Annotated in this window: 95 protein-coding genes, 1 tRNA gene and 1 riboswitch (1 of these 97 only partly in view); of the genes, 30 read left to right on the top strand and 66 right to left on the bottom strand. The window is 57.9% G+C overall.

Annotated elements, in window-relative coordinates; genetic code table 11:
- A protein-coding gene (locus LOH53_RS12090) for a serine/threonine protein kinase (protein WP_326832778.1) crosses the window boundary here: on the bottom strand, positions 1-557 show its 5' portion. It extends 1,084 nt beyond the left edge of the window; 557 of the gene's 1,641 nt are visible here — the first part of the coding sequence; its start codon is at positions 555-557; its stop codon lies beyond the left edge, outside the window.
- A 106-nt stretch (positions 558-663) separates the two neighbouring features.
- Here LOH53_RS12090 and lipB point away from each other — a divergent pair, with 106 nt between their 5' ends.
- The 3 genes from lipB (at position 664) to LOH53_RS12105 (ending at position 3,277) form a co-directional block, all read left to right on the top strand.
- The gene (lipB, locus tag LOH53_RS12095) at positions 664-1,404 is read left to right on the top strand and encodes a lipoyl(octanoyl) transferase LipB (RefSeq protein WP_326832779.1); all 741 of its coding nucleotides are present in this window, start codon (positions 664-666) and stop codon (positions 1,402-1,404) included.
- Positions 1,401-2,417, top strand: coding sequence for a lipoyl synthase (gene lipA, locus LOH53_RS12100; RefSeq protein ID WP_230068003.1), 1,017 nt, complete (start codon positions 1,401-1,403; stop codon positions 2,415-2,417). Before lipB ends, lipA begins: the two co-directional genes overlap by 4 nt.
- An 89-nt stretch (positions 2,418-2,506) precedes the next feature.
- Positions 2,507-3,277 (top strand): DUF4191 domain-containing protein, encoded by a 771-nt coding sequence (locus tag LOH53_RS12105; RefSeq protein ID WP_230068004.1) that lies wholly within the window; start codon positions 2,507-2,509, stop codon positions 3,275-3,277.
- 74 nt (positions 3,278-3,351) lie between these two features.
- Here LOH53_RS12105 and LOH53_RS12110 read toward each other — a convergent pair whose 3' ends face one another.
- Positions 3,352-3,789: an RDD family protein gene (locus LOH53_RS12110; RefSeq protein WP_230068005.1), complete on the bottom strand. Its 438-nt coding sequence runs from the start codon at positions 3,787-3,789 to the stop codon at positions 3,352-3,354.
- Between the two features lie 182 nt (positions 3,790-3,971).
- Here LOH53_RS12110 and glnA point away from each other — a divergent pair, with 182 nt between their 5' ends.
- Positions 3,972-5,396, top strand: a complete 1,425-nt coding sequence (gene glnA, locus LOH53_RS12115; RefSeq protein WP_230068006.1) for a type I glutamate--ammonia ligase — start codon at positions 3,972-3,974, stop codon at positions 5,394-5,396.
- Between the two features lie 82 nt (positions 5,397-5,478).
- Here glnA and LOH53_RS12120 read toward each other — a convergent pair whose 3' ends face one another.
- The 6 genes from LOH53_RS12120 to LOH53_RS12145 all read right to left on the bottom strand — a co-directional run bounded on the left by LOH53_RS12120 (position 5,479) and on the right by LOH53_RS12145 (position 14,922).
- Complete coding sequence (locus LOH53_RS12120) at positions 5,479-6,390, bottom strand: glutaminase (RefSeq protein WP_230068007.1); 912 nt, start codon at positions 6,388-6,390, stop codon at positions 5,479-5,481.
- 113 nt (positions 6,391-6,503) lie between these two features.
- The gene (locus tag LOH53_RS12125) at positions 6,504-7,259 is read right to left on the bottom strand and encodes an amino acid ABC transporter ATP-binding protein (protein WP_230068008.1); all 756 of its coding nucleotides are present in this window, start codon (positions 7,257-7,259) and stop codon (positions 6,504-6,506) included.
- Positions 7,256-8,779: an amino acid ABC transporter substrate-binding protein/permease gene (locus LOH53_RS12130; protein WP_326832780.1), complete on the bottom strand. Its 1,524-nt coding sequence runs from the start codon at positions 8,777-8,779 to the stop codon at positions 7,256-7,258. The genes LOH53_RS12125 and LOH53_RS12130 overlap by 4 nt, the downstream gene beginning before the upstream one ends.
- Positions 8,780-9,086: 307 nt before the next feature.
- The gene (locus LOH53_RS12135; protein ID WP_230068009.1) at positions 9,087-10,247 is read right to left on the bottom strand and encodes a hypothetical protein; all 1,161 of its coding nucleotides are present in this window, start codon (positions 10,245-10,247) and stop codon (positions 9,087-9,089) included.
- Positions 10,248-10,477: 230 nt separating this feature from the next.
- A complete protein-coding gene (locus tag LOH53_RS12140; RefSeq protein ID WP_230068010.1) occupies positions 10,478-13,573 on the bottom strand; it encodes a bifunctional [glutamine synthetase] adenylyltransferase/[glutamine synthetase]-adenylyl-L-tyrosine phosphorylase in 3,096 nt (1,031 codons plus the stop codon).
- An 8-nt stretch (positions 13,574-13,581) separates the two neighbouring features.
- The gene (locus LOH53_RS12145) at positions 13,582-14,922 is read right to left on the bottom strand and encodes a glutamine synthetase family protein (protein ID WP_230068011.1); all 1,341 of its coding nucleotides are present in this window, start codon (positions 14,920-14,922) and stop codon (positions 13,582-13,584) included.
- Between the two features lie 164 nt (positions 14,923-15,086).
- Between LOH53_RS12145 and panB the strand changes: the two genes are divergently transcribed.
- A complete protein-coding gene (gene panB / locus LOH53_RS12150; RefSeq protein ID WP_230068012.1) occupies positions 15,087-15,992 on the top strand; it encodes a 3-methyl-2-oxobutanoate hydroxymethyltransferase in 906 nt (301 codons plus the stop codon).
- A 3-nt stretch (positions 15,993-15,995) separates the two neighbouring features.
- On the opposite strand, the gene LOH53_RS12155 is transcribed toward panB, so the two are convergent.
- The gene (locus LOH53_RS12155) at positions 15,996-16,166 is read right to left on the bottom strand and encodes an SPOR domain-containing protein (RefSeq protein ID WP_230068013.1); all 171 of its coding nucleotides are present in this window, start codon (positions 16,164-16,166) and stop codon (positions 15,996-15,998) included.
- 90 nt (positions 16,167-16,256) lie between these two features.
- Between LOH53_RS12155 and map the strand changes: the two genes are divergently transcribed.
- Both map and ppgK read left to right on the top strand, forming a co-directional pair.
- Complete coding sequence (gene map, locus LOH53_RS12160) at positions 16,257-17,135, top strand: type I methionyl aminopeptidase (RefSeq protein ID WP_230068014.1); 879 nt, start codon at positions 16,257-16,259, stop codon at positions 17,133-17,135.
- A gap of 67 nt (positions 17,136-17,202) precedes the next feature.
- Complete coding sequence (ppgK, locus tag LOH53_RS12165) at positions 17,203-17,997, top strand: polyphosphate--glucose phosphotransferase (RefSeq protein WP_230068015.1); 795 nt, start codon at positions 17,203-17,205, stop codon at positions 17,995-17,997.
- 56 nt (positions 17,998-18,053) lie between these two features.
- Here the strand turns inward: ppgK and nrdR are convergent, their stop codons facing one another.
- The 26 genes from nrdR to dinB form a co-directional block, all read right to left on the bottom strand.
- Positions 18,054-18,530 carry a transcriptional regulator NrdR gene (gene nrdR, locus LOH53_RS12170; protein WP_230068016.1) on the bottom strand — a complete coding sequence of 159 codons (477 nt, stop codon included), beginning with the start codon at positions 18,528-18,530 and terminating at the stop codon, positions 18,054-18,056.
- 126 nt (positions 18,531-18,656) lie between these two features.
- The gene (gene hisD / locus LOH53_RS12175; protein ID WP_376991738.1) at positions 18,657-20,039 is read right to left on the bottom strand and encodes a histidinol dehydrogenase; all 1,383 of its coding nucleotides are present in this window, start codon (positions 20,037-20,039) and stop codon (positions 18,657-18,659) included.
- A 60-nt stretch (positions 20,040-20,099) separates the two neighbouring features.
- Positions 20,100-20,621, bottom strand: coding sequence for a hypothetical protein (locus tag LOH53_RS12180; protein ID WP_230068017.1), 522 nt, complete (start codon positions 20,619-20,621; stop codon positions 20,100-20,102).
- Positions 20,622-20,653: 32 nt separating this feature from the next.
- Complete coding sequence (gene dnaE / locus LOH53_RS12185) at positions 20,654-24,223, bottom strand: DNA polymerase III subunit alpha (RefSeq protein ID WP_326832781.1); 3,570 nt, start codon at positions 24,221-24,223, stop codon at positions 20,654-20,656.
- A gap of 83 nt (positions 24,224-24,306) precedes the next feature.
- The gene (locus LOH53_RS12190; protein WP_230068018.1) at positions 24,307-25,230 is read right to left on the bottom strand and encodes an RluA family pseudouridine synthase; all 924 of its coding nucleotides are present in this window, start codon (positions 25,228-25,230) and stop codon (positions 24,307-24,309) included.
- Positions 25,223-25,846, bottom strand: coding sequence for a signal peptidase II (gene lspA / locus LOH53_RS12195; protein WP_230068019.1), 624 nt, complete (start codon positions 25,844-25,846; stop codon positions 25,223-25,225). Before lspA ends, LOH53_RS12190 begins: the two co-directional genes overlap by 8 nt.
- Positions 25,847-26,024: 178 nt before the next feature.
- Positions 26,025-26,711, bottom strand: coding sequence for a DivIVA domain-containing protein (locus tag LOH53_RS12200; protein ID WP_230068020.1), 687 nt, complete (start codon positions 26,709-26,711; stop codon positions 26,025-26,027).
- Between the two features lie 144 nt (positions 26,712-26,855).
- Positions 26,856-27,158, bottom strand: a complete 303-nt coding sequence (locus tag LOH53_RS12205) for a YggT family protein (RefSeq protein WP_376991727.1) — start codon at positions 27,156-27,158, stop codon at positions 26,856-26,858.
- Between the two features lie 141 nt (positions 27,159-27,299).
- The gene (locus tag LOH53_RS12210) at positions 27,300-27,827 is read right to left on the bottom strand and encodes a cell division protein SepF (protein WP_230068021.1); all 528 of its coding nucleotides are present in this window, start codon (positions 27,825-27,827) and stop codon (positions 27,300-27,302) included.
- Positions 27,828-27,902: 75 nt separating this feature from the next.
- Positions 27,903-28,646 carry a YggS family pyridoxal phosphate-dependent enzyme gene (locus LOH53_RS12215; protein ID WP_230068022.1) on the bottom strand — a complete coding sequence of 248 codons (744 nt, stop codon included), beginning with the start codon at positions 28,644-28,646 and terminating at the stop codon, positions 27,903-27,905.
- 11 nt (positions 28,647-28,657) lie between these two features.
- Complete coding sequence (locus LOH53_RS12220) at positions 28,658-29,419, bottom strand: polyphenol oxidase family protein (protein ID WP_230068023.1); 762 nt, start codon at positions 29,417-29,419, stop codon at positions 28,658-28,660.
- A gap of 33 nt (positions 29,420-29,452) precedes the next feature.
- Positions 29,453-30,628: a cell division protein FtsZ gene (gene ftsZ / locus LOH53_RS12225; protein ID WP_230068024.1), complete on the bottom strand. Its 1,176-nt coding sequence runs from the start codon at positions 30,626-30,628 to the stop codon at positions 29,453-29,455.
- Between the two features lie 233 nt (positions 30,629-30,861).
- Entirely contained in the window at positions 30,862-32,181 is a 1,320-nt protein-coding gene (locus LOH53_RS12230; protein ID WP_230068025.1) for a cell division protein FtsQ/DivIB, read from the bottom strand.
- Positions 32,174-33,649, bottom strand: coding sequence for a UDP-N-acetylmuramate--L-alanine ligase (gene murC, locus LOH53_RS12235; RefSeq protein WP_230068093.1), 1,476 nt, complete (start codon positions 33,647-33,649; stop codon positions 32,174-32,176). The genes LOH53_RS12230 and murC overlap by 8 nt, the downstream gene beginning before the upstream one ends.
- A gap of 85 nt (positions 33,650-33,734) precedes the next feature.
- Positions 33,735-34,868, bottom strand: coding sequence for an undecaprenyldiphospho-muramoylpentapeptide beta-N-acetylglucosaminyltransferase (murG, locus tag LOH53_RS12240; protein WP_230068026.1), 1,134 nt, complete (start codon positions 34,866-34,868; stop codon positions 33,735-33,737).
- Entirely contained in the window at positions 34,865-36,193 is a 1,329-nt protein-coding gene (ftsW, locus tag LOH53_RS12245; protein WP_230068027.1) for a putative lipid II flippase FtsW, read from the bottom strand. The genes murG and ftsW overlap by 4 nt, the downstream gene beginning before the upstream one ends.
- A complete protein-coding gene (gene murD, locus LOH53_RS12250; RefSeq protein WP_230068028.1) occupies positions 36,193-37,737 on the bottom strand; it encodes a UDP-N-acetylmuramoyl-L-alanine--D-glutamate ligase in 1,545 nt (514 codons plus the stop codon). Before murD ends, ftsW begins: the two co-directional genes overlap by 1 nt.
- Positions 37,719-38,831: a phospho-N-acetylmuramoyl-pentapeptide-transferase gene (mraY, locus tag LOH53_RS12255; RefSeq protein WP_230068029.1), complete on the bottom strand. Its 1,113-nt coding sequence runs from the start codon at positions 38,829-38,831 to the stop codon at positions 37,719-37,721. The genes murD and mraY overlap by 19 nt, the downstream gene beginning before the upstream one ends.
- Positions 38,828-40,378: a UDP-N-acetylmuramoyl-tripeptide--D-alanyl-D-alanine ligase gene (locus LOH53_RS12260; RefSeq protein ID WP_230068030.1), complete on the bottom strand. Its 1,551-nt coding sequence runs from the start codon at positions 40,376-40,378 to the stop codon at positions 38,828-38,830. Before LOH53_RS12260 ends, mraY begins: the two co-directional genes overlap by 4 nt.
- A 6-nt stretch (positions 40,379-40,384) precedes the next feature.
- Positions 40,385-42,091 (bottom strand): UDP-N-acetylmuramoyl-L-alanyl-D-glutamate--2,6-diaminopimelate ligase, encoded by a 1,707-nt coding sequence (locus tag LOH53_RS12265; protein WP_230068031.1) that lies wholly within the window; start codon positions 42,089-42,091, stop codon positions 40,385-40,387.
- Between the two features lie 21 nt (positions 42,092-42,112).
- Complete coding sequence (locus tag LOH53_RS12270) at positions 42,113-43,921, bottom strand: peptidoglycan D,D-transpeptidase FtsI family protein (protein WP_326832783.1); 1,809 nt, start codon at positions 43,919-43,921, stop codon at positions 42,113-42,115.
- 75 nt (positions 43,922-43,996) lie between these two features.
- Positions 43,997-44,683, bottom strand: a complete 687-nt coding sequence (locus LOH53_RS12275; protein ID WP_230068032.1) for a hypothetical protein — start codon at positions 44,681-44,683, stop codon at positions 43,997-43,999.
- On the bottom strand, positions 44,680-45,678 hold the full coding sequence (rsmH, locus tag LOH53_RS12280) for a 16S rRNA (cytosine(1402)-N(4))-methyltransferase RsmH (RefSeq protein ID WP_230068033.1): 999 nt from the start codon (positions 45,676-45,678) through the stop codon (positions 44,680-44,682). Before rsmH ends, LOH53_RS12275 begins: the two co-directional genes overlap by 4 nt.
- A gap of 231 nt (positions 45,679-45,909) precedes the next feature.
- A complete protein-coding gene (gene mraZ, locus LOH53_RS12285) occupies positions 45,910-46,344 on the bottom strand; it encodes a division/cell wall cluster transcriptional repressor MraZ (protein WP_230068034.1) in 435 nt (144 codons plus the stop codon).
- Positions 46,345-47,030: 686 nt separating this feature from the next.
- A complete protein-coding gene (locus LOH53_RS12290) occupies positions 47,031-47,414 on the bottom strand; it encodes a DUF3040 domain-containing protein (protein WP_230068035.1) in 384 nt (127 codons plus the stop codon).
- Positions 47,415-47,697: 283 nt separating this feature from the next.
- Positions 47,698-48,939 (bottom strand): DNA polymerase IV, encoded by a 1,242-nt coding sequence (dinB, locus tag LOH53_RS12295; RefSeq protein ID WP_376991740.1) that lies wholly within the window; start codon positions 48,937-48,939, stop codon positions 47,698-47,700.
- Positions 48,940-49,100: 161 nt separating this feature from the next.
- Here dinB and LOH53_RS12300 point away from each other — a divergent pair, with 161 nt between their 5' ends.
- Positions 49,101-49,673 (top strand): hypothetical protein, encoded by a 573-nt coding sequence (locus tag LOH53_RS12300; protein WP_230068036.1) that lies wholly within the window; start codon positions 49,101-49,103, stop codon positions 49,671-49,673.
- Between the two features lie 89 nt (positions 49,674-49,762).
- The gene (locus tag LOH53_RS12305) at positions 49,763-50,866 is read left to right on the top strand and encodes a polyprenyl synthetase family protein (protein WP_230068037.1); all 1,104 of its coding nucleotides are present in this window, start codon (positions 49,763-49,765) and stop codon (positions 50,864-50,866) included.
- 111 nt (positions 50,867-50,977) lie between these two features.
- On the opposite strand, the gene LOH53_RS12310 is transcribed toward LOH53_RS12305, so the two are convergent.
- Complete coding sequence (locus tag LOH53_RS12310; protein WP_230068038.1) at positions 50,978-51,331, bottom strand: Rv2175c family DNA-binding protein; 354 nt, start codon at positions 51,329-51,331, stop codon at positions 50,978-50,980.
- A gap of 206 nt (positions 51,332-51,537) precedes the next feature.
- On the opposite strand from LOH53_RS12310, the gene LOH53_RS12315 reads away from it, so the two are divergent.
- The gene (locus LOH53_RS12315; RefSeq protein WP_230068039.1) at positions 51,538-52,917 is read left to right on the top strand and encodes a LysM peptidoglycan-binding domain-containing protein; all 1,380 of its coding nucleotides are present in this window, start codon (positions 51,538-51,540) and stop codon (positions 52,915-52,917) included.
- 94 nt (positions 52,918-53,011) lie between these two features.
- Positions 53,012-55,096: a Stk1 family PASTA domain-containing Ser/Thr kinase gene (gene pknB / locus LOH53_RS12320; protein ID WP_230068040.1), complete on the top strand. Its 2,085-nt coding sequence runs from the start codon at positions 53,012-53,014 to the stop codon at positions 55,094-55,096.
- 65 nt (positions 55,097-55,161) lie between these two features.
- Here the strand turns inward: pknB and LOH53_RS12325 are convergent, their stop codons facing one another.
- Together LOH53_RS12325 and LOH53_RS12330 are read right to left on the bottom strand one after the other, a co-directional pair.
- Positions 55,162-56,559 carry a class II 3-deoxy-7-phosphoheptulonate synthase gene (locus LOH53_RS12325; protein ID WP_230068041.1) on the bottom strand — a complete coding sequence of 466 codons (1,398 nt, stop codon included), beginning with the start codon at positions 56,557-56,559 and terminating at the stop codon, positions 55,162-55,164.
- 109 nt (positions 56,560-56,668) lie between these two features.
- Positions 56,669-57,559: a lysophospholipid acyltransferase family protein gene (locus LOH53_RS12330; protein WP_230068042.1), complete on the bottom strand. Its 891-nt coding sequence runs from the start codon at positions 57,557-57,559 to the stop codon at positions 56,669-56,671.
- Between the two features lie 166 nt (positions 57,560-57,725).
- Here LOH53_RS12330 and LOH53_RS12335 point away from each other — a divergent pair, with 166 nt between their 5' ends.
- Together LOH53_RS12335 and LOH53_RS12340 are read left to right on the top strand one after the other, a co-directional pair.
- Positions 57,726-58,475, top strand: coding sequence for an alpha/beta hydrolase (locus tag LOH53_RS12335; protein WP_230068043.1), 750 nt, complete (start codon positions 57,726-57,728; stop codon positions 58,473-58,475).
- Positions 58,465-59,046, top strand: coding sequence for a hypothetical protein (locus LOH53_RS12340; RefSeq protein WP_230068044.1), 582 nt, complete (start codon positions 58,465-58,467; stop codon positions 59,044-59,046). Before LOH53_RS12335 ends, LOH53_RS12340 begins: the two co-directional genes overlap by 11 nt.
- 10 nt (positions 59,047-59,056) lie before the next feature.
- Here the strand turns inward: LOH53_RS12340 and LOH53_RS12345 are convergent, their stop codons facing one another.
- Positions 59,057-60,133 (bottom strand): ROK family glucokinase, encoded by a 1,077-nt coding sequence (locus LOH53_RS12345; RefSeq protein WP_230068045.1) that lies wholly within the window; start codon positions 60,131-60,133, stop codon positions 59,057-59,059.
- Positions 60,134-60,301: 168 nt separating this feature from the next.
- On the opposite strand from LOH53_RS12345, the gene LOH53_RS12350 reads away from it, so the two are divergent.
- Positions 60,302-62,116 carry an AMP-dependent synthetase/ligase gene (locus LOH53_RS12350; RefSeq protein ID WP_230068046.1) on the top strand — a complete coding sequence of 605 codons (1,815 nt, stop codon included), beginning with the start codon at positions 60,302-60,304 and terminating at the stop codon, positions 62,114-62,116.
- 28 nt (positions 62,117-62,144) lie between these two features.
- Here the strand turns inward: LOH53_RS12350 and LOH53_RS12355 are convergent, their stop codons facing one another.
- Together LOH53_RS12355 and LOH53_RS12360 are read right to left on the bottom strand one after the other, a co-directional pair.
- Positions 62,145-63,644, bottom strand: a complete 1,500-nt coding sequence (locus tag LOH53_RS12355; RefSeq protein ID WP_230068047.1) for a MinD/ParA family ATP-binding protein — start codon at positions 63,642-63,644, stop codon at positions 62,145-62,147.
- 138 nt (positions 63,645-63,782) lie between these two features.
- Complete coding sequence (locus tag LOH53_RS12360; protein ID WP_230068048.1) at positions 63,783-67,181, bottom strand: pyruvate carboxylase; 3,399 nt, start codon at positions 67,179-67,181, stop codon at positions 63,783-63,785.
- A gap of 695 nt (positions 67,182-67,876) precedes the next feature.
- Here LOH53_RS12360 and LOH53_RS12365 point away from each other — a divergent pair.
- A complete protein-coding gene (locus LOH53_RS12365) occupies positions 67,877-68,713 on the top strand; it encodes a ParA family protein (RefSeq protein WP_230068049.1) in 837 nt (278 codons plus the stop codon).
- A gap of 131 nt (positions 68,714-68,844) precedes the next feature.
- Here the strand turns inward: LOH53_RS12365 and LOH53_RS12370 are convergent, their stop codons facing one another.
- The 5 genes from LOH53_RS12370 to gcvH all read right to left on the bottom strand — a co-directional run bounded on the left by LOH53_RS12370 (position 68,845) and on the right by gcvH (position 71,940).
- Positions 68,845-69,438, bottom strand: a complete 594-nt coding sequence (locus LOH53_RS12370) for a MerR family transcriptional regulator (RefSeq protein ID WP_230068050.1) — start codon at positions 69,436-69,438, stop codon at positions 68,845-68,847.
- Between the two features lie 261 nt (positions 69,439-69,699).
- Positions 69,700-70,209, bottom strand: a complete 510-nt coding sequence (locus LOH53_RS12375) for a bifunctional nuclease family protein (RefSeq protein WP_230068051.1) — start codon at positions 70,207-70,209, stop codon at positions 69,700-69,702.
- Complete coding sequence (gene ftsR / locus LOH53_RS12380; protein WP_230068096.1) at positions 70,206-70,952, bottom strand: transcriptional regulator FtsR; 747 nt, start codon at positions 70,950-70,952, stop codon at positions 70,206-70,208. Before ftsR ends, LOH53_RS12375 begins: the two co-directional genes overlap by 4 nt.
- Positions 70,953-70,981: 29 nt before the next feature.
- Complete coding sequence (locus LOH53_RS12385) at positions 70,982-71,455, bottom strand: FHA domain-containing protein (protein ID WP_230068097.1); 474 nt, start codon at positions 71,453-71,455, stop codon at positions 70,982-70,984.
- A gap of 98 nt (positions 71,456-71,553) precedes the next feature.
- Positions 71,554-71,940, bottom strand: a complete 387-nt coding sequence (gcvH, locus tag LOH53_RS12390; protein ID WP_230068052.1) for a glycine cleavage system protein GcvH — start codon at positions 71,938-71,940, stop codon at positions 71,554-71,556.
- 321 nt (positions 71,941-72,261) lie between these two features.
- Here gcvH and LOH53_RS12395 point away from each other — a divergent pair, with 321 nt between their 5' ends.
- The 3 genes from LOH53_RS12395 to crcB are packed head-to-tail and all read left to right on the top strand — an operon-like array spanning position 72,262 to position 73,663.
- A complete protein-coding gene (locus tag LOH53_RS12395; RefSeq protein WP_230068053.1) occupies positions 72,262-72,765 on the top strand; it encodes a universal stress protein in 504 nt (167 codons plus the stop codon).
- 8 nt (positions 72,766-72,773) lie between these two features.
- Positions 72,774-73,283 carry a fluoride efflux transporter FluC gene (locus LOH53_RS12400; RefSeq protein WP_230068054.1) on the top strand — a complete coding sequence of 170 codons (510 nt, stop codon included), beginning with the start codon at positions 72,774-72,776 and terminating at the stop codon, positions 73,281-73,283.
- Positions 73,280-73,663, top strand: a complete 384-nt coding sequence (crcB, locus tag LOH53_RS12405) for a fluoride efflux transporter CrcB (RefSeq protein WP_230068055.1) — start codon at positions 73,280-73,282, stop codon at positions 73,661-73,663. Before LOH53_RS12400 ends, crcB begins: the two co-directional genes overlap by 4 nt.
- An 18-nt stretch (positions 73,664-73,681) precedes the next feature.
- On the opposite strand, the gene LOH53_RS12410 is transcribed toward crcB, so the two are convergent.
- The 6 genes from LOH53_RS12410 to LOH53_RS12435 form a co-directional block, all read right to left on the bottom strand.
- Positions 73,682-75,577 (bottom strand): glycerophosphoryl diester phosphodiesterase membrane domain-containing protein, encoded by a 1,896-nt coding sequence (locus tag LOH53_RS12410; RefSeq protein WP_230068056.1) that lies wholly within the window; start codon positions 75,575-75,577, stop codon positions 73,682-73,684.
- Positions 75,574-76,437 (bottom strand): oxygenase MpaB family protein, encoded by an 864-nt coding sequence (locus LOH53_RS12415; RefSeq protein ID WP_230068057.1) that lies wholly within the window; start codon positions 76,435-76,437, stop codon positions 75,574-75,576. Before LOH53_RS12415 ends, LOH53_RS12410 begins: the two co-directional genes overlap by 4 nt.
- 479 nt (positions 76,438-76,916) lie before the next feature.
- Complete coding sequence (locus tag LOH53_RS12420; protein ID WP_230068058.1) at positions 76,917-78,179, bottom strand: serine hydrolase domain-containing protein; 1,263 nt, start codon at positions 78,177-78,179, stop codon at positions 76,917-76,919.
- Positions 78,179-79,807, bottom strand: coding sequence for a D-alanyl-D-alanine carboxypeptidase/D-alanyl-D-alanine endopeptidase (gene dacB, locus LOH53_RS12425; protein ID WP_230068059.1), 1,629 nt, complete (start codon positions 79,805-79,807; stop codon positions 78,179-78,181). Before dacB ends, LOH53_RS12420 begins: the two co-directional genes overlap by 1 nt.
- Entirely contained in the window at positions 79,804-81,018 is a 1,215-nt protein-coding gene (locus tag LOH53_RS12430) for a serine hydrolase domain-containing protein (RefSeq protein ID WP_230068060.1), read from the bottom strand. Before LOH53_RS12430 ends, dacB begins: the two co-directional genes overlap by 4 nt.
- A gap of 176 nt (positions 81,019-81,194) precedes the next feature.
- A complete protein-coding gene (locus LOH53_RS12435) occupies positions 81,195-81,668 on the bottom strand; it encodes a MarR family winged helix-turn-helix transcriptional regulator (RefSeq protein ID WP_230068061.1) in 474 nt (157 codons plus the stop codon).
- A gap of 145 nt (positions 81,669-81,813) precedes the next feature.
- Here LOH53_RS12435 and LOH53_RS12440 point away from each other — a divergent pair, with 145 nt between their 5' ends.
- The gene (locus tag LOH53_RS12440; protein ID WP_230068062.1) at positions 81,814-82,749 is read left to right on the top strand and encodes an NADP-dependent oxidoreductase; all 936 of its coding nucleotides are present in this window, start codon (positions 81,814-81,816) and stop codon (positions 82,747-82,749) included.
- A 140-nt stretch (positions 82,750-82,889) separates the two neighbouring features.
- Here LOH53_RS12440 and LOH53_RS12445 read toward each other — a convergent pair.
- The 9 genes from LOH53_RS12445 to LOH53_RS12485 all read right to left on the bottom strand — a co-directional run bounded on the left by LOH53_RS12445 (position 82,890) and on the right by LOH53_RS12485 (position 90,948).
- Positions 82,890-82,966, bottom strand: a tRNA-Pro gene (locus tag LOH53_RS12445).
- Between the two features lie 104 nt (positions 82,967-83,070).
- Entirely contained in the window at positions 83,071-84,627 is a 1,557-nt protein-coding gene (der, locus tag LOH53_RS12450; protein WP_230068063.1) for a ribosome biogenesis GTPase Der, read from the bottom strand.
- 2 nt (positions 84,628-84,629) lie between these two features.
- Entirely contained in the window at positions 84,630-85,355 is a 726-nt protein-coding gene (locus LOH53_RS12455) for a lysophospholipid acyltransferase family protein (RefSeq protein WP_230068064.1), read from the bottom strand.
- Positions 85,352-86,083, bottom strand: a complete 732-nt coding sequence (gene cmk, locus LOH53_RS12460) for a (d)CMP kinase (RefSeq protein WP_230068098.1) — start codon at positions 86,081-86,083, stop codon at positions 85,352-85,354. The genes LOH53_RS12455 and cmk overlap by 4 nt, the downstream gene beginning before the upstream one ends.
- Before the next feature lie 5 nt (positions 86,084-86,088).
- Positions 86,089-87,192 (bottom strand): prephenate dehydrogenase, encoded by a 1,104-nt coding sequence (locus tag LOH53_RS12465; protein WP_230068065.1) that lies wholly within the window; start codon positions 87,190-87,192, stop codon positions 86,089-86,091.
- Between the two features lie 7 nt (positions 87,193-87,199).
- Positions 87,200-88,414 (bottom strand): pseudouridine synthase, encoded by a 1,215-nt coding sequence (locus LOH53_RS12470; RefSeq protein ID WP_230068066.1) that lies wholly within the window; start codon positions 88,412-88,414, stop codon positions 87,200-87,202.
- A gap of 89 nt (positions 88,415-88,503) precedes the next feature.
- Positions 88,504-89,100 (bottom strand): SMC-Scp complex subunit ScpB, encoded by a 597-nt coding sequence (gene scpB / locus LOH53_RS12475; RefSeq protein ID WP_230068067.1) that lies wholly within the window; start codon positions 89,098-89,100, stop codon positions 88,504-88,506.
- Positions 89,097-90,002 carry a segregation and condensation protein A gene (locus tag LOH53_RS12480; protein WP_230068099.1) on the bottom strand — a complete coding sequence of 302 codons (906 nt, stop codon included), beginning with the start codon at positions 90,000-90,002 and terminating at the stop codon, positions 89,097-89,099. The genes scpB and LOH53_RS12480 overlap by 4 nt, the downstream gene beginning before the upstream one ends.
- A 52-nt stretch (positions 90,003-90,054) precedes the next feature.
- Complete coding sequence (locus LOH53_RS12485; RefSeq protein ID WP_230068068.1) at positions 90,055-90,948, bottom strand: ParA family protein; 894 nt, start codon at positions 90,946-90,948, stop codon at positions 90,055-90,057.
- A gap of 194 nt (positions 90,949-91,142) precedes the next feature.
- Here LOH53_RS12485 and LOH53_RS12490 point away from each other — a divergent pair, with 194 nt between their 5' ends.
- Together LOH53_RS12490 and LOH53_RS12495 are read left to right on the top strand one after the other, a co-directional pair.
- Positions 91,143-91,880, top strand: a complete 738-nt coding sequence (locus tag LOH53_RS12490) for an ABC transporter ATP-binding protein (protein ID WP_230068069.1) — start codon at positions 91,143-91,145, stop codon at positions 91,878-91,880.
- A gap of 3 nt (positions 91,881-91,883) precedes the next feature.
- Complete coding sequence (locus LOH53_RS12495; RefSeq protein ID WP_230068070.1) at positions 91,884-93,557, top strand: DUF6297 family protein; 1,674 nt, start codon at positions 91,884-91,886, stop codon at positions 93,555-93,557.
- A gap of 42 nt (positions 93,558-93,599) precedes the next feature.
- On the opposite strand, the gene LOH53_RS12500 is transcribed toward LOH53_RS12495, so the two are convergent.
- On the bottom strand, positions 93,600-94,976 hold the full coding sequence (locus tag LOH53_RS12500) for a cation:dicarboxylate symporter family transporter (protein ID WP_230068071.1): 1,377 nt from the start codon (positions 94,974-94,976) through the stop codon (positions 93,600-93,602).
- A gap of 121 nt (positions 94,977-95,097) precedes the next feature.
- Between LOH53_RS12500 and LOH53_RS12505 the strand changes: the two genes are divergently transcribed.
- Positions 95,098-96,786, top strand: coding sequence for an ATP-binding protein (locus LOH53_RS12505; protein ID WP_230068072.1), 1,689 nt, complete (start codon positions 95,098-95,100; stop codon positions 96,784-96,786).
- On the top strand, positions 96,773-97,468 hold the full coding sequence (locus tag LOH53_RS12510; protein WP_230068073.1) for a response regulator: 696 nt from the start codon (positions 96,773-96,775) through the stop codon (positions 97,466-97,468). Before LOH53_RS12505 ends, LOH53_RS12510 begins: the two co-directional genes overlap by 14 nt.
- 6 nt (positions 97,469-97,474) lie before the next feature.
- Here the strand turns inward: LOH53_RS12510 and LOH53_RS12515 are convergent, their stop codons facing one another.
- Positions 97,475-99,379, bottom strand: coding sequence for an AMP-binding protein (locus LOH53_RS12515; RefSeq protein ID WP_230068074.1), 1,905 nt, complete (start codon positions 99,377-99,379; stop codon positions 97,475-97,477).
- 190 nt (positions 99,380-99,569) lie between these two features.
- On the opposite strand from LOH53_RS12515, the gene LOH53_RS12520 reads away from it, so the two are divergent.
- The 5 genes from LOH53_RS12520 to LOH53_RS12540 all read left to right on the top strand — a co-directional run bounded on the left by LOH53_RS12520 (position 99,570) and on the right by LOH53_RS12540 (position 104,432).
- Positions 99,570-100,304, top strand: a complete 735-nt coding sequence (locus tag LOH53_RS12520; protein ID WP_230068075.1) for a GntR family transcriptional regulator — start codon at positions 99,570-99,572, stop codon at positions 100,302-100,304.
- A gap of 42 nt (positions 100,305-100,346) precedes the next feature.
- Positions 100,347-101,867 (top strand): MmgE/PrpD family protein, encoded by a 1,521-nt coding sequence (locus LOH53_RS12525; RefSeq protein ID WP_230068076.1) that lies wholly within the window; start codon positions 100,347-100,349, stop codon positions 101,865-101,867.
- Between the two features lies 1 nt (position 101,868).
- Positions 101,869-102,798 (top strand): methylisocitrate lyase, encoded by a 930-nt coding sequence (prpB, locus tag LOH53_RS12530; RefSeq protein ID WP_230068077.1) that lies wholly within the window; start codon positions 101,869-101,871, stop codon positions 102,796-102,798.
- Positions 102,799-102,830: 32 nt separating this feature from the next.
- Positions 102,831-103,970: a bifunctional 2-methylcitrate synthase/citrate synthase gene (locus LOH53_RS12535; protein ID WP_230068078.1), complete on the top strand. Its 1,140-nt coding sequence runs from the start codon at positions 102,831-102,833 to the stop codon at positions 103,968-103,970.
- 132 nt (positions 103,971-104,102) lie between these two features.
- Complete coding sequence (locus LOH53_RS12540; RefSeq protein WP_230068079.1) at positions 104,103-104,432, top strand: cupin domain-containing protein; 330 nt, start codon at positions 104,103-104,105, stop codon at positions 104,430-104,432.
- Between the two features lie 102 nt (positions 104,433-104,534).
- Here the strand turns inward: LOH53_RS12540 and LOH53_RS12545 are convergent, their stop codons facing one another.
- Positions 104,535-105,014, bottom strand: a complete 480-nt coding sequence (locus LOH53_RS12545) for an 8-oxo-dGTP diphosphatase (protein WP_230068080.1) — start codon at positions 105,012-105,014, stop codon at positions 104,535-104,537.
- 115 nt (positions 105,015-105,129) lie between these two features.
- A riboswitch (Fluoride riboswitch) is annotated at positions 105,130-105,207 on the top strand.
- 19 nt (positions 105,208-105,226) lie between these two features.
- Between LOH53_RS12545 and LOH53_RS12550 the strand changes: the two genes are divergently transcribed.
- Both LOH53_RS12550 and LOH53_RS12560 read left to right on the top strand, forming a co-directional pair.
- On the top strand, positions 105,227-106,561 hold the full coding sequence (locus LOH53_RS12550) for an MFS transporter (protein WP_230068081.1): 1,335 nt from the start codon (positions 105,227-105,229) through the stop codon (positions 106,559-106,561).
- Positions 106,562-107,267: 706 nt separating this feature from the next.
- Positions 107,268-107,636: a nuclear transport factor 2 family protein gene (locus LOH53_RS12560; RefSeq protein WP_230068082.1), complete on the top strand. Its 369-nt coding sequence runs from the start codon at positions 107,268-107,270 to the stop codon at positions 107,634-107,636.
- Positions 107,637-107,971: 335 nt separating this feature from the next.
- On the opposite strand, the gene LOH53_RS12565 is transcribed toward LOH53_RS12560, so the two are convergent.
- Both LOH53_RS12565 and LOH53_RS12570 read right to left on the bottom strand, forming a co-directional pair.
- A complete protein-coding gene (locus LOH53_RS12565) occupies positions 107,972-109,486 on the bottom strand; it encodes a MutS-related protein (RefSeq protein WP_230068083.1) in 1,515 nt (504 codons plus the stop codon).
- The coding region (locus LOH53_RS12570; RefSeq protein ID WP_230068084.1) for a MutS-related protein at positions 109,483-111,128 on the bottom strand (1,646 nt) is incomplete at its 5' end. The genes LOH53_RS12565 and LOH53_RS12570, both read right to left, overlap by 4 nt.

Here is a 111,128-nt window from a genome sequence, read left to right on the forward strand (position 1 = left end):
AAGCCGAGATCGCCCAAAACCGGCTTTCCGTGTGCCGTAAAAAGAACATTGCCCGGTGAAACGTCGCCATGAATGACACCGTTACCGTGGAGAAATGAAAGTACCTGCCCCAGAGGAGTCAGCACAGTGACCGTCTCCCCTACGGAAAGGGGTCCTCGGGCTGCCACCAGATCCTGCAAAGATCCGCCCGCTGCGTAATCTGTGAGAAGCGCCCTTCCACCGCACCATTGCCCCTCCAACGCCTCCACACCACGCATGGACAGGAGATGTTCGTGGTCATAATTGGCCATAACGCGCCATTCACGTGTGATCTCGCTTTCATTATGAAGTGCCGACCCCGTTCCAGATTCGAAGCTATCATCGGCGGGAGCGGATATGGACACGCCCTCCGGCATGAAACATTTCGCGGCTAACAGAGTCGGACTCCCGTGTGGTTGCACCAGCCACACTGTGGCTTGCGCCCCACTGCCAAGGCATCGGAGCACGTCATAACCGCTGATCACCGGCGTTTGCGCAGCCCCAATGCCGGCCTCTTTTCCCTCCATATTTGTCTCCATATGACAGTCATAGACCTTTTTTGTCCGTTTCGCTCAGAGTTATCCACAGGGCATAGGGTTCCCGTGCTGGTTTTCGGATTTAGGCGAAGTTACTTCGTCGCCTAAAGTGTCCTACATGACTGTTGAGTTCACAGAGGTCGGTTTTGCCCCGGATTTTGTCGACTACAGCAGCGCCTGGGACCAACAACGCACAGTGCACGACGCCGTCGTCGCTCACACTGTGGGAAACAGCGTGCTGCTACTCGAACATTCCGCTGTCTATACGGCCGGAAAACGCACGGAAGCCCATGAACGTCCCTTCGATGGCACGCCCGTCGTAAACGTTGACCGCGGTGGCAAACTGACCTGGCATGGACCCGGTCAGCTTGTCATGTACCCGATCGTTCGTTTGAAAGACGCCCACGGCATCCGAGAATACGTATACGCACTTGAAGAGATCATCATTGAGACACTGGCAGCCTTCGGTGTTTCCGGGGTCCGAGTGGATGGCCGAGCCGGAATCTGGCTCCTGGCGGATGCCACAAACGTGGAACGCAAAATTGCGGCCATCGGCATCCGGGTTCACGATGGCGTCACTATGCACGGTATCGCCATCAACGCCAACAACGATCTCTCACCCTACGCACAAATCATTGCGTGCGGTATTACTGACGCCGGCACCACCACAATTGCGGCGGAGACCGGCAACGACGTCGACCCTATAGCTTTGGTTCCCGTTCTAAAGGCTGCAACCAACCGCTTTCTAGGACCCCTTCTTGAGGACCCCGCCACCGCAGGTACCTCCCCCGAAAGCGAAATAACCGGTGCCGCGCTGACGCAGGCGCCGGTGGAAGGAGCATTGGCATGACCTTGGTACCTGAGGGGCGCAAGTTACTCCGAATTGAGCAGCGCAACGCTGCTGTGCCCGTAGAACGCAAGCCCGAGTGGATGAAAGCAAAGGTCACTATGGGGCCCGAGTACATCGCGATGAAGAACCTGGTCAAAGGTGAGGGCTTACACACTGTCTGCGAAGAAGCAGGCTGCCCGAATATTTTTGAGTGCTGGGAAGACCGTGAGGCCACGTTCCTGATCGGCGGCTCTGAGTGCACCAGACGCTGCGACTTTTGCCAGATCGATACTGGCAAACCGTCCCCGATCGACATGTTCGAACCCACCAAGGTGGCTCGTTCCGTAGTCAAAATGAACCTTCGCTACGCCACAGTTACAGGAGTTGCCCGCGACGATCTAGCTGACGAGGGCGTCTGGCTCTATGCAGAAACTGTGCGCAAGATTCACGAATTGAATCCCAATACGGGTGTAGAGCTGTTGATACCTGACTTTTCCGGCAAGCCAGAGCACATTAGCGCGATCTGCGAATCAGCTCCGGAAGTTTTTGCACACAATGTTGAGACAGTCCCACGAATCTTCAAACGCATCCGTCCCGCCTTCCGCTACGATCGCTCCTTGGATGTCATCTCCCAAGGCCGCGACCAGGGGATGGTGACCAAGTCCAATCTCATCTTGGGCATGGGTGAAACGCGCGAAGAAATCTCTCAAGCTCTGGCGGACCTTCACGGCGCTGGGACTGACTTGATCACCATTACTCAATACTTGCGCCCCTCGGAGCGGCACCTCCCAGTGGACCGTTGGGTCAAGCCGCAAGAGTTCGTCGAGCTCTCCCAAGAAGCTGAAGAAATCGGCTTTCTCGGAGTTATGTCAGGACCACTGGTGCGTTCTTCCTACCGTGCTGGACGACTGTGGGCCACTGCCATGCGCAAGAAGGGTCGGGACATCCCTGAGCACCTAGCCCACATTGCTGAGGGTATCGAGGATTCAGGCCACACGCGCCAGGAAGCAGCCTCACTCATCCCTGCCTCATGATCACCACGTGCACGCTTCGCCGGTGTCTTTTTTCCGGCCAAGCGTGCACGCAGTCATTTTCATCCAACACCCGCTAGAATTGAATTACTATGGCCAAAACCACTGACTCCACACACATTGACGACGATAAACCGAAGCGCTCACTCTTTAAGCGCACGCCAAAAGAAGGCGCCCCGAAGAAGGTAAAAAAGCCCAGTCGGATCAAGCAAATGGTGGACATCTTCAAGATGACCCGCCGCCACGACCCTATGGTCACGTGGTACATGCTTGGCACCTTCTTCGCGCTGGTCCTCGTCGCCGTCGTGGTGTCCTTGTTGATCCCGCCGCATTCCTGGATCAACGGGCTGCTCATCGGTTTGCCGCTGGGGCTGTTGGGCGCATTACTGATCATGTCCCGGCGTGCCGAACGCGCCGCTTACGCACAAATCGAGGGTAAGCCTGGTGCCGCAGGTGCGGCTCTAAGCTCGCTGAAGAAGGGCTGGATTTTTGAGGAACAACCAGTCTCCGTCAACCCTCGAACGCAGGATGTTGTCTTCCGCGCTATTGGGAAGGCCGGAATCGTCCTCGTCACTGAGGGACCGTCCTCGCGCGTGAAGGGGCTGGTGGACGCCGAGAGACGCCGTCTGAACCGCATTTTGCCCAACGTAGCCGTGATAGTCATCGAAACCGGCAAAGGCGACGGTCAGGTGCCGATCGCCAAGGTCACTAAGAAGATGAACAAGCTCAAGGGCGAGCTGACCAAGGTTGAAATTGGTGCTGTTAATAAGCGCATCACTTCCATGGGTAACAAGCTACCCATACCCAAGGGAATCGACCCCTACAAGGCACGCCCCGACCGCAAGGCCGCACGCGGACGCTAAAGACGAACCAAAATAGTTGGCCCCGGAGGGATTTCCCACCGGGGCCAACTTTTTTTAATTATTCGCTTTTCTATCTAACGGCGAACCAAGAGCGTTTTCATGGCTTTGTCGTGGAGGCCGCGGTGGTCGGCATCGACAATGATGACTGGTATTAGCAGACATATCAGCACCGCTCGGACGACTCCAGCGAGAAGCCCTACAGGGGCGCTGTCCAGGCGTCGAACCCGGATTCCGCTCACGCGATGGCCAATGCTGAAACCGAGGGTGCCGACTAGTACCATTTGTTCCAGTGCAAAAACGGCCAAAATTGCCATCGAATTTCCGCCGAAGAAGGCAATTGCTATCAGGTAGCTCAGGCCCCAGTCGATGCAAATTGCCAGGATGCGTCGGCCTGCACGCGCCATCGAGCCACGCCCAGATTCGGGTAACCCTAAACGCTCGCCCGGGTAATTGGATATATTAGAGGTATCCGGCCCGCTGAGCCAGGATCCAATGTCTTTACGATCTACCACAGCACAAGCTTACCGGTGCTTGGCATACGCCCACCCATCGGTGCGAAATTGGTTGTGGTTGTAACGTGCTGGAAACATTTCCGACACCGTTGAGTAATGGCGTCACCGTAGTCTTATTTCAGTTGTAGAAGCACCCATGGCCGGAATCCACCCGGCCGGAACCCAAGCGCCAAGGAGCTTAGATGTTCAAGAACGCGGACGAAGTCCTCAAGTTCATCAAAGACGAAGATGTGAAATTCGTCGATATCCGATTCACCGATCTTCCCGGCGTGCAGCAGCACTTCAATGTCCCGGCAAAGACCGTGGATGCCGACTTCTTCATCAATGGACAGCTGTTCGACGGTTCTTCCATCCGAGGCTTTCAGGGCATCGCAGAATCCGACATGCAGCTGATCCCGGATCCCACCACAGCGTTTGTTGACACGTTCCGTCTGGAGAAGACGTTGGCATTGAACTTCTCAATCGTCAACCCTCGTACCGGAGACCCGTACCACCGTGACCCTCGGGGCGTAGCCGAGAAGGCTGAAGCATACTTGGCGTCTACCGGAATTGCGGACACAGCTTTCTTTGGCGCCGAAGCCGAGTTCTTTGTCTTTGACAACGTCCAGTACGAGTCCTCGCCGCAGGGGTCCTTCTATAAGATCGACTCCGAGGAAGCCAACTGGAACACCGGCCGCAAGGAAGAGGGCGGAAACCTCGGTTACAAGACGCCCGTCAAGGGCGGATACTTCCCAGTAGCGCCCGTAGACCATCAGGCCGATCTTCGCGACGCCATGTGCATCGAACTGGACAACGCCGGTCTTGCCGTGGAACGTTCGCACCACGAGGTGGGCGCTGCCGGTCAGGCAGAAATCAACTACACGTTCAACACGCTAGTTCACTCCGCCGATGACCTGCAGAAGTTCAAATACGTCATCAAGAACACGGCTTGGGCCTGGGGCAAGTCCGTCACGTTCATGCCCAAACCAGTTTTTGGCGACAACGGCTCGGGCATGCACTGCCACCAGTCGTTGTGGAGCAACGGTAAGCCGCTCTTTTACGATGAAAAAGGTTATGCCGGCCTGTCTGACCTTGCCCGATGGTACATCGGAGGCCTGCTCAAGCACTCATCTGCGGTCCTCGCCTTCACCAACCCGACGGTGAACTCCTACCGCCGCCTGGTCAAGGGCTTCGAGGCACCGGTGAACATGGTGTACTCGCAGGGGAACCGTTCCGCTGGTATTCGGATCCCAATCACCGGCTCGAACCCGAAAGCGAAGCGTCTTGAGTTCAGGGCACCGGATCCCTCCTCCAACCCGTATCTGGCGTTCTCTGCCCAGCTGATGGCCGGCCTAGACGGGATTAAGAATCGGATTGAACCGCCAGCGCCGATCGACAAGGACCTCTACGAGCTTCCTCCTGAAGAGGCGAAGGACATTCCGAAGGCTCCGGAGTCACTGGACGAAGCTTTGATCGCTTTGGAGAACGACAACGATTTCTTGCAGGCTGGCGGTGTCTTTACGCAGGATCTGATCGACACTTGGATCGATTACAAGCGCGAATACGAGATTAAGCCGCTGCAACTGCGTCCCAACCCCTATGAGTTCGAGCTCTACTACGGCTGCTGATTCTTAGATGAGCGACGGCGGTCCCTGGGCGAGTGTTTCTACTCGCGCAGGGACCGCCGTCGCACTTTAGTCTCCTGCAGCGTTAGAAGATCGACCAACCTGTCCGGGTGGTGAATTCGTCCAGTGCCGCAATACCGGCCACCGAGTTTCCGTTCGGTCCCAAGGATGGGCCCCAGACAGCAACTGAGCACCGTCCGGGCACTACTGCGATGATTCCACCACCCACACCGCTCTTGCCCGGCAACCCGACCCGATACGCGAACTCGCCAGCGGCGTCGTACGTTCCACAAGTAAGCATGACCGCATTGATGCGTTTGCTCTGATTCGGGCTCAGGAACGGCGTTCCACCCGCGGAGACACCGTGTCGAGCCAGGAAAAGTGAAGCTTTGGCAAGGTCTTCTGTGGATATTTCTAGGGCACACTGGTCAAAGTAGTTTTCCATGACCAACTCCACCGGATTCTCCAGATTTCCGTAACTTGCCAAAAAATGTGCCATGGCCGCGTTACGGTGACCATGCTGCGCCTCAGAGGCTGCCACCGCCCGGTCCACGTCCACGCTCGGGTTTCCGGACTCGGAGCGTAATAGCCCACGGATTGAATGCGCTGCATCACCCGTGAGCGTCAACAAACGATCAGTGACCACCAACGCTCCGGCATTGATAAATGGATTACGCGGAATTCCCTGATCTGCTTCAAGCTGGACCATGGAGTTGAAGGCGGAGCCTGACGGTTCACGAGAAACGCGTCGCCAAATGGAGTCATAGTCGTAGGACATCACGAGCGCCAGGGAAAAGACTTTGGAAATACTCTGTATCGAGAACTGGGTATGCCAGTCCCCCGCTCCGAATACCTCTCCGTCCGACATCGCCACACACATACCAAATTTGTCGGGGGAAACATTCGCCAGCCCGGGAATGTAGGAAGCTACATCGCCCCGGCGCAGGAGCGGTCGCACAGTCGCCACGATCTCTTCCACTGTGCTCTGCATATCCATGAGACAACCTTCCCTAAATTATGTTCCGCCATCGGTCCATTCCGTGGAGACCCTAGAGCGGAACGGGTACGGGCGGCCAGCCAAAGAGGCCGGCCACCCGAGAAAATATACGCTTAGAGAACCTTGGCGAGGAACTCTTGGAGACGAGGCTGCTGAGCATTGGAGAAGATTTCCTCCGGAGTACCTTGCTCGCAGATTACCCCACCGTCCATAAAGATGACCCGGTCTGCAACTTCACGGGCGAAGCCCATCTCGTGGGTCACCACGACCATTGTCATTCCTTCAGCAGCTAGATCACGAATCACTTGGAGCACTTCCCCGACCATCTCGGGATCCAAGGCACTCGTGGCCTCGTCAAAGAGCATGATCCCTGGACTCATGGCCAGAGCCCGGGCAATGGCCACACGTTGCTTCTGGCCTCCGGACAGTGAGGCCGGGCGCGCATCAGCCTTCTCAGCAAGATCCACTCGTTTCAAGAGGTCCATGCCCTGAGCACGTGCTCCGGCTTTGTCCAACTTCTTCAATTCCACCGGTGCCAACATAATGTTTTGCAAAGCGCTCATGTGCGGGAACAGATTGAAATGCTGGAATACCATGCCAATGTGCTGGCGCACGGCATTGAGATCAACGGTGGGGTCTGTGAGGTCGTAGCCGTCCACCGTGACGGATCCTGCTGTGATGTCCTCTAATTTGTTCAGGCAACGCAGAAAGGTTGATTTGCCGGAACCGGATGGCCCGATCACGCAAACAACCTCACCCTCAGCAATCTCAACGTTAATGCCTTTCAGGACCTCGTTGGCACCGAAGGACTTCTTCAGGTCGCGCACTATGATTTTTGCTGGTGCGTCGTTTTCTGTGGTGGCGCTCATTTGTTGAACTTCCTATCCAGAACGTTGGAGAGTTGTGTCAAAACGAAGATCACGATGAAGTACAGGGCAGCCACGATCAGCAATGTCTCACCGGTACGGAAGTTGGCCGCGTAAATCTGCTGGCCTTGGTACGTCAGTTCTGCAAAGCCAATGACCGCTAGCAAGGAAGTGTCCTTAAGGGTGATGACGAACTGGTTGATGAAAGACGGCGTCATGATCTTGATGGCTTGTGGTACTACCACCCGGCGCATGGAAGTGACATACCCTAGACCCAAACTGCGGCTAGCTTCCAGCTGGCCCGGGTCCACTGACTGGATTCCACCGCGGACTATCTCCGTCATGTAGGCGCCAGCATTCAAGCTCAGTGTGATGACACCCGCGGAGAGCACGTCAAGCGGCTGACCCGTTAGCTGGGGAAGACCAAAATAGAAGAAGAATGCCTGCACCAGCAGAGGTGTTCCCCGGAATATTTCTACGTAAATACTGGCAACAATCCGAAGTATCCGACTCTCACCGACTTTGAAGAATCCAAAGACGACGCCCAAGACCAACGCGATTATCAGCGACAACCCAGTGGCCAGCAGCGTCATGCCCAGGCCCTTCATAAGGGCCGGAAAACTGTTCACCAGGAGATCAAAGAAGCTTGTTTGTTTGGCTGTTTCCGGTGCAGAGAGGTACTTATCGAGGATTTTCTGATAGTCCCCGTTAGCCTTCAGATTAGCCAGTCCCGCGTCGAACGCGGCGAGAAGGTCGCTATTTTGCGCCTTGTTGACTGCGAATCCGTAGGAACTTCCCGCTTCTTTGGGAGTGACAATCTTCAAACCATTATTTTGGCTGACACCGTAGGCCAACACCGGGTAGTCGTCAAAGACTGCCACCGAATTTCCAGCCTTGACATCGTCATAGATCGTGGCGGAGTCGGCAAGTGCTTTGACAGTAAACCCATTTGCATCCTTGATGGAGTTAGCAAAGGTTTCGCCTTCGGTGCCTCTCTTTACGGCAACCGTTTTCCCTTTAAGATCCGCGTAGGTTTTGACCGTCTCGTTGTCCTTGGCCACAGCCATCTGTACGCCGGAGTCGAAATAGGGGTCTGAGAAGTCAAAAATGAGCTTGCGCTTATCCGTGATGGACATGCCCGCGATCACGCCTTGCACCTGGTTGGATTGCAGCGCCTGCAGTGCAGCATCGAATCCAAGGGACTTGATGTCTACGCTGAAGCCTTGATTCTCGGCAATAGCGTGCAAGAGATCCATGTCGATTCCGACAAGGTCACCACCGCCATTACGAAACTCAAACGGGGCAAAAGTGGTGTCCGTAGCCACAGCAAAAGTTTTCCCTTTGACGTCGGTGGCGGCGGCCACCGCCATTGGCACCTCCACACCTTTGACAGACTGGGTAGAGGAGGCGGCAGGCATCACGGCGGCAGAGGCCGTGCCGGCACCTAGGAAAAGGGCCACGATGGTCAAGGTGGCGCCGAGCGCCGCCCTCCCACGCCTTGTGGCCAAACGGTAAACGTTCAAGATCTTCGAACCATCCTTAGATTTTTTCGTTCAAACTGTAGGTGGCCACGTGCCGGAGCACCGTGTGCGTATATTCCAGAGGGCGCGCCGAAGTCGCACGCAATCAAACGGGACGCGGCCATTTGCAAGTATGTCAGTACTAGATTCTATGCGCTACGCCGGACGTTGCCGTCCCCTGCATATGCGTAAGCCGTTAGGCGAGTACTTGGACCTTGGAACAAGAAATGGTCAGCCGCAATTGCGACTGACCATTTCTTTGTAACTATTTCAACCACTTACCGGACAAAACCCAAGTAGGTGCAAATTTCTATGCTTTACCCATCGTGCTCGTTGACACGGAGTAAGGCCAGATCCACGGCACCAACTGAGACTTAGCCTGCGTCGGAGCAGAGTAAGGCCAGATCCACGGCACCAACTGAGACTTAGCCTGCGTCGGAGCAGAGTAAGGCCAGATCCACGGCACCAACTGAGACTTAGCCTGCGTCGGAGCAGAGTAAGGCCAGATCCACGGCACCAACTGAGACTTAGCCTGCGTCGGAGCAGAGTAAGGCCAGATCCACGGCACCAACTGAGACTTAGCCTGCGTCGGAGCAGAGTAAGGCCAGATCCACGGCACCAACTGAGACTTAGCCTGCGTCGGAGCAGAGTAAGGCCAGATCCACGGCACCAACTGAGACTTAGCCTGCGTCGGAGCAGAGTAAGGCCAGATCCACGGCACCAACTGAGACTTAGCCTGCGTCGGAGCAGAGTAAGGCCAGATCCACGGCACCAACTGAGACTTAGCCTGCGTCGGAGCAGAGTAAGGCCAGATCCACGGCACCAACTGAGACTTAGCCTGCGTCGGAGCAGAGTAAGGCCAGATCCACGGCACCAACTGAGACTTAGCCTGCGTCGGAGCAGAGTAAGGCCAGATCCACGGCACCAACTGAGACTTAGCCTGCGTCGGAGCAGAGTAAGGCCAGATCCACGGCACCAACTGAGACTTAGCCTGCGTCGGAGCAGAGTAAGGCCAGATCCACGGCACCAACTGAGACTTAGCCTGCGTCGGAGCAGAGTAAGGCCAGATCCACGGCACCAACTGAGACTTAGCCTGCGTCGGAGCAGAGTAAGGCCAGATCCACGGCACCAACTGAGACTTAGCCTGCGTCGGAGCAGAGTAAGGCCAGATCCACGGCACCAACTGAGACTTAGCCTGCGTCGGAGCAGAGTAAGGCCAGATCCACGGCACCAACTGTGACTCTGTCCGCGACTGCGCCGGAGCGGAGTAAGGCCAGATCCACGGCACCAACTGTGACTCTGTCCGCGACTGCGCAGCTGTCTGGTCGATAGTGACAGCCGAAACAGTTGTTTGGGACGAAGCCGAAGCGCCGCCCACTCCGACGAACATTGCCAAAATGGCCAATACTGCGCCGAAGACAGAAACGGTACTTACGTGTTTGCCAATCGTTGTCTTGCTAAATTGCTTCATATTTTCCCCAGGGAAGTAGGTAACCACAGGTTCGGTCCATAAGTCTGTGGTCTGATTGCACATTGATGATCAACGAAACACGGAACCGTGCATTGGTTCTCTTATTTTGACTCCAAAACACCTCCGTGTCTATCAACTATGGCCCACGGTTGCCATGTTTTTCAGCACTACATAACTCGTCTATTGTTATATGCGCACAGGCTGCGTTCAGCTGCCCTGTCACTAGCGACCTAACCGTAAAACAACCGCTCAAAAACTGCCCGTGCCCGCCGGGTAAGACCCAAATAGTCTTCCTCGAAGGCGGCCGCATTTCCTGGCTCGTAACCGCACCATCTAGCTACCGCCTCGAGGTCTCCACGAGCCGACGGTAAAAGGTCCGATGACTTCCCGGTCCAGATGACATTGGCATTGCGCACTTTGCCCGCCAGTCGCCAAGCCGCCTCCAATAATTCGGCGTCGTCTTCCTCCACCAAGCCCAAGTCACGGGCCACGTGCAGCGCCTGCATCGTGGACTGAGTTTGCAGTCCAACGTGATCATGGGCGTGCTGAAGCTGCCATAGTTGTACCAACCACTCCACATCGCTGAGTCCGCCGCGTCCCAGCTTTACATGGCGGGCGGGGTCCGCGCCGCGGGGTAGGCGTTCAGACTCCATCCTCGCTTTCAGACGCTTAATCTCCCGAAGGTCGCTCTCAGAGATGAACGTCGGGTACCGCACCGGATTAGCCATCGTCACAAAGTCAGCAGCCAAATCATCGGATCCGGCCAGGGGGCGGGCTCGGAGAAGAGCCTGTGCCTCCCATGCAGAGGACCATCTCGCGTAATACTCCCGGTACGCGTCCAAGGAACGGACCAGTGGTCCGTTCTTACCTTCGGGGCGCAAGTCCGCATCGACGCTCAGAACACGTTCGGCAACGATTGCGGGGCGGACCGGCTGTGTCAGCATGGCAGTCAGTTTTGCCACGATTGCGCGGGCCTGCTGGGTAGCAGCATCCGACGCCGGCGCACCATCTTCAAAAACCCCTTCTGATGACTCGATCTGGCGATGGACGAACAAGACGTCCGCATCAGATCCATAGCCGATCTCGCGTCCACCTTGGCGCCCCATAGCCACCACTAGAACACGAGCCAGCGGAGGTTCGTCGGCATAAACTTCCGCCTCCGCTACCAGGAGGGCCCCCAGGATGGCGGCCCTATCGGCATCGCTTAAGGCTGCTGAGACTTGGTCTTGCGTCAACAATCCCGAACAATCCGCAATGGCAATACGCAAAATCTCACGCTGACGGATCAACCTGATCAACCGGATGGCATCCCCCGATTGTGGGTGACGTGACATCTTTGATTGAATTTCGGCCCACTGTGCATCAAACGTCAGCGGCACCAATTCCTTGTCACTCCCAAACCAAGCCGTCGCTTCTGGCGATACGACTAACAGGTCCGTGACCAAACGGGAGCTGGAGAGGACGTGGCAGAGACGTTCCGCAGCCGCCTGGTGATCTCGAAGCATGCCCAGGTACCAATGCGAAGTTCCCAGAGCCTCGCTCACACGACGGAACGCGAGCAGTCCGGCGTCGGGGTCCACTCCGTCGGCCAACCAGCCCAGTAGCACGGGCAGTAGCTGCCGCTGCAAGGCAGCCCGCCGGCTTACGCCTGCGGTAAGGGCTTCAATATGACGTTGCGCACCTACCGTGTCCCGGTAGCCCAATGCGGCCAACCGGGCCCGGGCAGTATCCGTGGTCAGTGCGAGGTCCGCTGCACTCAAGTGGGCAGCTGTGGCCAGAATAGGCCGGTAGAAAATACGCTCATGCAAGGCAGTGACCTCGCGCTTCACTTTCCCCCAATCCTTCAGAAGAGCCTCAGCGCTGGGCCGCTTTATACTCAGAGGGCCAGCCACCGCACTGGCCAACGCACGCAATTGCTCCGGCGCAGTTGGCATGACATGGGTACGGCGCATATGGACCAGTTGGATCCTATGCTCCAGGACTCTCAAATACCGGTAGTCCGCGTCAAGTGCCCCAGCATCGCTCCGACCAATGAAGCCGGCTTTCATGAGCGCAGCGATGGCTCCTGTGGTGGACTTAACCCGGATCGATTCGTCATTCTTAGCGTGCACTAGCTGCAGAAGCTGTACAGAGAACTCCACGTCGCGCAGCCCTCCTTTCCCCAGTTTAAGCTGGCGACCAGCCTCTTCCTGGCGAATGTTGGAGGTGACGCGGCGGCGCATCGCCTGCACAGATGCCACAAACCCGTCCCGCTCACTGCAGGCCCAGATCAGCGGCGCCACCCCGCGTTCGAACCGCTCCCCCAATTCTGCGTCCCCAGCAATGCAACGGGCCTTTAGAAGTGCCTGAAATTCCCAGTCGTGGGCCCAACGGTGGTAGTAGCGCAAAAAAGAGTCCAAGGTGCGCACCAAGGGCCCGTCTTTTCCTTCGGGACGCAAATTGGCATCAACTTCCCACAGCCCGGGTTCACGTTCCGGCGAATAAATGGTCTGGGAGATAGCCGAGGCAAGAGCGTTGCCTATAGTTACAGCCTTTGCCTCGTCCACCTCAAAACGTTCTCCGACGACTTCCGTGTCAGCTTCTTGCCCCGCCGTGTCAATGACATATATGACGTCGACGTCGGAAATGTAGTTCAGTTCGCGAGCCCCACATTTGCCCATACCGATGACTGCTAATTTGATAGCGGCCACTTCTTCAGGCGGAAATTGTTCAGCGATTTCTGCCCTGGCCACGGACAATGCTGCTTCAAGAGCCGCCGCTGCGAGATCCGCCAACTCTGCACCCACTAGAGGCATGACGTCTTCCGGTGACGCCGCACAAAGGTCCCGAATGGCCAGCTGTGCTAAGTGACGCCGGTAGCGGGTACGCAACGCGATCCGCGCTTCCGTGCCTTTCAAGGCTGCCACGGGAGTATCCGAAGACGGGTCAGCGCCCACCGATTCCAACAGCGAGTCCCGCAGGGCCCGTGCAGGCGTTGCCAACGGCTCCGCCGCAATCGTCACGTCAAGAACGTCAAGATGTTCAGGATGTCGGATTAAAAACTCAGCCAGAGCTTCCGATGCACCCAGAAGCCGAAACAAGGCTTCATTAGGGAGTTGTTCGCCCGGGGCGGAGCCAAGTACCGCAAGTTTTTCCCTCGCTTCGGGAACCGCACTAAGAAGTCTGACCAGCGACTGAACGGCTAGATCTGGGTCGTTGGCGAGCTTCATGGCCTGCAAAAGCCAGGTTTGGTCGAGTCCTGACAGCTCCCGAAAGCCTAGGAATCTTTCACTCTTTTCCAGGTCAGAGAAACCATTGCTAATCAGAATTCGAGTCAAGGAACTCATGGGTGGCCTTAGAGCACCCCCAAGTATCGGTTGATTTCAAATGGCGTGACCTCTAGCCGATAGTCCTGCCATTCAGCGCGCTTGTTGCGCAGAAAATGTTCAAACACCTGCTCGCCCAGGATTTCTGGCAAAAGCTCAGACTCCTCCATTTGGCGGATCGCGTCATGCAGGCTGGACGGCAGCGGATCATGGCCCAGGGCGCGACGCTCGCCACTGCTGAGTGCGCCAATGTCCTCTACCGCGGCCGGCGGGAGTTCATAGCCTTCTTCGATACCTTTAAGCCCTGCTCCCAGGAGCACCGCAAATGCGAGGTACGGATTTGCGGCTGAATCGATTCCGCGATATTCCAACCGCGCGGCTTGGCCCTTGCCCGGCTTGTACAACGGCACCCGCATCAAAGCCGAGCGGTTGTTGTGGCCCCACGAGAGGTAGCTAGGAGCTTCTCCGCCTCCCCAAAGCCGCTTATACGAGTTCACGAATTGATTAGTGACGGCGGTGAATTCTGGTGCATGGTGGAGAATCCCAGCCATGAACTGCCGCGCTGTCTTGGAGAGTTGAAACTCAGCACCCGGCTCGTAGAACGCATTGGTGTCGCCTTCAAAGAGGGAAAAATGCGTGTGCATGCCAGAGCCCGGATGATTGGAGAACGGTTTAGGCATAAACGTGGCATAAGTTCCCTGCTGAATGGCAACTTCACGAATGACTGTGCGGAACGTCATGATGTTATCGGCCGTCTGGAGCGCATCCGCGTAGCGCAAATCGATCTCGTTTTGACCTGGTCCACCTTCATGATGGCTAAACTCCACAGAGATGCCCACATCTTCAAGCATGGTCACTGCGGTGCGCCGGAAGTCCTGCGCAACACCTCCGGGAACATGGTCGAAGTAACCGGCTTGATCGACTGGAATAGGGATTCCGTCAGGTCCTGGCTTGTCGCTCTTGAGAAGGTAAAACTCTATCTCCGGATGCGTATAGCAGGTAAAACCCATGTCGGCGGCTTTGGCCAAGGTGCGTTTGAGGACGTTGCGGGAGTCCGCGGCTGAGGGTTCCCCATCAGGGGTGAGGATGTCGCAAAACATACGCGACGTCTGTTCGGTCTTCCCACGCCACGGCAGGATTTGGAATGTTGACGGGTCAGGTTGAGCCAGCATGTCCGATTCAAAAACCCGAGCTAGGCCCTCAATAGCGGAGCCGTCAAAGCCCAGGCCTTCCTCAAAAGCACCTTCAACCTCGGCTGGCGCCAGAGCGACAGATTTCAAACTGCCCACCACATCGGTGAACCAGAGACGGACGAACCTCACATCACGCTCTTCAATGGTGCGCAACACAAACTCTTGCTGACGGTCCATCGGTGCCTCTTTCCCGTTGACGATTCGGCTCGCTTACCCACCTACGAATCAGGGTCCCCGACACTGGCTCTCGCCACCATTTTTGGCCCTGCACCCAATACTCTACTAAGGAGTTGGGGAGTGCATGAACGAATTTAGTGACGGAGTCGTAATAAGCTCTATCTATGGCAACACTCAACTCCTCGAATCCCGTCGAGCCCGAATCCCGTCCGTCCTCAGCAACCGGAGTGCCGGATGAGGTAGCCGCCCCTTATGGTTCGGCCATACCCGTGACGACCGGCAAAATTCGTACCCATCACCTGCAAGGCGCAAAACTCAACGGCCAAAAGTTCGCCATGCTCACCGCATATGACCAATACACTGCACAAATCTTTGATGAGGCAGGCATTGAAGTTTTGCTAGTGGGCGATTCTGCTTCGAACAATGTCTTGGGCAATGAGACTTCACTGCCGATCACCCTCGATGAAATGATCATTTTCTCCCGTGCGGTGACCTCCGGCGCAAAGCGCGCCCTGGTCGTTGCCGACCTGCCGTTCGGCAGCTACGAGCAGTCTGCCGAACAGGCCATCGCTTCCTCAGTACGTCTCATGAAGGAAGGCCTTGTTCACGCCGTCAAGTTAGAAGGCGGCGCCTACTACGCCCCCACGGTTCGAGCCCTCACCCAAGCTGGCGTCCCCGTGATGGCGCATATTGGTTTCACACCACAAAGTGAGCACATGCTCGGCGGCTACCGTGTTCAGGGTCGCGGCGATGCCGCCCAAGGTCTCGTTGAAGATGCTGTTGCCTTGGCGAATGCCGGAGCATTCTGTGTGCTTATGGAAATGGTACCGGCCAGCACCGCCGAGGCTGTTGACGCGGCACTCACTGTTCCCACAGTCGGCATTGGCGCTGGCAAGAGCACCACGGGCCAAGTTCTTGTGTGGCAGGACATGGCGGGGCTTCGAACAGGGAAAATTGCCAAGTTCGTCAAACAGTACGCATCGCTGCGCACCGTCCTGAGCGATGCCGCAAAAGAATACGGTCAGGAAGTGCGAACCGGTGTCTTCCCGGGTGCGGAGCACACCTTCTGAGTCCTAGTCATCGTCCTCATCCAGGGCGTCAGCCACGTCATTGCGTTGGCGCACCTTATCCAAGGCGCTCTCGGCTTCTTCATGACTGTCATAGGGCCCGATCAACTCTTTCCAGCCTGACTGGGCGTCCTTCTCCACTTGGTTCGTTGTGACGTTGTACCAATACTGTGTCATTATTCCTCCGTTAGATCCGTTCGGTTCCTGCCATCTTAGGCCCACCAGCAGATCGATCCTCTGACGGAACATTGCTTATAGGATGTTGCTATGTCTTCGATTGCACAAACTGCACCTGTTGGAACATTACGCCCCGGCGTTGTCAGTGCGCTGCGTCCTGTTCCGCTCGCCATCCCCCGCCCCGAGTACGTGGGCAATGCTGGCCCTGCCCCTTTTACCGGCTCAGAGGTCAAAGACGCAGCGACTTTGGAAAAAATCCGCATCGCTTCAAAGATTGCTGCACAAGCAATAGTGGAAGTCGGCAAACACATCATCCCTGGTGTCACGACCGATGAATTGGACCGGGTAGGCCACGAATTTCTTCTTGACCACCAGGCGTACCCCTCAACGTTGGGCTACCGCGGTTTCCCGAAGTCATTGTGTTCATCGATCAACGAGGTGATTTGTCACGGCATTCCCGACACCACGGTGGTTCAGGACGGGGACATCATCAACATTGACATCACGGCGTTCAAAAATGGAGTTCACGGCGACACCAACTTCACCTTCCTTTCTGGTGACGTTGACGAAGAATCCAAGTTACTCGTGGAACGGACGCAAGAGTCTTTGAACCGTGCCATCAGGGCGGTGGCACCGGGTCGGGAGATCAACGTGATCGGACGCACCATCTCCTCCTACGCGAAGCGTTTTGGTTACGGGGTGGTCCGGGATTTCACGGGCCACGGTGTGGGCGAGGCCTTCCACACGGGCTTGATCATTCCGCATTATGACGCGGCACCGGCATACAACACTGTCATCGAGGAAGGCATGGTTTTCACGATTGAACCCATGCTCACGCTCGGCGGCGTTGAATGGGATATGTGGGAAGACGACTGGACAGTACTGACCCGCGATCGCAAACGAACCGCACAATTTGAGCACACAATGGTAGTGACCTCCACCGGCGCGCAAGTGCTCACACTTCCCTGAGCCCACCGAGCATCATCGGCTTACCCTCAAACTTTTCCGTTGCCCACACCTACCTTTGGAGCACTGCATGTCCAAGAAGCACCCGTCACCCCACACCGTCATAGGCATCGACATTGGTGGTACCGGAATCAAAGGTGGAATTGTCAATCTAGCCACTGGCGAGATCGAGGGTGAACGATACCGGATCAGCACCCCGCAACCCTCAACGCCCCAAGCAGTTGCAAAGGTTGTTAAAGAGATCGTGGCCGAATTAATGACCCGGGATCATGCCCCCGCCAAAGACGCCCCGGTCGGCATCACCTTTCCGGCTATCATCTCTCACGGAATAGCCCGCTCCGCAGCGAACGTTGACCAATCATGGATCGACGCCGACGTGGACAAAATCTTCAGCAAAGAATTGGGCCGTGACGTTCAGGTTATGAACGACGCCGACGCAGCTGGACTGGCCGAGGCCCGCTATGGCGCCGGGCAAGGAGTCAAGGGCACCGTCTTGGTTATCACACTTGGCACGGGAATCGGTTCAGCTTTTATCCATGATGGAAAACTCATTCCCAACGTCGAACTTGGTCACCTCGAAATCGACGGCGTGGACGCCGAGTCCAAGGCCTCCGCAACTGCGAGGGAACGCGACGGCCTAGATTGGGACCAGTATGCGGTTCGACTCCAGCGCTACTTCTCGCACGTGGAGTTTTTGTTCTCCCCAGAACTCTTCATCGTTGGGGGCGGGATTTCCAAACGCAGTGAAGACTATTTACCGCAATTGAAGTTGCGGACCAAAATCATTCCCGCCGAACTGGCCAACAATGCTGGCATTGTTGGCGGCGCCCTGCAGGCTGCTGTCCACTTCAAGCTCACAAAGTAGCAGGTGCGTTCCGGGCTTCCCCTTCAAACCAGTGCCAAGCCAAACGATTACCGGGCCTAGTGACTCTTCGGGTCCGGCTTTCCAGCCGGGTATTCACGGCGAAGTTCTTTGATGGACTTTTCAAAGTCATCCAAAGATTCAAAAGCCTGGTAGACGCTGGCAAAACGCAAGTAAGCTACCAAGTCCAGGCGCTGCAGGGGCGCTAGAATCGCCAGCCCGACGTCGTTAGCGTCAATCTCCGCTGCACCGCTGGCTCGAATGGATTCTTCCACTTCTTGAGCGAGCATGGCCAAGTTATCATCAGTTACTGGACGCCCCTGGCAGGCCTTACGCACGCCACTGATGACCTTACTGCGGCTAAACGGCTCCGCTACTCCGGATCGTTTTGTCACCGACAGACTGGCCGTTTCCGCAGTACTAAACCGGCGTCCGCATTCGGTGCACTGGCGACGTCGTCGAATAGAAGAGCCATCGTCAGACAACCTAGAATCGACCACGCGGGAGTCAGGATTGCGGCAAAACGGGCAATACATCCAGATCCCTTCGGCTAGTTTTCATCACCAGTCTATGGTCACATTTTAGGAAACTACAATCAGGTAACTTTTACCGGGTCTCACTCGGCGATTGCAGGCGAGGCTACCTCAACAAAAAAATTGTGCCTAGGAAAATCGCACGGCAACGGCGTCTCCATGGGCCGGTAGGCCTTCGGCCTTTGACAACGTCACCACGTGGTCGGCCACCTGCGCCAATGCAGCCTTGGTGTATCGAATGAACTGGACCGCACGCAAGAACGTCGTGACGTTCAGTCCCGAGGAGAAAGCCGCCGTCCCAGACGTTGGAAGTACATGGTTGGAGCCAGCACAGTAGTCCCCCAGGCTTACTGGGCTGTACTCTCCGATAAAAACGGCACCCGCGCTGGTAATCTGAGCTGCCACTTCCTCGGCATTTTCCGTTACGATCTCCAAGTGCTCTGCAGCATAGGCATTGCATACAGCGATCCCTGACGCGATGTCATCCACTAACACGACACCAGACTGCGGGCCCGAAAGAGCAGTTTCCACGCGCTGACGATGCCGTGTGGCGGCCACCTGAATAACCAATTCGGCATCAACGGCTTGTGCGAGTTCTTCCGAAGTGGTCACCAAGACGGACGCCGCATTGGGGTCATGCTCAGCCTGACTAATGAGGTCTGCTGCAACAAAAACAGGGTTGGCACTCTGGTCAGCTAGTACAGCAATCTCTGTAGCTCCAGCCTCAGAATCGATCCCGACTACGCCTTTGACAAGGCGCTTGGCCGTGGCCACAAATATATTGCCGGGCCCGGTGAGCACGTCTACGGGGTCCAGCGCCGCGCCGTCGTTGCTCGAAGTCGTGCCGGCAGGCACACCGTAGGTAAAAGCAGCGATGGCCTGCGCTCCCCCCATCGCATACACCTCGTCTATTCCTAGTAGCGCCGCAGCCGCTAGGACCGTCATATCCGGCAAGCCGCCAAACTCCTTCTGGGGCGGCGAGGCAAGAGCCACTGACTGGACGCCAGCTGCAAGCGCAGGCACCACGTTCATAATCACCGAAGACGGGTAGGCTGCCAGACCTCCTGGCACGTAAAGGCCCACGCGCCGGACAGGGATCCAGTGCTGGGAGACAACAGCGCCGTCGGCAATGTCTAAGTCCACATTGCTCGGCAACTGGGCCGCCGCAAAGGCTTTGGCACGGGCAATTGATTCTTCCAAGGCTGCACGGACCGAAGGATCAAGCGTCGCCAGTGCTTCTGCAAGTGCCGAGGCAGGCACGCGCGGATGAACTAAAGAAACACCGTCGAATTTGTGCGCCAGCTCGGCCAAGGCGACGAAGCCACGGGACCGGACGTCGGCGATGATGTCTTTGACGGCCGCCTCTGCTGTGGTGAGAGTGCTGGTCTGCGTTCGAGGCACGGCCGCCTTGAGCTCTGCCAGAGTCAAGGTGCGCCCGCGCAGGTCCGTGCGGGAAAACTCAAAATGGCCAGCTGTTTCTTGCGTAGCGGCAGCGAGCTTGGACGAGGAAATTTCGGGGGTGTTCACGTGATCAAGTTTAGCGTGTGAGAGATGGAAACCGATCCGTTGCCGTCACAGTCCAGACACTGGCACCGGCACCGATTCATTAGTTGAGACTGGAACAAGGGCGTAGCGAACGCATGCGTGGACGAATACTACAAAAGCTACAGCCAGCGGCCATAGGAAAAGTACAGATGCGGCGCGGAGCGAAAAAACCATACTAGGATTCGCCATATTCGCCGGGGGAACGTGAAAGAGGTCCCCAGCAAAAACACCCATCCGCCAGGCCAGCACCGAGCCGAGCAAACTCCCGACGATTGTGGCCACAAACTTGGTCCTCAGCCGAGCATCTCCTCTTCGGTTACTACGGAGTAACAGCACAGCTGTGGCGATGCCAGCAACTACGCACAGTGCACCGAGGGCTAGATCTCGGGCTGGCCAGGTGGCGTAGTCCGTGACATCGCCATAAAACGCTCCTCCTGGGGCCAGCAGCCACCACGCCACGCCGACACCTAGTCCGCCGACCCCTGTGAGGATGACCCAAGGCAGCCCCAGGGCTCTAACCATCGAACGGCGACGCAGCGTTTTTCTCATGGCCCCACCCTAACGCGCCACGCCGGCTCAGATTAGCCTTCTAAGCATGCTGGCCCCAATAAAACTTTCAAATCCCCAAATAGGGCCGGTGTCGGGTTCACCCTGTGATGCAGCGGCAGCTTCATGATTTTCACGCTACGAGTCCCGCTCAGATGCATCTTGATCTCAGTGTTTCCCCGGTGGGTGCCCAGCACATCCTTCAACGAAAGGAGCACGGATTCGGTGGCTTTATGTTCTGGCATATGAATGACAAGGGGGCCGTTCATACCCTCGCTGAGGTCCGGGACCGTGAGTTCCATGGCGTTCAAGGTGATGGCGCCGTCGTCACGTTTTTGCAAGCGTCCCTTGATAACGACGATCAGGTCTTCAGCGAGAATATTCGCTATTGGCCCATACACCTGGCCAAAGAACATGACTTCAACGGATCCGCCGAGGTCTTCTACCTCACAGCGTGCATAGGGATTACCAGAGCTCTTCGCGATGCGGCGCTGCAGGCTGGTAATCATGCCCGAAATCGTGATGATATGCCCGTCCGAAGGGCCTTCATCGGAGAGCACTTGGGTGATGGACATGTCTGCGTTCTGGCTCAGGATACCTTCTAAGCCCTGGAGAGGATGGTCCGAAACGTAGAGACCCAGCATGTCGCGTTCAAAAGCAAGTTTGTCTTTCTTCTCCCACTCAGGAAGGTCAGGAATCTCGGTGATGAGCGCGGAATCTGACTCCATATCCGCATCTCCCAATCCAGCGAAGAGATCGAACTGTCCCACGGCTTCGTTGCGCTTGAGCGTGATGACGGAGTCGATCGCCTCCTCATGGATCATGGCGAGGGCCCTGCGGTGGTGACCCAAGGAGTCAAAGGCCCCGGCTTTGATCAAAGACTCGATCGTGCGCTTGTTGCACACCACAGCTGGGACCTTCATGAGGAAGTCTGAGAAACTCTCAAAGTTCCCCCTGTCCTTACGTGACTCCACCAAGGAGTTCACCACGTTGGAGCCGACGTTACGGATGGCTCCCATGCCGAATCGAATATCCGATCCGACAGGGGTGAAATTCAATGCGGATTCGTTGACATCCGGGGCTAGGACGGTAATACCCATATGCCGGCATTCGTTGAGGTAGAGGGCAGACTTGTCTTTGTCATCACCCACAGACGTCAGCAACGCCGCCATGTACTCGGCGGGGTAATGAGCCTTCAGGTATGCGGTCCAGTAGCTGACCACGCCATAGGCGGCAGAGTGAGCCTTATTGAACGCGTAGTCGGAGAACGGCAGCAGAATATCCCACAATGTGGTGACCGCTGCGTCGGAGTAGCCGTTATCCAACATGCCTTGGTGGAAGCCTGCGTACTGCTTATCCAGTTCAGACTTCTTCTTCTTGCCCATGGCCCGGCGCAGGATATCTGCCCGTCCCAAGGAATAGCCGGCCAGCTTTTGGGCAATCGACATCACCTGTTCCTGGTAGACGATCAATCCATAAGTCCCACCAAGGATCTCGGCAAGTGGCTCCTCCAGCTCCGGGTGGATAGGCGTGATGGGCTGAAGACCATTTTTGCGAAGGGCATAATTTGTGTGTGAGTCAGCGCCCATCGGGCCCGGACGGTACAGCGCCAAGACGGCCGAAATATCCTCAAAGTTATCCGGGCGCATGAGCTTGAGCAAGCCGCGCATGGGGCCGCCGTCGAGCTGGAAAACCCCCAGCGTGTCCCCGCGAGCCATGAGCTCGTAGGATTGTGAATCGTCTAAAGGAAGATGTTCTAGGTCCAAGTCAATGTCTTGGTTGGCCTTGATGTTCTCCAGTGCGTCTGTGATGATCGTGAGGTTTCGCAACCCCAAGAAGTCCATCTTGATCAGGCCCAGACCCTCAGCGGTTGGGTAGTCAAACTGCGTGATGACCTGCCCATCCTGAAAACGGCGCATAACCGGGATGACGTCGATGATGGGGTCAGAACTCATGATCACGCCTGCGGCATGGACGCCCCACTGTCGCTTGAGCCCTTCTAGACCCTTGGCCGTCTCAAAGACCTTGGCAGCCTCGGGGTCGCTGAGGAGTAACTGGCGAAAGTCGTTAGCCTCCCCGTAGCGCTTGGCTTTGGGATCCTCAATGTCCGCCAGAGAGATATCTTTAGCCATGACGGCAGGTGGCAAGGCTTTGGTCAGAGACTCCCCCATACTAAACGGATAGCCAAGGACTCGCGAGGAGTCTTTAAGCGCCTGTTTAGTCTTGATACTGCCGTAGGTAACGATCATGGCGACACGCTCATCACCATACTTTTCGGTCACATACTTAATGACCTCATGACGGCGACGATCATCGAAATCCACGTCAAAGTCGGGCATGGAGACGCGTTCCGGGTTCAGGAAACGTTCAAAAATGAGCCCGTGTTGGAGTGGGTCCAAGTCGGTGATTCGCATGGCGTAGGCAACCATGGACCCTGCCCCAGATCCGCGCCCTGGCCCCACTCGGATGCCGTGGTCCTTGGACCAGTTAATAAAATCTGCCACCACCAAAAAGTAGCCAGGGAATCCCATTTTGATAATGACATCGAGCTCATAATCAGCTCGGGCCCGGACGTCGTCTGGGATGCCCAGAGGGTAACGGTAGGCCAGTCCGACGTCGACCTCTTTGACCAGCCACGACGTTTCGTCATCTCCGGGCGGGCATGGGAACTTCGGCATGTAGTTGGCTTCGGTGTTGAATGAAACCTCACACCGTTCAGCGATCAAAAGCGTGTTGTCGCAGGCTTGCGGGAGTTCAGCGAACAGCTGGCGCATCTCTGCCGGTGATTTGAGGTAGTAGCCACTGCCGTTGAATGCGAACCGGGATCCGCCGTTGTCATACGTGGGCTCCAGCAGCGTCGAACCCGACTGCAGTGCCAGAAGGGCCTCGTGCGCCTTGGCATCGTGCTCGTGCGTGTAATGCAAGTCGTTGGTGGCCACCAGAGGAATGTCCAGTTCACGCGCCAATTTCAGAAGGTCTTTAGTCACGCGACGTTCGATGTCCAGGCCGTGGTCCATCAGTTCGCAGAAATAGTTCTCCTTGCCAAAAATGTCCTGGAACTCTGCTGCGGCAGTCTTGGCCTCGTTGTAAAGTCCAAGCCGCAGCTTTGTCTGTACCTCCCCGGATGGACAGCCAGTGGTGGCGATCAAGCCGGGGTGGTACTCGTTGAGCAATTCCCGATCAAGTCGCGGATATTTTCCGAACACCGCGTCCAGAGAACCGATTGAGGAGGCGCGGAACAAGTTGCGCATGCCTTGGTTGTTGTAGCTAAGCAGTGTCATATGCGTGTAGGCACCGCCGCCGGAGACATCGTCCTTTTTTTGGCTCTCATCAGTGCGCCATTTCACGCGTGTCTTGTCTGTTCGGGAGGTCCCGGGTGTGACATACGCCTCAATGCCGATGATCGGCTTAACACCAGCTTCCGTGGCTTTTTTCCAAAAGTCGAAAGCACCGAACAAGTAACCATGGTCCGTGGTTGCCAACGCCGGCATTTTGAGCCGGTTGGTCTCTTCGAAAAGCTCACTCAGACGTGCCGCGCCGTCCAGCATGGAGTATTCGGTATGTGTATGAAGATGAACAAAACTGTCAGTCGATGAGCTAGCCACCAAATCATTCTACGTGGTGAAGGACAGGACGGCTGGGCTCGACACCTGGCCGGGTCCAGCCTCCCCCTCCGCACACAGGAGGCCTAGTAGCCTTCGCGCAAGTGCTCCAGCGCGTACCTCAGATCAGCTGGGTAGCCGCTGGTCACTTCTACCCATTCGCCTGATGTCGGGTGGGTAAAACCCAGCTTGTGAGCGTGCAACCATTGTCTGGTCAAACCCAACTCAGCCGCCAGCTTCGGGTCTGCTCCGTAGGTTAGATCCCCAGCGCACGGATGCCGCAGCGCGGAGAAGTGAACACGGATCTGGTGGGTGCGTCCAGTCTCCAGGTGGACTTCCAACAGGGAGGCTTTACCGAATGCCTCCAATACCTCGTAATGCGTTATTGATGGGCGGCCGTCTTCGATGACGGCAAAGCGCCAGTCGTAGCCGGGGTGGCGTCCTATCGGAGCGTCAATGGTCCCCTGCAGCGGATCAGGAAGGCCCTGAACCACGGTGTGGTAAATCTTTTTCACGCTCCGGGTCCGGAACGCATCCTTCAACACCGTGTAGGCGTGCTCAGTTTTGGCAACCACCATAGCTCCGGAGGTACCTACGTCCAGACGATGCACAATTCCCGTGCGTTCGGCAGCTCCGGATGTTGAAATGCGGTATCCCGCCGCGGCCAGGCCACCCACCACCGTGGGGCCTACCCACCCTGGCGATGGGTGAGCTGCCACTCCTACGGGTTTGTCGATGACCACGAAATCGTCATCATCGAGAAGAATTTCCAGCCCCTCCACCGGTTCTACGATCACGGCTAGTGGGTCGCGGCGTTCGGGAATAGTCACCGCAATGCTGGCTCCGGCTCGAAGTTTGTCGGACTTTCCGCACACCACGCCGTTTTGGAGCACATTGCCTTCGCTGCACAATAAGGCAACGGCCGTTCGTGTAATACCCAATAAAGAGGCCAGAGCGGCATCGATGCGCCGTCCGACAGCATCCTCGGGAACAAGGAAAGTTTCAGTCATCGTGCGGACTTTGCGCAGAGACGATCGGGGAAATGGCGACTTTTCCGCCCAATGGAATGCCTATCAAAGTGAGAATACAAATGGTAATGACACCACCCACAACACCCATGTCCGCCATATTAAAGATGGCAAAGTGCGGGAAGGAGATGAAATCCACTACGTGGCCCATGCCAAAAGACGGCTCACGAAAAAGACGGTCAGTGAGATTACCGAGCGCACCGCCCAACAGCAAGCCCAGACCTATCCCCCACCAGATTGAACCAATACGGCGCGACAAGACAATGATAAATACGGCAACGCCCGCCATCACCAAGGTGAAGAACCACGTGAAGTTCTCACCAATAGAGAATGCGGCCCCAGAATTACGGATGTAGTACCACTGAAGTATGCCCGGAATTACAGGCGTACTATGCCCTTCGGTCATCGTAGTCACGACCCAGATTTTGCTCAGCTGATCCAAGACATAAGTCAGTAAAGCAAAACCAAGCCAAAACGCGATGAAGGTACGCCGCCGAATGCGCCGGATGGGGGTAGGTCCGGCATTCAGCGGAGCCGTCGCATGTGCGCCATCTCCTGCAGGATCTGGACTGGGAAGTTGTAAGGAGTCGTCGCTCATAATACTTTCGTTTCGCAGGCGGAACTGGTGCATAAACACCGTGCGGGCGCAGACAAACAACCACCGCACACCCTAATCATAGGTGCCCTGCAGCAAGAGTGAGCGGTGGGTGAAATCGACGTTAACGCCAAGAAACCGGCGGACAGGAATCCCCGCACCGCCGGTTTCTTGTGTGTTGCTAGGACTCTGAGCTGCCTTCGGAGAAATCCGGGGAAGCAACTGAACCACGAGCGTCCAAGTCGCGTAGCTGACCTTCGATGTAGGTCTTCAGACGAGAGCGGTAGTCACGCTCAAAGCCGCGCAACTGTTCGACCTTGCGCTCCAGAACCGAGCGCTGCTGCTCGAGAGCGCCTAGGGTCTTGCGGCTCTTTTCCTGTGCGTCGTTAACCAGGGAGCTTGCCTCGATCTGAGCCTCGGCAATGATCTTGTCGCGTTGTTCAACACCTGCATTGACATACTCGTCGTGAAGCTTCTGAGCCATGGCGAGGACGCCCGCAGCAGATTCCACGCCAGAGATGCTCGGTGCGGCAGCAGCAGGGGTAGCTGGAGCTGCCGGAGCGGCCTCAACTACGGGAGCAGACTCAACGACAGGCTCGGGAGCCGCCTTTTCCGCAGGTGGCGCCGGAACGGGCTCAACTACCTGAGCGACTTTCGCCGCTGCTGGCACAGTAGCCGCCGGAGCAGTCTGTGGGTTCTCGCCAGAATCAGCGAGCTTCTTGCGCAAGTCGTCATTTTCTTGGTGTAGCCGACGAAGTTCAACGACGATCTCGTCTAGAAAGTCGTCGACTTCGTCCTGGTCGTAGCCTTCACGAAATTTCGTCGGCTGGAACCGTTTGTTGACAACGTCTTCTGGCGTAAGCGCCATCTGGTCACCTCATTGGTCTTAGTGAGTTCGGGTTGGGCCTAAGCCTTCCGAACTACGGTACCGAATGTAAATCAATGGATCTACACTTGGGTTCTATCTTTTTTAGAGTATATCTTTTCAGCGATGAAAACTAACGACGTGGGGCTAAACTACCAAATTCCGTGTCACGCTCATCCCAATTCCGACCCCCACCAGGAGCAAAAGGAAGCCGATGTCCAGAGACACGTTGCCGATTCTAAGCGGCGGAATCAGTGCCCTGAGCTTGCGCAGAGGCGGATCTGTTAGACGGTAGATAATGGAGGCACCAAGAAGAGCCAACCCGCGGGGCCGCCAGTCACGGGCAAATACCTGAATCCAGTCGAATACTAGCCTCAGCATTAGCGCTAGGAAGTAGAGCAGGAGCAAAAGGTAAAGAAGGCCGAAAACAATTGACACGTACGTGTTCACATTCCGTAGTCGGAGGATGGGACAAAAACCAGACAAAACTAAACTTGCGCATCAGCAATTGAGCCAACACCTTATATAACGCATTGCCCGGACACTTTGTGCCCGGGCAATGGAAGTTTGAGTTTCGTAGGGCTACGGTATCTAGCTCTGGTTGAAGAAGCTGGCTTGAGTATCTGAGAGTTTTTTGTCGTCACCCAGCACTTCGATGTACGAAGGTGAGAGCAAGAACACCTTATTGGTGACTCGTTCGATCGAGCCACGCAAGCCAAAGACCAAGCCAGCAGAGAAGTCAACGAGGCGCTTCGCGTCGGCCTCTCCCATATCCGTCACGTTCATAATGACGGGAATGCCATCACGAAAGCTCTCGCCAATGATCTTTGCATCATTGTAAGAGCGGGGATGAACAGTGGTGATTTGACGCAAACTGGCGGCCTCTTCCCGATTCGATGCGGCACGCTTGATCGGGGTGACCGGTGCCCGGTATTCTTCTTCGCTTGCTCTAGCTTCATCAGGATCGCTAGTTGGCACCGAAGTCGGCGCGGATTCACGGCCAAAGTCCGAGGAGTCGGCATCAGCCTTATGGAGCGCAGGGGCTTGCTCGGCGTCGTAGTGCTCGTCACCGTCGGCGAGACCAAGGTAGATCATTGTCTTGCGCAGGGCGCCAGCCATGGTTAGCTCCTCATTTATCTGCTAGCTGCGGGTGAAACTTCGCAAAAGTGAACGCTGTTGCGAACACTTAAAACGCTACAGTATGCCAGGACGCGGGCCGAGTATATCCGAACCGACACGCAGGTGTGTCGCGCCGGCTGTGATAGCCGCTTCCAGGTCGTTGCTCATTCCCGCGGAGATCCCCGTAGCCCCGGGATACTGCGCAACAAGCTCATCCGAGTAGCGCGCCAAGCATTCAAACGCTGGAGCCGGGTCAACCCCAAGAGGAGCCACAGCCATGAGCCCCGCCAGGCGAAGTCCGGCCGTCTGCGCTATGAGGAATGCCAGCTCCGGGATGAGCGACGGCGCCGCGCCTCCTCTGCCGCCGGTGCTGGCGTCAGGGTCGCACGCGGCCGGCCCCGCGGATAGATCCACTTGGATATAGCATTCCAACGGCGCTCGCCCGTTCACGTCGGCCTGTGCACGCACAGCCCGGTCGAGCGCGGGAACCAGCGATTTTCTGTCGATCGAATGTACCGAATGGGCGTAGGCACTAACGCTCTTCGCCTTGTTCTTTTGCAGCTGACCAATAAAGTGCCAGCGGAGGGAACTCTGTGCAACCTCGATCGCCTTGGCGCCAGCTTCCTGGTCGCGGTTTTCACCGACGTCGCGCACTCCCAGTTCCATGAGACGGCGAACGTCCTTTGCCGGATGGAACTTCGTGACAACTATCAGGGTGGGTGGCTTCCGTCCCGCGGCATCACTGGCTATGGATATCCGTTCCCTGACTCCCTTTAGGTTATCGGCCAGCTGCTTGGTTCGTGCATCCAAAGTGTTCATGCGCAAGCTTTCTAAAAAGAAGGTGAGGTTAGGGTGACAAAGCCAATAAAACGTCCTTCTTCCTCACCATCGCGGAGTGCACGTCGGTGGGAAAAGAATTCAGGATGTTCCAACGTACACACGCCGACATTGTCCACAAGAACATCCAGACTCCGGAGTTGGGCAGTCACCGCAGCGGGAAGATCAAGCGATGGCGTGCCCCAGCTGGTGGTCGCAAAGGCTGTCGCCTCCACCGCGGCCACCGCACTGCGCATAGCGTGCGGAACCTCATAACAGCGTCCGCAGACACTGGGCCCTATCCAGGCCTGAATCTTCACGGCCCCAGCAGCGCGAAGTTGCCGAACAATTGCTGCTATGACTTTCTTCTCTACGCCGGGACGCCCGGCATGCGCGACCGCGAGCACGGCGCGCCCGGCGATGTCACTTCCTACCAACACCACGGGAACACAGTCTGCAACCATCACCGCAAGGCTCGTGGACCGTGAGAGCATGGCGTCCGCCGTCGGACCAGTTGGAACCCCAGATACAGTCTCCTGCGTAGGAGTACCATCAACAATTGCCACGGCGCTGCCGTGTACTTGGTTCATGTACGCCAGCGTCACCGGCTCCGTCGAACCGGACAACACTGCCAAATCATTTTCAAGAGCTGCCCGGTTGCTGGAGACTCGCAGCGGATCATCGTTTACGTGAAAGGCCAGATTGCCATGGGTGGTATCAGTGAACCCTACCCAAACACCTGGGAGAGCTTCATAGGAGAACCACGGTATGGACAAGCTGGCCTTTCAGTAACCCCGTGGGGTAGGGCTCTACTTTAGAAAGTCAGGGACGTCCAAATCATCTGAACGGTGACCAGTCAGGTCCGGTTCCACTATGGCTGGCAGCTCTACGTCAAAGCCGCCGTCCGGTGAAACGTGTGAGGTGGACTGCTGCCCCCATTCGTTCAGTTTCGTAACAGAGGCTCCCGAAGAAGGTGCGCCTGCTGGCGCGGGCGGAGTCGCTGGAGTGGCAGCCGGCTCATTCGAGGAGAGAATGTTATCCGGAGTGTCGAAGCCAGCTGCAATGACAGTAACCCGGGCTTCGTCTCCCAAGGCATCGTCAATGACGGCACCGAAGATGATATTTGCCTCTGGGTGAGCAACTTCCTGGACCAGGCGGGCCGCCTCATTGATCTCGAACAGGCCAAGATCAGAGCCGCCCTGGATGGAGAGGAGCACGCCGTGCGCACCATCGATGGAGGCTTCCAGAAGGGGCGAGGCGATAGCCAACTCGGCAGCCTTGACTGCGCGGTCTTCCCCACGCGCAGAGCCGATACCCATCAGCGCGGACCCGGCACCTTGCATGACGGACTTAACATCTGCGAAGTCAAGGTTGATCAGCCCAGGAGTTGTAATGAGGTCGGTGATTCCCTGGACACCGGAGAGAAGCACCTGGTCGGCCGAGCGGAAGGCATCTAGGACAGAGACATTGCGGTCGCTGATGGACAGCAGACGGTCGTTGGGAATCACGATCAGAGTATCTACTTCGTCGCGCAGCGCCTCGATGCCGTTGTCAGCACTCGTGGCTCGTCGGCGCCCTTCGAAGGTGAAGGGCCGTGTCACAACGCCGATGGTGAGCGCACCCAAAGTGCGGGCGATCCTGGCAACAACTGGGGCTCCACCGGTTCCCGTGCCGCCACCTTCTCCAGCGGTGACAAAGACCATGTCGGCTCCGCGGAGTACCTCTTCAATCTCTTCCTGATGATCCTCCGCCGCCTGGCGTCCCACGTCAGGATTCGCACCGGCACCAAGACCCCGTGTGAGCTCCCGTCCGACGTCAAGCTTGACGTCGGCGTCGGACATCAACAGCGCCTGAGCATCCGTGTTGATGGCAATGAACTCAACGCCACGCAGGCCAACGTCAATCATGCGGTTCACTGCATTTACGCCGCCACCGCCGATGCCGACGACCTTGATGACTGCCAGGTAATTCTGGGGTGCTGCCACGTTACGTGTCCCTTGTTCGTTGCTTGCTAAAAGTTCAATGGGTGCTGCTGTCGCCACGGAGGTTCAAGGACTGCTTGAACCCTAGTAGCTTAACCTTCAACTTGAAGGTTATAGTTATGTCAACTAACTCTTGTCTGTGACGCTATGGTGCATCTGCGCCTCATGCAATAACCGCCCCCGCGTGTCGCGTGAATCCGCAGAAAAAACCTGCGATTTGTCCCCAATTGACACCTCTAGCGTGTCACAGGATGACGGGGTGCGCTGACGTCATATACCTGCACCGGTCCTGGCGCGGGTTTTCCCCGCTCCGGTACTGGTGGTGGGGCGGCGAGCAGCGCCCCCAGGACTTGAGCCTTCAAATTCATGTCCGTAGCATTTCCCCACACCACGGTCTTGCCGTCTATCAATTGCAGTTCGACGGCGTCCGGCGACTTTGCGGAGGCGCTAGCCAGTTTGCTCAACACGGACGCCGGCAAAGTGGCAAGGACTGCCGTCATGGCTTTGAAGGTGTCCTCTCCAATGGCATCCTTGCCGCCGTTTATCAGAGGCAGTGGAACAGAATCTGGTTTGTCCGTGGTGCCAAGTTGCACGCCGTCCTTATCCACTAGTAGGTAGGAGTCGGCGTTCTTCAACAACGCCACGGGCACCCTCTCCACGACATGCACCAGTAGGGTGGACGGCGGTACGGCCTGAATCCAGAAGCTCTTTACTTGCGGCACGCTCGCTAATAAGGCACCTACATCTGTTTGGGTGACTTGTGGCAGCGGGCGATTGATTATGGGCTTTAAGGCCGATTGCAGCGCATTTTCGGGTACCAATTTGCGCCCGTCGAACGTAATGGTTTTGACGGCAAGTGCGGGCGAAAATAGTGCAGTCGCCATGACAAGCGCCAGCACAGCAACAACAGCACCCGTCCAGATCCATACGCCCCGCCTCAACCGGCGACGGGCGCGAATGGGAAACTCCAGAACCGTGGCACCGGAACCGTTTCCGTGAATCGAATCCTGGATCGGAGCTGCTGCCACAGAGTGCGGCTTAGCCTCATTCTTTGCTCTCGCTTTACTGGCCCGTGAGGACCAAGCAAGGTGGCCTAATAGTCCCTTGGTGAACGTGCTGCTGCGCGTGGTCACACTTTCGGGTGCGGCGCTTTCTGCGCTTGCGCTTAGGGAGTTGGCACTTTCGGGTACGTCACTTTCGGAGCTGAGCGGGGATTCCGGGTGCACCTCATCCAGCACGTGCACGGGCATGAGCGTTACCTTGCCACTTGTCACGCGAATAGTGGAACTTGCTGCGCCTACTGCGCCGGCAGACGCGTCATTTCCGCTTGGAGTTACTGCCGGTGAATTCACCTTCTTGGGTTCTTCGCCTCTTTTGCTTCGTTTTCTGTTACGCAGAGACTGCTTGCCATTTTCCGTCGATATCGCGTTCCCAGTGGAAGCCGTTTCCTCGGCAACGGCCCTTGCAGGTGGCATCTTTGCGCCCGATTCCACAGCATGTTCCGGTGCAGCGCCCGGACGGGAGCGAATCACGCGGGGACGACGTGGCTCAGCCATGGGTATCCTCCTGCGGGTGCCCATCTGCGCAGCTCACCGGGATCACATCGCAGACCTGGGATGCAGCCTGCTGCGGTCTGCCCGGATCGGACGGCTCTGGGTCAGCTTGTGGCTCTGGCTTTGCTTGAAGCGCGGCCAAGATCTGCGAACCGAAGCCTGTTACGTCGCCGGCACCGACAGTGAGGATGACGTCCCCGGATTCGGCTGCCGCAGTCAGCGTTGATATCGCGGCAGCCGCGTCGGGTTGGTATGCGCCTACTTCGACCAAATGATCCGTGATCAACGTGCTGTTCACCCCAGCGATGGGTTCCTCTCGGGCAGGGTAAATATCCAGCACCGCCACGGTATCCGCCAGGGCCAGGGCGTGGGCAAATTCTGTTGCAAACGCGCGTGTTCGTGAGAATAAATGCGGTTGGAACAGGACATGAACCCGGTGTATACCGGCCACGGTCCTGGCCGCTTTCAATGCCGCGGTGACCTCAGTCGGGTGGTGCGCATAATCGTCAAAGACACGCACGCCCCGCACTTCACCCTTCGCCTCGAAGCGACGCGCTGCGCCCTTGAACGAGCCGAGAGCACTCAGGGCCGCATCAATATCGACGCCCAGCTCGCACGCGACGGCCACCGCGGCTGCCGCGTTGGAGATGTTGTGATCGCCGGGGACCTGCAAGTGGAGCTTGAACGAACCAGCCGGACGACCCGAATCGGCGGGGAGTTCCAAAAGCGTGTCAGTGGTGAGCCCCTCCCCCGTGCTACGCAGAATGCGCAACTCGGAGGCAGCATCGAAACCATAGGTAAGAGTGCGTTTGCCCGCAGCGCCCGCCAGTGCGGCTAAACGCGCTGATCCGACGTCGTCAGCGCAGGCAATGAGCACACCGTCGGCAGGGAGCAGAGAAACAAAGTCTTCGAATGCGGCAAAGACAGCTTCAGCCGTGCCGTAGTGATCCAGATGATCCGCTTCCAGGTTCGTCACGACGGCAATCGTCGGACGATAGTTCAGAAACGATGCATCGGATTCGTCCGCTTCGGCCACGAAAACTCCGGAACTCCCATGAGCCGCATTGACGCCAAGGCCCTGTACTGTTCCTCCGACGGCGAAGGACGCATCCACCCCGGCGCCGCGCAACATCACGGTGATCATGGAGGTGGTAGTAGTTTTTCCGTGTGTGCCGGCCACCGCTACCACCGTGTCGGTGGACATGGAAGCAGCTAGCGCCTGGGATCGATGCAGCACGCGGAGGCCACCGCTTTGGGCAGCCAGCAGCTCCGGATTATCGGGACGAATCGCAGAAGAAACGACGACGGTGTTGGCAGCAGCCACATTCCCGGCGGCGTGGCCAACATGGACCACGGCCCCTAGTCCTTCCAGTTCCGCCAGAGCGGGGGAAGCCTTGGCATCGGAACCACTCACCGGGACGCCTTGGCTAAGCATGATGCGGGCTATGGCGGACATGCCGGCGCCTCCCATGCCAACAAAATGGACACGGCCCAGTTGCTCGAGGGTAGGCGCCACATAGGGCGTGGGGCCAACTGTGTCAGTCACTGTATTTATTTCACTTTCCACTTGCCACAAAAACCATCTCCGCCATACGTGTGGCGGCGTCTCTAATACCTAGCTTGGCTGCTCGCGCGGACATCTCCGCGAGACGTTGGGGATCTTTGGCCAGTGGGACAACGGTGTCTCGTATCCAGGCGGCGTCCAACGTCGCGTCTTGGACCAGTAGTGCCGCATTAGCGGCCACGAGTTGCTCTGCATTGCGGGCCTGCTCACCATTGCCCACGGGTAGCGGAACGAACACCGCTGGAAGTCCGACGGCGGCTACCTCGGAGACCGTTCCAGCCCCTGAACGGCATAGCAGCACGTCAGCTGCCGCGTAAACGTCTTCCATGGCATCCACGTACTCAACTTGGCGGTACAGCGGGGAGGCAAGTTTGGCGCCGTCGTCCGTGGTCAGCGCCTTGCCGATCCCGGTGATGTGCAGGGTTTGAATTCCCGCGAAGGCAATATCATCCAAGGCTCCGGCTACTGCCCTGTTCAGTCGTACTGCCCCTAGCGAGCCTCCGGTAACAATCAGCACTGGCCTGTGCGCGTCAAGGCCAAGTCGTTGCCTTGCTCCGTCGCGGGCGCTAGTTCTATCCAATCCGGCAATAGCTGCCCGCATGGGCATGCCCACCAACTGGGCGTTGCGGATCTGAGTGGCCGCAAACGCTGTCCCCACGTAGCTCGTGAAACGGGCTCCCAACTTGTTAGCCAGACCCGCTTTGGTATTCGCCTCGTGGATAACTATCGGGATACCCAACGATTTGGCCGCCAAATACATGGGCGTGCACACGTAGCCACCTACTCCCACCAGCACGTGTGCCCCGTGAGCGTTCAAAATCTTCTTAGCATCCGCCACCGCCCGCTGCATGCGTATGGGCAGCCGGATCAGATCCATGGACGGCTTGCGGGGAAGGGGAATCCGAGCAATGGTTTCCAACTCAAAACCGGCTTCCGGCACTAGCTTGGTTTCCAGCCCGTCCGCCGTACCAACAGCCACAATCGAAGCACCTGGCTCACTAGCTCGGATAGACGCTGCAATGGCCAGCAGCGGGCTGAGATGGCCAGCGGATCCACCACCGGCCAACACCACCGAAAGGGACTGAGCGCTACGGGGTCCGGGAACGTTGTTCCTCACATTCCTCATGGGTTTATCGAAGTACTTTCTACGTCGGGATCATTCTGTGGTGAGGTACGGGCAAATGAAAGCACCACACCTAAGGCGGCCAGGGTCACTACCAGCGCACTACCACCGTAGGAGATTAGGGGCAAAGGGACTCCGATGACGGGCAGAATCCCGACCACCATGGCGATGTTGACGAATGCCTGACCAATGATCCAGGTGAGGATGGAACCACACACCACGCGGGCGAAGGTGTCGTTGCGCCGCATGACTACTCGGAATATGGCAAACGCTAGGACGCTATATAGACCAATGATGACCAAGGTTCCTAGCAGTCCCAGTTCTTCCCCAATAATCGCAAAAATGAAGTCGTTGTGCGCCTCGGGAATCCAACTCCATTTTTGTCGGCTCTGTCCCAGGCCCACTCCAAACCAGCCACCAGACGCTAATGCGTACAGCCCATTTTGAGCTTGGTCACAGAGGTCCTGTCCATCATTGCAATTACCTAACCAGGCAGAGAGCCTTGCTGTCCTATTGCCGCTGAAGGCAGCGAGTAAGACTGCGGCACCCACACCGCCGCCTATGGCTGTCAGCAGGACCCGCTTGCTCCCGCCACCAAAGAACAGCCCAGCCCCAAGAACTGCCATGGCAATTACCGCCGTGCCAAGGTCGTGGCCCAGCAAGATCAGTCCAATCAAAACGACGCCCACGGGCACCACGGGGAGCAGTGTGTGGCGCCAGTTCGCCACGAGCCGGCCTTTGCGCGAAAGCACCAGCCCCATCCATAGCGCCATAGCCAATTTCGCGGCTTCGGAAGGCTGAAAACTAAACGACTCGCCCAGGTTGATCCAATTCCTGTTTCCGCCCACCTCTTTCCCCAGAGGACTAAAAACGAGCACCAGCAAGATCAGGGCAAGGCCAAGCACCGGCCATGCAAGCTTTTTCAGGCCCGACGGCGGCACAAAGGAAAGCGCCATCATCAGCACCAGCCCGAATACGGCAAACAGTGATTCCTTGATGAACAAAAAATAGGGATCTTGTCCTGCCGAAATCGATTCGGCGGCTGAGGCAGAAAGCACCGTGATGAGACCGATGCTGGTCAGAGCCACCGTGGCACCAATGATCCAGTAGTAGTGGACTCCCGGCAGGCCCGCTCGCTCATTGAGATTGCGGCGAAGGCGGGAGAGCCGACTCCCTGACACGTGATCTTGGGCAGGGGCACTGCGTTTGGGCTCGCGAACGGTCGTCTTTAGTGTCATGGCCTGTGGCCGCTTTAATGTCGGCACGGTTTTTGACGCCTTGGCCTGGGCCTTAGCGGTTTGTCCTGGCAGTGCAGGCGTCCTGGCCATTATGACTCCTTATTGGCGCTCGCCCGTCGATCCAACAACTCCCGCACCGCGTTGATGAACGATTCCCCACGATGCGCGTAAGAGGAAAACTGATCCATGGAAGCGGAGGCTGGGGCCATCAGGACAGTGTCTCCTGATTCCGCAATCTCCGCCGAAGCCGCCACAGCCGCCGCCATAACCGCATCTCCACTGCCAGTCTGGCCCCCCTCGAGGTGGATGAGCGGGACCTTTGGGGCGTGTCGGAGCAGGGCACCGGCCAAGGCGGAACTCTCAGCGCCGATGATCACGACAGCTTTCAGCCTCGCGGCATGCGTTTGAACTAGTGCGTCGTACTCCACTCCCTTGGACAAACCCCCAGCGATCCAGATAACGGGGTTGAAGGCGGACAAAGACGCCGACGCAGCATGTGGGTTGGTCGCTTTCGAGTCATTGACCCAAAGCACGCCGTCGATGGTGGCAACCGGCGCAATTCTGTGATCCCCGTCTGAATAAGCGCGAAGCCCGTTCCGGACATCTTCGGGTGTGAGTCCGGCGGCCCGCACCAACGCTGCCGCCGCAGCCGCATTGGCCACAAGGTGTCGAGGCACTAGTTCGGAGATGTCGCTACAATGAGCCAGTTCGACGGCGGAGTCCGCACGCTCGGCGATGAAGGCCCTGTCCACGATCAACCCTTCGACCACACCGATCATGCTGATGGCCGGCAGTCCCGTGGTGAAGCCAACGGCACGGCACCCTTCTTGAACGTCGGCGTCTTGGACCATACGTTCCGTTTCGATCTGTTCCGCGTTGTAGACGCACACCGACTTAGTATGGGCGTAGACCTTTGCTTTATCGGCGGCATACGCGGCAAAGCTGCCATGCCAGTCCACATGATCTTCTGCCAAGTTCAGACAAACACTTGCCAACGGCTCCAGGGAATCAGACCAGTGCAATTGAAAAGAAGAAAGCTCCACCGCCAGAACGTCGTAGCCTTCAGGGTCACGCACCGCGTCAAGGATAGGCGTCCCGATGTTCCCCACAGCGATCGCGCGCAGCCCGGCAGCCTGAAGCATCCCTTCCACCATGGTGGTGGTGGTGGTTTTCCCGTTGGTGCCGGTGATTGTCAACCACTTCGCCGTCTTGCGGCCCGCCTTGACCTGCACGCGCCAGGCCAGCTCCACGTCCCCCCAGATGGGAATGTCCGCATCCGCGGCACTGAGAAGGAGAGGGTGCGAGGGCCGATATCCGGGACTTGTCACCACCAGCTCTGCCTGTTCCCCATCAACCAACGGCAGCAGAGTAGAAGTGTCCTGACCAAGGATCACCTCGGTAACTCCCACAATCTTGAGGGTGTCGGCGGCACGGCGGGAATCCTCGTCATCGGATCCGGCCACAACCACCACACGGGCACCCAGCTCGGCCAAGGTGTCAGCTACCGAGAACCCCGTCTTAGTGATCCCAGTCACAACTACTTTCAGGCCTGCCCAATCGGCATCCCAGCTTGTGAGAGCCGACAGACGATCAGAACTACGCCTTGGCTCGTCTCTCACAATCGGACAATCCATTCCGCGTAGAACGCGCCCAGTCCCACGGCCACCATCAAGCCGCCTAAGATCCAGAATCTCACCACGACCGTCACTTCAGCCCAACCTTTAAGTTCAAAGTGGTGCTGTAACGGGGCCATCAAAAATACCCGTTTACCCTTGGAAAGCTTGAAGAATCCCACTTGAATGATGACCGAAAGTGTGATGAGTACAAACAGCCCACCGATGATAAACAACAGGATTTCTGTGCGGGACAAGATTGCGAAGCCTGCAATGGCTCCCCCGATCGCCAACGATCCGGTGTCGCCCATGAAAATCTTTGCCGGGGAAGTGTTCCACCACAGAAAACCGATCAGCGCTGCAAACATGATGACTGAAAGCAGGGACAAATCCAACGGATCCCGAACTTCATAACAGACGGTCTCTGAGGGAACTTTACGGGATCCACAGCCCTGACTTGACTGCCACAATCCAATGAGAGTGTAGGCGCCGAAGACAAGGATCGCCGCACCGGTAGCCAACCCGTCCAAGCCATCCGTTAGGTTCACGCCATTGGTGGCACCGGCAATGATCAGATTGGACCAGAGCACGAAGAGAACTACGCCCAACCCGGCACCAGCAAAGGCAAGGTTGAGTGTGGGAATATCTCTGGCAAAGGATATGAACGTGCTGGCAGGTGTTCTACCCTGACTATCTGGGAAACCTAAAGCCATGACGGCAAAAGCAATTCCCACAACAGCTTGACCCGCAAGCTTCCCCTTAGCATCCAAGCCCAGGCTGCGCTGGTTGGAGATCTTCAAGAAATCATCCAGGAAGCCAACAAGGCCTTGACCAACCATCAGGAAGATCATCAACAGCCCAGAGGCCGTCGGCCCCCCTGATGCGGGGTTGATAAGCCAAATGATCAGGTGCGTGATGAAGTAGGCGGCAACGACCGCCCCCACCACCACGGTGCCACCCATGGTGGGTGTGCCGCGCTTAACCTGGTGAGTGGTCGGGCCGTCTTCTCGGACAATCTGCCCATATCCTTTTTTCACCAGGAACCGGATGAACAACGGCGTACCGACCATGGCAAAGGACAGGGCAAGGCCGGTACCAATAAGTAATGTGATCAAGACTGCTGGTTCCTTTCGCCTGAGTTAGACCCTGTCGGGTTACCGTGTTCGGTCTGTAAATCTAAGGGTGTTTCTGTGACGTTCGTGAATAATGCTATCCGATCATCTACCAGTTGGTCCCCGAGAAAACGCAGACCAGCGCCATTTGAAGACTTCACCAGCACCACATCTCCTGCCCCGAGTTCCTGTTTGAGGATCTGATGTGCCGCGTCCATATCAGCAACAAACATTGACTCGTTGCCCCAAGAACCTTCCATAACAGCGCCCACATGCATTGCCCGAGCAGGAGTTCCCACCACTATCAGCCGGGAGATGTTCAACCTCACGGCTACCCGGCCTACGGCGTCGTGTTCTAAGACGGAGTCTTCACCAAGTTCACGCATCTCCCCCAGTACGGCCCAGGTCCGCCGCGCTCCGCTGCCACCTAGTTCTGCCAGCGTTCGCAGGGCTGCCCGCATAGATTCGGGATTGGCGTTGTAGGCGTCATTGATGATCGTGACACCATCGGGCCGGTCGGTGAGTTCCATACGGTATCGACTCGCTGGGCCCTGTGCGTTCAAGGACGCGGCAATTGTGGCGGCAGGGACACCCACTGCGTTGGCGGCTGCGGCAGCAGCTAGCAGATTCGTCACGTGGTGCAACCCCAATAACTGACTGTGAACCGGAAGGGCTTCGGTCTCCCCCTGAAACAACAGACCGAAGGATGGCCGCCCATCCGTGGTGCGTACGTTGCTGGCGTTGACGACGACGGCCGGCCCTCCATGAGTATCTTCACTTGCCTCCGCGCTACTAAAGAACATCACAGGCGCTTGAGTACGGCTAGCCATTGACCGCACACGGGCGTCGTCGTAGTTCAAGATGGCGGTACCGGCTGCGGATAGTGCCTCCACCAGCTCGCCTTTGGCCATAGCAATGTTAGCGATGGAGCCAAATTCACCTGCATGAGCCGTGCCCACGCAAAGCACAACGCCAACGTCCGGATTGACGATCGAGCACAGATAGCGAATATTGCCGATCTTCGTTGCGCCCATTTCAATCACCAGATACCGGGTGCTCTCCACAGCCCGGAATACCGTCAGGGGAACGCCCACTTCACCGTTATAGGATCCAACAGGTGAGACGGTTTCCCCCACGGTGGCCAAGATTCCTGCCAACAAGTCTTTGGTGGTGGTCTTCCCTGCCGAACCAGTAATTGCGATAACAGAAAGCGGGGAATGCTCCCGAATTCGGCGCACCACCTCTGCCGCGATCATCCCCATAGCAAGAACGGCGTCGACAACGACTACGGCCGGGAAAACGCCCACCCCGGCTGGCAGAGGCACATCGCGTTCGCTTAAGGCCAGTACCGCACCAGCGGTAAACGCTGCCTCTAGAAAATCATGGCCGTCCAGGTTTTCACCAGATTTTGCCACGTACAGACTTCCTGGTGCGACGTCTCTAGAGTCAGTGGACGTCAACGCCACGTCGATGAGTAGATTTGGGTCGGTACCATCGGCGAGTCGGCCATTACAAATGGCGGCCAGCTGGGCCGCTGAAAATTCAATCATGTCAGTTTAAGACCTTATCGTGCCGGCATTGGTGACGGGGAATCCATGGTGAGCGAGTGCGGCCCGCAATTCGACCCTGTCGTCGAGGGAGATGTTCACGCCGCGTACCTCCTGAAAGATCTCATGTCCGCGTCCGGCCACCAAGATGGTATCCGCAGCGCCGGCCAGCTCCACAGCCCGCCCGATGGCCTTGGCGCGGCTGGTGCTTTCCTCAATAACAGTGGAGAGCCCGTTCCGTTCGCGGGCCTCAAGCGCCCCCGCCAATACGCCGGCACGGATTGCTGCCGGGTCCTCATCATGCGGATCATCATCGGTGACCAACACCACGTCAGCATGTAGTGCCGCGATCGCCCCCATAATGGGCCGTTTACTTTGATCACGTTCCCCGGTTGCGCCAAAGACAACGATGACACGGGATCCTTCAACGGGAGAGCGAACAGCATCCAATGCACGTTCCAGCGCGTCAGGGTTGTGGGCAAAATCCACCACGGCCACGGGTGCTGTGCCGACCAGTTGCATGCGTCCGGGCACATCTACAGTGAACGGGTCATCTCGATCCAGAGCGTCTTGGAGCCTGGCTGCCACCTGGGCGTCGTCGAGTGTAGGAGTGTTGTCCAGCAAGGCATCAGCCACCATTGCAAGCGCTAAGGCCGCGTTGGAAACATTGAATCCTCCAGGCAGCCCTGTTTGAACGCGCAAGACCATGCCGCGGCCGTGCAGCTCAAAAGCTGATCCGATACCCTGGCGCCGCGTTCCACGCACCTTCCAATCAGCGCCCGAAAACTCTGGCGTTGCGCCGGGCGAACCCATCGCGCCCTTCTCTGCAGTCAGCAGAGTAGAAACGGGAATCGTGGCCTTCGCAGCCATTTCCCGGCCCCAGAGGTCATCGATGGTGACGACGGCAGCCCGGGAGTGCGCGGGGGTGAAGAGTTCGGCCTTGGTGGCAAAATAGGCTTCCATGTCCCCGTGCAGGTCCAGGTGGTCCTGGGTAAGATTCGTAAACCCTGCCACATCAAAGACGACTCCGTCGACTCTGCCAAAGGCCAGCGCATGGGAGGAGACTTCCATGGAGGCCGCGTCCAAGCCACGCTCCGCCATGACAGCGAGCAATGCATGGACATCGGTGGACTCGGGGGTGGTCAGCTTACTCGGGATAGGCTCATCCCCGGCCAGAATCTCGATGGTGCCAATCAGACCAGTGGAATTGCCAAGCGCCCGTAACAGCGAATTCAAGAAGTAAGTCGTAGTGGTTTTGCCATTGGTGCCCGTCACGGCAAACAGCTCCACTCCACCAAGTCCTGTGTTCGCAGCCGTACCGTAGACCAACGCTGCGATCTCGCCGGCGACACCACGAGGATCCGGGCAGCTCAAGACCGGCAGGTCGACGTGCTTCGCCAAAGCTTGGGCGCCGGCGTCGTCCGTCAAAATGGCGACGGCACCGGCAGTAGCCGCCGCAGCCCCAAATTGGTGCCCATGGACGTGCGCCCCCGGTAGGGCTATGTAGAGATCCCCCGGCACCACGCTGCGGGAGTCCGAAGTCACTCCACGCACCGTTTGCTCAACGCTGGCCGCTAATCCACGGGCACCGGCAATAGCAGCAACACGTTTCAGTGTCACCGGATTTACGTGTGTGGGCCGCATCGTCGCGATTCCCCGGAGAGGAGCTGGCGCCTGGCCGGAAGGGGGCTGTTCCACGTGATGGATGTCTTTCATGTTGTGTTGGGCTGCCTAAGGCTATTCATAGAACTTGGGCAGCATGACGCTGGGAGTGGTGGACGGAGGAACGTCAAAAGTCCGCAGAACCTGTCCCATCACCTGATTAAACGTATACCCCTGGGTAACTCCGTAAATGCTGCCCTGCGGCCGTTGAACAGTGATTGCTACCACGTATTGGGGGTCTTCCATGGGGGCCATGCCGATGAACGAGGACGTATAGCCGTCAAAGCCCACCCCGTTGTCAGCTGGTGCTTCCGCTGTCCCTGTCTTACCACCCACGCGGTAACCGGGTACGTTGACTACCTTGTAATCCGCCATAGTCACCACGCCTTCGAGCATGTCGCGCATGTCTTGGGCGGTCTTATTGTCTAGCACCTCAATCCCAGCGGCCTGCTGGACTTTTTCGACACTGCCGTCCGCAGCGGTGAAGGAATCGACGATTTGGGGCTTAAGCCTGGTGCCATTGTTAGCCACAGTCTGAAACACGAATGCTGTTTGCAGAGGTGTCTGGGCTACGCCCTGGCCAAATAGCACAGTGTACTGCTGTCGTCCGTCCCACTTCTGCCACGGGGCAAGAATGCCGGGACTTTCGCCCGGTAACTCAATCCCGGTCTTTTGGCCGACCCCGAACTTGTGGAACCAGTTATATCGCTGTTCGGGCGTGAGCTTGGAGCCCGCCAGGACCGTTCCGGTGTTCATAGAGTCCGAAATGATGCCAGCCAAGGTCCGCTTCTCGGTGCCGTGGACGAAAGCATCCGAGAACGTCTGACCGTCGATGCTCAACGTTGGCGGAACCAGGAACTGACTCAAGGGCGTAGCCAGACCCTCCGCCATGACAGCCGAAGCTGTGATGGTTTTATCCGTGGAACCCGGTTCGACAATGGAGCTCACCGTGCGTGAACCGATGTCTTTGGTCGCCGAGGCACCGGGATCGTTGGGATTATAGGAATCACTGTCAGCGACGGCCGCGAGTTTACCCGTCTTCGATTCCAGCACTGTGATACTCACCCACTGGGCGCTGTACTGTTCTTTTTGCTGCTGCGCCGCTTGCTGAGCGTAATACTGAATATCCTGATTTATGGTCAGGGTGACGCTCGCTCCGTCCACCGATGGCACTGTTTTCACCGGCGCCGTGGGAATAATTATTCCGTTCTTGCCTGCTTGGTACGTCCTGGAGCCATCGGTACCGGTCAACTTCTCATTGAACGTCTGTTCGATGCCAGCCAATCCTTTGCCATCGGATCCAAGGAATCCAACGATTGGTCCACCCACGGAACCCATCGGATACACCCTTTTGGTCTGCGGCTCCGAGTAAATTCCCGGCACACCCAGCGCCGCGACCTGACTTTCCATGGCAGGGCTAACATCGCGAACAATATAGTTGAAAGCCTTTTCCCCGGTGGCGTTCGCCTTCACCTGCTCAAACGGTAAGCCAAGAACCGTGGCAAGCTTCATCAGTCCTTGTTCGCGAGTAAATGATTCCACGTCGCCAGAAATAGCATCACGGTGCTTGTACTGTGGATAAAGGGCACTATTGATCTGGGAAACAGTGATGTCGTAGCGGATGATGCTCTCTGCCAAAACATGGCCGTTGGAATCAACTATCTTCCCGCGCACAGCCGGAAGTTTTTGCACGACAGTTCGCTGAGTTTCTGCGGCTTCAGCCATGTTTCCGACGTCGAGGCCTTGAATCATGACGAGCTTGCCAGCAATGACCAGCAGGAATACCAGCATGAGCGTGAAGCCGATTCGCATCCGGCCGCGCCCAATTTTGTCAGCCAGACGCGCAGCTGCACCTTGTGCCGTGTGCGGAGAATTGTGTGCCACTGCGTGTCCTTGCTGCCAGTTTGTCGTGCTGCCTCAGCGACGGGGGCCCTGCTGGACTCCGACGATGTTCACACCTTAGCTGCCCTTTTGGGCCGGTGCCGGGATGGTGCCTCCGTTGAGATCTGGAGCCGCAGGCTCCGGCGCAGCCGGAACTATTGGGGCCATCTCTTTCCCTGGAGTGCTCTGACCAGGAGCCGTTGTCCCGCCCGAGTCCTTCGCCGCGGGACTCAGCGGCGACGCGCCAGCTTGATCTTTGGACTTGTTGACGTCAGCGGCCGGGATGGAGACCAATCCCTTGGTATCTAAGGTTGCGGGCAGTGGATTGCCGGAAACCTTTTGGCTGCGGACATCAATTTGTCCTGTCGAGGCTGCCGGCACCATGCCCATGCCCGTGGCGCGGCTGACAAGACTTTGTGGTGCGCGTTGCGCACTCAGGTCAAGTTCGAGTGCCTGGTTGGACTTCTCCAAATTGCTTTGTGCCGTCTTCAAATCCACCAGCTTGTACTGTCCCTGCGAAAGTGAAACGCTCATGACCAACACTGCCGCTAGTGCAGCGGATGCCAGCAGCAGCACCAAAACTATCAAGGGCTTCCAATTGCGCCGGGGCACGGTGACCACCAAGGACAGCGGTGTTCGTGCCTTGGAGTCTGCAGAGTCTGGCGCCGACGTTGGGTTGCCGGACTTATCCGGGGCAACAGGGACCAACTTCCGTGCGGTATTGCCCACAATGTCCTGTGCACCACCGGGGAAAAAACTACTCACAGCCCGCTCCTGACTCTCACTTTTTCCACTGCCCGCAACCGAGCCGAGGCAGCCCTGGGGTTCTCCGCTATTTCTTGCGCTGTCGGCGTTTCAGTTCCCTTGGTCAAGCGCTTCAAGGTTGCTTTGTGCTCTTCAAGCTCCACGGGGAAGCCAGCCGGCGCACTAGAACGCGAGCCCGCGGCAAAGACGCCTTTGACTATTTTGTCTTCGAGCGAGTGATACGACATGACCACTGCCCGTCCGTGGAGAACCAGGGCCTCCACTGCTGCGGGGACGGCGCGTTCAAGCACATTCAATTCTTCGTTGACTTCGATTCGTAGCGCTTGGAACGTACGTTTGGCAGGGTGTCCACCAGTGCGCGCAGCACTAGCCGGAACCACGTTGCGGATGATCTCCACGAGTTCGCCCGTGTGTGTGATCGGGGCACGATCCCGCGCAGCCACAATATGGTTGGCTATGCGGCCAGCAAATTTCTCCTCGCCCCATTTACGGATGATCCGCACCAGTTCTTCTTCGGAATATCCATTGACGACGTCGGCGGCAGTAGCACCGCGACTTGTGTCCATGCGCATATCCAGCGGCGCATCAAATGAATAGGCAAATCCACGTTCACGCTCGTCAAGTTGCAAAGAGGAAACACCTAAGTCCATCAAGATGCCATCAACTTTTGCAATCCCGAGCTCGCTAAGCACGCTCGGAATCTCGTCATACACTGCATGAACCAAGCTGGCGCGTGTGGCAAAGCGGGCAAGCCGTTCTCCAGCAAGCCCTAGCGCCTCGGTGTCTCTGTCAATACCCACAAGGCGCAAATCGGGATTGCGTTCTAGCATCGCCTCGCTGTGTCCGCCCATCCCCAGCGTGGCATCAATGACAATGGGTGCCCGCCCGCTCTGGCGTGCCGCATCAAAGGCAGGGGCTAGAAGATTGATGCACCGATCTTTCAGCACCGGAGTGTGGCGCTCGGACGTGGGTGGCGTGGAATTCTCCGACGTCATCACGCCTCCATTTCCTTGGATCAAACGACTAGTGCCGATTACTGGGTGGATCTTTCACTCAAGCGAGGTATGGTTCGAATCTTGTTGAATCAGATCCCCCTCCGCGCCGATCCATGTCCAGCCTGGCTCCGGGGAAGGGAAGCCAGGATTGACACTGACGGGCGGCTGGAGATCTCATCCAAAAGGACGTAACCCACGTGGTAATTCCGCTCTGAAACTGTTGTGTTGCTTTTACTGCACGGCTCCCGGAACGGAATCCTCATCCATTTCCGCAAAAGCCTTTTCCTGCTGTATCAAATACTCACTCCAAGCTGCGGCGTCCCAAATCTCGGCACGGTTGCCTGCGCCGATCACCACCAACTCACGGTCAAGTCCTGCATAAGCCCGCAACGTGGGCGGAATGGTTACTCGTCCCTGCTTGTCAGGAACCTCATCTGACGCCCCCGAAAGAAGGATTCGGCCGTAGTCGCGAGCTTGTCGATTTTGCATGGGCGCACCGACCATGTCCGCGTGGACCTTCTCAAACTCCCTGGCACTAAAAACGTAAATGCAGTGCTCTTGCCCCTTGGTTAGGACAAGCCCGCCAGCAAGTTCCTCCCGGAACTTGGCAGGAAGGATAATCCGGCCCTTCTCATCAAGACGCGGGGAGTGTGTTCCAAGAAACATGCCCCACCGCCTCAGTTGTTGAGTCCATTAATGCCGAATGTCACCTTTTCCCGCTTATGCGCTCCACATTACTCCACAATCCTCCACCGTCAATGACACAGGAGCGTCATCGTCAGGCGTGTCGGCCAGAATTCGTTGCCAATTCAGGGAAGTTTTAGCAATTGGATAGTGGAGGGATATTTTTCATGTAGCGCTTTTACGCTGGCAGAACCACGTTCGGTTCGCTTCAAATCACGAGGATGGCAGCAAACACACCCACTAATCCCCCGATCAAGGGCTTCCTCTGGAACACCGTGGGGGAAAGTGGAGGACTCTGGTTACTTCTGCGGCACCTCACGCCGTTTTAGCGCAGACGTGGTGAGTTCAATCGTTTGTATTTTGCCGCTACGTCTTTGAAATAACGTCCTTAAACACAAAAAGGCCCGGGACTGGGGCCTAAAACAGCGACTCTGATTGAGCGCGAGACTTCGATTTCTAAAATTTTGATCGCTACACCAGCGACGCTCGGACAACTGCAGGGGAGCTTACATGGCTAATATGCCATCCACGTCCAGCCACCGTCCACGCCCGTCCACCAAGGGAATCTCGAATGGCTGATCCATCCGGACGCGCTGGAAAAATGTTCAAGCTCGATGAGGCCCTGAGCCCACCCCGAACTTATCAGCGCCGTCTTGCGCTCTAAGAAATCACTGTTCGCGGCGGCGCTCTTCCCAGCGTTCTTCAAGATTGTTCATGAAACCACTCTTTTGTTTCGAGGCCGTTTTGACCCCGGGTGTGGGTTGGCTCGTGAACTTGGGTCGAGACGTAGCAAAGTACACGCCTGCGCCCATGATGAGGAACCCCAAGACTCCCACCACGATCCCGGCCGCAACAGTATTTTGGGAGACGGCAACGCCACCCAATAAGACTAGAATGCCGACGATCAAGACGAGGACGCCGATCACAATGTGACGGGTGGAAAGCGAACGGACCGGGTCCGATGCCAGAGCATTGGCAAACTTAGGATCTTCCGCGTGCAACTGCTGCTCCAATTGGTCAAGCAGTCTTTGCTCGTGCTCAGAGAGTGGCATGACGACCTCCTTCAGTTCAGGGCCATGGGCGTCTTTTCCAGTCAACGTTTCCAAGGCCTTGTTTAGTTCCCGAAGACAGGTCCACCGATTTTAGTTTCGGTTGCCGCCGAGGTTCCATCAAGTTCCGGAGCCGTTGCCAAGAGAACTCCTACTACTAACAATAGGCGTGATTGAGCATAACTGAAACCCGCAAAGCCACAGGCTTGACTAAAGATCGGTGCGCTCCGTGCTGGCAGTCTGGACACAGCCAATTGCCGCGCGGGAAAAAGGGCCCCGACCACTATCAGGGAGTTCCCGCAGTTCCCTGTTGCGGCTTGTCTGCCAGCAATCTAGCGGGCACGATGAGGGCTGCGCCAAACTTGGCCGCAATGGCATCGGAGGCGACCTCTGCGCTGCGGCCGTTACCCTCACGTCTATCTAAGCTGAACTGCAATGGCACTGAGCCGACCGACTCTAACGCTTCCATTCGCACACCGATCAGGCGCACGCTCTGAGGACGGCGACCCAACATCCGCAGCAGTCCAACCGCGCCGTCGTAGATCGCTCCCGCGCTATCGACGCCGGCCACCAACGACTTGGAGCGGCTGATCGTGGCAAAGTCCGAGTACTTGATTTTCAATACGATTGTGCGTCCTGTCAGCGCAGCCCCCCGAAGTCGGGCTGCCACTTTGTGAGCTAGGCGCAGCAGTTCCCTCGTCAGGACTTCGTCACTGTAGGTATCGACGGCAAAAGTCTCCTCAGCACCAATGCTCTTCTCCGTGCGAGTCGGAGTTACTGGCCGAGGGTCCCGTCCCCAGGAGAGCTCATACAACACCCTCCCTCCTGATCCGAGCCTTTTTTGCAAGGCTGTAACTGGCGTGGCGGCGAGGTCGGCCACACTAAAGATACCCAGCCGGTTCAATGACTCCAGTGTTTTAGCTCCCACACCCCACAAAGCCTGAACCGGAAGAGCATGCAGGTACTCGACCGTGCGGTCTTTTTCAATAAGTAGCATGCCATCCGGTTTACATCTGGTGGAAGCGATCTTCGCAACGAATTTCGAGGCGGCAATACCCACTGAGGCTGTGATCCCCAGTTCGGCGGCCACTCGTCGGCGTACCAGCGCACCGATCTCCAGCGGAGACCCTAATCGCCTGAGGGCACCGCTGATATCAAGAAATGCCTCGTCAACGCTGAGTGGTTCCACAATGTCCGTGATGGAGTTGAATAGAGACATCACTTCTTTGGAGACTTCACGGTAAAGTTCGTGCCGCGGATTGATCACGACGGCGGTTGGTGCCATTCGCAGAGCAGACACCATGGGCATCGCGGAGCGGACCCCAAACTTTCTCGCCTCATAAGAGGCCGAAAGCACGACGGAGCGTCCCTCCGGAAATCCAACAATGACCGGTTTGCCACGCAACTGCGGATGATCACGTAATTCCACTGTCACAAAAAACGCATCCATATCAACGTGCATGATGGTGCAATCGGTCTGGTCAAGGACCCTGCCAAATTGTTCTCGACGTAGTTCTTCCTCACGCATGCCCGCCTTGGCAGGTAATGGGCGCTGAAGTATGCGTCGGGGCTGTTGTTCCACCCCTCAAGTCTAATGACAGCCTCTGACACCACTGGGATCGGGAATTATGCCCTGGCAAGTAGGTAAACTGGGATCAGCCCACTGCACCGGCAGCGAAGGAACCCACGATGATCCGCTCAAATGCTCACCATTCACCCCTCAAGCCTGGCCCACGCGGGTACGTCGTGGCGGCGTCGGTGATCTCCGCTGTCATAGTCCTCTCCGGATGTTCGGGTGGAACTGTTTCCACGCCTTCTCGTACTCCGCTAAGTTCTAGTGCCTCCAGCAGTGCCAGTGCAACGTCGGCCACCTCTTCGGCAGCGACCAGTGCCGCCGCGTCGGCCCAAGCGACTGCAGAAACAGCTGTCAAGGAGCTAGTCGCTGGCTTCCCTGCCACGTTAATTCCGCTCATGCCCGGCGCACAGGTTCAAGGTTCCACCCTCCAGCGCAGCACACCTCTCTCCGCGGCGTCAATGACGGCCACGATCACCGCCACGCCCGCCGAGGTCCTGGCCTACTACAGCCAAGTGTTCCAAGCTCAAGGTTTCACGGCGCAACCAGGTGACACCGTCGATGGAGTCCCGCTGAAAACGTTCGTTCGTGCTGCCGGACAAGAGATCGTGATCGTCTCAGTGGTGCAAACCGGCGACAGTGCCACCGTCACCGTCGGTGCCACTGTCCTGCCAGGGTCCTTAAAGTAACTCAAGCCCCAACTGCACAACCGTATGAGCGCTCCAGCCCTTAGCCTTCCGAACCCGAGCCGCCCACCAAAAACAAGGAATCAACAATCATGAGTGCATCTCTTGCCACTTCGGAGGATCCATCCGCTGCCGAACAAGCTGCTTTTGTCACAGCAGTTGCGCAGAGACTGGCAACATTCATGGCGGAGAAACGCACGTTTTTGGCGGAAATTTCACCGGAGTCGTTGGTTCTAGTTGATTCCATCAGGGATCTGGTCACTGGCGGCAAGCGCATGCGAGCAATCCTTTGCTATTGGGGCTGGCGAGGCGCAGGTGGCGCGGATAGCTCGGAAGCGATTGTCACCGCTGGTGCTGCACTAGAACTTTTTCAGGCCGCAGCCCTCATTCATGATGACATCATCGACCGTTCAGATACCCGCCGTGGGGGCCCCAGTGTCCACCGCCGGTTCAGCGCTCTCCATGCGCAGAACGGATGGGCGCTTGACGAAGAGCGTTTCGGGAACGCAGCCGCAATTCTCACCGGTGACCTCTGTCTGTCCTTTAGTGAGGAGATGTTCGCGAACCTTGGCAACACCGCGAGCAGCCACGCTCGGTGGGTTTTCAACACCATGCGCACTGAGGTTATGGCCGGACAGTATCTCGATATCCTCGAGGAAGTTTCCGGCCCCGGGAAACCGCACGAGACTGCTGTGGCCCGAGCAGCAGCAATCATCCGGTATAAAAGTGCCAAATACTCCTCCGAGCATCCGCTAGTTCTAGGTGGCGCCCTTGCTGGGGCACCGCAGAAATTGTTGAACGGCTACAGTGCCTTTGCTCTACCGCTGGGAGAGGCGTTCCAGTTGCGCGACGACGTTCTGGGAGTATTTGGTGATCCTGCTAAAACAGGTAAGCCCGCCGGCGACGATCTACGTGAGGGGAAGCGGACCGTCCTGATAGGTTTGACGATCGAAGCCGCAGGGAAAGCGGACCGCGACTTCGTGGACTCGAATCTAGGACGTTCGGACATGAGTGAAGCGGACATTGAAAGAATCTGTGCCATTATCTTTTCTTCCCAAGCATTGGCGCGCACCGAGGAAATGATCGATTCCTTGAGCGGATCCGCATTTTCGGCTCTGGCTGAGCTCCCTATCGCCAACGACGTCAGCTATGCCCTTTCACTCTTGGGTCAGGGTGCGGTCTCGCGGACGGCTTAGCGACGGCGGAAATGAAATTAGTAACGCCGATAAATAAGGCCAGCCCACACGAGAGGGCTGGCCTTGAACGTTGTGGCCGGAGAGGTCACGGTGGGATTATCTAACGCTGGGCTACCAGCCCAAGGCAGCGGCCCTGCGACGAATCTCAGTTTTTCTTCCGGCGTGCAGTGCATCAATCGGGCGGCCCGGCAGCGATTCATCTGCTGTGAATAGCCACACAATTGCTTCCTCGTCACCGAAGCCAGCGTCGTGAAGAACCGTAATGGTGCCTCGGAGGCTTTCTATAATGTGGTCGTCCATAAACAACCCAGCCGGCACGGCCCTGATATTCCGCTCGCCTATGCGGGCAGCTAACAAGGATCCATCCTTGATAAGCGCATGGACTTTGGTGACCGAAACATCAAGCTTTTCTGCGACGTCAGGCAGGGGCAACCATTCACTGACGACATTTTCAACATTACTCACCCCACAAGGTTCCCACAAAGTTGTGGGAGCCGCACACTTGTGCGAGGGCACACCGACGGTACTTCTTGCCGCAAAGGACTATTTTTCCTCCACCGGAGTACTCATAAAGCTGATTGTTTGATCCATGTGGTGTAAATTCACATTATCCACATCAGTATCATCATCATCACTAGCACCATCCCTACCGGAACCTAGAGGACGGCCCCATGACTTCCCCCACCACGTCGAGGACTGGATCGGCCACGAGTAAGCAACTGGCCGCCGTCGCCACCGCCGCAATCCCCGTGATTATGCTCTCTTCGCTGGCTATGGCCCAGCCAGCAGCCGCAACGGCCCCAACGGGACCTAAGGTGCTTCCAACGGCAGTCACCCATGGAGGGCTGGCGACGGCACTCACCAGAGCCCCGGCAGTGGCCGGAATTTCGACATCTGTGGTTGCCGGGACTTTGCCAGCTGGCATAATTCCACAGGCGCCTGCTTCCCCCGCCAACTACACTGTGGTGGATGGGGACACCGTCTCCGGTATCTGCGCAGCACTGGGTTTATCAACGGTCGAAGTACTCGCTTTGAACAAGCTAAGTGCTGAGACAGTCATCCACCCAGGCCAAATTCTGGCGCTCGGCCCCAATGCCGCGGCACCCGCAGCCGCACCCGCACAGACGCCGCATGAGGGCGCTTCGGACTACATAGTTGTCGGGGGGGATACCATCAGCTCGATCGCCGCACACCACGGATTGAGTACTGCTGACCTACTCGCCACCAATGGCATGAATGCCATCAGCAATACCATCTATCCGGGTCAAAAAATCAAGCTCAGCGCGCAAGCGTCCGCTTCAAGCCAAGCGCCGACGTCCGTTGCGCCGACACCTGTCGCATCGCAAGCAACACCCGCATCAACGGGCAGCTACGTAATTTCAGCAGGAGACACCCTCTCTTCGATCGCAGCCCACCATGGTGTGAGCGCTGGCGCACTTGCCGCAGCAAACGGCATTGCCGACAACGGAACCATCTACGCCGGGAAGTCGTTATCCATCCCTGGAGTCACTTCTGCTGCCAGCAGCGTCGAGCCCATAGGCACCAGCGCATTGACCGCCGACCAGGCTGTTCCTAGCACATTCTTGCACTACACATACCCGCAAGCTGTAGTGGCAGATGCCAACAAGAACAAGGCCGCCCTCCTGGCAGCTCCTGCTCCTTCCACTGCACAGATGAAAGAACTAGTGGTCCGCACGGCAGCAAGTATGGGCGTCGACCCGGCTCTGGCGCTGGCCTTTGCACAGCAGGAATCCGGATTCCGTCATCAGGTCGTCTCCCCCGCCAATGCCATTGGGACAATGCAAGTGATTCCCGACGCCGGCGAATGGGCCGCAGGGCTGGTTGGCCATCCACTGAACTTGCTAGACCCACAAGACAACGTCACGGCCGGTGTCGCCATCATTCGGGCACTTCTACGCGATGCTCCCACCGAAGACGAGGGAATCGCTGGCTACTACCAGGGACAATACTCCGTCTCCCTTTATGGCATGTATCCCGACACCGTGAACTATGTTGCTGGCGTAAAGGCCAAGCGGGACTTGTTCCGTTAACCATCCATTGGCGCTACTGGTGAATGTGCACAGCAGTTGAAGGCCTCGGCGAGTGATGCCGGGGCCTTCCGCTTTCACCGCCTAAGATCGAAGAGTGCAAGATGTACCCCATGACCCCCTGATCGGGTCCACAGTTGATAATCGCTACCTAGTATTGTCCAAGGTGGCACGCGGCGGCATGTCCACCGTCTATCTAGCTACTGACATTCGACTCAACCGAAACATCGCGTTGAAAATCCTGCATCCACATCTCGCTATGGACGATGCGTTCATTGAACGTCTCAAGCGTGAGGCTTGGAGTGCAGCGAGCCTTTCCCATCCCCATGTAGTGCAAATCCACGATCATGGCGTCAGCACCGAACACGCCTATCTGGTCCTGGAATATATCCACGGCCAGACGCTCCGTGACCTCATTAATGCACGTGGCCCCATGACACCCCGGCAGGCTCTACAACTTCTAGACCCCATTGTGGAGGGCTTGGCAGCAGCACATGGCGCAGGTTTGGTGCACCGGGATGTTAAACCGGAAAATGTGCTCCTCGATACCAATAACTGGGTAAAGATCGGCGATTTTGGTCTCTCCCGAGCCGTGACAACAACCACCAACACGGCGCCGTTGATGGGCACAGTCGGGTACATTGCACCGGAGTTGGTCACGGGCTCTGGCGGCGATGCAAGGAGTGATATCTACTCCGCGGGAATCATACTCTACGAGCTGCTAACAGGCAGCCAGCCATTCGAAGGTGACGTGAGCTTCGCAGTGGCCATGGCCCACGTCCGCGACGAGGTTCCACGCCCGTCAGCTGCAATCCCCGGATTGCCCGCGGAGATGGACGAACTTGTCAGCTACATGTGCGCCAAAGACCCTGATAACCGTCCTGCAAATGGCTCAGCACTCCTGGAAGACTTACGCCACATCCGCAGCACGCTCACTCCGGCTGAGCTAGACTCCGGCGGCGCATTTGCGGAAGGTACCGGAGCGGGATTTGCAGGTCAAGACGGCGCAGAATGCCAGCTTGCCGACTCCGAATATCCGACCACCGTTTTAGACCGCGGCTACGACCATGACGCGACATCAGCGCAAGCTTCATCACGGTCGACATCGGCGGATATGACCACGCTCATTCCAACGCACACCCATCCAACGAGCGTGCTACCAGGTGGCAGGGCGCTGTACGTGGAGGAGCCAGCCGAACCAGCCCCACTGTCTAAACAGCAGAAACGGACAGAAGCCAAGGCTTTGGCGAAGTCAGCTGCCATCCCCGTCAAGAAGCTGGGGCCGGCACATCCGCGCCGGCGCGCAGCCATCTGGATCACAGTAGTTGCAGTGCTCGCAGTGCTGCTCGCATATGCGGGCTGGTTCTTGGCCCTCGGCCCTGGAGCACTGACAACTGTGCCAGAGGTACACAATAAGACAGTCGCCCAGGCGCAGGCCAGTCTCCATGCTGAAGGCTTTGACAAGATCTCCACGACGGATGTTTATGACGAGAGTGTCGCCGTCGGCTTGGTGGTGAACACCGATCCCGCCAACGGTGCGTCCCAGCGTCGGTTTCTTGGTGTGACACTCATGGTCTCCAAAGGGCCGGTCATGTATTCAGTCCCGGACCTTGGCGGGAAGACACTGGCCGACGCAAAGGTTTCTCTCGTTAACGCTCACCTCGACGTTGGCCCTGTCACTGAGGCGTACGACGCTAAGGTTCCCGCCGGGACTGTCGTGAGCCAGGACCCTGCCTCCGGACTGGAATTCCGTGGTGGAACCAAGATCAACTTAGTGGTATCCAAAGGACCGCAACCCATTGCCGTCCCGTCCGTCGTAGGCAAGACCTCAGGTGACGCCCAAGCCGCCATCAAAGCGGTTGGCTTGCTAGCCGTCGTCGCACCTGAACAAGTCAACAGCGCGACTGTTCCAGCGGGCGCTATCGTCGCCCAATCACCAGAATCCGGTGAGCTTCCCCCGGGCAGTTCGATCACTCTCACGGTGTCCAAGGGACCCAAGATGGTAATGGTCCCGGATGTTGTCGGTAAACAAGTAGGCGCGGCGACCGCTCAGCTTAAAGCTCTTGGCTTCGATGTCCAGGTGAAAAACCTGCTGGGCGGCTTCTTCGGAACAGTCCGTTTCCAAGATCCCCAAGGCGTCAACGCGCCGGAAGGAAGTACCGTGACCTTGCAGGTAATCTAGGACTGTCACCACCTGCTTTCACGACAGCTTGCTTTCACACCCCGCTTTGCTTTGCACTGCTTCTTTTATTTGCTTTGGCCTAATGCGCCGGCAACTAAAAATGCCATCTCAAGTGACTGCTTATGGTTCAGACGGGGGTCACAGACAGATTCGTAACCGGTGAGAAACGCTTCCTGATCGACGGGGTCAGCGCCACCGAGGCACTCAGCAACGTCGTCCCCGGTCATCTCCACGTGCAGCCCACCAGGGAAGGTGCCCAGTGCCCGGTGAACTTCAAAGAAGCCACGAACTTCATCGATGACGTCATCGAAATTGCGCGTCTTATAACCGTTGGGGGAAGTAACAGTGTTGCCGTGCATAGGATCCGTCACCCACAGTACCTGCGCTCCGGAAGCCGTGACTTTCTCTACTAAGTTTGGAAGTTTCTCCCGGATGTTCTTAGCACCCATGCGGGTGATGAACGTCAGACGCCCGGGCTCCCGGTTCGGGTCCAGCTTCTCAATGAGGCGCAGAGCGTCGTCAGGAGACGTGGTTGGTCCAAGCTTGACGCCAATAGGGTTACGCACACGCGAGAGGAAGTCCACGTGAGCTTGGTCCAGATCGCGCGTGCGCTCTCCGATCCAGAGGAAGTGCGCGGACGTGTCGTAGGGCAGTCCAGTCCGCGAATCGATGCGCGTCAAGGCTCTTTCGTAGTCCAGTAATAACGCCTCGTGGCTGGCGAAAAACTCAACCCGCTTGAGCGCTTCAAAATCAGCCCCACAAGAGGCCATGAATTTGATCGCGTTATCAATGTCTTTGGCGAGCTTCTCATAGCGGCTGTGAGCAGGATTGGAGGTGAAGCCCCGATTCCATTCATGCACCAGGCGCAGATCCGCGAAGCCACCCTGGGTAAAGGCCCGGATCAAGTTTAAGGTGGACGCTGAGGTATGGTACGCCTTGAGCATCCGGGCCGGGTCATGCCGGCGTGATTCCGAAGTGAACGCGTAGCCATTGACGATGTCCCCGCGGTAGGCGGGTAAAGTCACGCCATCACGTGTTTCATCGTTGGAAGAACGCGGCTTGGCAAATTGGCCCGCCATCCTTCCCATCTTGATCACGGGGAGTTGGGCTCCGTATGTGAGCACGACAGCCATCTGCAAGATCGTCTTGACGCGAGAACTGATTTTATCAGCGGTGGCCGCTTCAAAGGTTTCCGCACAGTCACCGCCCTGGAGCAGAAATGCTTTTCCCTGGGCAGCCTGAGCTAGCCGGGAACGTAGCACGTCAACTTCCCCGGCGAACACCAACGGCGGAAGCGAGGAGAGCTCCGTGACCGTGGGGGCAAAATCCGGAGAGTCCGTCCAAGTGGGCTGCTGTGCCGCAACTAGCTGGCGCCAATCATCCAAGCCGGGATAGACGGCGGCACCTGGGACGGGAATACCTGATGGACGTGCATACGTTGGCGCAGTGGTTTGATCAGTCACCTCTCAAGCGTATCCCGCTATCCCGCCTGCATCACAACCGGTCCAAGTCATGAGATGGCGGCATTGAACCGGGCGGGCGTTGCTTAAGCACCGCCAGAATGGGAGGACATCACTTATGCTCCGGCGTACCTTCGGCAGAGTCCGGGGCGGAGGCCGGCGGAATCTGCGCCGGGTTTGAACCGGAAGTCGCTTCGCTTGGAGCGCCGATAACTGTCACTGTGCCGGGTGCCACGGTCGCGGAAGGCGCCATGCGAACGGCTTCTCCGGCCTTCTTGGGATGCTCCGAACCTTCTTGGTCCTTCGCGGACTTTTTAGCCTTATCCGCAGCGATCTTCTCCTTCACCGTACCGGCGTAGGAATCTACATATTCTTGCCCGGAGAGCCGCATGAGCTCATACATGATCTCATCTGTCACGGACCGTTGGACGAACCGATCATCTTCCAAGCCCTGATACCGGCTAAAGTCCATCGGTTCACCAAAAATAACCCCCAACCGGCGAATATTAGGGATGCGCCTACCGATGGGCTGAACCTTATCCGTACCAATCATGGCAACCGGAATCACCGGTACGTTTGCACTCAGAATCAGTTTCGCTACGCCCACCTTGCCGCGGTACAGACGGCCATCGGGGCTCCGGGTCCCCTCTGGGTAGATGCCCAGCAGCCCCCCTGCCTTGAGGACGTCGACTCCCGTGTTGAGCGAACTAGCGGACGCTGCGCCACCTGAACGGTCCATGGGGAGCTGGTTTGTCAGCTTGAAAAAAGCTGCAGTCAGCCTGCCTTTGATGCCCCGCCCGGTGAAATAGTCACTCTTAGCCAAGAACACAACAGGTCGCGGAACCATCAAGGGCATAAAGATAGAGTCAGAAAATGAAAGGTGGTTGCTGGCGAGAACGGCGGGCCCCTCAAGGGGCAGATTGTCCAAACCCTTGGTCCACGGGCGAAACAACAATTTCAGGACCGGCCCCAAGAAGACCTTCTTTAGCACCCAATAAATCACAGTACGGTTCCTCTCCGGCGCCACGGAACGCAGCTATTATCATCCATGGCGTTACCCCGCCGTGCACGTATCAACAGTAGTCTAGTAAGAGAGGTGCCCGTCGGCAGTCTACGACGCCGCAATACTTCGCCGCCAATGTTCCATATGAGGCAGTAATGGAGGTCCCATGACCACGCCACAGCAGTTCCGTTCTGACGGGCACGGCAGCATGGCCAGAGTTGGTGTCGCGCTCTGCCATGGTTTCACCGGCTCTCCCGTGAGCATGCTCGGCTGGAGCACCTATTTAGCCGATCAAGGATTCGCTGTAAACACGCCGCTCCTCGCAGGCCATGGCACCAGCTGGCAGGAACTTTCTCACACGCCTTGGGAACATTGGTACCGCGACTTCGAAGCAGCCTATCTTGAATTATCAGCCCGGTGCGAGAGTGTCTTCGTCGCTGGGTTATCCATGGGCGGAGCCTTAGCGTTAAGGGTGGCGGCACACCACCCCGTGGCAGGAATCGCCCTCGTCAATCCGGGTTTGACATTTGATGACAAACGAGCGAAATATTCAGGCGTGCTCAAACACGTACTCAAGAGTGTCCCGGCGATCGGTGATGACATCAAGGCGCCCGGCATTACAGAGGGCGCCTATACGCGAACACCCGTAGCGGCCGTCCACCAACTCTCTGCGCTGTTCAATGACACGCTTTCACTTCTTCCGCGCGTCACGGCTCCCACCCTAGTTTTTCGCTCCAGCGTTGACCATGTAGTCCCAGAATCCAGCTTGGACGCCATTCGGGCCAGACTTGGCTCCTCGGAACTCGACGTGGTGCCGCTGAGCAACAGCTACCATGTTGCCACCATGGACAACGACGCCGAACTAATTTTCGCTTCCTCCAACGAATTTTTCCGGAGGCACGCAGGTGCAATCTGATCATGGGCACAGCACGCCCGATGCGAACGGCAACGACGAAGCCGTTTGGGCAGATCTGGTGTCCAGACTCCAAGAGCCCAGCGATGCCTTTATGGACGGCACACTAGGCGGGGACCCTCTAGAAACGGGGATGGCTCCAGAGCAAAAAACCGTCAACGACTTCGATCCCTTGGGTGTGTGGCGTAAACAAAGCGAACCGGCGCCGACTGAACCGTCCTTTGAAGAGCTTTCCTTCAAGGGCGAGAGAACGAGCCAAAAGAACACCGAGTCCGCGATTGGGCAGAGCCCAGATTCCCGAGGACCCCGCGACTACCACGCCGACGAATTCGAAGAGGACTTTGTACCCCCGGAACCGCCCTCCCTGGCCGGCGTGGAACCCATCATTATGCTCTCTTGGATTGGTGCCGTGGGTGGCCCACTTTTCTTGGTCGTTGCCGCCATCTTCTGGCGCGGAATTCCGTTCTTGGCCGTAATCGGGGTCATCATGGCATTTCTCGCCGGCACCGGTTACCTGCTGTTCAAGCTCCCCCACAGCCGCGAGAACGACGACGGCGACGGCGCGGTGGTCTAAAGCCGTCTGCCTAGGCCGGTGCGCCCAACCCTCGCCTTCGTCGGCGTACACCGAGTCGGTTCGACTGGCGAACCCGAGATAGATCCGCAGCCCCTATGAGCCCGGCCGACGGCCCTAGCCCGGCAGCAACGATCTTTGCCTCTTGGCGAAAGCCCCTACCAGTGAGGTTTTTTGAGTACGCACGCCGAGCGGGTTCAAGCAACAGGTCACCAGCCGCAGACAAGCCCCCACCAATGACGAACAACGCCGGATCTAGGGCTGCAGCCAGATTCGCGATACCTAGGCCCAACCATTCCCCCACCTCTTCTACAAGTTCCCGAGAGGTTGCTTCACCGGCCAGCGCAAGTTCGGTCACCACCGTTCCAGTAATGTCCTTGGCCCGGCCGTGGACACTTGCGAGCATTTCTGTGGCCATGGGTGATTTGGCCCGTGCCAGCTCACGAGCTTCCCGTCCCAGCGCGTTACCGGACGCATATTGTTCCCAGCAACCGCGGTTTCCGCATTCGCAGCGGTGCCCACCAGGAACAATCACCTGATGTCCAAATTCACCAGCCAACCCGAAGCTGCCTCGTTCCACCCGGCCGTCCATCACAAGGGCCCCACCGATCCCTGTGCCCAGCGTCAGGCACACCATGCGGTCGTTGCCTCTCCCAGCACCAAAGCGCCATTCCGCCCACCCGGCAGCATCGGCGTCGTTGGCAACTGTGACCGGCCTGTTGAGCAGGCTTTCAAGATTTTCCCGTAAAGGCTCGTTGCGCCAGGCCAGGTGCGGACTGAACATGACGGTGCCTCCGTCAAGATCCATCCATCCAGCAGCCCCGATACCCACGCTGCGAATATTGTGTCGGGCACCAAGCTCGCGGGCAAGATCAGCAATGACGGCCTCGACGGCGCGAGCATCGCGCCCCGGGGTGTCATAGCGTAGTTCCTCTAGGATGACCCCGCTCCCGTTCACCACTCCGGCCGCTACCTTGGTACCGCCAATGTCGATGCCCAGTGCCAAAGAACCTCCCACCGGCGCGCCGCCGACAAAACGAAGGGCTGGCCGGATGGCTGAGGATCTTAGGGGGTACCGAAGTTGACGCATGCATCGATTCTATCCAGCGTTTCCGACCACAACGTTGTGGTGGAATTGTATGTGTGACCCAAACGACATAAAGTTACTGACGAGTAACATATCCGAAGCTCGACACTTAGTCCGTGCCGGATAGAGTAAGGCCAACCCCTAGTGGCCCCACAGATCGAAGGAGTCAATGTGCGAGAGATAACAGTTCCGGCCAAGGTGGTCAGTCCGCGGACTATGAACACCACTGACTTTGTCCTGCGACAAGCTAAGTTGGAGAGCAACCCGGCGCTGTTTTCCCGTCGAAACGCAGACAACGTTTGGGTAGATATTTCTGCCAAAGAATTCCACGCAGACGTGTGCGCAATAGCGAAGGGCCTCATTGCCAGTGGCATCGAGGTCGGTGATCGCATCGGCATCATGGCGCGTACTAGGTACGAATGGAGCTTGGTGGACTTCGCCATCTGGTTTACCGGAGCAGTCTCTGTTCCGATCTATGAAACCTCCTCGCCGTCGCAGGTGGCCTGGAACTTAGGCGACTCCGGCGCCGTCGCGGTCATTGCTGAGAGCGCAAGCCATGAGAACGTAATCCGACAAGCGGCCCACAGCGAGAACCTTACTGTCCTCAAAGACGTGTGGTTGATGGAAGGCAACGGCCTTGACGCCTTGCGTGAGGCCGGCAAGGACGTTACCGAAGCCGCCTTGGAAGTGCGACGAACCGCCAACGGGCTCGACGACGTCGCGACCATCATTTACACCTCCGGAACCACAGGACGTCCCAAAGGGTGCATGCTCACTCACCACAATTTTGTTGAGCTCAGTGAGAATGCCTTGGCTGTTCTGGCTAAAGACGTGCTTTCATCTGGCTCGCAAACCATCATGTTCTTGCCGTTGGCTCACGTTTTCGCCCGCTACATTTCGGTCCTGGCCGTGGCAGGTGGGGCAAAAGTCGGCCACACCCCGGATATCAAACACCTTCTTGAAGACCTCCAGAGCTTCAAACCCACCTTCATCCTTGCGGTGCCCCGCGTCTTTGAAAAGGTCTATAACTCGGCTGCGCTGAAAGCCGAAGGAGACGGGAAGGGCAAAATCTTTGCAGCAGCCGCCACAACCGCGATCGAGTACTCGCGGGCCAGCCAGGACGGCAAGGTGCCGTTTCTCCTCGGCGCCAAACATGCACTGTTTAACAAGCTGGTATATGGGAAGTTGCGCGCGGCCATGGGTGGACAGGTGCATCATGCTGTCTCCGGCGGCGGGCCCTTGGGCGAACGCCTAGGGCACTTCTTCCAGGGCATCGGCATGCAAATTTTGGAAGGTTATGGGCTGACGGAAACCACAGCACCCATCACGGTGAATCGCCCGGAGCGCATCCGGATAGGCACCGTCGGCGCCCCGTTACCAGGTAACTCCGTCAAGATTGCCGACGACGGAGAGATCCTCGCAAAGGGCGTCTGCGTTATGAAGGGATACTTCGGTCGCGATGATCTCACCGCGGAAGCGTTCGTGGACGGTTGGTTCCGTACCGGGGACATCGGCGAACTGGACGATCAGGGGTTCCTGAAGATCACCGGGCGCAAAAAAGAAATCATCGTTACAGCAAGTGGAAAGAACGTGGTTCCAGCTTTGTTGGAAGACCAAATCCGCGCCGACGCAATAGTTTCCCAATGCTTGGTGGTTGGTGACAACCGTCCCTTCATCGCCGCGTTGGTGACCTTGGACGAAGAGGCTCTTCCCCAATGGGGCAAACAACGCAACTTGCCGGCGGGGCTGAGCGTGGCAGAGGCAGCCAAGAACCCGATCGTCGTTGCCGCCGTTCAAAGTGCCATCGATAAAGCCAATACCAGCGTCTCCCATGCCGAGGCAATCAAGTCATTTAGGATCGTTGATTCAGACTTCACGGAAACCTCCGGTCATTTGACCCCCTCTTTGAAGGTCAAGCGCGGCCAGGTACTCAAGGACTACGAGGCTGTACTGGAAGACATCTACACGGCAAAGAAACCCGCGTAGGCATCCTCCGTAGCCGAACTGGTGAAGGCTAGCTCTTCGCCAGTTCGGCTACCACTAGGGCCGCCAAACTTTTCACGGCACCCCTAGTCGCTGGACGTAGCTTCGCGAGCTCCACGCGCGAGCCTTCTGCCAGATGTTTGTCGTATGGGATCCGGAGAACGTTGTGGACGCGGGATTTGAAGTGTTCCTCAATCTGGTTGATGTCCACTTGAGTTTCTCCCCCGGACATATTGATAACAACTATGGCGTTCGCAACCAGGTCCTTACGGCCGTGGGCTTCCAGCCAAGACAGCGTCTCCGAGGCAAGTCGAGCCTCGTCCACGCTTCCCCCAGACACCAATACCACTGCGTCCGCTTTCTCCAGCGTGCCCTTCATAACAGAGTGCACCATGCCCGTCCCGGAGTCCGTGAGCACAATCGAGTAGTACTTGCTCAAAATATCTGTCACTGCACGGTAGTCGGAATCGTCAAAGGCTTGGGCCACGGCCGGATCGGTATCACTGGCCAAGATGTCTAGACGCGACCCGTCCCGAGCCACGTACTCACACAACTGCGAGAATGTGGTGACATCGAATCTGTCCTTGACCAGGTTGCGCGCTGTATAGTCAGCGCTCCCCGGGGATCGGTCTGAAAGCGTGCCACGGTCAGGGTTGGCATCCATGGCGATGACCCTGTCCTCGCGAATGTCGGCCAGGACCATTCCCAGCAATGTGGTGACGGTCGTCTTTCCGACTCCACCCTTGCGTGAGAGCACCGGGACGTAGCGGGTGTGGTTACCCAACCGTGAAGCAATCAGGTTATCTTGTGCACGCTCCAAACGGACCTTATCCGAATCTCCCACGTTCACGGCCCCAAACGTCACCCTGTACAAGAGTCGGCGCCAACCGTTAACCGGTGCTGCCGCCACCTTGGATAAAAGTCGATCACTCGTTAGTGCTGCGGCCGGCTCTGGGCCGTCCTCACGCTGACGGCGCGGGCTCGTCAATTCTTGAGCCACACCCGTCCCCGGATGCACCACCGAATGCGTCACCGGAGCGAATCCTGGGACTGGCGGAAAAACGGTCGAATCAACCGGCGCTGAGGCATGTTCGGTTGACACAGGCGCAGAGGGCGCCACAGCAGGGACGATGGCATTGACTGCACCGGTGAATGCTGGATCCACTGTGGCCCCTTGAAGGTCAAGACGATCCAGGGTGACGGCAGCGGGACCGGACGTGACCGTCATGACGGGCACGTACGCAGACGCATCTTTGCGCGCTTCCTTGCCACCTTCGCCAGCGCTGTCGAGCTCAGCCTCGCCAGCGTTCTCGCTGGAGGCTTGCAACCCTGCCTTGGCAGAATCTACGAACTTGGCAGAATCAACGAACGTGGCAGAATCAACCGATTCAACAGTTTCGACTTTTTTGTCTTTTTCGACCTTGTCGTCTGTTTCCGCGGTTTCGGCGGCCGCTACGGAATCCGCAGGTGCCTCAAAAGGCGCAGGGGCAGCATCCTCGGGGGTTGCCGGCGTGCTGTTCTTGTTTGCCATGTCTCCACTTGCTGTCGCTTTGTACATCAAATGCCGCCGCGGCCGGAAAAGAATTCCGGCCGCGGGAGCGCGTATTGATTGACAGTTTAGCGTAACGGGCGTTTCACGGCTGCGAATATCCTGGTCCCACTAGGTGGTCTAGGACTCAATGACCACTAGTAAATCGCCACCTTGAACTTGGGCAATGCCATTAACGGCAAGCCGGGAAACAGTGCCGCCCACCGGAACTGTGATAGACGCCTCCATCTTCATGGCCTCGATCGTGGCCACCGTAGCTCCTGCCTCAACCACGTCTCCCACGGCGACCTTGACGCTGACAGCCCCCGCAAACGGAGCAGCAACATGGCCTGGCCTATTTTCGTCAGCCTTTTCCGCAGCCTTGACAGTACTTTCAATACTGCGGTCCCGGACAGTCACAGGGCGACTTTGACCATTGAGCTTGCACAAGACTGTCCGCATGCCCTTCTCATCAGGCTCCGAGACGGCTTCAAGTGCCGCGATCAAGCGCACACCCTTGCCCAATGAGATGTAATGCTCGGTACCTTGCTGCAGGCCGTAGAGGTAGTCGCGGGTATCCAATACGGAAACGTCCCCGTAGCTGTCACGGATCTTGCCGAATTCCGCGGTGGGACCGGCAAAGAGTAGACGGTTCAGCGCCGCCCGGCGGGTTTCGCTATCTGAGGCAAGTTCTGCACTGTCTTCGCGGCTGAGCGTACCGACGCGGTCGACGACGGTGCGTCCCTGAAGCGCTTTGGTGCGGAAGGGTTCAGGCCAGCCTCCCGGAGGCGTGCCAAGTTCTCCGCCCAAGAAACCCACCACGGAATCCGGAATGTCATAGTTTTGCGGATTTTCTTCAAAATCGGCAGGATCTGCTTTTATCCCCACTAAGTGCAAGGCAAGATCACCCACCACCTTCGATGACGGGGTGACCTTGACCAAGTGGCCCAGGATCTTATCCGCAGCGATGTACATGTCTTCAATTTCCTCGAAGCGTTCACCCAAGCCCAGAGCCATGGCCTGCTGGCGCAGATTGGAAAGCTGACCACCGGGGATTTCGTGCTGGTAGACGCGTCCTGTGGGACCGGCCAGACCGGATTCAAACGGAGCGTAGACGCGGCGTACTGCTTCCCAATAAGGCTCCAAAGAGCTGATGGCAGCCAAGTCGATTCCGGTGTCACGTTCTGTGTGCGCCAACGCAGCCACGAGTGCGGAGGCAGAGGGCTGGCTCGTGGTCCCGGCTAGCGATGCCGAAGCAACGTCCACAGCGTCGACTCCGGCGTCTATAGCGGCCATGAGCGTGGCCAACTGTCCACCTGCGGTGTCATGTGTGTGCAGGTGAACCGGTAGATCGAATCGCTCGCGCAGTGCGCGAACCAGCTTTGCTGCCGCGGCCGGTCGGAGCACGCCAGCCATGTCCTTGATGGCCAGGATGTGCGCTCCGGCATCAACTATCCGCTGGGCTAGTTCTAAGTAGTAGTCCAAGGTGTAAATGTTTTCCGCAGGATCCAAAAGGTCCCCTGTGTAGCACAAGGCCACCTCCGCTACGGCAGTTCCGGTTGCGCGCACTGCCTTAATGGCGGGCTCCATCTGGCTGACGTCATTGAGAGCATCAAAGATTCGGAAAATATCAATTCCGCTAGAGGCCGCCTCTTGAACGAAGGCATCGGTGACTTCGCTGGGGTAGGGCGTGTAGCCCACCGTATTACGTCCACGCAGGAGCATCTGCAGGCAGATGTTTGGCAAAGCCTCGCGCAAGGACGCCAAACGCTGCCAAGGGTCCTCGCCCAGAAAACGCAGTGAGACGTCGTAGGTGGCACCTCCCCATGCTTCAACGGAGAGCAGCTGAGGGGTCAGGACCGAAACAGCTGGTCCGGCAGCCACTAAGTCTCGTGTACGCACGCGGGTGGCCAGCAGAGACTGGTGGGCGTCGCGGAACGTGGTGTCCGTGACCGCCACAGCCGTTTGTGCCCGCAGCGCGGCAGCAAAGCCTTCCGGACCAAGTTCCGCTAGCTGGGCCCGGGAACCTGCGGGGGCATTCTCCAGATCCACGTCAGGCAATTTTTTCCCAGGATCCGCGTGGACCTTCAAATCACCATTTGGCTTGTTGACGGTCACATCCGCCAACCATGTCAGCAGCTTGGTTCCGCGGTCAGAGGACACCCTGGAATTGAGCAGCTCGGGCCGTTCGTCGATGAAAGAGGTTGCTACATCCCCCGCGTTGAATGCTGGGTCTTCTAACACGGCTTGCAGGAACGAGATGTTAGTGGAGACACCACGAATGCGGAATTCGGCTAGCGCCCGGCGGGCACGGGCCAGGGCTGCCGGGTAATCGCGGCCTCGGCAAGTAAGTTTGACCAGCATGGAATCAAAGTGGGGGCTAATTTCAGCGCCAGCGTAGATGGTCCCGCCATCAAGCCTGATGCCGGCGCCGCCGGCGGAACGGTACGTGGTGATCGTGCCGACGTCGGGTCGGAAGCCATTGGACGGGTCCTCGGTGGTGATGCGGCATTGAAGTGCAGCACCCTTTACATGCACCGAATCCTGGCTCAAACCGAGGTCAGCTAGAGTTTCCCCGGCAGCGATGCGTAGCTGGGCCTGAACAAGGTCCACATCCGTGATTTCCTCCGTCACGGTGTGCTCCACCTGAATCCGAGGATTCATTTCAATAAACACGTGCTGGCCAGCGCGCTCCCCAACCGTGTCCACAAGGAACTCAACCGTTCCTGCGTTGACGTAGCCCAAGGCCTTCGCGAATTTAACCGCATCAGCGTGTAGGGCCTTACGAATGTTCTCATCCAAGTTTGGCGCCGGAGCAATTTCAATTACTTTTTGGTGGCGACGCTGCAAAGAGCAATCACGCTCAAAGAGGTGAATCACATTGCCTTCGCTATCGGCAAGGATCTGAACCTCGATGTGGCGTGGACGCAATACGGCCTGCTCTAGAAACATTGTTGGATCGCCGAAGGCGGCGTCCGCTTCGCGCATCGCTGACTTCAGTGCTTCCTCAAGATCCTCGCGTTTGTCGACACGACGCATACCCCGACCGCCGCCGCCGGCAACGGCTTTAGCGAAGATGGGGAACCCGATCTCCTCGGCAGCAGCCAGGAGTTCGGTGAGATCCGAGCTCGGCGCACTGGAGTTCAAGACAGGGATGCCAGCCTTTCGGGCGGCAGCCAATGCATGGACCTTGTTCCCTGCCAGTTCTAAGACTTCCGCCGGAGGGCCCACGAACGTGATGCCGGCTTCGGCAGCCGCAGCAGCAAGCGTTGGGTTCTCCGAAAGGAACCCGTACCCGGGATAAATGGCATCCGCGCCGGCTTCCTTGGCGACTCGGATCACCTCATCCACGTCAAGGTAGGCGCGGACTGGGTGGCCTTCCTCGCCAATCAGGTAGGCCTCGTCCGCTTTTTGGCGGTGAATGGAGGCGCGGTCCTCGTATGGGAATACCGCCACTGTCTTCGCGCCGAGCTCATAGCTCGCGCGGAACGCCCGAATGGCAATTTCGCCACGATTGGCAACCAGAATCTTGGAAAACATGTCACTCCTGTGCGAACGCTGGTTTGGTGGTCCGCCGGTCGCTGTGGACGCCGGCTGACGTGTTGAAAAGAAAAAACAGGATTATTGCTCTGTGACGATCCCGCTACCGTGCAATGACGGCACTGAATCTTCGATTTAGAAAAAGCTTAAGCGATGTCAGTTTCACCCCGCTACAGGCTGTGGGCCAAATGGTGTGGCACATCTCACTTGACTCCAGCGTAACAAAAGTAACGCAGTCACAGGTCCACAGCGGTTGCGACCCTACCCCTCAGCGTTCTCTGCAAGCCCTGCGAAACCACACGACGGGAGCAGCGAAGTCGGAGTCGAGCAGTCGCTACCATCTAGCCAGTCCCAAGGCGGCCTTGTTGTCTTTAGTTCTTAGTCGCTGGCATCGTCAACCTGGCCAACACGGCTTATCCGGACACGGCGGCTTGCCGTACGCATCGGTGCAAAATCCGGGGTGCTCAACATATGATGAGAGTGGGGCTGTGCACCAACCCCAATGTGCCGATCACTAAAAGTGCCGCCATGTTGCTGGTTGTATGCTGGCTGTCGATTAAACAATGTGGGGTGTTTGTCAACGAGGTCTCCGCGTCGCGAACGTTCCGCAGCTATTGTATGTGTCACCGGCAACACACAGAGAACAGACAAAACGCCCATATTTGGGTACGCAACGCAAAGGTAATGGTTCATCCGTGCAAGTAGTGAGCATCAGCAGCCTCAAGGGCGGAGTTGGCAAGACCTCCGTCACGCTGGGCCTGGCATCAGCGGCGCTATCCGCTGGCATTCCCACCCTCGTAATCGACCTTGATCCCCACGCAGACGCCACCACCGGGCTCGCCGTTCGAGCAAGCGATGTACTGGATATTGGCCACCTGATCAAGGGTTCTCGCAAGGCCGAGCTAGCGGCAAATGTGGTGCCGTCCGGATGGCTTTCTGCCCACAAGCACGACGGCGGCCCCTTGCCCGTGCTGGACGTCGCCATGGGTTCGGCGTTCAGCGGCATTTACGACCGTCCAGACTTGGGCCGGCGTGACTTACGTAGGCTGGCCACGGTGCTTGCACGTGCTGATCGCGACGGCTCTGCGCCCTACCAGCTGGTACTCATCGACTGCCCACCATCGTTGAACGGTCTAACCCGAATGGCCTGGACGGCCAGTAGCCGGGTGCTCCTTGTGGCAGAGCCCGGGCTGTTCTCCGTTGCCGGAACCCAACGCACACTTCGTGCCATTGAGCTTTTCCGCACAGAGTTCGCCCCGGCCCTGACAGCGGCCGGGATTGTGGCAAACCGGGTGCGGAGCGGTTCCAATGAACACACGTACCGGCTCTCTGAGATGAAGACCCTTTTTGGTGACCTGCTGCTCTCCCCCACCATTCCAGAACAAGCCAACTGGCAGCAGATCCAGGGTGCCGCGCACCCCATTCACCAGTGGCCTGGGGAATCCGCAAAAAGTGCTTCGGCGCTCTTTGACAACCTTCTGGATTCTGTGCTGAATCAAAGCGCCACCAGAAGCCGTCTTTACCGCGGCTAAGGTTGCCTGCCGTGACGAAACGAATAGACGATTAAGCACAGTTAGATAGACAAGGAGACCCGCAGTGACACCTAGAAACTACCTAGGTGTCACTGCGGGTCTCCTTGTTTACTGCTAAGAAGTGTTTACTGCTAAGAAATTTTACGTTCGGCCCGGCGCTTGCTCAACTCGTCATTGGGGAAACTGGTGGCTACCGCGTGTTCACTGGGCAATGCAGCCAGGCTACCTTCAACCTCACGCCATACACGCCCCACTGCGATGCCAAAGACGCCCTGCCCACCTTGGACCAAATCGATGACTTCATCAGCGGATGTGCACTCGTAGACGGAGGCGCCGTCGCTCATCAAAGTGATCTGAGCCAAGTCCTCTACCCCACGTTCACGCAGATGCTCAACCGCGCTCCTGATCTGCTGGAGCGAAACCCCTGTGTCCAAGAGACGTTTGACCACTTTCAAGACCAAGATGTCCCTGAAGCCGTACAAGCGTTGGGATCCGGATCCAGCGGCGCCCCGTACCGCAGGCTCCACTAGCCCCGTGCGGGCCCAGTAGTCCAGCTGGCGGTAGGTGATGCCAGCAGCCTTGCAGGCTGTGGGACCACGGTAGCCAGCGTTCTCATCAAGAACCGGCAAGTCCTCGGTGAACAAAAGTCCCTGGGCACCCGCCGATACACCGGCACCGGGGACTACGGCGGCGAACTGCTCGCCGGCGTCATTCTTGGGACTCACGTGGATCCTCCTATTCACAGTTTCCTTCATGGGAAATGCAAGCGCACGGACCTGACGGCGCCACCTCTCGGCTTGGGCCATTTACCCTAACCTCCAGTGTGAGCCCAGCAGCAACGGCATGCAATGGGAAACTCGTTACTTCAGACGTTAGAGCGGTGGGAGAGCTAGGTCAAAGATGCTTGAATAACAATTTGGTCGTGTCGAAACTTTCAGCCTCTAGTTTAAGGTTAAACGACGACTTTGACCGGTAAGTCTTAGCCTTTAGCTCTGAAAATCTTCAGGTTCAACCCCGTTGAGGAATTCGCGGAACTGGCGAACTTCGCGCTCCTTTGCTTCAGCGTCTTCATCCGGCGTTTCCACAGACGAATGTTCGTCGTGCTCACCTATGATGACACCCGCTTCGGAGACCAACTCCTCCGAGGCCCAAATGCTGCAGTTAACCCGCTGGGCAACGGCAATGGCGTCGGAGGCACGCGAACCGATCGATGTGCCGTCGTCAAAGACCAGTTCCCCGTAAAATACGCCATCTTCTACCTTTGTCAGGTTCACCCGCGTCACCTGATGACCTAGGGCGATCACGACGCCACACAATAGGTCATGAGTCAGCGGCCGCGGCGGCACCACTCCCTGTTCCGCCAGAGCAATTGCTGTCGCTTCAAACGCACCGATCCAAATAGGGATATGGCGCTCACCCAGACACTCCTTCAGGAGTACAAGGGGCTGATTGGAAGGCATTTCAATGCGTACTCCCACAATCTCAACCTCGATCATTGCGACTCCATGGTGGCAATCCGTTCCTGCATCAAAGCACCATGCAGTCCCAGGCAAAGTCCGGCGATTTCACGTGCTTCTTCAACGGCACGGGCGGCCGAGGCGCTCTCTCGCCGCGCCAGCAAAGGCGCCACGGCACGCTCCACCAGACCGAACTCACGATCCGCCGCAACTTGAAAAGGACGCAGGTGGCGAGGTTCCAGCCCATGCGCGGCAAGTTCAGTACACGCTTTGGCTATGCGGAGTGCGTGATCACCAAAAAGACCATCGTGAGCTTCCACAAGGCCATAACTGATCATTGCATCAAGGAGTTCCTCGCTCGCACCACTGTCGCGGCGAAGCTCCGCCGCACTCCGACGCCTAGAACGTCCTCGCATTTCCAACGCCATCTCGTCAGAGACCATGCGCGGGGCTATTGAAACTCCCGGCGGCAGGTTTTGCGGACTCTGACCTTGATCAATGGCCTCTAGATATTCCCGAATGACCTTCAGTGGCAAGTAGTGATCACGCTGAAGGGACAGGACAAAGCGAAGACGCTCGACGTCGGCATCACGGAACTGTCGGTACCCAGCCGGTGTCCGTTGGGGCGTGATCAGGCCTTTTTCCTCGTAAAATCTGATCTTTGACGCCGTCACGTTGGGATGCTCCGCACTCAACTGCGCCAAGACCTCGCCAATATTGAAAATATTGGCCGTTGCGGAGCGCCGGTTAGACGGTTCCAAGTCCTCTAACCGGCGTCCCATGCCATGGTTCGTGCTCACCATGGACGCACTCAGGAATTCGTTGCGGCGTCTGCGGAACTGAAGTAGTACGTCAGACGGAACTTTCCGATCTGGACCTCATTGCCGGTACGAAGCAGTATTGAATCCACCCGGTCACCGTTGACGTACGTGCCGTTCAAGCTTTTGGAGTCGATGATTTCAAACCCTTGGGCAACTTTGAGAAACTGCACATGCCGACGCGACACTGTTACATCGTCAAGGAAGATGTCAGCATCCGGGTGTCTGCCCACGGTGGTGACATTGCTGTCCAAAAGGAAGCGGGCTCCAGCATTGGGGCCTGCGTGGGCGATGAGCAGAGCCGAACCCGCGGGCAGCGAATTCACGGCGTTCTGCTCGTCAGAGGCAAGTGCCGGCGCCGAGGTTGGCGCGGCATGGGTGGGAGGAAGCTGAATCGAGGTGGTGTCTGAGACCCCCGGCTGATCCTGGGAGTCCGCCCGATCATTCACTCCGGCGTCGTTACCCATGTCAACCATTGGTACTCCTCCTGTATGTGGAAAACGGAAATTTGATCTTAAGAACTACCACCCCGAAGGGCTTTGTTCGTTAAGGGATGTTACTGCTCTTAGCCTACCTTTTCCTGATAGTCTCCCGCACTCAGCAACGAGGAGTAGCTAGAGGCGTCGGCAAGGGTGATTTCCATAAGCCAACCAGTCCCGTAGGGGTCAGAGTTAACGGTTCCTGGATTGGTGTCGAGTGTCTCATTACGGGCACTGATGACACCGGTGAGAGGTGCATAGATATCGCTGACACTCTTGGTCGATTCAACTTCGCCAACTACGGTGTCGGCGGTGACATCGCTGCCGGCTTCGGGAACCTGTACGTAAACCACATCACCCAATGCATCCTGGGCAAAGTCCGTAATGCCCACGCGGACCACGCCGTCGGCATTCGGGGCCGTGACCCACTCGTGTTCGGCGGTGTAGGAAAGTTCGGCGGGAATATTGCTCATGGGTCGCACCTTTCAGGTTTCAGCGCTGCGGACGGCATTGCTGCCATAGGGAGAAAAATACAATCACATGCCTGCACGCTTTGAACCTGCTGGCACTGTCCAGTCTTTAGTGTGCGGGCCTTCTTGACAAGTCGGCACTGGATTCACGGCGTTTTGGAGCTATTTGCGCGTTTTTGCTGCCAAAGCTGTGATCTGTGATGACATGATTCAACCATGAGCAATACTCCATCCACCGGAACAGCGCCCTCTTCGGCACAACCAGACGCACCAGGACCCAACAGCGCCCTGCCGGTAGATCCACCACAGGCTCAGGAGTCCTAGATGGTTTCTTCTCCCCCAGTCGTTGCCGGCGTATACCTGGGACAGTCCAGCGCAGTCGTGCTAGAGGCCGCAAGCCTCGCATCGGATTTGGGCGCCGAGCTGGTCTGCGCGTATGTCAATCCCGGCCGGTACGTCGTCGAGGAAAAAGCCGACGGTGCCGTCGTCTCGGCACCGATCGACCCAGATTTCGACGACACCGACGATTCCATCTTCCCCAAGAAACTCGCGGAGGCTCTAGAACGCCAGCTGGCACGTTTTGACATCAATTGGCGCACGCTGCTGCTTGCCGGTGATGTCGCAGAATCTCTGGAGCGCTGCGCCAAGACCATGGACGCTCGCTTCATTGTGGTCGGAACACACGGCGACGCACGCACACCCGTTCGTGAGTTGTTCAAGCATTCCGTGGCTACACGCCTGGTCCGTCGCCAACACAAGACAACGGTAGTGGTCCCCACACACCACATTGACCGAGCCCGAGCACTCCCCCGCCCCGACCACCTGTGAGACGTATCTTGACACCGCATTTTCTTCGCCCCCTCTCAATCGGCTTCGTCGCAATCGGCGGGGCTATCGGTGCGGGCGCCCGTGAGGGGCTGATACTAATTGTTCCCGCTGAGGGACCGCTCCCTTGGGCCGTACTGGCTGCCAACCTGTTAGGCGCATTCCTCCTAGGCCTGCTCTCTGAGGCGCTACTGGATCATCCTGCATTCTCTCCAGGGCGCTCACAACGTCACCAGCGGCTACGACTCCTGCTCGGCACAGGATTCTGCGGCGGTTTCACCACCTACAGCACACTGGCCTTGGGAACAGCGGCTCTCGCTGGCGGCACCGGAGGCGGTCCTCCTGCTTGGAATTGGGCCATCAGCTACGCCGTCGGCACGGTTGTGGTCGGTGCGTTCGCTACGTGGTGCGGAATTCTGCTCGGGAGCATCAGCAGACGCCGAACCCATTTTGAACCCCCGAGACAGGAGCCTGCAGAACTGATCAAACACCCATCCACGCCCCCCGGAGGCGCCTCGTGACGCCCCTACTCTTTGCGGCACTAGCTATAGCCGGAGGTCTCGGTGCGGCCACACGCTACATCTTTGACGGGCTCATACGCAGCAGGATAAAGACAGTATTCCCTTGGGCAACGTTCGCCATCAATGTCAGCGGATCTCTGGCCCTGGGCCTCCTCGCTGCCTGGGCTGCGGGATCCGTTCTATCTGCCCAGTGGAGCCTAGTCCTAGGAACGGGATTCTTAGGCGGCTACACCACGTTCAGCACTGCCAGCCATGAGAGCGTGCGCCTTTTGGCGCAGCGCCGCTACATTGCTTCCCTCGCCAGCATGTTCGCCACCCTGATCGTCTGCGTAGGTGCTGCTGCGCTGGGTTGGTGGGCCGGGACGGGCTGGAGCGGTTAAACCCAGGCGGCACAGTGGCTAGATAACGGTCACGAACCTCGCGATGGCATCCTGAAGTTTATCGAAAAGCCCCTCTTCGTTCTCCATCTGTGCTCTAGCAGCCACAGCGGTGTCCGGATGATCTGTGATGATCCCGTCGACGTTGTCTCGGAGCTTTTGGCGCTGGCCGTCCTGCGAGTTAACAGTCCAAACGAAAATCTCCTTGCCCTTCTTCCAGGCGTCATCGCGCAGTTCCGCGGTGTACGACCATTCCTCAATCACTAAAAAGTCCGCGTCGGTCTGTGGTATCTCCACACCGGCGAAAGGCATGATGTACCCCGCATAGGCTGATGGTTCTAGACGCTTGAGCTCTTCGATGCTCGGCTTATCCAGCGAGTGGAAGATGTTGGAATCGAAAGCGTCCAACGACTTCATCTCAGCCACCAGACGTGGGACTAAATTGGGCGCTTCCCCGCCATGTAACTTTATTTCCACCAAAAGTGGAATTGCTAACTCCTTGGCCCGGAGCAGGTAATCGTGTAGGGACGGTATCAAAGCGGAGTGTCCCAACGCATCATTAACTTCTAAAGCTGTGATCTGAGCCAGAGACAAATTAGCCACCTTGACATCCTTGTTCGCAAGACGTTGGAGGTTGGCATCATGCATAACGACGAACTGGCCGTCTTTTGTTTCCATCACGTCGATCTCCACCAGATCTGCTCCGGCTTGCCCGGCCGCTTCCAAAGCCGGAATTGTGTTCTCCACTCCACCGTCATTGAATCCGCGGTGGCCCAGCACAAGGGTGGTCGGCTTTGTAGACATCGCCTCCATCACAGGCATGTTCACCGTGGTCAGCACCGCCACGGCACACACCGCCACCGCCCCCACGAGGAAACCACCTACCGACAGCCGACGTCGTCGCAGAACAACCACGTCCTGCGCCCTCTGAGCATCGCTGCGTTCACCGGCATCCGTCCTTGCCAAAACAACCGTGGGTGCCAGCACGATGCCTCGCCTGAGCAGTTCCAGGAGCATGGCGCACAGTGCCGCGACTGTCAGTCCCACCAAGAGCAGAACAGCAACTTCAGCGAACCCCAGTCCTGCGGCAGCAATTACGGGCGACGATTGAGGCGAAAGTGAGTCGCTAAGCACAGTTGGCAACGATCCCCCGAAAATCAACGTCAGACCCACGATGTTAATGGCAGCGAAGAGCACGGTCATCGCCGCCACGATCGGCCAGAAGGCGTGCCGGGTGATCCGCCAGCTCACACGGAACGCCGCCATTCCCGACGCATCAGTTAGGGCAAACACAGGAAGGACAAGTGCAAGACGGACATTCACCACGCCAATGAAAACCATGACAATCCCATAGCCAACAGCACCGGACGCTGACTTCATCAGCTCTCCGGAGATGAAATCAGGTACTGCGATGCTGTTACTCAGCGCCGAAAGAAAACCAAACTGAGATAAGGGCAGGACACCGAAGAGATACACCAGAAGCACTACCGAGCGAGGATTCGCCAGCTTACCCAGCAGATGCAACACGTCGGTGCCGAGCCCGTGCAGTGACACAACGCCATCAGTCTTCAGTTGGGCACAGGCGAGCAGCATCACGGCCAGTTGCAGCGACATGACGAAGAGGGCCAGAACCACAAGCATTACCAGCAGGGTGACCGACAGCGGTACCTCGAAGATCGCACCAAAGGTGTTCATATCAAAACCGTGAAGTCCGGCTGAGGATAAGACTTCCCCGAACAGCCACCGGATCACAGGCAGGGCGATCAGGACTGTAGTTCCCTGAAACGCCATGAAGACGGCGATCATGCGCCAGCCCCCGTGGAGAACTGCCCAGCAGGCCTGGCGTAACAACGCAGGAAAGAGAAGTCTAAAATTCAGACCCGCAGCCATGGACTCAAGACGGGTTTTTCGGCTCACTGATGCTCCGCCTTAGCCCTAACCTTGCGGTACGGGTGCGTGTCAACTTTCGTGGTCAGTTCGGTGATGACAGCATCGTATGACGTGCTCTTGCGTGCGGCAACCATCATTCCCCGCGTGGTTTTTGCCGCGCCGCGCAGGTTCATTGGACGCCCGGCAACGCCGTATAACAGCTGCGCCCATTCAGGAAGCAAGGCGATAATCCCATCCTGAATCACAACGCCGGTCCACACTTTCACCGGGTTGCCCCAGAGCGCAGGTTTGCGCAGGTTACGTGAGAGTTCTGCGGCTGGCAGGCTCAATGCCATCCACTCACTTTGTTCTTGGATGTAAGCGTCGAGTTCAGCCCTGCTGGCGGGGATCGTTGAGGCATCCACTCCAGCCAATCTGGCAGCGATGTGTTGCTCTGTAACGAACTGGTCTTGCTCAGCAACACTTAGCTTGGGACCGTACAGGTCAGTGCCACGCAATACTCCATAAACAATGGTGTTGTGAGTCCACGCCAGCCATTCAGGTTTATCCGCAGCGATCACTTCACCAGTGCGCGGATCCGTCCACTTACTGGCAGCGTGCATGCGGCTAATGGCTGCCCCGGCCGCGTCGGCGTGCGCCTTGTCGCCAAAGATCGTGGTATCTACATAACGTCCTGTGCGCTCCGCCCGGCCTACGTTATCCGAGGCATAGCCACTGACCCGATCGAAAAGACGCATGAGCTCAGGGTTCAAAGCTTGAAGCAAAATCGCGGCCACCCCGCCAAGTTTCGATGACGGGTCAGCAAAGACTAGCCAACTGACACTGTCGGGTCCGAAATAGCCGTCGTCTTGGCGATCGCGGGTAGAGGTAACTGGGATTGCGGACAAGGCATCTCATTTCTACGATATGAAGGTAACCAGCTGGCACTACCTCGAATACGTATCCTACGAGACTCCTGTGAATATCAACACCGTTGAAGATAACGTGTGCGAAAACAAAAAGTGCGCACACAACGAAGCAGGGGAAATGAACGCGTCTTAAATAAGTCGACCCGCATGGCAACGGCGAGTTACACATGCGGGCCTAGCCGCCGCTAACTTTGAGAAAAGCGCCTTGGCTACAAAGAACACTACCCGGGCGACTCCACTTCATACCAATCGGGCACGAGCGGGCTCCTGATGGGCAAGAGCGCCCCCAATCCACGGGACAATGTTCGGCCTCTCCTCTTCGGCACCACGTTCAGGCCGCAACCCTGCCTCTGTTAGCCTATGGAACCCGGAAGGTGCGACGGAGACGAAGAATATAGTTGCGCGAGCACTTGAGGTCGATGAGGTAGGCGATTCTGATCCCTGAGCGACCCTGACGACTACTCGTACATCTCCTTGATCAGCTTGCGGGCGATGGAGGTGGCTGGCCCTTGGCCGTCCGCCGCGGGGGCGAGGTTAGCCCAAACCACGAGGGTGACGTCGGCTTCGGGGTCGTAGCCCATAAAGGAGTTGAAACCGGGCAGCTCACCGGTGTGGCCGTAGAATTGTCCGAATTGGCCGAGGTTCCAGCCGTACTTCGGAGCATCCGGATTATCGGATGTGGCGATGGGACTGCTCATGCGAGCCTTCTGCATCTGGGGCTCGAGCAGATTTCCGCTCTTACCACCGAGCGCCTCGACCCACTTGGCGAGGTCGCCGATCGTCGAAATCCCAGATCCGGCCGACCATGCCCACGAGGGGTTATCAAGCGTGCCGTCGGTCGGCAGGAAAGTGCCGGCGTTTACCTTGGCCAGCAGGTCTGGCGGCAGCTTCGATGATGCGAGGGTGTTCACATTGGTCCACCAGTAGTAGCCATCGGAGTAGGGTGCCGGAAGGCTGCTGTCACCGATCGCGGGGAACGACGTTTCGGTGAGCCCTAGTGGCGCAAAGAGTCGGTCGGTGAATATTTGTGCGAGCGGCTTGCCGTCGAGCTTCTCGGCGATGAGCCCGAGCAGGATCGTGTTGGTGTTGGAGTAATGGTACTGCGTTCCGGGCTTGAAATCGGGGGGCAGCGCTAAGCCCATGGCCACTAGCTCTTCGGGCTGCCAGACCCGCTGGGGTTCGGCGTCGAGGGCGGCATTCAACGCGAACGTTTCTGTGTAATTGGCGAGACCGCTGCGCATCATGAGCATCTGTTCGATCGTGATGTTCTCGCCGTTGGGGACATCGGCTCTAAACTTCGACACAGGATCATCGAGGGAGATCTTCCCCTCCTGCACAAGTTGCAAGATGACGGTGCCCGTCCATGTCTTCGTGTTCGATCCAACGCGGATGTGATCGTCAACCGAGACCGGAGTGCTACCACCCGGGCGGGTCACCCCGTAGGTGGCAGTGAACTCGCCTTGGGGTGTGCGGATCAGCAGTGCGGCGCCAGGCTGCCCCAATTCTTTGGCCAGCTTCTCGAAGGTTGAGGTAAGTGCGGCCTTGTCGAGCGGCTTCAGTTTGGGTTGCGCAGCATCGGCGCTTGGCGCGCTGCTGGCCACCGGAGTCGACGGTGGGCTACTCGTGCAGGCTGTCAGTACGACCGCGATGACAAGCGCAGCGGCGGCCACCGTCGTTCTTGTGGTCAGGGTACGTATTACGCGTCTTCTCTGTGTGTTCATCAGTACGCCTGTTGGATCAGCGCGGCAACCTTGCCGACGTCGTCGTTCGCTTCGAAGACGCCTGCAAGGTCCTTGTAGAAGCCGTGATTCACTATGATGGTGAAGGCGAGGTGACGACCCTTCTTGGTGTCCATGACGCCACCTAGTGTCTTCGTCACCAGCCGGAAGCGGCCGTTGAACGCGTCGCTGCCAAGCAGAGTGCCGGTCTTCGCGAACACCTTGCCCGCCGCCTCGCTGCCAGCCTGCACGTCGGCGAGCGAGCCATCGACGCCGAGGATCGGCAGGGTGTCCCGCCACCGTTTCGCATCCGGGCGCTTGGCCATGATCGTCTGGATGTCAACGGCATTCCGTGGAGTGATGAAGTTGCCGTCAAGCCCTGATCCGTCCACCAGTGAGGCACCCAGAGTATCGAGACCCGCAGTGGCCCAAATTGATTGCATGACCGGCAGGCCGTCGTCGCACTTGGATTCTCCGGCATCGGCGGCAAGCCGGCATAGGAGCGCTTGTGCACCGCGGTTGTAGCTGATCTTCATCACGTACTTCACCTCTTCCCCTAGAGGCAACGACACGAGTTCAGCTGCTGAAGACAGCGCGGTAACGGCCGCCCGCGCGGGCAGGGACTGCTCCCGGTTGGGGGCCGTCGGATTCGCCGAAACGGACACTCCGGCGCGCTGCAGCGCCTCGATAAGTGCGGTGCGGGCGAAGGTTGCAGGATCTTCGAGTTCGTAGACCTTCAGGGCGGGCTGGCTGCCGGCCGCGACGGTACCCGATATCAAGATCGTGTTTGGGTCGTCGGGAGAAACTTTAGGATTCGATAGTTCGGTGCTCTTACCCGCGTCCACTGTCTGCACGTCGCTGACCAGCTTCCAGGGAGCCACCGCCGGCGTGAGCGCCGCCGTCGCTGGCTTGCCCTCCGCACCCGGAGTGATCACGATGTCCAGCAGGTTCTGATTGATAATGATCGGCGTGACCGGCTTCTTGTCAAGAGTGCCAGAGAATAAACGGTCATCGACGATCACGTCGCCGTTGACAGCAGTAATGCCCGAGGCCTTGACCTGTGCGGCCAAATTGTTCAAACCGGTGAGCGGGTCCTCAGGGGTGAGGGTCGCGCCGGGCAGCGGGTTCGCGTCATTGTGGTCAAGGTTGGTGAAGTCGACGGTGCCGTCAGCCTTCGTTCGCCCGCCCATCGTCAGATCCCCCTGGCCTACCAGGATGAGGTCGCCCGTGAGCGTGCCATCGGCGACGGTACCTGATTGCTTCACCGGGGTGGTGACCGTGTGATCTGGCCCCCATTTTACCCAAGCGGCACCGGCACTATAGGTTTTCACGAAAGATCCCGGCTCGGCGAGCTTGTCGCCATCGAGGTTGATCAGAGTCTCCCCCGTGTCGAGGTCTTTAGCCGAGATGCTCCAACGACCGCTGGAGAACTGCGGTTGGTTCATCACAGTGAGCGCAGCATCCGGCAGCCCTGGGACGGAGGAGATGCCGGCGGTGGGCGTACTGGTGGTACCGGCAGTGCCACCTACGCAACCAGCTGTCAGAGAGGCGGAAGCCACAATCGCAGCGATTCCTACGCCACGCAGGAGCCCAGTTCGGGCGGGGCGTGCGGTGGTGGTTGGTCTGCTCATTTGCTGGCTCCGCTCGAGAGCACCGCGGCGAGGGCGCGGAAGGCTTGGTCGGCCGGGTGAGATTTGTCGGGCGTGTCCGACTCGTTCATGTAGACCACGATGCTTGCCCCTGTTTCTTTATGATAAAAAGTTGCGGCGGTGAAGCCTACGCCCTCGCCGTTGTGCCCCCACCATCCGTCGGTGGTACCCATCCCCACGGCGTAGAGGTCGTAGGGAGGCTTGGCGATCTTGTGGCCGATCTTGCGCAGCTCCTGAGTTGCCGGCTTCAGCAGCGCACCAGTGCCGAGTGTGGTTGCCCATACACGGCCGTCCTCGAGCGTGGAGAACATCGACCCGGCTGGGCCCAGGATCGAGGAGTTCTCAGTTTTCGCCTGCGCAATACCGTCTTCGACGACGTATCCCACTGGGTGCGGCTTAGACCATTTTGAGGCATCGATCATATAGCTAGTGCCGGTTTGCCCGAGCGGATCGAGGATGCGCTGCGCCAGCACCTTGTCATAAGGCTCGCCGGTCACCTTCTCAATCACGGCACCGAGCAGGTTGATGTTGGAATTGGTGTAGACGTAGTCCGTACCGGGAGCGAATTGAGCTGGCTGACCCAGAGCACCACTGTTGAGCTCATCCAGCGTGAAGATCTTCGCCGGATTCGCCTGCCACTTCGCGAGGAACGCTTCATTGACGTAGTCGGCATTGCCGCTGGACATGTTCGCCAGCTCGAGCAATGTAATCCGATCGCCGTCGGTGACGCCGGGAACGTACTTGTTGAGGGTGTCCTCGAGACTCAGCTTTCCTTCGTCAGCCAGCTGAAGGATCAGAGTGACGGTGTAGGACTTCGTGATGCTGCGGATGGGCCACACCATGTCCGTGGTCACCGGGATTCCTCCGGCGACGTCCGCCACACCGGCGGCCGTGGTCCACGAACCCTGGCCGGGCACCCAGACCCCGACGGCTGCCCCGGGCACGTGGTATTGCGCCATGACCGACTCGAGGGCAGCTTGTAGCTTGACTTGGAGAGCGCTGGGGAGCGCGCCCGTGGGTGCCGCAGGACGGGAGGCCACGGCAGTGGTCGCCGTAGTGGTGCTGCCTGCGTTATTCGTACCGCTCCCAGCAGTCGGCGAAGAGCATGCGCTCAGTAGTAGACCGCCCGCAGCGACGAGACCTGCTGCCCGGATGATCCAGGGAACTCGGCGTAAGCTGCCGTCATAGTTCAAAATGGTCCTGCTCCTTACCATCTGCAATCGGGTGAGCCCTTTGCTCCCATTCCAATAATGCAGACTCGGCGCCCCGGAGACCATAGACCTAGGTCCAGTATGCCGCTGCCATTTTCCTACCAGTCTGGTGAGGGTGCGCCGTTAAACGCCGTTCCAGAACGCTGGTCCAGTCGGTGTTAGCGGCGTGCCAGCTGCTCGCGGACGGTGGTAGCGACCCTTGCCAGCGCTTCGTGAAGGGCCTCTTGCTGCCCGTGCGTCAAAGGATCGAAGACGAGTTGACGGACACGTGCGACGTGCCCGGGGGCGGATTCGACGACCTGCGATAGCCCGGCGTCAGTGAGTGTAGCGAGCGTATAGCGGCCGTTGTGCGGATCCGAAAAACGGTGGACCCATCCGCTGCGTTCGAACCGGACCATGACCTTCGATAGTCTCGGCTGGCTACTATCGCACAGTGCAGCGAGGTCGCTCAATCGCAGGGTTTTATCAGTGGCCATCGAGAGTCGGGCCAGGACGCTGTACTCGAAGTTCGACATGCCCGCATCTTGCTCGAGCTGGCGATCTAGCAAGTTTGGCAGGCCAATGACGATCGTGAGTAGATCCTGCCAGACGTCCTGCTGACTGTTGTCGAGCCACCGGGGGGAAGTTGTCATATAGCCGAGCATATCAACGATTACCCGCCTTGACTTGCCTAGGCAACTGAGTCATGCTTTCTTCAGTTGCCTAGGCAAGTGAGGGAGACTTTCGCTCTGCGGGTAGCTGACTTAAGAACGCCAATTAAAAATCAAAGGAGCACCAGTGAAGGCCATTCGCTACCACGAGTTCGGCAGTACAGAAGTCCTCCAAGAAGAGGAGGTGCAACGACCCACGCCCGCAGCCGACGAAGTGTTGATACGAGTCGTCGCCACGTCCTTCAACCCGGTCGATGACCACATCCGACTAGGCGTGCTGGCAGACGCCATCCCCACGCCACTACCGATTACACCTGGTCTCGATGTCGCAGGTACCGTCGAACAGCTTGGCGAAAACGTCACCACCTTCCAGGTCGGTGACGCGGTGATCGGCATGTTCCCACTGGACGTGCACGGCGGTGCGGCGGAGTATGCAGTGATTGCAGCCAATTTCCTGGCCGCGGCGCCGACAACGCTGCCGCTGGTCGATGCTGCCGCGCTGCCTCTCACCGGCCTCGCCGCACGGCAGGCTGCAGTCGAGCTCGGGCAGGTCGCTAAAGGCCAGACCGTTCTCGTGAACGGCGCGGGTGGCGCCGTTGGCAGTATCGTGGTCCAACTCGCCGCTGACGCTGGTGCCGTAGTGACCGCCGTCGACGGACCGCAGCACGCAGAGCGGCTTCACGCACAAGGAGCGTCAAGCTTCTATGGGCCACTCGATCTTGATGCAGGCCCGCAAGTAATCGGCGGACCATTTGACCTGGTTGTGAACCACGTGCGGTTGTCCGCGGAGGACTTAGCCAAGTTGACGGACTTCGTCGCCGATGGCGGGATCGCGGTGAGTTCCGCCGGAGCGATCCCGAGCAACGAGTCTCGATTTACCCGATCGGCCAACGTGTGGGTTGCCCCGAGCGGCGCGAACTTGGCCGATTTGGTCGCACGCCTCGACGCTGGCCGCATCGAGCTCAATATCGTCGATCGGCGTCCTCTAGACCAGCTGCGCGCGATTCACTCGGAGGCCGCTGCTGGCAAGCTCGCCGGGAAGACCGTCATTACGGTCGGCTAACCCGCAAACCGCGGGTTCAGGTGCTCAAAACTGATCGATCACAGTTTCTGCCAAAAATCGTTGAAAACCACACGGCAAAAACAAATAGCTCGAACCCACGAAACGTGGGTTCGAGCTATTTATTGTCTTGCACTTTCATTTGGTCGGGCTGACAGGATTTGAACCTGCGACCCCCTGACCCCCAGTCAGGTGCGCTACCAAGCTGCGCTACAGCCCGAAAGTTCAACGTCCGGAAGGCATCTCCCGTGGCTGAACCACCTGAAAAAGCTTACCTCATAAAAGAGGTCGTGATGACCATCTAAAGGCTCGCTGTGGGCGGCGTTACTTCTTGCGGCTGCGCTTTTCGCGTACGCGCATGCTGACTTCGATCGGGGTTCCCTCAAAGCCAAAAGTCTCGCGCAAGCGACGGGTGATGAAGCGCCGGTAGCCGGGATCCAAGAAGCCGGTCGTAAACAGAACGAACTTCGGCGGGCGGCTAGAAGCCTGAGTACCAAAGAGAATACGCGGCTGCTTCCCGCCACGAACAGGGTGGGGATGCTCCGAGACCAGCTCACCCAGGAAAGCGTTGAGGCGACCGGTTGGGATACGACGGTCCCAGTTCTCAAGAGCCAAGTCCAAGGCGGGCACCAGCTTATCTTTGTGCCATCCAGTTTTTGCGGAAATATTTACTCGAGGAGCCCAATCCACGTGGGCCAGATCCTGGTCGATTTCCCGCTCCAAGTACTTACGGCGTTCATCGTCAAGGAGGTCCCATTTGTTGAATGCCAGCACAAGTGCACGGCCAGACTCCATGGCCAACTGCAAAATGCGCACGTCCTGTTCGCTGAGTACTTCATCCACAGCAATGAGCACTACGGCTACTTCAGCCTTCTCCAGCGCTGACTGTGTACGCAGTGATGCGTAAAAGTCAGCTCCCTGCGCCATATGCTGACGACGACGAATGCCTGCGGTATCAACGAAACGCCAGGTACGTCCGCCAAGCTCTACGAGCTCATCAACAGGATCACGCGTAGTGCCAGCTACGTTATCAACCACGACCCTGTCAGTTCCGGCCAGCTTGTTCAACAGTGATGATTTGCCGACATTGGGCCGCCCGATCAAAGCTATGCGCCGCGGACCGCCGGAGCGCTCCACCCCCGCAACAGCGGAAAACTCGGGAAGCACATCCATGACCCTGTCCAACATGTCGGCTACGCCGCGGCCGTGCACAGCCGAAACCGGGTAGGGCTCCCCTAGGCCCAAGCCCCACAGCATGGCGTTGTCAGCTTCTTGGACAATGTCATCTACCTTGTTGCCAACCAAGATGATCGGCTTCTTAGCCTTCCGCAACATCCGCACAATGGCCTCATCGGAAGACGTGATACCAACCATCGCATCTACTACTAACAGCACGGCGTCGGCCATTTCCACTGCGATTTCGGCTTGCTCGGCCACCCGCAAATCGATGCCCCGGGCGTTGCTTTCCCAGCCGCCGGTATCCACCAAAGTGAAGTTGCGTCCATTCCAGTCAGCGGTGTACTGCACACGGTCACGGGTTACACCGGGAGTGTCCTCCACGACAGCCTCACGGCGTCCCAAGATGCGGTTAACCAAAGTGGACTTGCCCACGTTGGGACGTCCCACGATGGCAAGCACGGGATCTTGATTCAGCGCCTCCTCGGAGGTGCCGTCGTCGAACCCGCCGGCGAGGAGCGCGGCGTCTTCGTCATCAAGTTCGTAGCTGCCTAGCCCCGCTAAGAGACCTGCGGCGCGAGCTTCGGCGTCCTCATCAGAGATTTCCGCTACCCTCTGGGCAACATGGTCAGTACCCGTGGGCACGTAGTCCTCGTGACTAGAATCACCCTGATCGGGGCGCGTGGCAGACGTGGAGTCGCTCATGGTTACTGTCCTTTATGCTTTGAAGTATGGTGGTCATCCGCAGGTAAATCCTGCCCCGTAATGGCGGCGGCGGCCTCAATGTGGGCTGCCAGCCGAACCCGGATTTTTTCGGTCGCCCTGTCCATTGAAACACGGCCGCTGACCCCAGGCTCACGCTCAATTTTCACGGCCTCCCCAAAAACCACCTGCAATTGGCGGCGTGGGCGCGGAATTGTGTCCCGATGTTCGGTGCCAATGCGTGTTCCCAAAATGGCAACAGGAACCACGGTGGCACCCGAGTTTAGTGCCAGCCAAGCAACACCGCTGTTCATATTCGCGGCATCGCCCGTTCCGCGAGTACCTTCCGGAAGAATACCCACACAATCTCCGCGTTCCAACACGGCTTTGGCGTGTTGGAGAGCAGCACGGTCACCTTCACGATTTACCGGAATCTGGCCGGAGGCGAACAGCACACGGCCCAAAAAACCCTTGAACATGTCATGGCGGACCATGACATGCATGTAACGACTGGCGGCTCCTACCATCACGGGGCCATCAAGGTAGCTGAGGTGATTGGCGGCGAAAATCACCGGACCGGCTGTTGGTATGTTTGTCCGACCCGTCACCGTGGTGCGGTACACGACGTGGTCAAGAACACGTCCGAGTGGCCTGCTCCAGCGTGTTTTCCACCGTGGCGGTGCCGCTGTAAGTTCCAGCAGGACAGGAGTAGATGATCCAGTCTTTGTCATGACGACTGGTCCTTACTCACTGCCCGCCGGACGACGTTGAGAACGGCGTCGACAGTTTGCTCAAAATCTAGCTCGGAGGAGTCCACAGTGAACACGCCGTCCGCGGCCTGTTGAAAATCCACCACCGCGGAGTCTTTGAGATCGCGGGCCAGAACTTGCTCCTCTAGCGCTGCAGCGCTTAGTGTGCCGCCCAATTGCAGTCCGCGGCGGCGCATCCTGGCTTCTTCACTAGCGGTCAAGATCAGGCGAACCTCCGCTTGCGGCGCCACCACCGTGGTGATGTCCCGGCCTTCCACCACCATACGATTTCCAGATTCGGCGATGAGAACCTGCTGGCGGCGAACCAGCTCCGCGCGTGCACCCAGATTTGTGGCCACGGCACTGACAGCTTTGGAAATATCAGGCTCGCGGATGGGACCCGTTACGTTAATCCCGTTTACCTTGACGAAGTCCTTCTCCGGGGTCAGGCTGAGATCGATGTTCAGCGAGCGTGCGGCATGTTCGACGGCGGCAGCGTTTGCAAAACTAATCTGGCCGTTGATGCAATGCCACGTCAGGGCACGGTACATAGCGCCCGTATCCAAAAAGCCCAGACCTAGCCGCTTGGCAACTGCCTTGCTAACACTAGACTTCCCTGAGCCTGAGGGCCCGTCAATGGCCACGACCAAGGTCTTGCCTTCGCGCAGGCGCTCCACCGAAAAAACCGGTTCGGGGAACGTTACGAACATATCCGTCACAGAACTACCTTCCAACCACGATCAGTCAAGTCTTCCACCAAGGCGGTGCGTTTGGACGGCAGGACGGATAGTTCCACCATCCCCACGGCTACACCAGCCGAGTGGTCCAGTCGTAAGTCTTCCACGTTCACGCCAATGTCGCCGATCTCCGTGAGCAACTTTGCAATTTGTCCTGGTTTGTCGTCCACAAGCACCGTCAACCACGAGTACGAGGTTGCAGGTCCGCCATGTTTTCCCGGAATTCGGCTCTGTCCCGCGTTACCCTCAGCCATCAGTTGTGCCAAGTCTAAGCGGGCGCCAGGCGCCGTAGGCGCGCTCAGCGTGGTGATCAACCGGTCCAAATCAGTTTGAACGCCGTGCAGGATCTCCAGCAGTCTCGGAGCGTTGGCCCCAAGAATTTGCACCCATAACGTCGGATCGCTTGCGGCGATCCGGGTCACGTCACGCAAGCCGTTGCCAGCTAGTGAAAGCGCATGCGCTGGCGTTTCCTGAAGACGGCTAGCCACAAGAGAAGACATGACTTGCGGCAAGTGGCTCACCAGAGCCACGGCGGCGTCGTGTTCCTCCGGAGTGAACCGGAACACCACTGCGCCAAGATCGATGGCCAGCGAATGGGCCACTTTCACGGCGTGGTGCGAACTTTGATCGGAGGCACACAGCACCCACGGCATTGAGTTGAACAGCTCTGAACGCGCTGCTACCGGTCCGCTGCGTTCGCGCCCGGCCATGGGATGAGTACCCACATAGCGCGTCAATAGTTCGCTCTTCGCGCCAACTATTGCGGCAAGTTCCGTGGCAATGGCCACTTTGATGCTGGCAATATCAACCACGACGGCGCACGCGTACGTTTCCAGCGCGTGCGCCACCACGCTTGCGCTCACGTCGGGTGGTGCAGCCACGACCACGAGTTCAGGTTCCAGATCCTCGGCGATCCGCAACGCACGCCCAGCACCAATATCTACGGCAACTGCCTGGGCTGACGGGGAAGGGTCAGAGAGCACCACATCAATGCCATGGGCCCGCAGCCCCAGACCGATGCTGGCTCCAAGCAGTCCACTGCCTAGAACCAGGACCGGGCCGGTCAAATGCGTCGGGTTCATCCGCGTCCTACATCCCCACTTCGGCCAGCAAATGACCTACTTCGTGGCGGCCCAGGATACGAACGCTGCCTTGGCGCTGGTCGCCCAAAGCAAGAGGACCGAATTTCACACGGACCAGACGCTCCACTGGGTAACCGACCGCGTCAAACATACGGCGCACGATCCGGTTCTTACCCGAGTGCAAAATGACCTCAGCAAGGACGTGGCCGGGTGTCGAATCGACCAGACGGAAGGAGTCAACCTTGGCCCAGCCGTCTTCCAGTTCCACACCATCTTTTAGCTGGGCTCCGACGCCCTGGGCCATGGGACCGCGCACCTGTGCCAAATACGTCTTTTGTACGCCGTATTTGGGGTGGCTGAGGCGGTTGGAGAGCTCGCCGTCGTTGGTCAGGAGCAACAAGCCCTCAGTGTTGTTGTCGAGTCGACCAACGTGGAACAGGCGTTCGCGAGTCTGTCGCTTCTTGAGGAAGTCACTGATGCAAGGGCGCCCTTCCGGGTCCTCCATAGTGGAGACAACACCTTTGGGTTTGTTGAAGATCATGTAGACCATGGATTCGTTGGTCTGAATGGTCATGCCATCCACCGCAATGTCGGTAGTTTCCGGATCCACACGAAGGCCCAGCTGCGTCACAGTTACGCCGTCGACCTGGACGCGACCTTCTAAAATCATGTCCTCACACAAGCGACGCGAAGCAACGCCAGCCATCGCCATGACTTTTTGCAGGCGCACGCCGTGTGCATTGTGAATATCGACATCGTCGCTGGTCACTTGGGGGCGACGGTTCTGCTCAGTGGGACGGTTCTTTACCGGTCCAAGATTGCGTCCATACTGATCGTTCTTGAACGGGCGGGCGCCTGTCTGAGAGGGCTTGCGCGTTCCGCTCCCACTACCTGCCCGGGCGGCGGCACGTGCGCCGAACCTGGTGGCACCAGAAGTTGCCGAATCCGACTTGGGGTATCCGGGCTTAGACGCGCCGGCACCCTTGTAACCACTGGATTTGGGTGCGCCGGCACCCTTATAACCATCCGATTTGTATCCATCGGACTTGGGTGCGCCGGCACCCTTATAACCATCGGATTTGTATCCACCGGACTTGGGTGCGCCGGCACCCTTGTAACCACCGGATTTTGGGGCGCCAGACCTAGGAGCGCCTGAGCGGGCGTTTCCTCCGCGCGGCTGATTCTGTCCGGAAGAGCTTCCGGAACGGGGCGACGGTGTCATTGGATTGTCCTTAATGCTAAAAAGTTGGTGCGGAAAAGTAAGCGGGGTCCTGAAGTTTTCAGGGATGCAGCGGGTGGGGCACGGGATACTCAGAGTTGGGCATCATCAAAATCGTGAAGGTTTTCCAAACCTGGCAAATGTTGTGCAATTTGCGGCAAATCTTCCACGCTCCCAATCCCCAACCGTTCCAAAAAGTACGCTGTGGTGCGGTACAGGAATGCCCCTGACACTGGATCAGTGCCCACTTCCTCAATCAGGCCGCGCTGTGCCAGCGTCCTCACTACCGAGTCCACGTTCACACCACGGATGGCAGAAACCCGGGCCCGCGAGACAGGCTGACGGTAAGCAATCACCGCCAAGGTCTCCAAGGCCGCCTGCGTGAGCCGGGCCGTTTGGCCGTCCACAACAAACTGTGACACGATCCCGGCATAGGCGGGGCGTGAATAGAACCGCCATCCTCCGGCAAGTTCCCGAAGTTCAAAGCCGCGCACCGGTACAGTGTCACCGGTTCTAGTATAGCCGTCGTACTCCCGTGCCAGTTCGTGGAGTGCGTCACGTACCAAGGCGGCGGGAAGACCCACTACCGCGGCGAGCGATTCCTCGGAGACAGGCTCCTCCACTACCATCAGCACAGCTTCCAACGCCGCATGGACGACGTTGGACTCGGAGCCGTTACTTTCATTCATGGGGCCACCTCCGCGGCGTCATCTTGGTTGAGCTCTTCATCAAAGTCACTCTCGCCTAAAGCCGTGGACCGCACCCCAGCACTCCAATGCACCAACAACTCCCCCAAGGGGCTGGCTTGGTCAAAAGCCACAACGGTATCGCGAAACAACTCCAAGAGGGCCAGGAAGCGCGCGATCACTTCCGTCGAGTCTTTGGCACCGGTGCATAGCATCCGAAAAGACAAGGGTGTGCCGTTCCAGCTGGCCGCATTTGGATCACTGGGGGCTGGCATACCAAAGGTCAGCATGGCTGTGATGATCGCGGCTTGTTCGCGCACGCTGACGGGCTGCGAGTGCAAGTGCGCAAGTCCCACTAGCGTGGGTGGTGAATCCTTAGGCGCCAATGCAGTACTAGCCAGTTCGGCGAATTGCTCCGGGGTGTGGCGCCATACGAGTTCTGGGAGGAGCGCAGCGAAGTGCGGTTCCAAGCTCACCAACCGGGGGAACCGCTGAGCTTGGCGTTCGAGTTCACTCCCGAGCAAACCAGCTACTTCCTTGAACGCCTTGTATTGCAAAAGTCGTGCAAACAAAAGGTCGCGCGCTTCCAAAAGCGCTAGATCGTCGTCGTTCTCCACTTCACCGGCTGGAAGCAGACGGGCCGCCTTCAAATCCAGCAAGGTGGCGGCGAGAACCAAAAACTCACTCGCTTCATCCAGCGCCCACGGTCCGCCAAGATCGGTAAGCGCTTTCAAATACGCGATGAACTCGTCGGTGACCGTGGCAATGGCCACATCCGTGATATCGAGCTCATGCTTGGAAATCAGCCCCAGCAGTAGGTCAAAGGGTCCAGTGAAGTTCTCCAACCGCACTTCAAACCGCCCCTTGCCAGCTGCTACGAGGGGCTCATCTAGTTTCAGCTCCAGGAGAGTGCCAGGTTCTGCCGCGATCCCCGCGGCAGCAGTCGACGTAAGCGATTTAGGGTGCGCCGCCACGGGCAATCAGCTCTTTGGCCAGACGGCGGTATGAGTCGGCGCCGGGGTGATTGGCAGCGTAGGTGGTGATGGGTTCTGCCGCCACTGAGGCATCGGCAAATTTGATGGTGCGCTTTATGACGGTTTCAAAGACTTTGTCGCCAAATGCTTCCATGAGACGTGCCAGCACTTCACGGGCATGAAGTGTGCGGGCGTCATACATGGTTGCCAGAACACCGTCCACCTGTAAACCAGGATTTAGCCGGTCCTGAACCTTGTCAATGGTCTCAACCAGTAGAGCTACGGCGCGCAACGCGAAGAACTCGCAGATCAGCGGGATGATGACACCGTGCGCGGCTGTTAGCGCATTGACTGTCAGCAGACCGAGGGAGGGCTGGCAGTCGATCAGAACGACGTCGTAATCGTCTTCAACCTTCCGCAACGCACTAGCCAAAACCTGCTCGCGAGCTACCTCGTTGACCAGTTGCACCTCTGCAGCGGAGAGATCAATGTTTGCCGGGAGGATATCGATATTTTCAATCTCGGTGTGCAAGATGGCATCACGGATATCCACTTTTCGGTCCATAAGTACGTTGTAGACGGTGATGTCGAGTTCGTGCGGGTTAGTGCCCAAACCTGCTGAGAGGGCGCCCTGCGGGTCAAAATCCACCAGCAAAACCCTGCGGCCAGCTTCAGCAAGCGCGGCGCCGAGATTGATGGCCGACGTCGTTTTACCCACGCCGCCTTTTTGGTTCACCATGGCGATAATGCGGGCTGGACCGTGCGTGAGAAGTACGGGAGGTTCCGGGAAATCGGTCAGAGGCCGGCCCGTGGGACCCATGACGGCGTCATCGACGTCCACGCCTTCAAGGGTTGTTGAACCCTGATCGTTGCTCACCTGTCAGTCCACTCTTTCGCTGCTTTGTTGAAATTTCTCTGGCTATCCGCCCTGGCATTTTTCACGTGCCGCCATCATTGTCTTACGTTACCGGTTGAATGGGGCATGTTTTGGACATTTGCACGCCAAGGATTTTGAGCCTTGAGCTTCAACCTGAAGATGAATGTTTGCATCCGCGCATATACTTCGAAGCGATGAGCAAAGCAACTAATTCCCCCCAGAAGTCCCCCGCCCGGCGAGAACCAGCTGTAGTGCGTGCGGATAAACTACAGGCTGGCTACGGCACTACGGCCGTATGCGGTGTGGTCAGCTTCAGCCTCCACGGCGGTCAAGCCATGGCGCTCGTGGGCCCCAACGGGGCTGGCAAGTCCACAGTGGTTAAAACAGTCGTCGGCCAGCTAGAGGCCGTCTCCGGAACCACCCTCATCAACGGGGCAGAAGTAGACGATCGGACCTTAGACTTTCGCCGCGAGGTGGCAGTGGTCTTTGACGACGACGCCTTCTTCCCGGCTCTGACCGTAGAGGAGCACCTGGCTATCGTCTCTGCCGGGCACGGGGTAGAAGACGTTGAGGAAACGATCAGCGCAGAGTTGGAGTTCTTTGGCTTGGCTGCACTGGCCAAATCCCGCCCATATAACCTTTCTTCGGGGCAACGGCGGCGCATGCTGCTGGCTTCCGCATTTGTCCGGCCACGTTCTCTATTAGTGCTCGATGAACCCGAGCAGCGCCTCGATACGGCCATGCGCCACAGACTTGCCACTAGATTGCGGGCCGAGGTAGATGCCGGCTTGGCCTTACTGGTGGTGACGCACGATCCAGATTTCCTCTCCACGGTTGCCACCAAGGCCCTTTTCATTGCCGATACGATCCACACCATGACGCCAACACAAGCGGCCGTGGCCATCGCCAGCGAAAACCCCCACGCGGACTAAACCATGACGACTAACACCAGCCAGCGCTTTAGCGCCAACGAAATTCGTCAGTACACCTTCAAGGTGGGGCTTAGCCGCACCGAGGGCGGCGTCATGGAGCTCATTTCCGAGGCTTACACATTTGTCCTTGGCGGCTTGACATTGCTCACCATGGCAGGCGCCATCATTGTAGGCCTGCGCAATAGTCTGGGAGTGGGCCATGAATCCGCCCTGGTCGCCTCGGCGGTGGCGCCAGGCTTCCACTCCGTCACTCTGCTCCAGGCCAGTGCGACAGTCCTGCTGACACTGGCGGCATCACTGCTGGCAGTGGAAATGACGGTGGGACCCATCACCATGAGCGTTCCGCAAACTGCGTGGTGGCTGGGACTGCCGGTGCGCCGCCGCGGCTTCATCCAGCCCGGGTTCCTGAAATCACTTATTTGGCCTGCCGTTGCTGCCGTGGCCGTTGTCATTCCCATTGCTTTGGGCATGGCATCTAACCCAACACCTGGGCGGATTGCGCTGGCGGTTCTGTGTGGGATGGGGTTGGGCTGGCTCCTATATGGCGTGGCTGCTTGGTGCCAGATAACCAATTCCGGCTCCTGGCTAAAAGTCCTCACAGCGGTCATAACTCTTGTGGCACCGTTGACGTTGGTGGCCACCGCCCTCTACAACAACACCGCCGGCGCGGCCTCGATCACCGGGGCCCAAACCTCATGGATGGAATATCTGCCCACCAGCTGGCCATTGCTAGTGGCCGACGGAGCCATTTGGCCACTGATCATCGTCGTCTTTGCTGTGCTAGTGCTCGGCGCCGTTTACCTGAACCTGGAACGGATCACCACCCGTCAGCTCAAGGCCAGTGCAGCTGCCGGAGCTTATGTGGCCGGCTCTCTTATGTCCATGGATGCCACAGAACTCTCCAAGTCCTTGGGCGGCGGGCCAGCCTCGGGTACCTCACGCGTGCGGTTGCCTCTTATTTTTCATGGTGGAACCGTGTTTTCCCGCAGTGTCAAAACTCTGTTGAGCACTCACACAACCATGATCCTGCGCTCACCCATGTCGCTGCTACGGGTGCTGATGCTGGCCGCCATTCCCGCTTCTCTGGCGGCAGTGGAATTCCTGGGCAATGCTGTGCTTATTGCCGTTGTGCTCTATTTATGCGCACACTTTGCTGCGACAACGTTGGGGGCTACTGCGCGCTTTGCCAATGGCAACCCCGCCGTAGACATGCTCATGCCACTCCCGGCCAAGGTGGTACGCCGCGTCCACTACGTCTTGCCTGCCCTTGGTATGACGGTGTGGACAGCGGTCTGCTTTGGACTCCTGCTAGCCCTCGGAGTGGGATCCCCGGCACTGCTGGTCCTGGCCTTGCTGGCGGGCCCTGGGTTAGGCGCCGCCACGTTGCGGGCGGCCTTCCGGCCAGCCCCCGATTGGAACATGCCAGCCGTGGCTACCGCATCCGGTCCGATCCCCACCGGGGCCGTCAAAGCGTTCCTTGTTGGTCCCGACCTGACACTCATTTCCCTCTTGCCAGTGCTGATTTGCCTCATTGCCGGGGCTGTTCCAGCCGTGGCCTTCCCCGCGCAGCTAACTCTGACCTACGTGGCGTTCCTCTGGGGAACCCACGTACGCAAGCCAAAATCGGCCAAGTCCAAAGGAATGTTCGGCATGCCGCCTGCGCCGGTGGCCAAATAGCACACCGGCGGCATAGGCGTCAGCAAGGAGTGCAAACTTCTTCTAGACGCTGACGCGAACTTTCTCTTCCGCGTCAGGTACGGCCGAATTAAGTAGGTGGGGAGCTTCCTCCGCCATCCCTGCATGCGCGTCCGGTTCCAGAGAGAGCTCGTCGAAGGGGTCCTTCCCAGAGAGTGCGGCCCGCGCTTGGTCTATGTCGAGTTCATGCGTCCACTTTCCCACCAGCAAGGTGGCGACGGCGTTGCCCGTGAAGTTGGTCAGTGCTCGGGCCTCCGACATGAACTTGTCGATTCCCACAATCACTCCCATTCCGTCCAGCAAGACCGGCTTGTGCGCTGCGAGCCCGGCAGCAAGCGTGGCCAGCCCCGCACCTGTGACACCGGCGGCACCCTTGGAAGCGATCACCATGAAGACAAGCAACCCGATCTGCTCACCAAGATTCATCGGCAGGCCCATCGCGGTGGAGATGAAGAGTGCGCTCATGGTCAGGTAGATGGCGGTGCCGTCAAGGTTGAACGAGTATCCGGTGGGTACGGTGATGCCCACTACTGGCTTGGAAACGCCTGCATGTTCCATCTTGGCGATCAGGCGAGGCAGCGCTGATTCGGAGGATGAGGTGGCGAAGATCAGCAGGTATTCCCGGGCGAGGTAACGCATGAGAGCGAAGATGTTCAGTCCGGTGACCAAGCGAAGGATCGAGCCAAGAACGATGATTATGAACAGTGCACAGGTCAGGTAGAAAGCACCCATGAGGATGGCCATGGAGCCGATTGCGGCCCAGCCCGTGGCCCCGACCACTGCTGCGATGGCGCCAAAGGCACCAACTGGGGCTACCCACATGATCATCATCATCAGCTTGAAGACGACCTTTTGAACGTTCGCAACGGCGTTCAGTACGGGCTCTCCGGATTTGCCCATGGACTGCAATGCAAAGCCAACAAGCAGCGCCAAGACAAGCGTCGGCAGAACAGGAATATCGCCGGGAATCATTTCCATCAGGAACTTCACCGTTCCGTTTTCACCTGTTGCAGCCGCATTTTTATAGGGTTGCAGATGTAGGCCAGCGCCGGGGTGGATAATGTTACCCACCACCAGGCCTATCGCCAGCGCCACGGTGGACATTGTCATGAAGTACAGCAGCGCCAGTCCTCCCACCTTGCCCACAGTGGTTGCCTTGGCGATGGATCCAACTCCCAGGACGATAGTGCAGAAAATAATGGGGGCGATGATCATCTTGATCAACGCAATGAACATGGTCCCCAGCGGCTTCAGAGATTTTCCGACCTCCGGAGCCAACAAACCGATTGCTGCACCGGCCACCACAGCTACGATGACTGCTATGTAAAGCCAGTGGGACTTGTCCAACTTGCGGCGCGTACTCTTGGCCGCGGTTCCCGACCCTCGTCGTTGAGAGCTCATCGTCACTCCTAGTGTGTTTAGCATTGATGTGTGCGGGCGCATCGTCCGCTTCACACAAGAGTGCTCGCCAACGTGATTCAACTCACTGTTGCGTTCATATTGGTCGTAAGAAGGGTGGATTATGTTCTGGCGCAGGTGGAGCATCGCCCAGCGGCTGTTCAGCGCTAACCTAGTTTTCGTACTTCTGCTGGCTGTTGGCGTGGCCACGGTGATGGTGTACGAGGCCGGCAACCGAACCTATGAGCAGACACGCGAGCGGGTGCTCTCAATCGCCACAGTCCTCGCCGACTCCCCGGCAGTGCTTGACGCTACTGCGAGCGCTGAGCCGAGCATCCAATTACAGCCGTACGCCTTGGCCGTCATGACGGATGCAAACCTGGATTTTGTCACCATCATGAGCCCTCGTGGAATTCGTTGGACACACCCCAACCCCGCAGAGATCTCTAAGCCCTATGTGGGTTCAATTCGTCAAGCCCAGATGGGCCAGAGCTACACGGAAGTCACTGCCGGCACGCTGGGGCCCTCCGTGCGTGCAATCGTCCCCATCAAGGACAGTGCCGGAACTGTACAGGGAATGGTGGCCGCTGGCGTAAGGGTCAGTAATGTTCAGGTTCTGGTCGCTGCTGGGCTGCCGGGAGTATTGGGGCTGGCTTTTGCATTGCTCATCTCCGGTTCTATGGCAGCTTGGTTCCTGGGCCGGTACCTCAAGCGGGTCACCCTGGGATGGGGCCCGGAAGAGCTTGCGCATTTGTTTGCCTACTATGAATCGGTACTCCACTCGGTTCGTGAGGGACTCGTCTTGGTTGACCCAGAAGGTTCCCTGGTGCTCTATAACGACCACGCCGCGCTGCTTCTGGGAATAGAACCCGCATCCGACGAAGACTCTGCCTCACCTGTCAGCAAGGGCAAGGATGCTAAACGGCGCTCCCGGAAGAGCCCAGGCGACCACGGGTCCGTGCGTTCCCAGCAGTCGCTGCGTTCGCTGCCACTCCCCGATTCTTTGAAAGAACTGCTGCACAGCGGGCGGGTTGCCACCGACGAAGTTCACGTGGCAGGGAAGCGCCTACTGGTAGTGAGTCAACGCCCGGCAATACAAGCGGGCAACAAAGGCTCTGCGGGCAGTGTCGTTACCCTGCGAGACCACACCGAACTGACCAGTTTGGCCGGACACTTGAGCAGTACGCAGACACTCGTGACCGCTCTGCGGTCCCAGACTCATGAACACGCCAACCGCCTCCATGCGATCATCTCTCTGATCGAGCTGGACAGGGCCCGGGAAGCTTTGGATTTCGCTACCTCCGACTTATCAGACACCGTGCGCCTCGGTGAACAATTTGTGGGGACCCTCGATGATCCTTTCCTGACCGCCCTATTACAGGGGAAGGTCTCGCAAGCACAGGAACGCGGGGTACGCCTGGAGCTGAGTGGATCCGGCACGCTCCCCACCGGAATGCTAGATGCCCGTGAGCTGGTGACGATCCTGGGTAACCTAGTGGATAACGGGATTGAAGCCGCTGCGGGGTGTCCGGATGCCACCGTCTGGGCAGACCTGCTTGTGGCTGAGGGAACCTTGACCGTTACCGTTGCAGATAACGGACCAGGGCTTCGTACCACCGCTTTGGATGAGCTGGCACGGATTGGCGTTAGCAGCAAGCAAGGCATCACGGCAGGTGGCCACGGCTTTGGACTGGCGCTGGTGCGGCGTGCTGTAGCCGCCCTGGGGGGTACGCTCAGAGCCGAGAACGACGCCGGTGCCGTGCTGACCGCCGTCGTGCCGCTGACAGATCGGAACACCAATGAACAAGACTGAGCCCATCTTGGTCTTGGTGGTGGACGATGAACCCGTGGCCCTGGCAGCGCACGCAGACTACGTGCGGCGCATGGACGGCTTTGAAGTGGCGGCCACGGCGGGCGGAATGGGAGCGGCCTTGGCCGTGATGAACGATCCCGCCATCCCACGCATCCAGCTGATACTGCTGGATATGAACCTCACCGATGGTCATGGACTGGACTTGCTGCGGCGCATTCATGGGCTGGGACTGGTTCCGGATGTGGTCGCCATTACCGCTGTGCAGGAAATCCAGGTGGTGCGCTCGGCGATCGCCTTAGGCATCACGGCGTATCTAATCAAGCCGTTCACGTTCGCAGCTTTCCGGGAAAAACTAGAAAATTACCAAAATTATCATGCCCTCCTGACAGAGCGTTCCGTCACTACCCAAGACGCGATAGACCGTGCCCTCTCCACGCTGCGGCCCAGCGGCAAGCTGCAGCTCCCCAAGGGGATGCTCAGTGAAACCTTGGGCACTGTTTCGGACTGGCTGCGTTCAGCACCGAATCCCGCTTCCGCAATGGAGGTGGCCACGGGGCTTGCGATCTCCCGTGTCACAGCGCGGCGCTATTTAGACCACCTGGCAGAAACCGGTTCGGCCGTTAAGGCCCCCCGGCACGGCTCCCCCGGCCGGCCTGAACTTGAATACCGCTGGCTGCGCTGAACCCGATTACGGCTTCCCGGGCCGGAGTACTGGAATCAGATATTCAATGACCCCCATGTCTTCAATGGTGGAGGGAACCTTGTAGTCCACCCCGTCAGCTATTTGGCGCATGGTTTTGCGCAGGATCTTCCCGGATCGGGTCTTCGGCAAGGCCTCCACAATCGTTGCATTTTTAAAGTCAGCCACAGGCCCGATCTCTTTGCGCACCAGGGCCACCAGCTCCTTTTGAAGTTGCTCCGCCCCGATCGATACCCCGGTCTTGAGGACCACATATCCGACGGCCTTCTGACCCTTCAGGGCGTCAGCCACCCCTATCACCGCGCACTCAGCCACCGCTGGATGTTTGCCCACCACCTGCTCGATCGATCCCGTGGAGAGTCGGTGACCGGCAACGTTGATGACATCGTCGGTGCGGCCCATAACAAAGACGTATCCGTCCTCATCGCGGTACCCGGAGTCCCCCGTCGCGTAAAAACCTTCAAAGGCCCGCAGATAGGAGTCGATGAAGCGCTGATCGTCGCCCCACAGCGTAGTCAACGTTCCGGGAGGAAGCGGCAGCCCAAGCACGATGTTCCCTTCCTCACCGGTGGCGACCTCCGTCCCCATCCCGTCGACTATTCGCAGGTCGTAGCCTGGCAGGGGAAGAGTTGGTGAGCCGGCCTTGATGGGCAGCGTTGCCATGCCACGCGGATTGCCAACAATCCCCCACCCGGTTTCTGTCTGCCACCAGTGATCCACCACCGGGACCCCCAGAACCTTTCCCGCCCAGTGGAAGGTGTCGGTGTCCAAGCGCTCCCCTGCGGTGAACAGCGTTTCTAAAGAACCGACGTCGTACTTTTCTAGCAGTTGCGCCGCCGGGTCCATCTTGCGGATAGCGCGCAGAGCAGTCGGGGCCGTGAACAGCGCCTTCACCCCGTGTTGCTCTATCACGCGCCAAAACGCACCAGCATCCGGAGTGCCCACGGGCTTGCCCTCATACACGAGCGTGGTGGCCCCGGCCAGTAGCGGCCCGTACACGATGTAGGAATGACCCACCACCCAGCCCACGTCCGAGGCGGTCCACCAGACGTCGCCGGCACCGATACCGTACAGATTTTCCATGGTCCACAAAAGTGCGACGGCGTGCCCACCATTGTCCCGGACCACTCCCTTGGGCGTACCTGTGGTTCCTGATGTGTAGAGGATGTAGAGCGGATCTGTGGCCCTGACTGAAACCGGAGCTGCAGGCTGCGCCTGTTCCATGGCCGCATCCCAATCCACGGTATTCCAGTCAAGGCTCCCCGGTTCCGTGGCAAAACCGTCACGATGCTTGACGATAACTGGGAGAGCCGTAGCTCCCGCGGTGGCAAGCGCTTCATGGACGGTGGGCAGGTATTCAACGTTTCTGTTGGGTTCCAGACCACCAGAGGTGGTGACAATCGCTTTGGGCGAGGCATCCTTGATACGTACGGCAAGCTCGTTGGCGGCGAATCCACCAAAAACGACGGAATGGACCGCGCCTAGGCGGGCTGTGGCCAGCATGGCAATGGCAGCTTCAGGGATCATCGGCAAATAGATCACCACCCGGTCCCCCTTACCCACACCCTGCGCACGCAACACTCCGGCGAAGCGGGCCACCGCCATGGTCAGTTCGCTATAGGTATAGGTGCGCACCGCACCCAGCATGGCTGAGTCATGGATCAGCGCTATTTGTTCTCCCCGGCCCGCAGCAACATGACGGTCCAGTGCGTTGAAGGCGGTATTGAGCTCACCATCTGGGAACCAACGGCTAATCGGGGCGTCCACATCGCTATAGGCACGCGTGGGTGAGACGTCCCAGTCCACCGCGGCCGCCGCATCAAGCCAAAAAGCTTCTGGATTTTCACGGCAATGCGCGTATTCGGAAGAGTAGTTCTTACTGTGCTCGGACATGTGCCTGCTCCAATGAAAGCTAATGTGATGCTTGTCATGTTAGTGCGTGCACAAGCAAAGGAGCAAGCATTTCTGTATACAGAAATACTGATTTACTGGAATATTCTTTACTCAGATTCAAAATTAGCTTATCTTTGTATACACTAAGTGGAAGTACCCCAGCCCGGAGAGTAAGGATAAGGAACTGCGAATGCGAGCCAGCGAGAAGGCATATGCCGCCTTGCGCAGCGACATCCTTTCGTGGCGCCTACCGCCCGGGACGGTCCTGACCGAGGTCGAGCTTTCGGCACGCCTGGGTGTCTCACGCACTCCCGTGCGGGAAGCACTGGCAAAACTCAGTGCAGAAGGCTTGACAGAACCGCAAAGCGGGCGTGGTGTGGTGGTCAGTGAAATCTCCCTGGACCACGTTGATGAACTGTTTGAACTGCGCTCGGCGTTGGAGTGCCGCGCCGCTGAGTTAGCAGCCGTGCGCCGTAATCCTGCTGTTTTCTTCGAGCTACACCGACAGTTAGCGAATGCGGGGGAATTGTTACGAGAGAACGACCCTGCACGTGATAGCTACTACCGCTTGGCAGTCGAACTGGACACCGAGATCGACGGGGCCGCTGGAAACCACTATCTAGCCCAGGCGTTGAAGAGCTTGCGCGTCCATCTGGTGCGTGTGCGACGCCTTTCCAAAGACAACCCAGGAAGACTCCGCGACGCCGCGCGTGAACACGCAGCAATAGCACTGGCCATCGCAAACGGCAACGCGGCAGTGGCCAGTGCCGCCACGACGGTGCATCTGGACAACAGTTTGCGTCACCTCATGGATAGCAGCCTGGTCTCCGTAGCTACCTCCCCCCAGCAAATAGAACACCCGCAAGCCGCACCCTCCGGATCACCCGGGCCACCCGGGCCACCCGGCTTGGCCTCCAAAAACTAGTTTTACATCCCCATTTTTACCGCCGTTCGAAAAGGAATCCACATGGTTATCCAGCACAACGTCCGTGTCTACAAAAGCGAAGAAAAACTGCCCCGTGAGGATCAGCTGGCCTATAAAATCGCGAAGGTTGCCGCCGATCCGGTAGCTGTCACACCTGAAGTAAGCGAAATGATTATCAACCGTGTGATTGACAACGCCTCCGTTGCAATCGCCTCGTTGAACCGCGGACCCATCATTGCCGCACGCGCACAAGCTCTGACCCACGCACCGTCCACGGGTGGGCGCGGATCCTCTGTCTTTGGCATCACGGAGAAGGTCTCCCCTGAGTGGGCCGCTTGGGCGAACGGTGTAGCAGTGCGTGAACTTGACTACCACGACACGTTCCTCGCAGCCGAGTACTCCCACCCCGGCGATAACATCCCGCCGATTCTCGCCGTAGCCCAGCACACTGGCGCCTCAGGCGCGGACCTCATCAGGGCCATCGCCACCGGTTATGAGATCCAGGTGGATCTGGTCAAGGCCATCTGCTTGCATGAACACAAGATTGACCATGTGGCCCACCTCGGCCCGTCCGCGGCGGCCGGCATTGGCACCTTGCTAAACCTTGAGGTAGAAACCATCTTCCAGGCTGTTGGACAGGGCTTGCACACCACCACGGCCACCCGGCAGTCCCGCAAGGGCGAGATTTCCACTTGGAAGGCGCATGCCCCAGCATTTGCCGGCAAAATGGCCGTTGAGGCAGCTGATCGTGCCATGCGCGGGCAGACATCTCCCGTGCCGATCTATGAAGGCGAAGACGGTGTCATTGCCTGGATGCTTGATGGCCCGGACGCGCAGTACACGGTTCCCCTGCCAGCAGATGGCGAAGCCAAACGCGCCATCTTGGATACCTACACTAAGGAGCACTCGGCCGAGTACCAGGCCCAAGCCTGGATCGACTTGGCACGTAAGCTCCACGGGGAACACCCGGAAGCCACGGACCCCGCCAATGTGGCAAGCGTGCTGATCAAGACCAGCCACCATACCCACTACGTCATCGGCTCCGGTGCCAACGACCCCCAGAAGTACGATCCCACGGCTTCTCGCGAGACCCTGGACCACTCAATCCCTTACATCTTCACCGTGGCGTTGCAGGACGGTTCATGGCACCACGTGGATTCCTACTCCCCCGAGCGGGCAGGCCGCGCTGACACCGTAGAGCTGTGGCATAAGGTCACCACGGCAGAGGATGCCGAGTGGACTCGTCGCTATCACTCGTTGGACATCGCCGAGAAGGCCTTTGGCGGAACGGTTGTCATCACCTTGAATGACGGCACCGTTATCACCGACGAAATTGCCGTTGCCGACGCTCACCCGCTCGGGGCCAGGCCCTTCGCCCGCGAGCAGTACATCAACAAGTTCCGCACCTTGGCCAAAGGGCAAGTGGAACCTGCCGAGATCGAGCGCTTTATCGCTGCAGCGCAGAACCTTCCGGCGCTGGCTGCCGGCGAACTGGACCAGTTAAACATCCTGGCGGCTCCCGGCGTCGTGGATCTGGCTGCTGCACCCAAGGGACTGTTCTAATATGCTCTACTCTCACAAGACTGCCCAGCAGAAGCGTTTGGATCTGCGCGCCATGCTCGTCCCAGGTGCTGCCCGCCAATTTCCCGGCGCGTTCAATCCGCTCTCAGCCCGGCTCATTGAAGAAAAGAAGTTCGACGGCGTTTACATCTCCGGCGCGGTTCTTGCCAACGATCTAGGCCTGCCAGACATTGGGATGACCACGTTGACCGAAGTGGCGGCTCGGGGTGGCCAGATTGCGCGCATGACGGACTTGCCCTGCCTCATTGACGCCGACACGGGTTTTGGCGAGCCCATGAATGTGGCCCGTACGATCCAGGAATTGGAAAATGCAGGATTGGCGGGCTGTCATATTGAAGATCAGTTCAATCCAAAGCGCTGCGGGCACCTGGATGGAAAGAACATGGTGGATTTGGACACGGCCGTCAAGCGCATTGCAGCCGCTGCTGACGCTCGGCGTGATCCGAACTTCTTGATCATGGCCCGGACGGATATCCGCGCCGTGGACGGCCTCGACGCCGCCATCAACCGTGCCAAGTCACTCGTTGATGCTGGCGCTGACGCCATCTTCCCGGAAGCCATGAGAGACGTCGCCGAGTTTGCTGCTGTGTGTAATGCCGTTGACGTGCCGGTGCTGGCAAACATGACCGAGTTTGGTAAGAGTGAACTGTTTACCCGGGACGCTCTTGCCAACGCCGGTGTTGCCATGATCATCTATCCGGTGACGCTCCTGCGCAGTGCCATGGGAGCTGCAGCTCGGGTGTTGGATGCCATTTCTGCCGACGGCACCCAAGAATCCGCTGTTGCCGATATGTTGACACGAGCCCGGCTGTATGAATTGGTTGACTACGAGGCGTATAACCAGTTTGATACAGGAATCTTCAATTTCCAGGTTCCAGGCCTGGACATTAGCGATAACAACTCGAATCTTTAGAGACGTTTTACCAAAAAGAAGGAGCAGCAACTGTGAGTGATGAAGACGTACGTAAGGGTCTTGCCGGCGTAGTAGCCGACTACACCGCCATCTCCAAGGTCAATCCTGACTCCAATTCGCTGCTATACCGGGGTTATCCAGTCCAGGAACTCGCAGCTTCTAAGTCCTTCGAGGAAGTAGCACTGCTGCTGTGGACCGGTGAGCTGCCCACTGAGGAAGAGCTGACGGTGTTCGAAGCCTTTGAACGCGCCAACCGTTCCTTGGACGCCAACGTAAAAGCTGCGATTGACCTACTCCCCCTCGATTGCCACCCCATGGATGTGGCTCGGACGGCCGTATCCGTCTTGGGTGCCAATCATGCGCTGGCTGAGGATTCTTCCCCCGAAGCGGAGCTGGAGAAGGCAAAATCACTCTTTGCACACTTCCCAGCCGTTGTGGCCTACGACCAGCGCCGACGTCGCTCCTTGGGAATTGTGGCACCCCGCGATGACCTGGACTACTCCCAGAACTTCCTGTGGATGGCGTTCGGCGAAGAAGCTGTCCCGGAAGTCGTGGACGCGTTTCGGGTGTCAATGGTGCTCTACGCCGAGCACTCTTTCAACGCATCAACGTTCACTGCCCGGGTCATCACCTCAACTCTTTCAGATCTCCACTCGGCCATCACTGGTGCTATTGGTGCCTTGAAAGGCCCGCTACATGGTGGCGCCAACGAAGCCGTTATGCACACCTTCAACGAGATCGGCATCCGCAAGGAGGAGTCCCGCGAGGAGGCGGCCGCCCGTGCCAAGGCATGGATGGAGGACGCGCTTGCACAGAAGAAGAAGGTCATGGGCTTTGGCCACCGCGTTTATAAGCATGGTGACTCCCGCGTACCGACCATGAAGGGTGCGTTGGATAAAATGATTGCGCACTTCGCCCGGCCCGAGATCTTAGGCCTCTACGACGGCCTGGAACAAGCCATGGATGAGGCCAAGGACATCAAACCGAATCTAGATTATCCGGCTGGGCCCACTTACCACCTGATGGGTTTTGATACGGACATGTTCACACCGCTGTTCATCGCCTCACGTATCACTGGTTGGACGGCGCACATCATGGAACAGCGGGGCGCCAATGCACTGATCCGTCCGTTGAGCGCCTACAACGGGGTGGACGAACGCCACCTGGGCTAAGCCGGGAGTTCGCACCGATCCGGGGGTAAGGTGAGGAGCAACACTGCAACAAGAATATCCGCTGACCGTAGGTCCATCGTTACCGCCGTAGGTCCATCGTTACCGCCGTAGGTCCATCGTTATAGGAGCATCGTGGAGAAATCATCACTAACAGCGCTGGCCCGCGAGCTCATGGGGACAGCAAAATCTGGAACCAGCGGACGAAGTGCCCGAACTGTCTACGGCGGACACGAACGCGTCTTGCGACAAACAGTGGTTGCACTCAAGGCCGGATCAAGGCTCGAAGAACACGACAACCCTGGTGAGGCCACCGTCCAAATCCTTAGTGGACGGATCGTGCTTGGCTCTGGCGAGGTGAAGTGGGAAGGGGCTCCTGGGGATCATTTGGTGGTGCCAGTGGCCCGCCACTACGTTGAAGCTCTGGAAGACTCCACGTTCTTGCTCACAGTCGCCAAACCCTAGTCATTGACAGGGCGAAACGTATAAGTGCACGCGATCTCTTGACCGCGTGCACTTATACGTTTCGCCTTTAAAAGGTCTTGTGCCTCGGCGTTCACCAGTAGCTTACAGCGAGTGCGTACTGGAGGCGACGCTCTCGTTATCTGGATTCATCACGATCCGCCATGTGCCGTGCTCGCCGGCTAGAAAAGCCGGGACCCAGTGCGTAGCGTCCGCCCACATCCGATCGTGCGGAAGTTTCTGCACGGGATACCAGTGCGGCAAAATTTCCTCACTTTCCACCGCTTTGCCTACGTAGTCGCGACACAGGTACACGGTAGTAAACATGTCCCACTCCGGTCGCGCCGGAAACACGAACTCCACGGTTCCTGCGGGGATAAGTTGTTCCGTCAAAATGGTGATGCCCACCTCCTCGGCGACTTCACGACAAATTGCTTGGGCAGCGCTCTCACCCTGTTCAAGATGCCCACCTACCCCCACGATCTTTCCGGTGCCAAAGCCTGTTTTTTTCAGCCCCAAAAGCACTTCCTCGGCTCCATCGCTCGCTCGGAGTAGAAAACAAAGAGTTACTTGGGCACCAGTCATACCTCCAGCGTAGGTCACAGCCGCATGACGCCATCGCTCGTGCAAGGCCAACGAAAGGTTACCAACAAGATTCTCGAGTGCTCCTCGAGGAATCTCGCTGGCTTTCAACTACGATTACGGTAATGGTGATGGATCCCACCAGGGCCTTGTGAAGTCCAAACCGCCGTTGTGGCTGATGGTTTCCTACCCCGAGAAACGGGTGGGTGAAAGCTATGTCGAAAACAACGCGGAGCCACGGCAGCGCCAAGTGCCGTAAGGCTATGGCAGGAAGTAAATCTCTGAGCCCATCCCCCACTGCTTCGGCGGGATTGCCTAGACACGGCCCAGCCACGGAGGCGCATACAAAGTGGCTCAACCGCGGAATTATTGGTGTGGGTGCATCGTCGTTCTTCAGTGATTCCGGTCATGAACTGGTTACGTCATTGCTGCCGTCCTTTCTCTCTTCTACCCTGCACGCAGGTCCTGCCGCACTGGGGGCGATAGAAGGAGTATCAGATGCTTTGGTGGGTTTGAGTAAACTTGCCGGTGGCCCGCTATCCATCGATCCTTCCCGCAGGGGCAAGATCGCTTCCGGCGGTTACCTTCTCACTGCTTTGTCAACGGCCCTCATCGGGATCTGCACCGCTGCATGGCAGGTTGCTGGACTTCGAGCATTGGCCTGGGCTGCGCGTGGGGTGCGTTCCCCCGCGCGGGATACCCTACTTGTCTCGATCACACCCAAAGGTGCCTATGGACGTTCAGCTGGCATTGAACGCGCCGGAGATAATGCTGGCGCCATCGTCGGTCCGTTGTTAGCCGCATCATTAGTGGGGTTGCTGGGGATCAGGACGACGATCATGTTCTCTTTTATCCCGGGTGTTTTTGCAGCGATAGCCATCACGCTCGCGGCACGTCAGGCACACCAGATGGTGGCATCCCCTGCTGGCAAACAAAAGCTCCATTTCAACATAGGCCAACTGCGTCGTGTTGGTCTATTGAAGGCATTGGTGCCGGTATCATTTTTCGAATTGGGAAACCTCGCGGCGACACTTTTGATCCTGAGAGCCACGACATTACTGGAAACCAGTGGGTACAGCACTGCGTCGGCGGTAAGTGTGGCGATCCTGATGTTTGCGTGCCACAACGCAGTAGCATCCATCGCCGCCTTCACGGGCGGCCAACTGATCGACAGGATGGGTCCGCGGCGAGTCTTCACTCTGGGCGCAGTCCTGTATGTGGGCGCCTATATAATTTTCGCCGTCACTGCGGGTGGCTGGGTCATATTACTAACGGGATTTGTGCTTGCAGGCGCGGGGATTGGCCTAGTGGAGACGTCAGAGCAAACAGTGGTGGCATTGTTGGTGCCAGATGGTTTACGCGGTAACGGATATGGGCTATTGGGTTTGGTGCAATCGTTTGGCGATCTGGGTGCCACAGTTGTAGCTGGGGCGCTGTGGGCATTATTCTCACCCACGGTGGCGTTTTTGTACGCCGCGTTTTGGATGGTCAGCGCAGTTATTCTCTCCCCGAGACTTTCACAGCGAAAGAAAATCATCGTCCTGCCGTAGAGAGGCTCATCAGAATTCAAATGATAGTTTGGGCCCGGTCTTCCTGCAGGCAGGCGGCGACCCTGCGCTGGTAAATGCTCCGGCTCGCTTCAACTTCCGCATGAGTATCAGGATAGAATAGCGATTCCAGGCGTGTGCGTTGCTTGCCAGTGAGCATATCCGCCCCAGTATTAAGCGTGAGCCTGGCCGAACACAGTGGACCGCCAGCCCGCCGCCGATGTCCACAGCTCTTCTGCTGGACACAGGGCCAGCACGAACCTAGAACCTCTCCGGCCAGCCGGATGACATGGAAGGGGATCAGGTCTGCTCCCTCCCCCGACCAGCTCACCGACCACAGTGTGGATGGCAGCCAGGCCCCAGCTGCTTCTGCCACCGGACCGCCGTCCGGCCATTCAGTCCTGCCCGATCAACATTCTAAGCAAAACTCATGCTATGCCGCCACATCTGATTATCGGTGTCAAAGCAAAAATACTGACTTTCTTGTGGGAGCGTCAGTGTCCTATCGCTCGGAGCGGGGGCTTCCGTGGCCCCTGCGCCTGGTACACCGGCCCGTCCGCCACTGATTCCCCCGGGAGCGCAGCGACGGCCTCGTCGGGGCAATTCGAACTTGGTTGAGAGCATCCGATCGGGAGCGATGCGGCGACCATCACAGAGGCTCGAAGGACGTTGACGAACCGGATTCTGTCACTTCCAGTAGAGTCAAGCAATGAGCGTGCTGACCGAATACATCGAAGCCTGGAAAAGGAACGATACCGAGCGCATCCTTGGCACGGTTACGGCAGATGTGGTGATCACCGAGAGCTTCGGCCCGATCTATCACGGCCGAGACCGCGTTCGTGAGTGGTGCGAGAAGTGGAACGATCAGGGCTCGCGCGTGCGCGACTGGATCGTCACCAACGAGGTTGCCGTCGGGGACACGCTTGTCGCCGAGTGGCGCTTCGACTACCACCAGAACGGTAGGGACCGATCCTTCCTCGGCGCGACGATCGCGACCCTTCGAGACGGCAGGATCGCTGAACTGCGAGAATATGCCATCACCGCTGATCTTTACACGTGGGAAGGCGAATGGAAGTAGTCCGCACTTCCCTGCCGAGGGTCTGCCCAAGAAGGCGGCGGACGAAACACGGATTTACCGATGGATGTCGCCAAGGAACAACGGTAGAGATGGTCCACACGAGGCTCACCACGGCCAGTGTTGAGATATCAGCGGGAACAGTGGCCACGATCAGGGCAGTGAGTGAATGGGCGGACAAATGGATCCCCGCGTTCAAGCACACCTATAGTCTCGAGGTGTTTCGAAGATCCCTTGAATCTAAGCATTGTCGCTACCGGGGAACTTTGTTTCATCGGTTCCCATCACAGCCGCACTCACCAGCTCGCCCGATTGCAAGTGAGGCTGCTCTTACTCGATCAAGCGCCGGATTGAGCAAGTCCAAAGACCTGGTCGTAGAGGTCAGAACCATAGCTTGTGCGCTCAGGTTCACCGGCCACCATCCGATGCGTCCGCTTGCCACCTTCTTCACGCTGCGCCTTAAGGAAGAGCGTATCTGGACGATCTCGCTCGTAAAAACCGTGAGCTAAGTCAAAGAAGTGAGTCACGAAAACGACCCGTATATGAGCCTCCAACAACGCACAAATAATATTCCGCGCAATGGCTGAGCCGTCACGTTCATTGGTGGCGGAGAACGATTCGTTGAAGAGTACAAGTGAATGCGGTGTGAGCGCGTCAACGATGCCGCTCATGCGCTCCAGTTCCTCGTCTAGCTTGCCGCTATTCAACTCTGCGTCTTCTTCACGCTTGTAGTGGGTGTAAACCGAAGTGCTGACACTCGAGCTGAAGTAATGCGCACAAACGAACATCCCACACTGCATCATGAGCACCGCCAATCCAAGACTGCGCAAGAACGTTGATTTGCCACCTTCGTTGGCTCCTGTGACCATGATCAGATCCTTGCCATAGGCATCGAGGTCATTGCCAACCACTGCCTGCGCCCCTGTTAGGGTCAAGGAAAGATCATAGAGCCCACGGGCCCCCATCTCGTCATGGCCGATCCGTTCCGGTTTAGGAAAGCAGATCGGTGCGTCCTGCGCATCCAGGGCACATCGCAGGTTTAGGCATCCGATGTAGAAGGCGAGTTCACCACGCAGCATCGTGAAGAAACTCAGAATGTGGTTATCAGCGAGTTCTAGTGCATGAGCGGCTAAGCTGACACCTTGATTGTGAAGATCTGACAACGCCCGTGCCCCCGATTCGTCCCTCGGGTTGATTTCAAATGAATAGGATTCCGGGGCCCGTTGGTGGAATCGCTTGACCCAGTTACGTTCTTTGGGATGCGCACGTCGAAGCGTGTAATGAGATCCCTTGTTCGCGTATCCTAAGCCAGCGCTGACCATAATGCCGTGGCGGAGCCGCAGCTCTTCCAAGTGTGCTGTGGCGAGCTGGAAATAGCCTTCGTCAAGCTCGCTCGTAATCATGGTGAAAAACCTCGTAAATCCGGGTGAGCTGAACTTCCCTATGCTCTCGTCAGTGATAGTGCGCAAGCGTCTCATCATGCCGATCAGCAGTTCCAGGGATTCGATGGAGCGGCGCAGGACAGCATCCGGGTAGTCGAAGAAATTACTGCGGTAAATCTTCTTTTCCGCGTCGACGGTTTCTTGGGCCAAAGCAAAAAGTGCACGGATGGTGTCCGGTTTTTCTAATGCGTCGATAAGTATCTGCTGGCGGTAGATGATAGCTTCCACCGACGTCAAAGGCCTACATAGGATTTGCTTGGCAGCTTGTTGGAGGTAGGGGTCCGAATCGGACATGGCAGAGCAGAGCCGGTCCAGGTCCAGATCCCTGGCGAGGGCTCTAGACTCGGTGGAACTGGTGTCGGTACCGCCCACGTCGTGGTCCTGGTTTTGGTACATCAGGAAGGCTTTCATGAGGAGATCCTTTCCATAAGTTGGTCGTGAGTGAGTCGGTATTTTTGAGCCAGAACCAAGGCATGAGCGAGCCCATCGGCTTTCTTACGGAGAACCTTAAAAGTCCGGCGGGACGGATCCTCGGCAGCGACGGCGCTAACCATGCTCACGGTGGCTTCGTTGAGGCAGGAGAGCTCATCCACGAACGTCACACAAACACAGACCGGGCCGAGGCTAGCTATTTGGTGCAAGATCTTTCCACCAAGATCTATGGCATCAGCCAAGGTGGTGGACGTAAATATTTCATTAAGGATGACCAGGCTGTCGGGGGTTACGTCCTCGAGAATGTTATGGATGCGGACCAAATCATCCATAAGTTTTCCCCGCAGATCCACCAGATTCTCCCCGCGTTCGAAGTGGGTGAAGATCTTATCCGGGAGGAACAACTCGGCCCGTGTACCAGCAACCGGTAGTCCCAGAGCCGCCAGGTAGTGCAATTGGCCGACAGTTCGGGCGAAGGTGGTCTTGCCACCTTGATTGGGGCCCGAGACGACAAAGATCCGTTCAGGGTCGCGAAGCCAGAAATCGTTGGTGACAACGGGACGATGCTTCGCAGCCAGCACCTCTGCAAGAGCAAGGTCAAAGGTGTTTTCCACTGCCAAGCACTTGGAAGTCGTCACGGTCGGGATACAAAAGTGAACTCCGACACCCTCCAAGGCCGCTATATGGTCCAGATAGGCAAGATAAAACTGGACCTCACGGTCAAAACGAATCATCACCCCATCGGCAAAGCCTTGATGCTCCTGATAGCAACTATCCAAGGCCCCGAAGGCGTCGGGGAACAACCTCGCCACTCTATCTAGAATCAGGGCCTCAACGTGGTCCATATCAACGATCATCCGCCCATTTTTCACCGGGTTCGTCAAAATTCCCTGTTGAAAGCGCTCAAAAGTATCCTGCACTTCTTGCGCTTGGTCAGGCTCACTGGTGTAGCGAGATACCGTCACCTTACTGCCTTTGATCCGGAAGCAATACTGGATATTCGCCAGGCCTGTCAGGACGCCTCGAGCAGCCGTGGCCAGTGTATGAAACGCATGGGAATCAACATACTCGTCGGCATATTCCCTGAAGCCCAAAACCCCAGAAGAGCCGGGATCGGCGTCATCCAAGGCACGGCGCAATTCTTCGACGGCCGAACAGTATTTTTCCAGGGCGAGGACAAAAACGGCCATGCGTTGGTAGGGGTATCGAAGTGTCTGCGCCTGTTTCAGATGTTTGCGCATGTCCGACAAGCTGCGGGCGAACCCGTCGATAGCAGTCCGAATCCCTTCGAGATTCAAATCTGCCAAGACGGCGTGCCGGTAGGTCACCTGCTCGAGAGTCCTCAGTGGGCTGAGAAAGAACGGTTCCAAATCATATTGTTCGCGCCCAGCTATAACCGCGGCAATGATCTGGTTGAGTTGGAGATCAACCAGAGCAACAGATTGCTCATTTCCGGCGTCCGTTATGGGACCATCGCAACGGTCAAAAAGGATGCTCTTGAAGGGCTCAAGCGCTGGCTTCTTTCCTGCAGCTAGCGCTTGAGCAGGTTTTGCATCTGTTTTTCCATCAGGAAGCATGAGGTGTGTCAAGGATCTGGGACAGTTCGTTTTGTTTTTACGGG

The sequence above is a fragment of the Arthrobacter cryoconiti genome (assembly GCF_020905375.1).
Classification (GTDB): domain Bacteria; phylum Actinomycetota; class Actinomycetes; order Actinomycetales; family Micrococcaceae; genus Specibacter; species Specibacter cryoconiti.

Coding starts and splice junctions, on each gene's coding strand:
- LOH53_RS12545 (WP_230068080.1), bottom strand. CDS start 105,014: ATGACTGGTGCCCAAGTAACTCTTTGTTTTCTACTCCGAGCGAGCGAT.
- dacB (WP_230068059.1), bottom strand. CDS start 79,807: ATGAGCAGACCAACCACCACCGCACGCCCCGCCCGAACTGGGCTCCTG.
- LOH53_RS12525 (WP_230068076.1), top strand. CDS start 100,347: ATGGTTATCCAGCACAACGTCCGTGTCTACAAAAGCGAAGAAAAACTG.
- LOH53_RS12565 (WP_230068083.1), bottom strand. CDS start 109,486: ATGAAAGCCTTCCTGATGTACCAAAACCAGGACCACGACGTGGGCGGT.
- LOH53_RS12125 (WP_230068008.1), bottom strand. CDS start 7,259: ATGAGCGCCACCACAGAAAACGACGCACCAGCAAAAATCATAGTGCGC.
- LOH53_RS12505 (WP_230068072.1), top strand. CDS start 95,098: ATGTTCTGGCGCAGGTGGAGCATCGCCCAGCGGCTGTTCAGCGCTAAC.
- LOH53_RS12385 (WP_230068097.1), bottom strand. CDS start 71,455: ATGGGTAACGACGCCGGAGTGAATGATCGGGCGGACTCCCAGGATCAG.
- LOH53_RS12290 (WP_230068035.1), bottom strand. CDS start 47,414: ATGCCACTCTCTGAGCACGAGCAAAGACTGCTTGACCAATTGGAGCAG.
- ftsW (WP_230068027.1), bottom strand. CDS start 36,193: ATGGCCAGGACGCCTGCACTGCCAGGACAAACCGCTAAGGCCCAGGCC.
- LOH53_RS12520 (WP_230068075.1), top strand. CDS start 99,570: ATGCGAGCCAGCGAGAAGGCATATGCCGCCTTGCGCAGCGACATCCTT.
- LOH53_RS12265 (WP_230068031.1), bottom strand. CDS start 42,091: ATGAAAGACATCCATCACGTGGAACAGCCCCCTTCCGGCCAGGCGCCA.
- panB (WP_230068012.1), top strand. CDS start 15,087: ATGGCAACACTCAACTCCTCGAATCCCGTCGAGCCCGAATCCCGTCCG.
- LOH53_RS12315 (WP_230068039.1), top strand. CDS start 51,538: ATGACTTCCCCCACCACGTCGAGGACTGGATCGGCCACGAGTAAGCAA.
- LOH53_RS12155 (WP_230068013.1), bottom strand. CDS start 16,166: ATGACACAGTATTGGTACAACGTCACAACGAACCAAGTGGAGAAGGAC.
- dinB (WP_376991740.1), bottom strand. CDS start 48,939: ATGCGTGAGGAAGAACTACGTCGAGAACAATTTGGCAGGGTCCTTGAC.
- LOH53_RS12550 (WP_230068081.1), top strand. CDS start 105,227: ATGTCGAAAACAACGCGGAGCCACGGCAGCGCCAAGTGCCGTAAGGCT.
- LOH53_RS12500 (WP_230068071.1), bottom strand. CDS start 94,976: ATGAGCTCTCAACGACGAGGGTCGGGAACCGCGGCCAAGAGTACGCGC.
- LOH53_RS12360 (WP_230068048.1), bottom strand. CDS start 67,181: ATGTTTTCCAAGATTCTGGTTGCCAATCGTGGCGAAATTGCCATTCGG.
- prpB (WP_230068077.1), top strand. CDS start 101,869: ATGCTCTACTCTCACAAGACTGCCCAGCAGAAGCGTTTGGATCTGCGC.
- LOH53_RS12420 (WP_230068058.1), bottom strand. CDS start 78,179: ATGAACACACAGAGAAGACGCGTAATACGTACCCTGACCACAAGAACG.
- mraZ (WP_230068034.1), bottom strand. CDS start 46,344: ATGTTTCTTGGAACACACTCCCCGCGTCTTGATGAGAAGGGCCGGATT.
- LOH53_RS12465 (WP_230068065.1), bottom strand. CDS start 87,192: ATGAACCCGACGCATTTGACCGGCCCGGTCCTGGTTCTAGGCAGTGGA.
- LOH53_RS12180 (WP_230068017.1), bottom strand. CDS start 20,621: ATGAGAAAAACGCTGCGTCGCCGTTCGATGGTTAGAGCCCTGGGGCTG.
- murC (WP_230068093.1), bottom strand. CDS start 33,649: ATGGGAGGCGCCGGCATGTCCGCCATAGCCCGCATCATGCTTAGCCAA.
- LOH53_RS12435 (WP_230068061.1), bottom strand. CDS start 81,668: ATGACAACTTCCCCCCGGTGGCTCGACAACAGTCAGCAGGACGTCTGG.
- nrdR (WP_230068016.1), bottom strand. CDS start 18,530: ATGTATTGCCCGTTTTGCCGCAATCCTGACTCCCGCGTGGTCGATTCT.
- LOH53_RS12105 (WP_230068004.1), top strand. CDS start 2,507: ATGGCCAAAACCACTGACTCCACACACATTGACGACGATAAACCGAAG.
- LOH53_RS12470 (WP_230068066.1), bottom strand. CDS start 88,414: ATGACACCGTCGCCCCGTTCCGGAAGCTCTTCCGGACAGAATCAGCCG.
- LOH53_RS12190 (WP_230068018.1), bottom strand. CDS start 25,230: ATGACTGAAACTTTCCTTGTTCCCGAGGATGCTGTCGGACGGCGCATC.
- LOH53_RS12210 (WP_230068021.1), bottom strand. CDS start 27,827: ATGGCTGGCGCCCTGCGCAAGACAATGATCTACCTTGGTCTCGCCGAC.
- LOH53_RS12510 (WP_230068073.1), top strand. CDS start 96,773: ATGAACAAGACTGAGCCCATCTTGGTCTTGGTGGTGGACGATGAACCC.
- LOH53_RS12395 (WP_230068053.1), top strand. CDS start 72,262: ATGGTTTCTTCTCCCCCAGTCGTTGCCGGCGTATACCTGGGACAGTCC.
- ftsR (WP_230068096.1), bottom strand. CDS start 70,952: ATGGGACGCCGGTTAGAGGACTTGGAACCGTCTAACCGGCGCTCCGCA.
- LOH53_RS12455 (WP_230068064.1), bottom strand. CDS start 85,355: ATGACAAAGACTGGATCATCTACTCCTGTCCTGCTGGAACTTACAGCG.
- LOH53_RS12515 (WP_230068074.1), bottom strand. CDS start 99,379: ATGTCCGAGCACAGTAAGAACTACTCTTCCGAATACGCGCATTGCCGT.
- LOH53_RS12355 (WP_230068047.1), bottom strand. CDS start 63,644: ATGGCAAACAAGAACAGCACGCCGGCAACCCCCGAGGATGCTGCCCCT.
- LOH53_RS12260 (WP_230068030.1), bottom strand. CDS start 40,378: ATGATTGAATTTTCAGCGGCCCAGCTGGCCGCCATTTGTAATGGCCGA.
- murD (WP_230068028.1), bottom strand. CDS start 37,737: ATGGATTGTCCGATTGTGAGAGACGAGCCAAGGCGTAGTTCTGATCGT.
- LOH53_RS12140 (WP_230068010.1), bottom strand. CDS start 13,573: ATGAGTTCCTTGACTCGAATTCTGATTAGCAATGGTTTCTCTGACCTG.
- lipA (WP_230068003.1), top strand. CDS start 1,401: ATGACCTTGGTACCTGAGGGGCGCAAGTTACTCCGAATTGAGCAGCGC.
- LOH53_RS12145 (WP_230068011.1), bottom strand. CDS start 14,922: ATGGACCGTCAGCAAGAGTTTGTGTTGCGCACCATTGAAGAGCGTGAT.
- scpB (WP_230068067.1), bottom strand. CDS start 89,100: ATGAATGAAAGTAACGGCTCCGAGTCCAACGTCGTCCATGCGGCGTTG.
- LOH53_RS12120 (WP_230068007.1), bottom strand. CDS start 6,390: ATGGATATGCAGAGCACAGTGGAAGAGATCGTGGCGACTGTGCGACCG.
- LOH53_RS12560 (WP_230068082.1), top strand. CDS start 107,268: ATGAGCGTGCTGACCGAATACATCGAAGCCTGGAAAAGGAACGATACC.
- rsmH (WP_230068033.1), bottom strand. CDS start 45,678: ATGACGTCGGAGAATTCCACGCCACCCACGTCCGAGCGCCACACTCCG.
- LOH53_RS12375 (WP_230068051.1), bottom strand. CDS start 70,209: ATGATCGAGGTTGAGATTGTGGGAGTACGCATTGAAATGCCTTCCAAT.
- LOH53_RS12305 (WP_230068037.1), top strand. CDS start 49,763: ATGAGTGCATCTCTTGCCACTTCGGAGGATCCATCCGCTGCCGAACAA.
- ppgK (WP_230068015.1), top strand. CDS start 17,203: ATGTCCAAGAAGCACCCGTCACCCCACACCGTCATAGGCATCGACATT.
- LOH53_RS12345 (WP_230068045.1), bottom strand. CDS start 60,133: ATGCGTCAACTTCGGTACCCCCTAAGATCCTCAGCCATCCGGCCAGCC.
- glnA (WP_230068006.1), top strand. CDS start 3,972: ATGTTCAAGAACGCGGACGAAGTCCTCAAGTTCATCAAAGACGAAGAT.
- cmk (WP_230068098.1), bottom strand. CDS start 86,083: ATGTTCGTAACGTTCCCCGAACCGGTTTTTTCGGTGGAGCGCCTGCGC.
- LOH53_RS12490 (WP_230068069.1), top strand. CDS start 91,143: ATGAGCAAAGCAACTAATTCCCCCCAGAAGTCCCCCGCCCGGCGAGAA.
- LOH53_RS12230 (WP_230068025.1), bottom strand. CDS start 32,181: ATGGCTGAGCCACGTCGTCCCCGCGTGATTCGCTCCCGTCCGGGCGCT.
- LOH53_RS12135 (WP_230068009.1), bottom strand. CDS start 10,247: ATGAAGCAATTTAGCAAGACAACGATTGGCAAACACGTAAGTACCGTT.
- LOH53_RS12300 (WP_230068036.1), top strand. CDS start 49,101: ATGATCCGCTCAAATGCTCACCATTCACCCCTCAAGCCTGGCCCACGC.
- gcvH (WP_230068052.1), bottom strand. CDS start 71,940: ATGAGCAATATTCCCGCCGAACTTTCCTACACCGCCGAACACGAGTGG.
- lspA (WP_230068019.1), bottom strand. CDS start 25,846: ATGAGCGACGACTCCTTACAACTTCCCAGTCCAGATCCTGCAGGAGAT.
- LOH53_RS12200 (WP_230068020.1), bottom strand. CDS start 26,711: ATGGCGCTTACGCCAGAAGACGTTGTCAACAAACGGTTCCAGCCGACG.
- murG (WP_230068026.1), bottom strand. CDS start 34,868: ATGAGGAATGTGAGGAACAACGTTCCCGGACCCCGTAGCGCTCAGTCC.
- LOH53_RS12335 (WP_230068043.1), top strand. CDS start 57,726: ATGACCACGCCACAGCAGTTCCGTTCTGACGGGCACGGCAGCATGGCC.
- der (WP_230068063.1), bottom strand. CDS start 84,627: ATGAGCGACTCCACGTCTGCCACGCGCCCCGATCAGGGTGATTCTAGT.
- LOH53_RS12215 (WP_230068022.1), bottom strand. CDS start 28,646: ATGAACACTTTGGATGCACGAACCAAGCAGCTGGCCGATAACCTAAAG.
- LOH53_RS12495 (WP_230068070.1), top strand. CDS start 91,884: ATGACGACTAACACCAGCCAGCGCTTTAGCGCCAACGAAATTCGTCAG.
- map (WP_230068014.1), top strand. CDS start 16,257: ATGTCTTCGATTGCACAAACTGCACCTGTTGGAACATTACGCCCCGGC.